The organism is Phenylobacterium sp. GW823-FHT02A09, from assembly GCF_058797775.1.
The window spans coordinates 1037050-1148533 of record NZ_JBXAJZ010000001.1 but is presented as its reverse complement, the minus strand read 5'-3'; the positions used below and the strand labels follow the sequence as shown (position 1 = coordinate 1148533).

Sequence of the window (111484 nt, the reverse complement as noted above, 5' to 3'; positions counted from 1 at the left end):
ACTCGGCCGGGGGCAGGCCGGCGATCTCTTCGCGTTCGATGGTGATCAGCGGGTGGGCTTCCAGCCGGGCGGTGACGGCTTGCGAGAAGCCGTCGCGGTCAACGGCCAGGGCGCCGCCGGCCGGCACCTGGTTGGCGTCGCCGCAGCCCATGATGATCGAATCCAGCTTGCGCATCTCATGGTGCAGCAGCCCGACCGCGTTGCCGGTCCAGTCGTCGGCCCGGAACGAGTTGGAACAGACCAGTTCGGCCAGGCCGTCGGTCTGGTGCGCGTCGGTCTTTCGGACCGGGCGCATCTCATGCAGCACGACCGGAACTCCGGCCTGGGCGACTTGCCAAGCGGCTTCGGAACCGGCCAGGCCCCCGCCGACGATATGAACTGGTTGGATCGACATGCGTGGCTATCTAGCAACGATCGTAACACTTCGCGAGCGGGGCCTTGCGAAGGTTGAAGCCGCCCACCAGAATCCGCAGCCAAACAGCGGCCGACTCGTTATGACGACGGCTCGGCCAGAGGATTGAGATGAGCGCGTTTTCGGCGACTGACGCCGCTTTCGAGGGTTTCCGACTGACGCGCGAACGCCCAAGGACGGTCCTCGTCTGGGCGGTGCTGTGCTTCCTCGTCAGCGTTTGCAGCGCAATCTACCTGACCACCGCCGGTCGCGAGGCCAGCGCCCTGCTCGAGGCAGGGCCGGCCGAGACGCCTGATCCTGCCGCGCTGGGCCAGATGGTGTCGGTGCTGTTTCCGATGATGATCTTCGGTCTGCTGTTCCAGTGCCTGATGGCGGCGGCCGTCTATCGGGTGACCCTGCGCCCCGAAGACCGCGGCTTCGCGTTCCTCAAGCTGGGCATGGACGAGGTTCGGCTCGTTTTGCTGACCTTCGTCTACTTCCTGCTGGCGGTCGTCGCGATCATTGCTGCGGTGCTGGTCGCTGGGCTGATCGCCGCGCTGGTGATGATGATCGCCGGTCAGGGCGCGGGCGCGATGATGGGCATCGTCATCGAGTTCTTCATCCTCGGCGTCCTGTTCTACACCGCCGTCCGGCTGTCGCTGGCTCCGGCCATCACCTTCGCTGAACACCGCCTGGCGATCTTCGACTCCTGGCGGCTGACCAAGGGCCAGTTCTGGAAGCTGACCGGCGCCTACCTGCTGGCGATCTGCGGCATCATCGCCATGTCGCTGCTGGTGCTGGTAATCTTCACCGCCGCGGTGGCGATCACCCAGGGGGGCGACATCCAGGCGGCGGGCAAGATGTTCAACCCGGACAGCACGTCCCTGCAGTCCTATTTTTCCCTGACCACGGTGCTTTATCTGCTGATCTCGGGCTGGCTGACGGCGATCTACTACGCCGTGGTGATCGCCCCCGCCGCGGTCGCGTATCGGGGGCTCACCAAGGCCGCCGCGGCCTAGGCGTCGGCGCTCGGCCGGGCCTTCACCCGCTCACGCCAGGCCTTGAGGTTGGCGAACTCGTCTTCGACCGGCAGGCCGATCCACTCGGCGAAGTCGACCGTCGAGAGCAGGCAGATGTCAGCCATGGTGTAGCTGTCGCCGACCAGGAACTCGCGTCCCTCCAGTTCGCGGTCCAGGTACTTCTGGGCGCCCTGGTAGGTCTCCTTGTTGGACTCGCCGAAGTCCTTGAACTGGGTCAGCAGCGCGGCCGTATAGGGGTGCGCGTGGCGCCAGAAGTTGCCGACCGGCATCATCACCGCGAACTCGACGCGGCGGATCCACTGATCGACCAGCGCCTTCTCGACCGCCGTGCGGCCGAACAGCGGCGGCTCGGGGTGGGTCTCTTCGAAATAGCGGCAGATCGCGACGGTCTCGGAGATGCAGGTGCCGTCGTCCAGTTCGAGAGCCGGCAGCTGGCCCATCGAGTTCTTGGCCCGGAAGTCGGCCGACTTGTGCTCGCGCTTCATCATGTTGACCGGCGTCTCGGGCAGGTCGACGCCCTTTTCGGCCAGGAAGATCCGCACGCGGCGGGGGTTCGGCGCCGGCATCGGCGCGCCGTAAAGTTTCATTGGGTCGCTCCCTAATCTCTAAAATATGCGAGCGAGGCTATTTCGAACGCGCGTTTGAATGCAAGCCTCATCGAACCCCGTGACGTGAGAGTCCGAAAGCCGCGAGCGAGGGGAAGGGGCGAGTGCTATGATCGGCCGATGCGTGATGGCTTCGCCCTCTTCGACACCGCCATCGGCCTCTGCGGCGTCGCCTGGAACGCGCGGGGCCTGACGGGCGTCATGCTGCCGCTCTGCGAAGGCGGCGATCCACGCGCGCGCATGGCCCGCCGCCATCCCGAAGCGGAGGAGGGCGAGCCGCCGCCCGCCGTGGCCGAGGCCATCGCCGGGATGCAGGCGCTGCTGCGCGGCGAAAAACGCGATCTGCTGGAAGTGGGGCTCGACGACGGGGCGACCGCGCCGCTGGCGGCGCAGGTCTACGCCATCGCCCGCGCCATTCCGCCGGGCCAGACCCTGACCTATGGGGACATCGCCCGCCGTCTCGGCGACGTCAGCCTGTCGCGCGCCGTCGGCCAGGCGCTGGGCGCCAATCCCTGGCCGATCGTGGTGCCGTGCCACCGAATCCTGGCGGCCGGCGGCCGCAAGGGCGGCTTCTCGGCCCCCGGCGGGGCCGACACCAAGCTGCGGATGCTGGAGATCGAGGGCGCGCTGGCCCCCGACACCCTGCCGCTGTTCGGCGGTCGCTAGGCCCGCAGCTTCGCCCGCCGTTCGTTACGGCGCTTGTCGTGCTTTTCGAGGATCTCGGCCAGGTAGCGGCCGGTCCAGCTCTTGGGGCTGGCGGCGACCTGTTCCGGCGAACCCTGGGCGACGATCTCGCCGCCGCCGTCGCCGCCCTCGGGGCCGAAGTCGACGATCCAGTCGGCGGTCTTCACGACGTCGAGGTTATGCTCGATGACGACCATGGTGTTGCCCTGGTCGGCCAACTCGTGAAGCACTTCGAGCAGCTTCTTGACGTCCTCGAAGTGCAGGCCGGTGGTCGGCTCGTCGAGAATGTAGAGCGTCTTGCCGGTCGCCCGCCGCGACAGCTCCTTGCTGAGCTTCACGCGCTGCGCCTCGCCGCCCGACAGCGTCGTCGCCGACTGCCCGACCTGGACGTAGCCCAGGCCGACGCGCTTCAGCGTATCCATCTTGTCGCGCACCGGCGGCACGGCCTTGAAGAAGTCGGCCGCCTCCTCGACGGTCATGTCCAGCACGTCGGAGATCGACTTGCCCTTGAACAGCACCTCGAGCGTTTCGCGGTTGTAGCGCTTGCCGTGGCAGACGTCGCAGGTGACGTAGACGTCCGGCAGGAAGTGCATCTCGATCTTGATCAGCCCGTCGCCCTGGCAGGCTTCGCAGCGCCCGCCCTTGACGTTGAAGCTGAACCGGCCCGGGCCGTAGCCGCGGGCCTTGGACTCCGGCAGGCCCGCGAACCAGTCGCGGATCGGCTGGAAGGCGCCGGTATAGGTCGCCGGGTTCGAGCGCGGCGTGCGCCCGATCGGCGACTGGTCGATGTCGATGACCTTGTCGAAGTTCTCCAACCCCTCGATCTTGTCGTGCGGGGCCGGGGCGTCCGAGGCGTTGTGCAGCCGGCGGGCGGCGGCCTTGTAGAGCGTCTCGATCGTGAAGGTCGACTTGCCGCCGCCGGACACGCCGGTGATGCAGGTGAAGGTCCCGACCGGGATCTCCGCCGTCACGTTCTTCAGGTTGTTGCCGGTGGCCCCGACGACGCGCAGCACCTTCTTCTTCGAGATCGGCCGCCGGTCCTCCGGAATCTCGATCTCGCGCGCGCCGGACAGGTACTGGCCGGTGATGCTGTTGGGATTGTCCATGACCTGCTGGGGCGTGCCCTCGGCCACCACCTCGCCGCCATGGACGCCGGCGGCCGGGCCCATGTCGATGACGTAGTCGGCGGTCATGATCGCCTCCTCGTCGTGCTCGACCACCAGCACCGAATTGCCGAGGTCGCGCAGGCCTTTCAGGCTCTCCAGCAGCCGGGTGTTGTCGCGCTGGTGCAGGCCGATCGACGGCTCGTCCAGCACGTAGAGCACGCCGGTCAGGCCCGAGCCGATCTGGCTGGCCAGCCGGATGCGCTGGCTCTCGCCGCCTGACAGCGTGCCCGAGGCGCGGCTCATGTTCAGGTAGTCGAGCCCGACATTGACCAGGAACCGCAAGCGGTCGTTGATTTCCTTCAAGATCCGCCGCGCGATCTCCATCTGCTTTTCGGTCAGATGGTTGTCGAGGTCGGTAAACCACTCGCCGGCATGCTTGATCGACAGGCGGCTGACCTCGCCGATGTGCTTGCCGTCGATCTTCACGGCCAGGGCTTCGGGCTTCAGACGATAGCCGTTGCAGGCCTCGCAGGGCGTCTCGGACTGGTAGCGGCCCAGTTCCTCGCGCACCCAGGACGAATCCGTCTCGCGCCAGCGGCGCTCCAGGTTCGGCAGCACGCCCTCGAAGGTCTTGTTGACCTCGTACTTCCGGGCGTTGTCGTCATAGACGAACTTGATCTTCTCGCTGCCCGATCCGTACAGCACCACGGTCTTGGCGCCCTCGGGCAGCTTCCACCACGGCATGTCCATCGAGAAGCCGTAGTGCGCCGCCAGCGCCTGCAGGGTTTGGGTGTAGAGCGGCGAAGGTCCCTTCGCCCACGGCGCGATCGCGCCCTTGTGCAGGGTCTTGTCCTTGTCGGGCGTGATCAGGTCCGCGTCGAAGGCCAGCTTGGCCCCCAGGCCGTCGCAGACCGGGCAGGCGCCGTAGGGATTGTTGAACGAGAACAGCCGCGGCTCGATCTCGCTGATCGTGAAGCCGGAGACCGGGCAGGCGAACTTCTCCGAGAAGATCAGCCGCCGCGGCTCGGCCTCGCCCTCGGCCGTATCGGCCCACTCGGCGGTGGCGATGCCGTCGGCCAGCCGCAGCGCGGTCTCCAGGCTGTCGGCGTAGCGGGTCTCCATGCCGCCCTTGGTGACCAGGCGGTCCACGACGACGTCGATGTCGTGCTTGAACTTCTTGTCGAGCGCCGGGGCGTCCTCGATCGGATAGAATTCGCCGTCGATCTTCAGCCGCTGGAAGCCGGCCTTCTGCCACTCGGCGATTTCCTTGCGGTACTCGCCCTTGCGGCCGCGCACCACCGGGGCCAGCAGGTAGATCCGCTCGCCGTCGGGCAGGGCGGTCAGCTTGTCGACCATCTGGCTGACGGTCTGGCTCTCGATCGGCAGACCAGTGGCCGGCGAGTACGGAACCCCGACCCGCGCCCACAGCAGGCGCATGTAGTCGTGGATCTCGGTCACCGTGCCGACGGTCGAGCGCGGGTTGCGGCTGGTGGTCTTCTGCTCGATCGAGATGGCCGGCGACAGCCCCTCGATCAGGTCCACGTCCGGCTTGCTCATCAGCTCGAGGAACTGGCGCGCATAGGCCGAGAGGCTCTCGACATAGCGGCGCTGGCCCTCGGCGTAGATCGTATCGAACGCCAGCGAGCTCTTGCCTGAGCCGGAAAGCCCGGTCAACACGACGAGTTCGCCGCGCGGGATGTCCACGCTGACGTCTTTCAGATTGTGCTCGCGGGCGCCGCGGACACGGATGAAATTGAGCTGTTCGGCCATGTTTTTCCGGAAAACGCTTGCAGCCGCCGATGCCCTCAGCGGCTCCCGTCCAATGTAGTTCCGAGACTCACCGATAACACGGGAACATTGAGGGAACAAACCCGCTGCGGCGATATCACCGGCAGGTTCTAGCGCGCGGACCGCACAAACCTGTCAGCAGTCTTGTCAGCAGCCCCGAGAAATCCGCTCGACTTACGCGGCGGAGGGCCGAGCACGCTTTCGTCCAACAAGACCGGAGGAAGCCCATGGATCTCACCATACAGCGGCGCTTCGTGACCCCGATGGCCGGCGAGAGCGTGCAGGACATCGCCGCCCGCGCCCTGCCGGACGAACCGCTGGACAGCGCCGTCGACCAGATCCGCAGCTGGAACCTGCACATCTTCGCCATGCGCAAGCCGGCCGGGCTGATCCTCGGCAGCGACGTGGTGTTCGTGGAGCCGCCGCGGCGATGAGCGCCGAGGCCGTGATCGCCGGAGCGGAGATCGCCGCCGGCCATGACGGATCGGCCGAACTGGTGCTGCGCCTGCGCTATCCCAACGGGGGTGTGGGCGTGGTGGTGCTGGAGGCCGACAAGGGCCTGAAACTCATGGCCGCCTGCGGGGCGGCGCACCTGGACGAGCTGGCCGGGCATTCCTGGCGCAAGCTGCTGGAGGGAACATGTTCGACGTGATCGTGCGTAACGGGCTCGTGGTCGACGGGTCCGGCGAAACGGCCTTCAAGGGCGACGTGGCGGTGAAGGACGGCCTGATCGCCGCGGTCGGCGAGGTGTCCGGTCCGGCCCGGCGCGAGATCGACGCCGGCGGGCGGGTCATCGCCCCAGGCTTCATCGATCCGCATACGCATTTCGACGTCCAGCTGCTGTGGGACGGCGCGGCGCGGCCGGCCCTGGAGCACGGGGTCACCTGCATCGTCCCGGGCAACTGCTCGCTGTCGCTGGCCCCGCTCAAGGCCGCCGACCGGCCCAAGGTCGTGGGCATGTTCCAGCAGATCGAGGAGATGCCGCCCGAGGCCTTCACCCAGGCCTTCGACTGGAGCTGGGAGGACTTCGCCGGCTACCGCGACGCCATCGCCCGCAACCTGTCGATCAATGTCGCGCCGCTGGTCGGCCACAGCGTCATCCGCCTGTGGGTGATGGGCGAAGCGGCCCAGCAGCGGACGGCGACGGCTGAAGAGGTCGTCGCGATGCAGGCCGTCCTGCGCGAGTGCCTGGAGGCCGGCGCGGTCGGCCTCTCGACCAGCTTCGTCGATCTGGACGAGCACGGCCGCCCGGTGCCCAGCCGCTTCGCCGACTTCGCCGAACTGGACGCCTTGTCGGCCGTGCTGGGCGAGTTCGGGCGCATGCTCCAGTGCGTGCCGGAGTTCTACGACGTCGACATCACCATCGCGCGCATCGACCAGCTCTCCGAGCTGTCGCTCAAGCACGGGATTCCGACCACCTTCTCGCCGGTGTTCGACAACACCTCGACCCCGGACAACGCCCCGCGGATCCTGGCCCGCGTCGAGGAGCAGTTCGCGCGCGGCGCGCGGGTCTGGCCGCAGATGCAGACCCGGCCGATCGACATCAGCTTCTCGCTGCTGCGGCCCAGCCTGTTCTTCGCGCGGCTGCCGCGCTGGGTGCGGGTGCTGCGCCAGCCGCTGGAGGCGCGGCTGCACTCGCTGATCGATTCCGAGACGGTCGCCAAGATGGTCGAGGACCTCGGTCCCGACGGCGGCCAGCGGATGATGGGCGGCCTGATCGTCCGCGGCGGCGACGCCGCGCCAGCGGAGATGGTCGGCCGCACCCTGGGCGAGATCGCCGCCGAGCGCGGCCAGGTTCCGGCCCAGGCGCTGATCGACATCTCGCTGGCCCACGGCCTGGACGTCGCCTTCCTGGCCGCCGACATGGGCCACGAGGCCACCGATCGCATCGGCCCGATGCTCGCCCACCCGCTGGTCCACATCGGCGCCAGCGACGGCGGCGCCCACATCGCCTCGTTCTCGACCTACGGCGATACCGGCTATCTGTTCAGCGAGTTCGTCCGCAAGGGGCTGATGAGCCTTGAGCATGCGGTCCGCAAGATCACCGCCGAGACCGCCGACATCTGGGGTCTGAAGGGCCGCGGGCGGCTGACGCCGGGCCACGCCGCCGACATCGTGGTCTTCGACCCGCAGACCATCGATCGCGCCGAGGAGCGCCCGGTGTTCGACATGCCGGGCGAGGGAATGCGCTACGTCCGCGACGCCCGCGGCATCGACGCGGTGCTGGTCAACGGCGAGGTGGCCTATCTGGGCGGGGCCTACACCGAGGCGCGGTCGGGGGTGGTCTGCGTCTAGCCCTCGGGCGGCTTGACGAGTCGATTTACACGTGTAATCCAGTTGCGAACTACAAACGTAATTTGGAGGAAGCGATGCAGACGACGGTCATTCCGCAACCCGATCCCATGAACCCGGTCGTCGTGCCGGAGTTCGAGCGGCTGAACTTCGCCCAGGTGTTTCTCGACGCCTCGCGCCTGAACCAGGGCGTCATGCTGATCCTGATGGTGATGGGCGTGGCTGCGGTCGCGCTCTGGGCGCTCGGGTTCGGCCGATCGCTGTCGGCCCAGCCAAGCCGTTCGGTGGGCGGCCTGCGCTATCTGAAGGGCATGTGGGTCGGGGCGCTGCTGCTCGGCCTGTTCGGCGGCTCCTACACCCTGGTCTGCGGCTTCATGGGCCTGGCGAACGTGCGGCCGACGCCGGCGATGGCGGTGCTGGCGCCCGGCTACGCCGAGGCGATGTTCCAGGTCATGCTGGGCCTTGCGGCCGCGGCCCTGGCGGTGATCTGCCACCAGGACCTGGATGCGCGCCTGCGCCGGCTGGCGGCGTGATCGGCATCACCGAGGCCGAGCGCCAGGTGATGGAGGCGCTCTGGTCCGGCGGCCCGCAGGCCCCCGACGAACTGGTAAAGTCCGTCGCCCCCGTCCAGGGTTGGGGCGAGGCGACGGTCAAGACGCTGGTCAACCGGCTGCTCAAGAAGGGCGCGATCGCCTCACGCAAGCAGGACGGCCGTACGCTCTACGAGCCGTTGGTGGCGCGCGACGAATACGTGACCGCCGAGAGCCAGGGCCTCCTTGATCGGCTGTTCGGCGGCGAGCTGGCCCCGATGGTCGCCCACTTCGCCCGTCGCCAGGCGCTGTCGGACGAGGAGAAGGCGCGCCTGCGCCGGCTGCTGGACGAGCTCGACCGCGAGTAGCCGGGCGGCGCGAGCAAGCGTAGGTGTAGTGCTTCGTTTTCAGAGGGCTCCACCTTGCGCTTGACCCGCCGACATCTGCTCGCCGCCGCCAGCGTGACGGCGCTGGTTCCCCTGGACCGCGCCGCCGCCCAGGACGGCGGCTCGCCGCAGGACGCGGCGTTCGCCAAGGTCTCCAAGGACTGGCTCGAGGGCTATCTGAAACTCAGCCCGGTGTTCGCCACCATCATCGGCGATCACCGCTACGACGCCGAACTCGACGACGTCAGCGCCGCGGGCCGCGCCGCCCGGATCCGCTTCAACAAAGCCATCCTGGCCGCCCTCGAAGCGCTTCCGCATGCCGGCCTGTCGCGAGCCAATCAGGTCGACGCCGCGATCCTGGAGAACCAGGTCCGCGGCCAGATCTGGACCGACGAGGTGCTGCAGGACTGGGCCTGGGACCCGCTGATCTACTCGAACATCGCCGGCAGCGCGCTCGACGGCCTGATGGCGCGCGAGTTCGCGCCGCTGCCCGACCGCCTGCGTTCGGCCGCCGCCCGCATGGAAAAGCTGCCGGCCCTGCTGGCCCAGAGCCGCAGGGAACTGCAGCCGGCCCGCGTGCCGAAGATCCATGCCGAGACCCTGGTCGGCCAGAACAAGGGCCTGCACTCGCTCGTCGAGCAGGTCATGTCGCAGGCTGGCGCGCTCAGCGGCCCCGACCGCGCGCGTCTGGACGCCGCCGCCGCGGCGCTGACCGGTGCGATCAACGAGCATCAAGCCTGGCTGGAGAAGGAGCTGGTCCCGGCCGCCGCCGGCGATTTCAGGATCGGCGCCGAGAAGTATGACCGCAAGCTGGCCTTTGCCCTGAACTCGCCGCTGAGCCGCGCCGAGATCAAGACCAAGGCCTTGGCGGCCCTGACCGATATCCGCGCCCAGATGTACATGATCGCCAAGGGCGTCGTCGCCGGCCGCCCGGGCGCGCCCGAAGCTCCCGCCAACCCGACGTCGGACCAGCAGCAGAAGGTGATCGAGGCGGCGCTGGAGCTGGCCTACGCGAAGAAGCCCTCGCGCAATGGCCTCGTTGAAGAGGCCGAGCGGCAGCTGAAGCAGACCACCGATTTCGTCCGCGCCAAGGACCTGGTCACCGTGCCGACCGACCCGGTGAAGATCATCCTGACGCCCGAGTACCAGCGCGGGGTGGCGGTGGCCTACTGCGACCCGCCCGGGCCGCTCGATAAGGGCCAGAGCACCTTCTACAAGATCTCGCCGATCCCGGACGACTGGACCGACGCCCAGGCGGACTCGTTCCTGCGCGAATACAACGTCTACGGCATGCAGGAAGTGACGATCCACGAGGCCATGCCCGGCCACTACCTGCAGCTGGCCCACTCCAACCGCTATCCCTCGGTGCTGCGATCGGTGCTGTTCTCAGGCTCGTTCGTCGAGGGATGGGGCGTCTACGCCCAGGACATCATGGCGGAGGCCGGCTATCTCGACCGTGATCCGCTCTACCTGCTGGCCCATCTGAAGCTGCATCTGCGGGTGATCGCCAACGCCATCCTCGACCAGGGCGTCCATGTCGACGGGATGACCCGCGAGGCGGCGATGGAGCTGATGACCGTCCAGGCCTTCCAGCAGGAGCGCGAGGCGGCCGGCAAGTGGGTGCGCGCCCAGGTCTCCTCCGCCCAGCTGCCGACCTACTTCGTCGGCTGGCAGGAGCATTGGGCGTTGCGCCGCGAGGCCGAGAAGCGCTGGGGGCAGGACTTCAACCTCAAGCGCTACCACGACAAGGTGCTGTCGTTCGGCTCGCCGCCAGCCCGCTTCGTCGGCCAGCTGATGTTCGATCAGCCGATCGTCTAACCCTCCCGCCGTTCGTAGCGGGGCGGGCGCTTTTCCAGGAACGCCGCGACGCCCTCGCCGAAATCGCCGTCCAGGCTGGCGAGGATCTGGTTGCGGTCTTCCATGGCGATGGTCGCCTCCAGCCCCTGGGCGTCGATGGCGTGGTTCAGCGCCTCCTTGGTCAGCCGCAGGCCCAGCGGCGTGGCGTGCAGCATGTCGGCGGCGAAGCTCTGCGCCTCGGCCTGGATCGCCTCAGGCGCGACCACCCGGCTGACTAGGCCCAGCTGGTAGGCGCGTTCGGCGTCGATGAAGCGGCCAGTCAGCATGTACTCGGCAGCCACCGACGAGCCGACCATTCGCGGCAGGAAATAGCTGACCCCGATATCGCAGGCCGACAGCCCGATGCGGATGAAGGCGGCGTTCATGCGGGTCTTCGGCGTGGCGATCCGCACGTCGCTGGCCAGGGCCAGGGCGAAGCCGCCGCCGCTGGCCGCGCCGTCGACGCAGGCGATGATCGGCTGCGGACAGCGGCGCATCGCGATGACGATCTCGCTGATCTGCCGCTGACCGGTCAGGCTGGCCCCGACCGAGCGGCCGCCCGGCGCGGCGGTGTTGCGCTCCTTGAGGTCCAGCCCGGCGCAGAACGCCCCGCCGGCGCCGCACAGCACCACCACCCGCACGTCGCGCCGCCAGTAGAGCCCGACGAAGAAGTCGCGCAGCTCCTCGACCAGCTTGCGGTTCAGGGCGTTCAGCCGCTCGGGCCGGTTCATCGTGGCCCAGACGACGTCGCCGTCCTGGCGCAGCTCGAGGTGTTCGTACATCGCAGGCCCTCCGAGGTTTCGAAGGAGCCTGCGCCCGCCGCCGCCGCGTCAGGCAAGCGGCGGCTACTTCGCCTTCAGCTCGTCCGCCTGCTTGAGCACCCGCAGAGCGTTGCCGCCCCAGAACTTCGCTAGGTCTTCCTTCGTGAAGCCGGCGGCGATCAGCCGCTCGGTGAGGGCCGGGAAGTAGGTGATGTCGTCGAAGCCTTCGATGCCGCCGCCGCCGTCGAAGTCGCCCGAGATCCCGATGTGGTCCTTCCCGGCGACCTGCGCGGCGTGGAGGATGTGCTTCATCAGGTCGTCCATGTTGGCGCGCGGCATCGGGTACTTGTCCTCGATGGCCTTGCGCGCGGCGCGGTAGGCCTCGCGCTTGTCGGCGGGCACGTCGCGCGGCGAGCCCCAGGTCTTGTTCAGCTCGGCCAGCGCCACCCGGCGCTCCGGAATGTCCGGCATGTCCTTCATGTAGCCGGAGAAGGCGTTGATCTGGATGACGCCGCCCTTGGCCGCCAGCTTGCGCAGCAGGTCGTCGGGCGCGTTGCGCGGGTGGTTGTAGATCGCCTTGACGCCCGAGTGCGACAGGATGATCGGCGCCTTCGAGAGATCCAGCATCTGGTCCAGCACCTGGTCCGAGGCGTGGCTGGCGTCGAGCAGCATGCCCAGGCGGTTGGCCTCGGCCACGAACTGCTTGCCCTGCGCCGACAGGCCGCCATGGATCGGGCCCTTGGGGTCGGTGGCGCTGTCGGCCAGATCGTTGTTGGCGAAGTGGACGGGCGAGATCATCCGCACGCCCATGTCGTAGAAGGTCTTCATCAGCGTCAGGTCGCCGGCGACGGGCGAGCCGTTCTCCATGCTGATGTAGACGAAGCGCTTGCCGCTCTGGCTGATGCTCGCGGCCTCGTCGGCCTTGGTCGCCAGGGCGAAGATGTCGCCGTTCTTGGCGACCATCTCGTGGATCACCATGGTCCGCAGCAGGGCGTGATCGCGCGCGGCGATGTTGCCCTCCTTGGTGTTGGCGCCCTGCGGCGTGAACACCACGAAGAAGCCCCCGTCGACGCCGCCCTCGACCATGCGCGGATAGTCGACCTGGCTGCCGTCCTCGACCTTGTTGCGGGCGCGGATGTCGAAGCCGGGATTGGCCTCGTTGGCCGGGGTGTCGAAGTGGGTGTCCAGCACGATCAGGTTCTCGTGCAGGATCTTGGTCTCGGGCTTGACCTTGGGGGCCTGGGCCAGGACCGGCGAGGCGCTTGCGAGCAGGACCGCGAGCGGAAGACCAAACTTGAACACCAACGCCACTCCCCGAAACTTGAAGGCAGGAACCTTCAGCATTCCGGGGAGTCTGCGCAAGCCTCAGTTGCGGTCGATGCGCGCGGCGAAACAGCCGCGGCCCGCATTGTGGGCATGCAGGTAGGCGACCTGCGGATCGGCGAGCAGTCTTTCGATCACCGGGGCCAGATCCGCTCCCGGCGCAAGCTCGGCCGCGGTCATCATGCCGGCGGCGTCGAACGCCCGCAGCGATATGTGCGGCCGCACCGCCAGGCACGGGGGCACGATGTCGACAAAGCTTGCCGCTTCTCGCGCGGCCTCGCTGACATAGATGGCGTGCGAGGATCGATAAGGGGTGTCGGCGTCCTGGTGCCGGTAGTTGAGCAGCAGCAGGGTCTGGCCCTCGGCGGCGTCTTCCAGGGTGATGCGGCAGGGAAAGCCGATGGACGCCGTGGCGGTGTGGCGGATAACGCCGCGCGCCGCCAGCTCCGCGTCGGAGAGGCCGAACAGCGGGCGAAAGTCGTCGACCGGCAGGCCGGTGATCTTGAAGGACATGGCTGGCTCCGAAAGCTCAGGCGGCGTCGTGGAAGATGACGCCCAGGGTGTGGCGCTGGCCGCTGCGCAGCTGGCTGACACCGTGGCGCATGACGACCCGATAGCTGCCGCGGGTTCCGCGCACCGGCCGGTGGTGGACCGCGAAGATCAGCCCGTCGCCCTGGCGCAGCGGCGCGACCTCGGCCCGCGACTGCATCCGTGGCCGTTGTTCGGTCAGCACGAACTCGCCGCCGGTGAAGTCGCGCCCTGGCTCCGACAGCAGCACGGCCAGCTGCAGCGGAAACACATGCTCGCCGTAGAGGTCCTGATGCAGGCAGTTGTAGTCGCCGGGCCCATACTGCAGCAGCAGCGGCGTGGGCCGCTGCTGCCCGGCCTCGTGGCAGCGCGCCAGGAAGGCGGCGTGGTCGCCGGGATAGCGCGTCGCGATCCCCATCGTCTCGTTCCAGCGATTGGCGATCCCGACCAGCCGCGGATAGAGTCGGGTGCGCAGGCCGCCGACCAGGGCGGGCAGGGGATAGGCGAAGTACTTGTACTCGCCGCGCCCGAAGCCGTGGCGGCTCATCACCACCCGGCTGCGAAAGCCGTCCTCGCGGCCGTAGAGGCCCGAGATCGCCGCGCACTCTTCCGGCGTCAGCAGGCCTGGCAACAGGGCCGAGCCCTGCGTGTCCAGATCGCGCTCGACCTGGGGCCAGTCGAAGGACGCCAGGCGCCCTTCGCCGGTCGGGGGGGAGGCCAGGGCGCTCACGCCGCGGCCTCGCGGTCCAGCAGCGCGCGCTTGCGCTCGACGCCCCAGCGATAGCCCGACAGCGCCCCGTCGTTACGCACCACCCGGTGGCAGGGAATGGCCACCGCCAGGGCGTTGGCGGCGCAGGCCTGCGCCACGGCGCGGACGGCCTTGGGCTTGCCGATCTGCTCGGCGACCTGGGCGTAACTGGCGGTTTCGCCGACCGGGATTTCGGCCAGCGCCTGCCAGACCCGCTGCTGGAACGCCGTGCCGCGCACGTCGAGCGGCAGGTCGAGCCCCAGCCGCGGCTGCTCGACGAAGCCGACCACCTGGGCGACCAGGGCCTCGAAGGCCGCATCGCCGCCGATCAGCTCGGCCTTGTCGAACCGGTCCTGCAGGTCGCGCAGCAGCTTGTCCGGGTCATCGCCGAACAGGATGGCGCAGACGCCCTTGTCCGTGGCTGCCACCAGGATCGAGCCGAGAGAGCACTCGCCGACCGCAAAGCGGATCTGCGCCGCCTGGCCGCCGGCCCGGAACCGGGTCGGGGTCATGCCCAGCACCTTGTCGGACTGCTCGTAGAAGCGGCCGCCCGAATTGAAGCCGGCGTCGTAGATCGCCTCGGTGATCGTGCTGGATTCACCCAACGCCTGCCGCACCCGTTCGGCGCGCCGCGCGTCGGCATAGGCCTTGGGCGTGACGCCGGTCACCGACTTGAAGATCCGGTGGAAGTGGAACGGGCTCATCCCGGCCTCGGCGGCCAGGGCTTCCAGTCCGGGAACCTCCTCGGCGGTCTCGATCAGCCGGCAGGCGGCGGCGACGGCCTCGGCGTTGCGCTGCGCCAGCGGCGCCTGGTCGGGCTTGCAGCGCTTGCAGGGGCGAAAGCCCGCCGCCTCGGCCTCGGCCGTGGTGGCGTGGAAGGCGATGTTCTCCGGGCGCGCCGGCCTGGCCGCGCACGAGGGCCGGCAGTACACCCCGGTGGTGCGCACGGAATAGAAGAACGCGCCGTCGGCGGCGGCGTCGCGGGCGGCCAGGGCGGCCCGGCGGGCGCTCTCGGTCTCGAATGCGATCTGCATCTCAAATGCTCCATCGATCTGGTGAGCGATGGGATAGTCCCGCGGGACGGGGCTGAAACTCCGGCTCTTGCTTTCGAATCCGCATCCCGGGGCTCGGCTGCAAGCGCCGCTGCAGCGACAGGTCCGGAAACCGCGATTTGCGAAGCGGCGCGCCGGCCCCTATATCGGACGCTCACCGCAAGGAGACGGCAGCACCATGGACATCGCGACGGACACCCAACTCGTCCTGAACGCCAATCTGTCCACGGTTTCCCATGTCCGCCTTTCTGACGCTCGACGGCCTTTCGTACAAAACGCCTGACGGCCACCCTCTCTTCGACGACCTGACCCTCGCCTTCGGGGCCGAACGCACCGGCCTCGTGGGGCGCAACGGCGTGGGCAAGACCACGCTGATCCGGCTGATGCTCGGCGAAATCGCGCCGGCCGCCGGCGTCGTCGTCGTGCGCGGCCGCGTGGGGGTTCTGCGCCAGGCCCTCGCCCCGCCGCCGGGGGCGAGCGTCGCCGACGTCCTGGGGCTGGCGGGCGATCTCGCGCGCCTTGACCGCATCGAAGCCGGCGAGGGGACCGAAGACGACTTCGACGACGCCGACTGGGCCTTGCCCTCGCGGCTGGAAGCGGCCTTCGCCCAGGTCGGCCTGCCCGGGCTCGCTCCGGCGCGGCCCGCCGCCGAGCTCAGCGGCGGCCAGGCGACCCGCGCGGCGCTGGCCGGTCTGCTGGCCCGCGAGCCCGACCTCCTGCTGCTCGACGAACCGACCAACAACCTCGACGCCGAGGCGCGCGAGCTGATCGCCCAGGTGCTGGCCGGCTGGAAAGGCGGGGCGGTGGTGGTCAGCCACGACCGCGCCCTGCTGCGCCAGATGGACCGGATCGTCGAGCTGACCAGCCTGGGGGCGAAGGTCTATGGCGGCGGCTACGACCTCTACGCCGAGCGCAAGGCCCAGGAGGAGGCCGCCGCCGCCCGCGATCTCGCCGACGCCGAACGGACTCTGGCCCGCGTCGAGCGCGAGAGCCAGGTCGCGCGCGAGCGCAAGGCCCGGCGCGACGCGGCCGGGCGCAAGTTCGCCGCCAAGCGCAGCGAGCCGAAGATCCTGCTCGGCGGCATGGCCGAACGCGCCGAGAACTCCGGCGCCCGCGAAGGGCAGGTGGCCGAGCGGCTGCGCGAGCAGGCGGCCGGCGACCTGGCCGAGGCGCAGGGCCGCGTCGAGCGGCTGCGGCGGCTGGCCTTCGAACTGCCGCCCTCTGGGCTGGCGGCCGGCAAGACGGTGCTGGGCTTCGAGGACGTCGGCTTCGCCTATCCTGGGGCGAGGCCGGTCCTGCAGGGGGTGTCGCTGCGCGTCACGGGACCCGAACGGGTGGCGATCACCGGCCGCAACGGCGCCGGCAAGTCGACGCTGATCGGATTGGCGACGGGCGAGCTGTCGCCGACCTCCGGCCGCGTCGTTCAGGGCGCGCGGGTCGCGCTGCTCGACCAGAAGACGGCGATGCTCCGCCCCGACGAGACCCTGGTCGCGGCCTTCCAGCGTCTGAATCCCGGCGCCACGCGCAACGACGCCCACGCGGCGTTGGCCCGCTTCCTGTTCCGCAACGTGGCCGCGGAGAAGCCGGTCTCGGCGCTGAGCGGCGGGGAGCGCCTGCGCGCTGCCATGGCCTGCATGCTGATGTCGGAGACGCCGCCGCAATTGCTGGTGCTGGACGAGCCGACCAATCACCTGGATCTCGACTCTATCGCGGCGGTGGAGGCGGCCTTGCGCGGCTACGACGGGGCGATCCTGGTGGTCAGCCACGACCGCGACTTCCTCGACGCCATCGAGGTCGACCGCGAAGTGCGGTTGGGCGCGGACTAGGCCTGGCTGGCGTCCACGGTGACGGCGGCGATCAGGCCGTCGGGCACGAGGTCGCGCACCACTGTCGCCAGGCCGATCCGGACCGGCAGTTCGCCGCCGTCCTTGACCAGCAGCGTGGTGGCGATCTGGCTGGGTTGCCCGCCCTGCAGCACCGCCTCGAGCGCGGCGGTCAGTTCGGCGCGGTCGCGTGGGCGGGCGATGTCGGGCAGCCGGCATGAGACCAGCTCGTCGACCGAGAAGCCGAGCAGCTTGGCGAAGCCGGCGTCCAGCATGGTCAGCACGCCGCGCACGTTGAGCCGCAGCACCATCACCTGCGGCAGCATCGACAGCGCCGCGTCCAGCGCCCGCGCCTCGTGCAGCTGGGCCTGCATCTCACGCTCGGCCGTGCGGTTCTGGATCAGCACCGCCACCCCGCCCGGATAGGGGAAGGCGCGGAACGCGTAGCGGCGCACGCCGGGCGCATCGCCCGGCGCCTCGAACTCCAGCGTCTCGCCGGTTCGAAGCGCGCGCTTGAGCTGCTCGCCCATCAGCGTGCGCGCGGTCGGGGGGAACAGGTCTTCCCAGAACCGCCCGACGATCTGCGAGGCGCTATGGCCGACCAGCGCTTCGAACACGTGATTGACCGCGGTGATGTGCAGCTGGGCGTTCAAGGCCATGAAGGCCTCGGTCACATGGTCGAGGATCGCGTGCTGACTGGTTTCGAAGGACGGCGTCTGGTCTTCACGCTGGTGAAATGAGACGTCTTCTTTCGAGGCTGAGTAGTAGTCGGCCGAGACCAGGACCACTCGTGGTCGACCGTGGTGCGTGACGATGACCGGGCCGCCTAACGCCCGATCCTGCCACTGTCCGAAGTTCCGGCTGATCTCTCCGGCCGTGACGACCGAAGTTTCTCCATGGCCGTTGTTCATCGCTCATTCAAGCTTCGCGTGAATTCCGCGGAGTGCGCAATTCCCGGAAGGCTCGCCCCCAAGCCCAACTACGCTTAACCAAACGCTTGCGTTGCTTCGTGGCCGAATGCAACTCAAAAACGTCGTGAGGACTGAACATCGTCTTTTCCCAAAAGTCGCGCATTTTGCGTACTTTGCGCGATTACTCTGTGCAAACGCGAGAGGTCGCATGATCCCTGAACGACAAGGCTCAAGAATTGAGCGAGAGGTGGGGACATGCGGGCTTCCGACCGCAGGAACAGCTTCAGGAATGACGAGCGCGGGGTAGCCGCCATCGAGTTCGCCTTCGTCGGGCCGATACTCATCGTGTTGATGTTCGCGATCGTCTGTTACGGCGGATACTTCTGGATCGCGCATGCCGTACAGCAGTTGGCGAATGACAGCGCCCGCGCCGCGATCTCCGGACTTGACGATACAGAACGTCGCACCCTGGCGCAGAGCTCGCTGACTGCGGGCATGAACGACTACGCCTTTCTGAAGCCCGCCAAGGCGGCGGTCACCACCGTCCGCACCAACGAGCGCCTCTCGGTCAAGGTCGTCTACGACGCGTCGGACTCCGGCTTCTGGGGCATGGCCAAGCTGGTTCCGATGCCGTCGCCGAAGATCGAGCGCAGCGCCGCCGTACGGCTGGGAGGCTACTGATGCGCCTGCGTCCCACGCCCCTGCGCGGCCTGGCCGAGGACACCGGCGGCAGCGTCTCGATGATGATGGCGATCAGCTTCATCACCCTGCTGGGCGCCGCAGCGCTTGCGGTCGATGTCGGGTCGCTGTTCCTGCAGTCGCGAAAGCTGCAGGGGATCGCCGACCTGGCGGCCATTTCGGCGGCCCGCGACGTCGGCCGCGCGAGCGCCGCCGCTCAGGCGACGGCCGCCGACAACGGCTGGGGCCGGCCGCTCAACGTCCAGGTCGCGCTCGGCCGGTACAGTCCAGACCCGGCGCTCGCGCCCAGTGCGCGGTTTCAGACCGGCGGGGCCAATCCCAGCGCCGCGCGGGTCACGGTCAGCGGCGAGGCGGACCTGGTCTTCGGCCGCCTGCTGCTCAATCGGAACACCATCACCCTGACGCGCCGGGCGACGGCTGCCCGGGCGGACATGGCCAGCTTCTCGATCGGCACGCGCCTGGCCTCGCTGCAGGGCGGGATCGCCAATCAGCTGCTCAGCGGCCTGACCGGCAGCACCGTGTCGCTCAGCGTCATGGACTACAACGCCCTGGCCGGGGCCAAGGTCGATCTCTTCAAGTACTCCGATCTGCTGCGTCTGAACGCCGATCTCGAAGCCGCCTCCTACGACAAGGTGCTCGGGACCGACATCTCCACGGGCAAGGCGCTGAAGATCCTCGGGGACGTGCTGCAAGGCAGCGGCGACATCCAGGCCGCCAGCGCAGCGCGCAAGCTGGCCGTGGCGGCCGGCGACAGCAAGAAGATCAAGCTGGACGCCCTGCTGGACCTTGGCCCCTACGGGACCCAGGACCACGTCGCGGGCGGCAGCGGGGCGAAGATCGAGCTCGCGGCCCAGGACCTGGCCAACGCCCTGGTGGTGCTGGCGGGCGAGGGGCGGCAGGTGAAGTTGGACCTCGGCGCCAGCGTCCCCGGCGTCACCGACATCGACGTCTGGCTGGCGATCGGCGAGCGGCCGAACAACTCGCCGTGGCTGACCGTCGACCGCGACGGCCAGGTGGTGGTCCGCACCGCCCAGACCCGGCTCTATCTGAAGGCCCAGGCGCTGAGCGTGCTCGGCCTGCTCGGCGCCCAGCCGATCACCCTGCCGGTGCTGGTCGAGGCCGCGTCCGGCGAGGCTAAGCTGGCCAGCATGGAGTGTCCCGAGAGCCTTTCGGCCCAGGCGGCGACGCTCTCGGTGCGGCCCAGCGTCGGTCGGCTCGTGATCGGCGAGATCGACGTCAGCAAGCTCAACGACTTCAAGCAGAACCTGACCGTCTCGCGGGCCAAGGTCGCCGACCTCCTGCTGGTCAAGGCGACCGCCAAGGCCGACGTGCAGATCGGCGGCCAGACCTGGAAGACCGCGCGCTTCACCCGCGCCGACATCCAGGCCGGCACGATCAAGACCGTCGCCACCGACGACATCGCCAAGGCGACCGTCTCCAGCCTGCTCGGCAACCTGGATCTCGACGTCGACATCCTGGGGATCGGCCTGGGGCTCGGGCCGATCACCTCGGCCCTGTCGGGGACGCTCGGCGCGATCGCCGCGCCGCTGGACGGGGTGCTCAACGCCCTGACCGGCCTGCTCGGCGTGCGGCTCGGCGAGGCGGACGTGCAGTTGAACGGCCTGCGGTGCCGCGACGCGGCTCTGGTGGCCTGAGGGGGAGGGGAAACCAAGATGATCGGCCCGCTGTATGACGAGGTCGAGGAGCCAGGCGCGGGCGGCGAACCGCCAGACGCCGGCTCGATAGACCTGGACCTGGAGCTAGGTCTGCCCAAGGCCGCGCCGGTCGCCGGACCGCCGACGCCCGCCAGCATCCGCAGCCGCCTGCATGTGATCTGCGCGCTCTATGCGCACACCCCGCAGGCGGACCGGCGTCTGGCGCTGCTCGACCACCTCGAACGGATGACCTTGGAAGCAGCCGAGTCGCTGGCCGCGCACCTGCTGGCCAGCGGGTGGCGGCCCCGGGACACGCCCGAAGCCGCCTGACGCTCTAGGCCGCGGCCTTCCGCACGACCCGGAAGGTCCCGTTGGCCCGCGCGCAGGGTTCTCCGTCGGCGGTGACGAAGGCCTGGGCGAAGGCCAGGGTCGAGCCCGGCTTCACGAACACGGTGTCGAACTCCAGCCACTGGCCGATCTTGGCCGCGCCCAGGAAGTCGAGGGCGAGGTTGACCGTGACCAGGCTGGCGTCCGGCCCGAGCCGGTGCGCGCAGGAGAGGCCCATGGCGTTGTCGGCCAGGGCGCTGATCAGCCCGCCATGCACCATGCCGCGGCTGTTGGTGTGGGCGGCCTCCGCCACCAGCCCCAGCACCACGGCGCTGTCGGTGCGGCGGCTGTAGAGCGGCTCCCACGGGTCGGTGAGCGGGCTCTGACGGAAGTGCCGCTGGAAGCCGGGCGGGATGCGGACGATCTCCTGCATCATCCCATGCCTCACGCCGCTGCGGCGAGCTTGGCCAGGCTGGCGATGGTCTTGGCCACCGCCTGGGCCGCCTCCGCGCCCTTGGTCAGGAAGTGCTCGCGGAAGAAGCTCTGGTGGATGTCGTGCTCATGGAAGTGGTGCGGCGTCAGCACCACCGAGAACACCGGCACCTCGGTCGAGAGCTGCACCTGCATCAGGCCCGAGATCACCGTCGAGGCGACGAAGTCGTGGCGATAGATGCCGCCGTCGACCACGAAGCCGGCCGCGACGATGGCCGCGTACTTGCCGGTCTTGGCCAGGGTCTGGGCGTGCAGCGGGATTTCGAAGGCGCCGGGCACCTCGAACCGGTCGATGGCGCTTTCCGAGAAGCCGAGGCCGCCGATCTCCTTGAGGAAGCCCTGATAGGCGTTGTCGACGATCTCGCTGTGCCAGCCGGACTGGACGAACGCGATGCGGGCCAGACGGAAGGCGCCGTTGGCGGTGGGAACTTCGAAGTGGGTGACAGTCATGGTCAGATCCCTGAGATGGATTGAAACCACGACTCAGGGAGACGCTAGGCCCCGGCCAGGGATCCCCGCGCAGACGCGCAAGGACTGGCCGTCGCCAGCGGTTCTCATAACCGGACTCTAACCGTCGGCCCCGGGATCACACCGGAATCTGCTGTCCCTGCCGGCCTATCGGCCGCCAGGCGCCCGCGGGCTCGTGCGGCCAAGGCCGCCATTACCGCCGGTGGGGACTTTCACCCCGCCCTGAGAACGCGGTCGCCGGAACAGCCCGACGACCAGGCCAGGGTAGGCCCATGACCCAGGGTCAAACAAGCGTTTAATTTCTGCGTGGGGTCCCAGCAGGGCTAACAGCCCGGAGGGGCGAGAGGCCTCTACGCCCGCTTGTTCAGCGTGATCGAGGTGGCCGAGGGCGCCGGCGCGGCGACCCCGCCGCGGCCATAGCCCGAGCCGGTGTTGCGCTTGGAGGCCACTTCCTCGGCGATCGCCCTGACCAGCCCCTCGGTGACGGTCTTGGCCGCGTCCAGCGCGCGGCCCTGGCGGGCCAGCACCGCGTCGAAGGCTTCGGTGGCCCGGATCAGCCGGGTGCGCTGCATCAGCGGCGCGCCGGCCACCAGGTTCGGGTTGGCGCGCACGCGGGCCGACTCGTGGCGGTAGACGTTGGCCAGTTTCGAGGTTTCCTCGATGTACATCGCCGCGTCCTGGGGCCGGCGCTCCTCGAACGCCAGCGCCTCGTGCGCGATCAGCTCGGTCAGGCGCTCGGTCAGCACGATCAGTTGTTCGACGCGGTCGGTCGCGTCCGTGGCGGAGATCGCCATGCCAAACTCTCCTAACTCAAACCTTGAAGCTTCAACATTTCCTGGGCGACCCGGTCGGACAGGCCCACGCCGCCGGCCTTGGTCACCTGCTTGGCCATCGCGTCGCTCATGAACGACTTGAACGCCGCCTCGCCGTGTCCGCCGCTGAACGGGGCCTCGACGCCGACGTCCTTGAACATCTCGGTGAACATCACCGACAGGAACGAGCTCTCGAAGTCCTTGGAGGTCTTCTCGATCTGGCCGCGCTTGGCCAGTTGCTCTGCGGTCAGCTGCGGCGTCGCCGTGGTCGGAATGCTGAAGGTGGAGCCCAGGTCCATCACATCACCTCGATGTCGGCTTGCAGCGCGCCGGCCGCCTTGATGGTCTGCAGGATCGAGATCATGTCCCGCGGCGTGACGCCCAGCGCGTTCAGCCCGGCGACCAGGCTGGCCAGCGAGGCGCCGTCGCGCAGGGTGATGAACTTCTTGCCCTTCTCCTCGTCCACCTGGACGTCGGACTGCGGCACCACCGCCGTCTCGCCGCGGCTGAAGGGGGCGGGCTGGCTGACCGCAGGGCTCTCGCGGACGGTGATCGTCAGGTTGCCTTGGGCGATGGCGACGGTGGAGACGCGGACGTTCTCGCCCATGACGATGACGCCGGCGACCTCGTCGATCACCACCTTGGCCGGGCTGTCGGTCTCGACGCTCAGGTTCTCGACCTGCGACATGAACGAGACCATGTCCTGGCCGCCCGGCGAGCGCAGCGTGACGATGGTCGGGTTGTCGGCCCGGGCCGAGCCGGGGAAACGGGTGTTGACCGCATCGGCGATCTTGCGGGCCGTGGAGAAGTCGGGATTGCGCAGGGTCATGCGCATCTCGCCCATGTTCGCCATCTGGAAGCCGATCTCGCGCTCGACGATGGCCCCGCCGGCGATCCGGCCGGCCGTGGGCACGCCCTTCGAGACCGACGAGCCCGAAGCCCCGCCGGCCGAGATCGAGCCGGTCTGCACCGTGCCCTGGCTGACCGCATAGGCCTGGCCGTCGGCGCCCATCAGCGGCGTCACCAGCAGCGTGCCGCCTTGCAGGCTCTTGGCGTCGCCCATCGCCGAGACCGTGGCGTCGATCGGCGCGCCGGCGGCGACGAAGGCGGGCAGGCGGGCCGTGACCATGACCGCGGCGACGTTCTTGGTGTTGAGGTTGGTGTCGCGGGTGTTGACCCCCAGCCGCTCGAGCATGGCTTCCAGGCTCTGGCGGGTGAACGGGGCGTTGCGCAGGCTGTCGCCGGTGCCGTTCAGCCCGACCACGAGGCCGTAGCCGACGAGCATGTTGTCGCGCACGCCCTCGAACTCGACGATGTCCTTGATCCGCGACTTGGCGAAGGCCGGCCCTGAAACCAGGGCGGCGGCGATGAACGCGGCGCTGAAGAGGCGGAAGGATCGGCGCATGGGACCTCGACGCAATACGGACGGCAAAGAGCTTGCTGGTCCCTTGCGATGGGCGTGCCAGTTTAAAATATTAGCAAAATCAATGGTCAGGCTTGGCGGGGCGCCGCGCGGGAGGCGCCTGGCGGCAGAAATTGCCCGGCATTAACCATACCATAAGCTTGCCCCGAGAGATTTGGGACGAACCATGGTAGAGGGCCTTTCATGAAGGTCAGCGGAACAAGCGGCGTCGGATCGGCCGCCGGACCGGGCAAGGCTAAGCCCGCCGGTGGAGAAGGGTTCCAGATCGCCCAGCCCCCGGCGGCTGCGGGCGCAGCCCAGGTCGCTCGCGCCGGCGGCGTCGGCGGCGTGATGAGCGTGGATGCGATCCTCGCCCTGCAAGACATCGGCGGGCCGCTGGAGCGCCGTCGCCGCGCGGTCGGGCGGGCTGGCAAGATCCTCGACGTTCTCGAAGACGTGAAGATCGCACTCCTTTCCGGCGACGTGTCCGTGGACGATCTAGAGCGCCTGAAACGGGCGATCGCCGACGAGCGTCAAAGCTGCGACGACGAACGCCTAGAAGGTGTATTGAACGAGATTGAAACCCGTGCTGCCGTGGAGCTAGCAAAACTCGAACGTGCGAATCGTGCGGCGTAATGGCCTACGAAGAGCGAGGTTCGTTGAAAGCGGATTTCTATTTGGTATAAGCGGCCCGCGTTTCGTCGGGTTGATGTACCGAGGGGGCTTGAGGCGTCTATGAGCACGGCCACGATGTTGGCGGAAAAGCCTGAATATCGTCCTTCCGAGGACGAGGAATTCATGAACGAGCGGCAGCTCGAGTATTTCAAGCAAAAGCTGCTGAACTGGAAAGAGGACATCCTGCGGGAGTCCCGGGAAACTCTGGCTCACCTACAGACCGAGACAGAGAACCATCCCGATTTGGCGGATCGGGCGACGTCGGAAACCGACCGAGCCTTGGAGCTCCGCACCCGCGATCGCCAGCGCAAGCTGATCTCTAAGATCGACGAAGCGCTGCGGCGGATCGAGGACGGGTCGTACGGCTACTGCGAGGATACCGGCGAGCCGATCGGCGTCGCCCGCCTCGAAGCCCGTCCGATCGCGACGCTGAGCCTCGAAGCCCAGGAGCGGCACGAGCGCCGCGAACGGGTCCATCGGGACGACTAAGTTTCAAGGGCGGTCCTTCGGGGCCGCCCTTTCTCTTTGCCAGGCGACTTTGACGGTCGGGTCGGCGTGATTTTGGTCGCGTGCGCGCCGCGGCTCTAGTCCAGCTCGATGACGGACGTTACATGACAGGCATGTCCACGCGCCTCGTCATCGCCGCCATCCAAGCCAATCCGACCGTGGGCGCGATCGCCCATAACGAGGCGCTGGCGCGCGAACGCCTGGCCCAGGCCAAGGCGGCGGGCGCCGACATCGCGGTCTTCTCCGAACTGTTCATCAACGGCTACCCGCCCGAGGACCTGGCGCTGAAGCCGGCCTTCTGGGCGGCCGGCAAGGCCGCGGTCGAGCGGCTGGCTCTCGACACCAAGGACGGCCCCGCCGCCCTGGTCGGCGTCATCTGGCCCAACGCCAAGGCGGGCGGGCGGCCGCACAACGCCCTGGCCTTCCTGGCCGAGGGCGGGATCAAGGGCCTGGCGATCAAGGGCGACCTGCCCAACTACGGGGTCTTCGACGAGAAGCGCGTCTTCGAAGCCGGCGCCTCGGGCGGCGTCTTCGAATGGAAGGGCGTCAAGCTCGGCGCGCCGATCTGCGAGGACATCTGGTCGGCGGCGATCTGCGCCGATCTGAAGGCCCAGGGCGCCGAAATCCTGCTGGTCCCCAACGGCTCGCCGTTCCGCCGCACCGCCGACCATGAGCGGATGGGCGTGGCCAAGGCGCGCGTCGCCGAAACCGGCCTGCCGATGCTCTACGTCAACGAGGTCGGCGGACAGGACGAGCTGGTCTTCGACGGCGGCTCCTTCGCGCTGTCGGCGCAGGGCGAGGTGGTCATGCGCCTGCCGATGTTCGAGGAAGCCTTCGCCCTGACCGTCTGGGAAAAGGGCGCCGACGGCTGGACCTGCGTCGAGGCCCCGATGGCCGACTGGGTCTCGGGCCCGGAAGAAGTCTACCGCGCCATGGTCCTGGGCCTGCGCGACTACGTGAACAAGTCCGGCTTCCCGGGCGTGCTGCTGGGCCTCTCCGGCGGCGTCGACTCGGCGATCAGCGCCGTGGTCGCGGCCGACGCCCTGGGCGCCGACCGGGTCCGCTGCTTCATGCTGCCCTCGCGCTACACCAGCCAGGACAGCCTCGATGACGCCGAGGACTGCGCCAAGCGGCTGGGGATTCGGCTGGACGAGATCTCGATCGTCCCGGCCATCGACGCCTTCGCCCAGATGCTGACGCCGCACTTCGAGGGGAAGGCCCCCGACCTGACCGAGGAGAACATCCAGGCCCGCGCCCGCGGCGTCTCGCTGATGGCGCTCTCCAACAAGCTCGGCCTGATGCTGATGACCACCGGCAACAAGTCGGAGATGGCGGTCGGCTACGCCACGCTCTACGGCGACATGTGCGGCGGCTACAACGTCCTCAAGGACATCTACAAGACCGAGGTCTACGCCGTCTGCGACTGGCGCAACGCCAACGATCCCTACGGCGTCGCCGCCGACCCGATCCCCGAGCGCATCCTGACCAAGGCCCCGTCGGCCGAACTGCGGCCTGACCAGAAGGACCAGGACAGCCTGCCCGAATACGCCGAACTCGACGCCATCCTTCACGGGCTGGTGGAGGAGGAGGCGACCCTCGACGAGATCGTCGCCCGCGGCCATGCGCCCGAGACCGTCGAGCGCATCCAGCGGCTGCTCTACAATTCGGAATACAAGCGCCGCCAGGCCGCGCCGGGCGTGAAGGTCGGGGCCCGCGCCTTCGGCCGCGACCGCCGCTATCCGATCGTCAACGGCTTCCGGGACGTGGTCAGCAAGTGATCGCGCCCGTCCTCGAGACCGAGCGGCTGATCCTGCGGCCGCACGCCAAGGCCGATCTCGACGACTGCGCGGCGCTGTGGCGCGATCCTGAGGTCATCCGCTACATCGGCGGGCGGGCCTTCACCCGCGAGGAATCCTGGGCGCGGCTGCTGCGCTACGTCGGCCACTGGCGCGAGATGGACTTCGGGTTCTGGGCGATCTGCGAAAAGCCGTCCGGCCGCTTCGTGGGCGAGCTGGGTCTGGCCGACTTCATGCGCGACTTCCAGCCGGGCTTCGGCGACACCCCCGAAATGGGCTGGGTGTTGAGCCCGGCGGTGCACGGCAAGGGCTACGCCAGCGAGGCGATCGCCGCGGCCTTGGCCTGGGCCGACGCCAATCTGGCTGGCGGGCGCACGGTCTGCATGATCAGCCCGCAGAACGAGCCCTCGCTGCGCGCCGCCGACAAGGCCGGCTTCCGAGAATACGCCCGCGCCGACTATCACGGCGAAGTCGTGCTGCTTGAGCGGCTGCGCCCCTAGGTCAGCTGGGCGACGTCCGGGGCCGCATCGGGGCCGGTCGGCACGCCGCGGCGCAGGGCCGGGATGATCTCATCGGCCGTATCGACCGCGACCCAGCTCTGCATGAAGCTGGGCGGCGTCAGGTGCTGGTCGACCGTATGCTGGAACAGGTGGAACAACGGCTCCCAGAAGCCGTCCGGATTGTAGAACACCACCGGCTTGCCGTGCAGGTCCAGCCGCCGCCAGGACAGCAGCTCGACCACCTCTTCCAGGGTGCCGATGCCGCCGGGCAGCACGACGAACCCGTCCGAGCGCTCGAACATCATCATCTTGCGCTCGTGCATCGAGTCGACGGTGACCGTCTCCACGACGTCCAGGCGGCGCTCGCGCTCCTTCAGGAAGGCCGGGATGATGCCCAGCACCTTGCCGCCGGCCTCGTGCGCGGCCATGGCGCAGGCGCCCATCAGGCCGACCCCGCCGCCGCCGTAGATCATCGTCAGCTCCGCCGCCGCCAGGCCGCGCCCCAGCTCTGCGGCGCTGGCCAGCAGGGCCGGGTCGGCCGCATCGGAAGAGCCGCAGAAGACGCAGACGGAGTCGAGGCGGTCGGGCGCGTCGCCCATTTGATGAAGCTCCTGGAGAATCAACGCGGCGCGCTTGCAGAGGCGCCGGGAAAGACCGATTAGCTAGGCCGAGAACCTGGGAGTTGCAAGCTGACCTGCCGCCGCGCCACCCTTCGCCTGCCGCTGTCGGCGGCGCTCGTCCTCGTGCTCGCCGCCTGCGGCCAGGACCCTGCGCCGACCGCCCCGCCGCCGGCCAAACCCGCGCCGGCCCAGGCCGATCTCGGCTATCTGACGCCGCCGGTGGTCAGCCAGGTGCGGCTCGACGGCGAGAGGCTGCAGATCAACGGCGCAGCGCCGGCTTCGTCGCGCGTGCGGCTGGCGACCCCTGAGGGCGAGGCGCTGTTCGCCGACGCCGATTCCAAGGGCTTCTGGGGGCTGACGACGCCGCGCGGGAGCCAGGCGCAGATCTATGGCCTGTCGGCGACCACCGGCGGCCGCACCGTGCAGAGCGAGGGCTACCTGCTGCTGACGCCCGATGGCGAGGCCGCGCTGCTGCGGGCCGGCGCCGGCGCGCTGCGCGTCGGCAGGGCGGGCAGGAACGACGTGGACGCCGTCGACTTCGACCGCGAGGGCGGGGCGGTGGTCTCCGGTCGCGCCCCGGCCGGGGCGGCGCTCAGCGTCCACGTGGACGGCCGCAAGCTGGCCGAGGGGCGCGCCGACGCCCGCGGCCGCTACGTCCTGGCCCTGACCCAGCCGCTGCCCCTGGGCCGGCGCCAGATCGACGTGTTTGGCGACGCCACCGAAAATCCGGTCGAGATCGAGGCGACCCCGGCGGCCGCCCTCGCCAGCGGCCCGTTCCGCGCGACCGCGGTGCCGGCCGGCCTGCGCGTCGACTGGATGACCCCGGGCGGCGGCGTCCAATCGACCATCCTGCTGAAGTGAGCCGGCCATGACCCCGGCCATGGCTGCGCGCCGCCAGCCCGACGCGATCGCCCCGGCGTCGGTGAAGTTCGACTTCTGGCGCTCGATGGGCGACCTGTCCGCCCTGGTGATGCGCTCGGGCGCGCCCGGCCTGCGCTGGCGCGTCGCCGCATCCCTGGCCCTCGTGTTCGCGGGCAAGGCGGCGGGCGTCGCAGCACCGGTCGCGCTGGGCGACGCCATCAACCGCCTGGCGCCCGGCGCAGGGCAGGCGGCCGAACTGGGCTTCGACTTTCTGCTGCTGGCCTTGGCCTTCGCCGGCCTGCGCCTGATCGCGGCCTGCGCGCCGAACCTGCGCGACATGATCTTCACCGTGGTCGCCCAGTCGACCATGGCCAAGGCGGCGACCGAGACCTTCGCCCACACCCTGGCGCTAGGCCTCGACTACCATCAGGGCAAGCAGACCGGCTCGCTGGCCCGGGTCATCGATCGCGGCGCGCGCTCGACCGACTTCCTGATGCGCAGCGTGGTCTTCAACCTCGGCCCGACGGCGATCGAGCTGGTCCTGGCCATGGCGGTCATGGCCATGCGGCTGGACTGGCGCTTCGCCGCGACGGCGTTCGTCACCATCGTCCTCTACGCGGTGCTGACCTTCAAGATCACCGACTGGCGGCTCAGCCACCGGCGCGAGCTCAACGAGGCCGACAGCCGCAGCGCCGGTCTCTCGGTGGACGCGCTGCTGAACTACGAGACGGTCAAGACCTTCGGCTCGGAAGAGCGCACCGTCGACCGCTACGGGGCGGCGATGGCCGACTATGTCCGGGCCGGCGTGCGCGCCAACGCTTCGCTCGCCATGCTCAACGCCATCCAGGCGCTGGTGCTGAACCTCGGCCTCGCCCTGATGACCGTCATGGCCGGCTACGAGGTCCTGAACGGCCGCATGCGGATCGGCGACGTGACCATGGCGATCCTGCTGCTGATCGGCATCTACGGCCCGCTCAACATGCTGGGCTTCAACTATCGTGAGATCCGCCAGGCCTTCATCGACATGGAGCAGATGGTCCAGCTGCGCGCGGTTAAGCCCGACATCGTCGACGCTCCGGACGCCCGTCCGCTGCCGCCGGCCAGCGGCCGCGGGGCTGACATCGCCTTCGAGGACGTCGAGTTCCGCCACGACGCCCGCTCGACCGGCCTGATCGACGTCAGCTTCCATGCTCCGCCCGGCGCGACGGTGGCGTTGGTCGGCCCGTCAGGGGCCGGCAAGACCACGGCCATCCGCCTGGCGCTGCGCCTGATCGACCCGCAGAGCGGGCGCATCACCCTCGACGGCGTCGACCTGCGCAAGGTCCAGCAGAGCTCGCTGCGCCAGGCGATCGCCCTGGTGCCGCAGGACGTGGCCCTGTTCAATGACACCATGGCCGCCAACATCGCCTTTGCGCGGCCCGGCGCGAGCCTGGCTGAGATCCGCGCCGCGGCCGACGCGGCCGAGCTCGGCGGCTTCATCGACAGTCTGCCGAACGGGCTCGCCACCCTGGTCGGCGAGCGCGGCCTGAAGCTCTCGGGCGGCGAGCGCCAGCGCGTCGGCATCGCCCGCGCCCTGCTGGCCGACCCGCGCCTGCTGATCCTCGACGAGGCGACCAGCGCCCTCGACGGTCCGACCGAGGCCGCCATCCAGGAGACGCTGCGCAAGGTCCGCGCCGGGCGCACGACCCTGGTCATCGCCCACCGCCTGTCGACCATCGTCGACGCCGACCTGATCCTCGTCCTGCGCCGCGGGCGCATCGTCGAGCGCGGCGGCCACGCCGAACTGCTCGACAAGGGCGGAGAGTATGCGGCCCTTTGGCGTCGCCAGACCCGCGAGGCGTGACGGCGGCCCTCGACTAGGTCTAGGGTCGCCCGCTCAAATCTCCGAAGGCGCCCGCCGATGTTCAATCCCAATCCCTGGCTGAAGCTGTCGATCGACGCCTTCTGGCTCGGGGCCGAGTCCAGCCAGGTGGTGGCGCTGCGCATGATGAAGCTGGCCGGGGGCGGGGCAGGGGCCGCGGCCGAGGCCCAGCGCATGGTCGCCGAGAAGGTGTCGGCGGCGATGGCCGCCCAGACCGAGCTGGCGCTCGGGGCCATGAACGGCTCGCCGCACGCCGGCGCGACCAAGGCCATGGCGCTCTATCGCCGCCGGGTGCGCGCCAACCGTCGCCGGCTGGCGCGCGAGGTCTAGCGACCCTACTCGGCGGCCTTGGCCACTTCGGTCTCGCTCGCCGCCACGGCGTCGCTGCTGCGGCGCTTACGCTTACGCAGGCCCAGTCGATCGGCCAGCCAGCCGAAGCGCTGGCCGTAGACCTTCGGGGCGGCCAGCATCACCGGCGTTAGGATCAGCGTCAGCAGGGTGGCGAAGGACAGGCCCCAGACCACCGCGCCCGACAGCTGCACCCACCACTCGGACCCCGGCGCCTTGTACTCCATGTGCATGCCGTGGAAGTTCGGGTGCAGCTGGAACATCAGCGGCAGCAGGCCCACGACCGTCACCAGGGTGGTCAGCATGACCGGCCGGAACCGCTGGGTCGCCGCGCGCACCGCCGCTTCATCGGCCGGGAAGCCCGCCCGCCGCAGCTGGTAGTAGGTGTCGACCAGCACGATGTTGTGGCCGACGACCACCCCGGCCAGGGCCACGACCCCGGTCCCCAGCATGATCACCGAGATGTAGTCGAAGGTGTGGTGGATGTTGACCACCACGCCCAGCAGCACCCCGACCGTCGACAGCGCCACCGCCGACAGAGTCACGACCACGCCGTAGAACGAGTTGAACTGCCAGAGCAGGATCACCCCCATCAGGAACAGCGACACCGCCATGGCGGCGACGAAGAACCGCGCCGCCTCCTGGCCTTCCTCGTCGGCGCCGGTGAACTTCCAGCGCACGTTCGGATCGATGTTCGCCTTTTCCAGCCAGGGCCGCAGCTCGGCGATCTTGTGGCTCGCCGCCACGCCCTCGACGGTGTTGGCCTGGATGACCGCCAGCCGCTGGCCGTCGCGCCGTTGCAGCGTCGTCACCTGCTGGGCCGGGGACAGCTTGATGAAGTAGCTGGCCGGCACCGGGCCGAACTGGGTCGGGATCTTCAGGGTGTCGAACGCCGCCACGTTGCGGCTCTCCGGCGGGAAGCGGACGCGGATGTCCAGTTCGTCGTCGGCGTCGTCGGGCCGGAAGCGCCCGACCAGCACGCCGCCGGTCACGAACTGGATCGCCTGGCCGACGGTCAGCACGTCGACGCCGTAGCGGCCGGCCGCCTCGCGGTCGACGGTCATGTTCCACTCGATGCCGGGCGAGGTGCGATTGTCCTCCAGCTCGTGCAGTTGCCGGTCGGTCGCCAGCTTGGCCTTCACGAGGTCGGCGGCCTTGTTCAGCGCCGCCGGGTCCTGGCTGCGCAGTTCAACTTGCACGTCCTTGCCGACCGGGGGGCCGCCCTGCGGTTCGCGCACCTCGACCTCGACGCCGGGAATACCCGCGACGCGTCTGCGCACCTCGTTGGCGATGTCCTTGCCGACCAGGCCGAGCTCCAGCCGGTCCTCGTAGTCGACGAAGTCCACGCTGATCCGTCCGATGGTGTCGTTGGGGATCGAGTTCGGCCCGCCGCCAGGGCTGGCCGTGCCGGACCGCACGAAGATCGAATTGACGCCCTTCTGACCGATCAGCCGGCTCTCGACCTGGCGCACGATCTGGTCCTGCGCCTGAGGCGACAGGTTGCCCCGCGCCTTGACGTAGACCGAGACGTACTCGGGGTCCTGCTGCAGGAAGAACTCGGTCGGCTTGTTCTCGGCGCGGAAGGCGATGACCACCAGCACGATGATCGCCAGCGTCGCGAACATGGTCGTGGTCGGGTGCCGGCCCAGCGTGTCGACCGTACGCGCGTACCAGCCCATGAAGCCGGTCATCTCGCGCGGGTCGCCGCGTTCGGACTTCTCGATCTCGGCCAGATGCGCCTCGTCGACCGCCGCCTTGCGGCCGAAGATCGAGCCGAGCGCCGGGGTGAAGATCAGCGCGATGAAGATCGACGCGCCCAGCACGTAGAACAGCGTCATGGGCAGGAAGCTCATGAACTTGCCGGGGATCGAGTTCCAGAACAGGAACGGCAGGAAGGCGCACAGCGTCGTCAGCGTGCCGTTCAGCACGGGCCAGAACATCCGCTTGCCGGCGGCGGCGAAGGCTTCCTCCTTGGACATGCCCTCGGCCATCTTCCGGTCGGCGTACTCGACCACCACGATGCCGCCGTCGACCAGGATGCCGACCGCCAGCACCAGGCCGAACATCACCATCTGGTTCAGGGTCACGCCGGTGGCGTTGAGCATCAGGAAGGCCAGCATGAAGCAGGCCGGGATCGCGGCGCCGACCATCAGCCCCTGGCGGATGCCCAGGGTGGCGACGATGATCAGCATGACCAGGATGGTCGCGATCAGCAGGCCGCTCTCCAGCACCACCAGGGTGCGGCCGATGAAGTCGCTTTCGTCGAAGATGTAGGAGACCTTGACCGTCTCGGGCCAGCGCTTCTGCTCCTCGGCAACGACCTTGCGCACCTCCTTCACGGTGTCGAGGACGTTGGCCCCCGAGCGCTTGGCGACGTCCACCGAGAAGGCCGGCTGGCCGTTGAAGCGGGTGATGTAGTTGGCTTCCTTGAAGGTGCGCCGCACGTCGCCGATGTCGCCGACGGTGATCAGCCGGTCGCCGTTCTTCTTGATCGGCAGCGCCAGGATGTCGGCCGGCTGGTTGACGACGCCGGGCACCTTGACCGCGAACTTGCCGGCCCCGGATTCCAGGTTGCCGGCCGGCACCAGCTGGTTGTTGCGACCGATGACCTGCGCCAGTTCGCCGGGCGAGACGTTCGCCGCCTCCATGCGCACCGGGTCGATGGTGACTTCCAGCAGCTCCTCGCGGCCGCCGTTCAGATAGACCTCGAGCACGCCGGGCGTGCTCTCCAGCCGGTCCTGCAGGGTGCGCGAGATGTGGAACAGCGTGCGTTCGGGGGCCGCGCCGGACAGCACGATGCCGATGATCGGCTCGCCGGAGGCGTTGGCCTCCTCGATGATCGGCTCCTCGGCGTCAGGCGGGAACTTGCCGCGGGCCAGGTCGACCTTGGCGCGGACCTCGCCCAGTGCCTTGTCCTTGTTGAAGTCCGCCTCGAACTCCAGGTTTACGATCGCCATGCTCTGGCGGGCGACCGCGTTCATCTCCTTGACGCCCTCGATCGTCTGCAGCTCGGTCTCCAGCGGCCGCACGAGCAGCCGCTCGGCGTCCTCGGGACTGACGCCGGGGTAGGGCACCACCACGGTGATGAACGGGAAGTCGATGTTCGGGTTGGATTCCCGCGGCATCGACAGATAGGCGAAGAACCCGAACAGGCTGGCGATCAGGGTGACGGCCAGCACCACCTTGCGCCGCTTGATCGCGCCGTCGATCAGAGGTCCGATCATAGCCTCGTCTCCTGATGAGCAGGGGCGCGCCTAGCGCGCCGCAGCCACTCGAACCTTTTGACCTTCGGCCACGTACGACTGGCCGACGGTGATCACTCGGGCGGGGCCGCGCAGGCCGGTCACCCAGATGCCCTGCGGGGTCTCCTCCAGCACCTTGATCGGCGCGAAGGCGACCTTGTCGTCGGCCAGCACGTAGCGCACGCCCTGGCGGCCCGCGGCGTCGAGCACCAGCGACGACAGCGGCACCAGGTGGGCCGGGCCCGACCCGGCGTTGATGCGCACCGCCGCCGACAGGCCCGAGCGGGTCATCTGTGGGTTCGCGGTGGTGATTTCGATGCGATAGGTGCGGGTCTGGGCGTCGGCCTCGCGCGCGGCGTAGCGAACCTTGCCGGCCAGGGTCTCGCCGGAGGTCAGCTGGGCGCTGGCGGTCGAACCGACCTTGACCTTAGAGGCCTCGGTTTCGGGCAGGTCGCCGACGATCAGCAGCGGGTTGAGCTCGATCATCGTCCCGCAGGGCTGGCCCGGCGCCAGATAGGCGCCGACTTCGGCGTCGCGCTTGTCGAACACCCCGTCGAACGGCGCGCGGATGCTCATCTGCTCGACGCCCAGTTCGGCCTGGCGGACGGTGGCGGAGGCGGCGTCCAGGTTGGCCTGGTCCTGCAGCACCTGGGTCTGCGAGCGATAGCCCTTGGCCGCGAGGTCGGCCGACGCCTTCTGTTGCAGCTGGCGCGAGCGCATGTTGGCGCGGGCCTGGTCCAGCGTCGCCTGGCGCGCGTCGACGTTCAGGCGGCACAGGACCGTGCCCTTGCGCACGAACGAACCTTCGACCGCGGGGGTGGCGGCGACGACGCCGGCGGTTTCCGAGCGGACCACGACGCTGCGCGCGGCCTCGGTGCGGCCGCGGATCGCCACCAGGTACTCATGCGTCGCTTCGGGGGTCATGACCGCCTGCACGGTCGCCAGGGCGTCCGCGCCGGCGGTCTTGGCTTCGGCCTTGCCGGCCTTGCCCGCGCGGCTCGCGATCGTGCCGATGGTGAAGGCCAGGACCAGCACCACCACCACTGCGATAACAAACAGGTACTGTGATTTGACACGCATTCAGTCGTTTCCCCCCGGGCAGCAACGAAGTCGCGACCGCATCTGAATCGCAGTCGTACGCCCGGACCGCAGAAATCAGCTTTTAGCGTCTTCTGATGCCGCCGTTCTGCGACTGCAAATGAAATCGCGGACAGACAACCTAAAGGACGGATAATGTGCCCCCGGCGCCGCAGGATTGCAGCATGGCCTTGCTTGCTCTTTAACGCCGCCGACGCTCCAATATCCGTCGCCTGCAAGGAAGTACGCCGCCATGAAATACCTGCACACCATGGTTCGGGTGACCGACCTCGACGCTTCGCTGGACTTTTACTGCAACAAGCTCGGCTTGGTCGAAGTCTCCCGCGCCGAAAACCAGGGCGGGCGATTCACCCTGGTGTTCCTCTGCGCCCCGGAGGACCGCGAAGCGGCCCTCGCCGCCAAGGCCCCGATGGTCGAGCTGACCTACAACTGGGACCCCGAGGACTATCAGGGCGGTCGCAACTTCGGCCATCTGGCCTATGCGGTCGACGACATCTACGCGACCTGCCAACGCCTGGCCGACGGCGGCGTGACCATCAACCGTCCGCCGCGCGACGGCCACATGGCCTTCGTCCGCTCGCCGGACGGCATCTCGATCGAGCTGCTGCAGGCCGGCCCGCGCAAGGAGCCGGCGGAACCTTGGGCCTCGATGCCGAACACGGGGGCGTGGTGAGCGGCCGCCTCTCAGGGCGCTCGGCGCTGATCACCGGCGCGGCCGGCGGCATCGGCCTGGGCTGCGCCCGCGCCTTCGCCGCCGAGGGCTGCGACCTCGCCCTGCTCGACCTCGACGAGCCGCGGGTGACGGAGGCGGCGGACGAGCTGGCGCAGGCCAGCGGCCGCCAGGTTCACGCTCTGGCCTGCGACCTCGCCGACGCCGACGCCGCACGCAAGGCGGTGATCCGCGCCGCGGCGCTGCTCGGCAAGATCGACGTGCTGGTCAACAACGCCGGCATGCTGGTTCCCGGCGACATCCTCGACGCGGAACTCGCCGACTTCGACCGGGTGATGGCGGTCAACCTGCGCGCGCCCTTCGTGGTCGGCCAGACCGTCGCGCGCCACATGGTCGACGCCAAGATCAAGGGCTCGATCATCAACATGTCCTCGATCAACGCGGTGCTCGCCATTCCCGGCCAGCTGGCCTACGTCGCCTCCAAGGGCGGCCTGGGACAGCTGACCAAGGCCATGGCGCTGGGCCTTGCGCCGCACGGCGTGCGCGTGAACGCGATCGGCCCGGGCACCATCGTCACCGACATCCTCAAGGGCGTGCTGGAGAACGACGACGCCCGTCGCCGCGTGCTGCAACGCACGCCGCTGGGCCGCTTCGGCGAGGCCGACGAGATCGGCCGCGTCGCCGTGTTCCTGGCCAGCGACGACAGTTCCTACATCACCGGCCAGACCATCTATCCCGACGGCGGCCGCCTGGCGCTGAACTACACGGTGCCGGTGGCGGACTAGGTGGAGATAGTTGCTCCCCCTTTGGGGGAGCTGTCAGCGAAGCTGACTGAGGGGGACTTTGACCCTGACGTGTTGAGAGCGGTCCCCCTCCGTCTCGATGCTGCGCATCGATCCACCTCCCCCAGCAGGGGGAGGATCTCGGCTGTCATCCTTGGCCAGACCCGCTAAAAGCCCCCGATGCTGCGACTGACCGAAATCAAGCTGCCCCTCGACCATCCGGAGGAGGCGCTCCGCGCCGCCGTTCTCGCCAAGCTGGCCGGGCTGGAGTCCGAGCTCGTCTCGTTCGAGGTCTTCCGCCGCGCCAACGACGCGCGGCGCAAGGCGGCGATCCTGCTGGTCTACACGGTCGACGTCGTGGTGACCGACGAAGCTGCGGTGCTGGCCCGCCATGACGGCGACCGCAACGTGCAGCCGACCCCCGACATGGCCTATCGCCACGTCGCCCAGGCGCCGGCGGGCCTCGCCAAGCGGCCGGTGGTGATCGGCGCTGGCCCCTGCGGTCTGTTCGCTGGCCTGATCCTCGCCGAGATGGGCTTCAAGCCGATCATCCTCGATCGCGGCAAGGTCGTGCGCCAGCGCACCAAGGACACCTGGGATCTCTGGCGGCGCAGCAAGCTGCACCCGGAATCCAACGTCCAGTTCGGCGAGGGCGGGGCCGGCACCTTCTCGGACGGCAAGCTCTACAGCCAGGTCAAGGACCCGCGTTTCCTCAGCCGCAAGGTGCTGACCGAGTTCGTCGCCGCCGGCGCCCCGCCTGAGATCCTGACCGAGGCCCACCCCCACGTCGGCACCTTCCGGCTGGTGACCATGGTCGAGGCCATGCGCGAAAAGGTCGAGAGACTGGGCGGCGAGTACCGCTTCGAGCACAAGGTCGAGGACTTCGACATCGTGGAGGAGGGCGGTCAGCGCCGTCTGCGCGGCCTGCACCTGCAGGACGGCGGCTACATCGAGGCCGACCACGTGGTCCTGGCGCTGGGCCACAGCGCCCGCGACACCTTCCACACCCTCTACGACCGCGGCGTCCACATCGAGGCCAAGCCGTTCTCGCTCGGCTTTCGCATCGAGCACCCGCAGTCCTGGATCGACCGGGCCCGCTTCGGGACCAGCGCCGGGCACAAGGACCTCGGCGCGGCCGCCTACAGCCTGTCGCACCACTGTTCCAACGGCCGCACGGTCTACAGCTTCTGCATGTGCCCGGGCGGCACGGTGGTCGCCGCCGCCTCCGAGCCGGGGCGCGTCGTCACCAACGGCATGAGCCAGTACTCCCGCAACGAGCGCAACGCCAATGCCGGCATCGTCGTCGGCATCACCCCGGACGAGGACTATCCCGGCCACCCGCTGGCCGGCATCGAACTTCAGCGCCACTGGGAATCCCAGGCCTTCGTCGCCGGCGGCGGGACCTATGCCGCGCCGGCCCAGCGCGTCGGCGACTTCCTGGCCGGCAAACCCTCGACCAGCCTCGGCGAGGTGGTTCCGTCCTACCGGCCGGGCGTCACGCCGACCGACCTCTCGGACTGCCTGCCGGACTTCGCCATCGCCGCGATCCGCGAGGCCCTGCCGGCCTTCGCCCGCCAGATCCCCGGCTTCGACCACGCCGACGCGGTGCTGACCGGCGTCGAGACCCGAACGTCGTCTCCTGTCCGCATCACCCGCGGCAAGGACTTCCAAAGCCTCAACACCGTCGGTCTCTATCCGGCCGGCGAAGGCGCGGGCTACGCCGGCGGCATCCTCTCGGCCTCCATCGACGGCATCAAGGTCGCCGAAGCGGTGGCCAGGAGCGTCGTGGGCTAGTCTGGCCCCGGGGGCGGCACCGCGCCTGTCGGTGGTGGCGAATTTGTACAATGCGCCCCGGGTTTCGCGGCGTAGCCAGGACCATGGCGCCGGCACGGCGCATGGGGGGCTCGATCGTGAATTATCGTGGAATTTGCCTGGCGGCCGTGCTCGCGCTCACCTCGGCCGAAGCTGCGCAAGCCGCCAAGCCGCTGATCAATTTGGGGCCGAAGACAGCCCCGGTCAGCGCGCCGCTGGAGTTTGCGGCGGGCGATGATCTCTCCAAGCTCGGCGGCGCGTTGATCTGGCAGAACGAGCGCGAGGCCGCCCGTGGCCTGCGTCAGGTGGTGATCCCCTCGTTCCAGGTCGAGTTCGTCACCCACTCGGGCGCCGCTTCGACGAGCCAGGGTCTCGCCCAATCCAAGGTGAGCTACAGCCTCAATGGGCCGGGGCCGGCCGAGATGCAGGCCATCACCGACGCGTTCTACGCCCACTTCGTCGCCGATCTCGCGGCGGCGGGCGTGACGGTGATCCCGCTGGACGAGGCGATCGCCCGCAGCCCCGGTCTGGTTCGGCTGATGAACATGTCCAAGCCGTCGCCCTATGTGCGCGGCAAGGAGAACCGCAGCGGCTTCTACTCGCCGCCCGGCATGAAGTTCTACTTCACCCCCAATGACGGCCGCGCCAAGGGGTTTGGCGACACCATGACCACCACCGGATCCCAGGTCCCCGAGGAGATGGCCATGGCCGAGCTCGGCGCCGGGGTCATGGGCGTGCGCATGGTCGTCGACTTCGCCGAGATCCAGGCGCGCGGCCGCGGCGTGCTCGGCATGCGCCCGATGACCGCCAAGGTCACCAGCAAGGCCAATGTCGCGCTGCTGCCGGTCGACACCCAGATGTGGGTGCTGACCCCCAAGGCCAAGTCGACGCCCATGGATCTGGGCCACCGGCTTCGCTACGCGCTGACCTCGCCCGTCGTCATGCCTGACTCGGTGCTCTCGGCCAGCGACACCACCACCAGCGCCAGCAGGATGGGCGACGCGGTCGGCTCGGCGATCGGCGTCCTGGCCGGGGTCGGCGGCACGAAGACCCGCACGTATGAGGTCACGGTCGATCCGCAGGCCTGGAGCCGCGACGTCTCGGCCGCGCTGGAACAGGTCGGCGACCTGATGATCGCCCGTTTCAAGCAGGACCTTTAGCGGCCGGCGGCGTCGGGCAGGCGCCGCTTGGCGAACCAGGCGACGATCAGGCCGAAGGCCAGCATGGCCAGGCCGTTCTTGATCAGCCCCTCGACGCTGAACTTCGGAACCCGGCCGATGGCCGACAGCGGCATGACCACGTAGTTCATGACCGCGTAGATCACGACGCCGTAGCCCAGGCCGGCGGCGATCCAAGCCCGGCGCAGCATCGGCGCGGCCAGGCTCGTCAGCACGAACACCGCCGCAATGATCAGGCCCATCAGCTCCTGCAGCGCCGCGCCCAGCACCGCCGTGGCGACGCCTCCGTCGAACGCCGTTTTGCCGATCAGGCCGCTGGCGATGAAGTGGAGGATGGTGGTCAGGCTGGCGCCGCTGATCAGCATGGCCGCGCCGATGTCGAGGGTGGCGGCGACCACTCCGCCGAGAACGATGGCTGTCAGGATCGAGCGTTTCGAAGCCACATGCGTCCCCCGTCCAGCCTCGGATCGGGCGACGCTATTTCAAGATCGGCGTTCGCTCAATCGGGGGGCTTCGGCGGGTAGGCGTGCAGGACCCCGTTGGGATCCTCGACGCTCGCCTCGCCGACATAGTTCGGGCCGACCGGGACCTTGCCGTGGCCGCCGGGGATGTCGAGCACATAGGTCGGCTGGCAGAGCCCTGAGTAGCGGCCGCGCAGGGCCTTCATCAGCGCGCGGCCTTCCTCGAGGCTGGTCCGCTGGTGGCTGGTGCCGGGGGCCAGGTCGCCCTGGTGCAGATAGTAGGGGCGGATTCGGTTCTCGACGAAGCCGCGCATCAGGGCGCCGAGCGTCTCGGGATCGTCGTTGACGCCCTTCAGCAGCACGGTCTGGCTCAGCATCGGCAGACCGGCGTCGATGATGCGGGCGCAGGCGGCGCGGGCCGCAGGCGTCAGTTCACGGACATGGTTGGCGTGCAGGGCGACATAGACCGCCTTGCCCTCGCACCGGATCGCCGCGACCAGCTCGTCCGTGACGGCGCCCGGGTCCACGACCGGCACGCGGGTGTGATACCGGACCACCTTCACATGCTCGATCCTGGCCAGCCGCGCCGAGAGGTCCGCCAGACGCCGCGGCGACAGCACGAACGGGTCGCCGCCGGTGACGATGACCTCCCAGATCTCCGGCCGCTCGGCGATATAGGCGAACGCGGCGTCGAGCTGGTCCGGCGTCAGGTTCGACAGCCCCTCCGGCCCGACCATCTCGCGCCGGAAGCAGAACCGGCAATAGACCGCGCAGGTGTGGGTCGGCTTGAGCAGCACGCGGTCGGGATAGCGATGGACGATCCCCTCGACCGGGCTGTGGGCGAAGTCGCCGATCGGATCGGCGCTCTCCTCGGGCGTCGCCTCAAGCTCGGCCGCGCCGGGCATCAGCTGGCGCGCGATCGGATCGGCCGGGTCGGCGGGGTCGATGAGCTCGGCCATGTCCGGGGTGATCGCCAGCGCATAGCGCGCGGCGACGCGCTCGAGCTCCGGCAGCCGCTCCAGCGGCGCCAGCCCGGCGGCGACCAGGTCGCTAGGTTTGCGCAGCGTGCTCATCGCGCCCGCATATGGCTCATGCAGGGGCCGCGGGCAAATGCGGCCTACCGCGCGACGTCGGCCACCGGGGTCCAGACCACCTGCTCGATGCGGCTGGCGCCGGTCGCCAGCATCACCAGCCGGTCGAAGCCCAGCGCCGAGCCGCAGGCGCTCGGCATGTGGGGCAGGGCGGCCAGGAAGTCCTCGTCGATCGGATAGCGCTCGCCGTAGACGCGGGCCTTCTCGTCCATTTCCGCCTGGAACCGCCGTCGCTGCTCGACCGGGTCGGTCAGCTCGCCGAACGCGTTGGCGAGCTCCACCCCGCAGGCATAGAGCTCGAAGCGTTCGGCCACCCGCGGGTCGGACGCCTTGGGCCGGGCCAGCGCCGCCTCGCTGATCGGGTATTCGCAGAGGATCGTCGGGCGGCCCATGCCGAGCTTGGGCTCGACCTTCTCGACCAGCACCTTCGAATAGATATCCTGCCAGACGTCGTCGTCGGCGATGCGGACGCCGCAAGCCGTTGCTGCGTAAGCCAGTCCGTCGCGGTCGGTTTCGCCGTCCGCCGCCACCGTGGCCAGCAGATCGATGCCGGCATGCCGCTGGAAGGCCTCCTGCAGGCTCAACCGTTCAGGTTCCTGGAAGGGATCGCTGGAAACCTGCCGATAAGAGAGGGTTTTGGCGCCGACCGTCTCCGCCGCCAGCCGCAGCAGGTCCGCGCAGTCGACCATGAGTTGTTCATAGGGTTCGCCCGTCCGATACCACTCGAGCAGGGTGAACTCCGGATGGTGCAGCGGCCCGCGCTCGCGGTTGCGCCAGACGCGGGCGAAATCGAAGATCTTCGTCTCGCCGGCGGCCAGCAGTTTCTTGCAGGCGAACTCGGGCGAGGTGTGCAGGTAGAGCGGCTGGCGCTCGCCGGCATTGCCAATGATTTCAGTGCTAAAGGCGTGCAGATGCGCCTCGTTTCCGGGCGAGACCTGCAGCGCCGCGCCCTCCACCTCGGTGAAGTCGCGGTCCTCGAACCAGCGGCGCACGGCCCGGGTGATCGCGCCCCGCGCCAGCAGGAACGGCCGGCGGTCCTGATGGATGTCGGCCCGCCACCAGGGCGATTGTGAACTCATCGGCACGGGCGTCCTCTATGCGGCCATTTCGATCATGACTGGCGAATTTCGCCTTCATCGTATAGGTGCGCGCCAAGACCGCCGCTCGGCGGAATCGCGCGAGGCCGATGCCCGGTCTCCCAATAGGCTCGAGGACGAACTACGTGAAGGTCGCTGCCAGCTCGCTCAGGAAAGGCGCCGTCGTCGATATGGACGGCAAGCTCTATGTCGTCCTGACCGCCGAAAACATCCATCCCGGCAAGGGAACCCCGGTCACCCAGCTCAACATGCGCCGCATCGCCGACGGCGTGAAGGTGTCCGAGCGCTGGCGCACGACCGAGCAGGTCGAACGCGCCTTCGTCGACGACCGCAACTACAACTTCCTCTACCAGGACGGCGAGGGCTACCACTTCATGCAGCCCGAGACCTACGACCAGGTCGTGGTTTCGGAAGAAACCGTGGGCGACAACGCCCCGTGGCTGACCGACGGCCTCACCGTGGTCCTGTCGGTGCACGAAGGCGTGCCGATCGCCATGGAGCTGCCGCGCCTGGTCACCTTCGAGATCGCCGAGACCGAGCCGTCGGTGAAGGGGCAGACCGCCTCTTCGTCCTACAAGCCGGCGATCCTGACCAACGGCGAGCGCATCATGGTGCCGCCGTACATCGCCCCCGGCACGCGCGTGGTGATCCTGACGGAAGACTGGACCTACCAGGAACGCGCCAAGGACTAAGCCTTTCGCGGGCGGGGATCAGGCGAAGCGCCTGGCCCCCGCCACGCACAGCACCACTGCGGCGGTCACCGCCGCCATGGACCAGCCCACCGGCTCGCCCAGCAGGCCCGCCGCCAGGGCCAGGCCCATGAAGGGCTGCAGCAGTTGCAACTGCCCCACCGCGGCCACGCCGCCCGCGGCTAGGCCGCGGTACCAGAACACGCATCCGATCAGCATGCTGAACAGCGAGACGTAGGCCAGGCCCGTCCAGGCCTGCGCGCTGACCGTTGCGAGGTCCGCCGGAGGGGCCAGGAGCGCCGCCGGCGCCATCAGCGGCAGGCAGAGCAGCAGCGACCAGCAGACCGCCTGCCAGCCCCCCAGGCGGCGTGAGACGCGGCCGCCCTCGGCGTAGCCCAGGCCGCAGACGACGATCGCGGCGACCATCAGCAGGTCGCCCTGCATCGAACCTTCGCCGCCCTGGCTGAACGCGAACCCCGCGACCAGCGCCGCGCCGATGACGGCGAAGACCCAGAACGAGCGCTTGGGCCGCTCGCCGCCGAGCAGCACCGCGAACACCGCCGTGGTCAGCGGCAGCAGGCCGACGAACACGATCGAATGCGCCGCCGTGACGTGCTGCAGGGCCAGCGCCGTCAGCATCGGAAAGCCCAGCACCACCCCCAGGCCCATCATCGCCAACGGGGCCAGGTCGCGTCGTTCCGGCCTTGGCGCCCGGAACATGGCCAGCAGCCCGATCGCCAGCAGGCCGGCGATGGTCGCCCGGGCTGCGGTCAGGAAGGTCGGCGACAGGTCGGCCACCGCCACCCGGGTCGCCGGCAGCGAGCCTGAAAAGATCGCCACCCCGAGAAAGCCGTCCAGCCAGCCGCGCGTCTTCGCATCCATGTCCGTGTCTCCGCTTGTCGCGGGTATCGCTTGCGCGGGGCTCGCCCAGCCAGGAACGGTGCGGTACAATCGGGTCAAACTGTACTGGTCAGGATGGCGATACGGATGGAAGGCGAAGGCACGCGGGTCGAGCAGGTGATGGGGGCGATCCGTCAGCGCATCGCCGCTCGGGCGCTGCAGCCTGGCGCGAAGGCGCCGTCGATCCGCGCGTTCGCTCAGGCCATGGGGGTTTCCAAGTCGACGGTGGTGGAGGCTTACGATCGGCTGGCGGCCGAGGGCGTGATCCAGGCGCGCCGGGGGTCGGGCTTCTACGTCGCCGGCCGCACGCCACCCCTGGCGCTGGCCGACATCGGGCCGCGCCTGGACCGCTCCATCGACCCGCTATGGGTGTCGCGGCAGTCGCTGGAGGCCAGGCCCGACGCCCTGATGCCGGGTTGCGGCTGGCTGCCGACCGACTGGATGCCTCAGGAGGCGGTGCGGCGGGCGCTGCGCGGCCTGGCTCGCGCCGACCACGCCAACCTCACCGACTACGGTCCGCCGCTGGGCGCTCCGGCCTTGCGCCAGCTTCTGTCGCGGCGGCTGGCCGAACATGGCGTCGAGGCGTCGCCCAGCCAGATCATGCTGACCGAGTCGGGCACCCAGGCGATCGACCTCGTGTGCCGGTTTCTGCTGGAGCCCGGCGAAACGGTGATCGTCGACGATCCCTGCTACTTCAACTTCCACGCCATGCTGCGCGCGCACCGCGCCAAGGTCGTCGGTGCGCCCTGGACGCCGCAGGGGCCCGATCTCGAGATCTTCGAACAGCGACTGATCGAGCACCGGCCGCGCCTCTACATCACCAATTCGGGGCCGCAGAACCCGACCGGCGCTCAGTTGGCGCCGGTGATCGCCCACCGCCTGCTGAAGCTGGCCGAGCGGCATGGCGTGATCATCATCGAAGACGACATCTACGCCGATCTCGAGATCGAGCCGGCCCCGCGCCTGGCCGCCTTCGACGGACTGGACCGGGTGGTCCACATCGGCAGCTTCTCCAAGACGCTGTCGGCGGCCGCCCGCTGCGGCTTCATCGCGGCGCGGGATGGATGGATCGAGGACCTGGTCGACCTCAAGGTCGCCACCTCGTTCGGCGGCGGGGGCCTGGCGGCCGAACTGACCCACGCCATCCTCACCGACGGCGGCTACCGCCGCTATCTTGCGGGCCTACGCGAGCGGCTGGCGCGGGCGCGCGGCGAGGCGCTGCGGCGCCTCCGGGAGCTGGGCTTCGAGCCGTGGCTGACGCCGCAGGCCGGGATGTTCCTCTGGATGGCCCTGCCGGCTGGCCTGGACGCCGCGCCGGTCGCCCAGAGGGCGCTGACCGAGGGCGTCGTCCTTGCGCCGGGGGACGCCTTCAGCCTCTCGCAGTCGGCGCGGGGCTATATGCGCTTCAACGTCGCCCAGTGCGCTGACGGCCGGGTCTACGAGGCGCTGGAGCGCGCAATGCGTCCCTAAGGCGCCTCGCGTCGGGCGGTGATGATCTTCACCGGCTTGGCCAGCATCTCGCCCTTCATGACGCCCTCGCCGGCGGTGGGAGAGGTGGGGGCGGCGAGGATCTTCTGCACCGTGTCCATGCCGTCGACGACCTTGCCGAACGTCGCAAAGCCCAGATTGTCGCCCGGCTGCTTGGGATCGGCGTCCATGTAGGTCATGTCGCCGACGCAGATGAAGAAGTCGGAGGTGGCCGTCCCCGGATCGGTGCGGCCCATCGAGATCGCTCCGTTGACGTGCGACAGGCCGGTCTTGGTCGTCGGCTCGTGCGCGATCGGCTTCAGCACCCGCTTGGGGTCGTTCTGCACGCCGCCCTGGACCAGGCCGTATTCCGGCGCGTTCGGGACCTTGGACGCGCGATAGAAGGTGGCGCCGTCGAAGCGCTTCTCGTCGACATACCGAAGGAAGTTGTTCGCCGTGATCGGCGCCTTGTCGGGGTAGAGCTCAAGCACGATGGGGCCGTCGGCGGTCTCCAGTCGAACCTTCACCGGGGTTGCGGCGGGCTGAGCCGCGGCCGGGGCGGCCGCCATCGCCGCCATCGCGCCTAGAAACACCCGTCGCTTCATCGTCTCACTCCTGGTTCGACCGGCAGCTTAGCGCCCGACGTGGCCATGGCAACGCGCCGTCAGATAGTCGCCAGTGAAACTAGATGCTGAATTCAGAAGGCGTGGTTCAATGAACGCGCTCAACTATGTGAAGTCGAAATTGTCACGCTTGAAATACAGATTGATCTAGATAGCGGCACTGTGTGTGCCTCTAGGTCTTTAGATTGTCATGTTTGCGTAGTTGGATTTCGAGTTATGCGTGGTGAGGGTTCATCGGCCGGCCAGGGTTGCGCCGGATACCTGGAGACGAAAGCCAGGCCCTTGCTGAGGTCTGAGGCTGGGGTGGTCGCGGTCCAACTCGCCGCCGTCCTGGCGCTGGATACGACCGATCAGATATCCCTGAACCTGGCCCTGCTGGGGGACTATCGGCACGCCAAGAGCTTGGCGGCGCGCCTGCTGGGCGCAGGGGCGGACTGGTCGATCGACCCTTCGCCGGAAGGCCTGGGCGGCAAGCAGCGCGCGGCGAGGTTCACCGTCACCATCGGTCAGGCGCGCGCGACCGGCTCGGTGCCCGCGCTGGTGCTGCTCGCGGCCGTGCTCAGGCGCGGCGCGTAACGCGGGCCCTAGGCCTGCCGGGCGATCAAGCGCCGCCGCTTGAAGTACGCCTGCAACGGCTCGTCGAAGAGCTTGAGCGCCGCCCACGAGGCGGCCGCGACCAGCGCGACGCGAACAACCGCTTCGGGGATGGACGCGGGCTGCTGCGATTGACCCACGGCCAGGCTGGCGCCCGCCAGCAGGCCCAGGAGCGGAATGTGCAGGATGTACAGCGGGTAGGAGATGCGGCCGGAAATGTCCGCCCACAGGGCGCCGAGTTTGGTGGCGGGTTCGCGGTTGGCGCCGCCCAGCACGAGCGCGGGATACAGCACCATTACAGCGATCAGGCGGGCGATCTCCGCGTCCTTCGGAATGGCGAACGACGCCAGCATCAACGCCGATCCCAGCATCGGACCGATCCGCAGCCACGGGGCGTGGACCCTCTCCAGCAGCGCGCCGAGGAAGAAGAAGAACGCGACGCGCGGGAAGCCCCAGACGATCGCGTCGCGGGTGTCCGGAGCGCCTTCGTAGATAGCTCCCTGGAAGGCGAGGAAGATCGCGCCCAGCGCCGCCACAAGCGCCGCGAGTCGCCATCCGCGCAGGCGCGGCGCCATGAGAGCGAAGGCTAGGTTGGCGCACAGCTCAAGGAACAGCGTCCACATGGGGGAGTTCAGCGGCCAGCTCTGGGTGTCCCAGACGACCGGAACCACAAGCAGGCCCGCGACGACGGATGCTGCGAAGTTTGGCGGCAGATCGGCGCCGGTGGTCGCCGCCTTCGCGATCGCCACGATGACCGCCAGGCAAACGCTGGCGAAGATCAGCGGGTACAGACGCTGAAGCCTGATGACGGCGAAGTCCGGCACGCTCATCGCATCGCCGAGCTTCTTTCCATAGGCCCGCGCCACCACGAAGCCGCTCAGGATGAAGAAGAAGTCCACCGCGAGGTAGGCGTGCGGAAAAGCGAAGTTCGGGCCGAACCACTCGGCTCGATGGTAGAGCACGACGCAGATGGCCGCGAGGCCGCGCAAGGCGTTCAGGGTCAGCAGGAGATCGGGGCGCATAGGCGCTCATGCCACTTAGGGTGTGGATCGTCCACATGGCTCAACCGCCGGTGGTTTGTCTCGATTGTAGGAAAAGGAGGTGGGCGGCTTTGCGCCCGAAATCCAAGTGGCTCCCCGAGCAGGACTCGAACCTGCGACAAGTCGGTTAACAGCCGACTGCTCTACCAACTGAGCTATCGGGGATCACGTTGGAGGCGGCGATATACCCAGCACGAGCCGGGTGTGCAAGCGCTCAAATCGACTTTGTCCACAGAGCAAAAAAAGAGCCCGGCCGGAGCCGGGCTTGAATCGAAGTTCGGTGATGGTGGGGTGTCTTCAAGGAAGACGCCGCCATGGTCCCGCTCCGATGGTTAAGTGGCGATTAACGCTCCTGGCCGCCAATGGACGGGCGCGACGCCGAGACCTCTCGACGGGCTGAGCGCTCGCCGCTACCAGGGGCGAAATCGCAAGACGTAGGGCGGAAATGCGTATCCATTTCACCGGCATAGCTGGGGCGGGCATGAGCGCCGTGGCCCTGATGATGCGCGACGCGGGCCACGAGATCTCCGGATCGGACGAAGACGTCTTTCCCCCGATGTCGACCTATGTCGAGGGCCTGGGCTTTCCGTTCCATCGCCGATTCGACGCGGCCAACCTGCCTGACGGTCTTGACGTGTTGGTTCTCGGGACCAGCGCCAAGCTCGGCGCTGAGAACAATCCCGAGGTCATCGCCGCCCGCGCGCGCGGCGTGCGGGTCACCACCTTCGCCGAAATGCTCGGCGAGGCGACTCGCGATCGCGCCGTCACGGTCGTGGCCGGTTCGTTCGGCAAGTCCACCTGCACGGCCCTGATGGCCCATGTGCTGCAGCAGGCGGGGACCAGCCCCGGTTGGATGGTCGGCGCGATTTCGCCGTCGCTGCCCGCCACCGGCCAATGGGGGAGGGGCGAGGTGGTGCTGGAGGGCGACGAGTACATCGTCTCCTCGGCCGATCCGCGCTCCAAGTTCGAACTCTACCATCCGGACCACCTGCTGCTGACTTCGCTGGTCCACGACCACGTCAACGTCTTTCCGACCTTCGAGGAATACGAGGCGCCGTTCCGCATCCTGCTGCGCAGGCTGCCCGCCGATGGCCTGGCCGTGCTGCGCGAGCACCCGGCGACGCGGGCCGTGGCCGGCGAGACCGCCGCGCGCGTGGTCTGGTACGACACCAAGCCCTGCGACGGCTGGTACGCGGCCAATGTCGTGTTCGGCGAAACCACCGCCTTCGACCTGATCGGCCCAGGCGGCCGGGCAATCGCGCTCACCACCCAGCTGCTCGGCGCGCACAACGTCGAGAACGTGGTCGGCGTCGCCGCCTATCTGCTGGAACGCGGCCTGGTCGCCGAGGCGGCGCTGGCGCAGGGCGTGGCCAGCTTCGCCGGCATCCGCCGCCGCCTGGACCGTCTGACCACCACGTCGCGGATTCCGGTGATCGAGGGCTTCGGCAGCTCCTACGAAAAGGCGCATTCGGCGATCGACGCCATGCGGCTGCACTATCCGGACCGGCCGCTCGTCGTGGTGTTCGAGCCGCACACCTTCAGCTGGCGCAGCCGTGACGCGTTGCCGTGGTACGACACCGTGTTCACCGGAGCCTCGCGGGTGCTGATCTGCCCCCCGCCGGTGCACGGGGCAGGCAGCCACCACCAGTCGACCTTCGAAGAGATCCTCGCCCGCGCCCAGGCGACGGGAATCGCGGTCGAAGGCGTCGCCGACGCCCAGGCCGCCACGCAAGCGCTGTCGCATCTGCGCGGCGACGAGGTCGTTCTGCTGCTGTCCTCCGGGCCGCTGCTGGGTCTTCCCGACAGCCTGCCGGCGCTGTTCGACCGTCTCTACGGCGCGCCTGCCTACGCCTGAGGCGCCTCACAATCGCCCGTCGCGAAGCTTCAGCTCGAAGTTGGAGGTCGCGCCCCGCCGGTGCAGCCTTCCGGCGTCAGGGGAGGGCTCATGCACACACGGCGAACTTCGGGCTGATGCTGGGCGCCGGCGCGCTGGCCGGTTGCGCGACCACCGCGACGAGCGGCTTCTCCGATCCGTTGCAGCCTTCGGGACCGCTGCGGCTGGCGCCGGTGCACGTGTCGGAGGACCGGGTCATACGGGTGATCGCCGGCCTGCGCCCGTTCCGGCCCGGCGGCTTCGTGGTCCGCGCCGAGCCGTTCGGCGGCAAGACCCTGGTGCACAACTACGGCCACGGCGGCGGCGGGATCACCCTGTCCTGGGGGACCGCGCACATGGCGGTGGATCTCGGCTTCGCGGGGCCGGAGCGGGACTACGCCGTGCTCGGCTGCGGGGCCGTGGGGCTGGCGACGGCGCGGATGATCCAGCGCCGCGGCGGCCGGGTGACGATCTATGCCCGCGAGTTGCCGCCGCAGACCACGTCCAACATCGCCGGCGGCCAGTGGTGGCCCGCCTCGGTCTACGACTCGAAAGTCGTCGCCCCGGCCTTCCTCGACCAGCTGGTGGTCGCGTCCAAGCTCTCCTACCAGCACTTCCAACAGCTCTCGGGGCCGGAGTACGGCGTCCATTGGACCCGCAACTACGTGGTCGACGAGGATCGCTTCGGATCCACGGATCTGTTCGCCCGTCTGGCCGAGGTGGCCCCTGAGCTGAAGCGCGCGCCCGCCGGCCAGCACCCGTTCGGCGCCTACAGCCTGCAGTACTGGGACGGCATGATGATCGAGCCGCCGATCTATCTGCAGGCGATGATGGAGGACGTACTGACCGCCGGGGGCAAGATCGTCGTGCGCGACCTGAAGACGCCGTCCGACGTCCAGGCCTTGCCAGAGCCGGTGGTCTTCAACTGTACCGGCCTGGGGGCGGGCCAGCTGTTCGGCGACCAGGAGATCACTCCGGCCCGTGGGCAGCTGGTCGTGCTGCTGCCCCAGCCGGAGGTGACCTACAATCTGATGTCGGGCCGCGCCTACATGTTCCCACGGCGCGACGGGATCATCCTTGGCGGCTCGTTCGACCGCGGGAACTGGTCGACCGAGCCGGACGGCGAACTCACCGGGCGCATCCTCGCGGACCACAAGGCGATGTTCGCCAAGCTCAAGACCTGAACTATTCGGCCGCGTCCTTGAACTGCGCCCGCTTGGGGCCGAGGTAGCCGAACAGGAAGGCGGCGACCTTGCGCATCTGGATCTCCTCGGCGCCCTCGGTGATCCGATAGCGGCGGTGATGGCGATAGATGTGCTCGAACGGCTTGTGGCGCGAATAGCCGATGCCGCCGTGCACCTGCATGGCCCGGTCGGCGGCTTCGCAGACCAGCCGGTTAGCCCAGTAGTTGCACATCGAGACCTTGTCGGAGATCTGCTTCTCGATCTCCTTGTGCGGCATGCGGTCCATGTCCCAGGCGGTCTTGCGGATCAGCAGGCGCAGCATCTCGGCCTGGGTGGCCAGCTCGACCAGCGGCCACTGGATGGCCTGGTTCTCGGCCAGCGCCTTGCCGAACGGCTTGCGGGCGCGGGCGTACTTGACGCTCTCCTCGATGCAGTAGACCGCCGCGCCCAGCGACGAGGCCGCCTGCCGGATGCGGTTCTGGTGCACGAACGACTGTCCAAGCCCGAGGCCGCGGTCGACCTGTCCCCAGTAGCTGTCCTCGGGCACCCAGACGTCGGTGAAGCTCACCCGCGGGTGGTCGGTCGGCATGTTGAAGGTCCAGAGATATTCCTCGACCTTCACGCCGGGCGCGTCGGCCGGCACGATGAAGCAGGTGATGCCGGTGGCGTCGCCGTCCTGGCCGGATGTCCGCGCGAAGACCATGACGTGCGTGGCCACGTGCATCCCCGTGGTCCACATTTTTTCGCCCCGGATCAGCCAGCCGGGCTGGCCGTCCTTGTCCTGGCGAACGGCGGTGGTCTCCATGAAGGTGGCGTCGGAGCCATGGTTGGGTTCGGTCAGGCCAAAGCCGGTCCGCATCCCGCCGTTCAGCAGCTTGTCGCCGTCGCGCTCGTATTGAGCGTTCGTCGCGAACTCCTTGAACATCAGGATGAAAGGGTTGTTGCCGACGATCGAGTGCTCGTTCTGCAGGTCGTTGTGCAGCCCCAGGCCCTTGGCCGCCAGGTGCTCGCGGATCACCGCCATGTCGAGGTTGCTGCCGGCCTTGCCGCCCATCTCCTTGGGCCAGGCGTAGCGCAGGTGCCCGGCCTCGTCGGCCAGCTTGCGAGCCTTGCCCAGCAGCTCTTCCCACTCCTTCTTCGGCAGGCCGCCGGCGTCCCAGTCGGTGCGCTCGTACTCCCGGCGATGGTCGAAGTAGCGGATGTTGTCGTCCTGGTTCTCCAGCGGCTTGATCTTGGCCTCGATGAAGGCGTCGAGCTCGTCCAGATAGGCGACCAGTTCGGGCGGCAGGCTGAAGTCCATCGCGTCTCTCCCTGTTTTGCGAAGCAGCCTAACCCAGGTCTGCGCTTCCGCCGGGTCAGGGCGTTTCGGTCGATCCGTCGCCGCCTCGGCGCGATCCGTCGCGCGCGCCTCGAACGGCCGCGGTTGGGCGGCTAGGCGGGCGGAGTTCCACTTTCGGAGGTCCGCATGCGTCTTCTCCTGCTCGGCGCGCTGTCGTCGCTCTCGCTGGCCGGGCCGGCCCTCGCCGGCGTTCCGGCCGGCTCCTGGTCCCAGACGTCCGACGGCCAGGAGCTGACCCTGGTGCCCAAGCTGAAGATTTCGCCCAGCATGTCGGCGACCGGCATGGTCCTGGGCACGAGCGGCTACGGCGGGGCCTCGACGACCACGACCTTGCAGAGCGAGTTCGTGCCGATGCGCACCCAGCGGGCCATGTCGCTGGTCATCCGCCCGGACGGCGCCTTTACCTGGACGATCGACAAGAGCCGTCCCGCGTCCACGCAAGGCGCCGGCTGCAAGCTGCTGATCCGCGAGGAGAAAAGCGGCCGCGTGCGGGTCGAGGGCGACCGCCTGGTGTTCGACGTCACCGGCGGCGTCCAGAGTTCGCGCGACAGCTGCGACCCGGCCAAGTCCTCGCGCGGCCCCAAGGCCGCGGCCAGCGAGAGCTACGCCTATCGGCTCACGGGCGGCGGCCTCAATCTCTCGGCGGCCGGCGGGGTGAACTGGACTTTCAGCGGCGGTTGACGCGGGGAGAGCCGTTTACAGCCGCGCAAAACCCCGCCCTGATCGCGCAAAAGCCAAGGGAGGCTGCGCGGCGGATGTCGGATCAGGTGCTGGAAGGGCTGCAACGGCTGGCGCCGGAACTGGCCGGCGAGGGGGCGAGCGTCGAGGGCCTGCAACGCCTCTCCGGCGGCGCCAGCATGGAGACCTGGGCCTTCGTGCTGGTCGGCCGCGACGGCCGTGACGAACTGGTCCTGCGCCGCCGCACCGCGCCGATGGCGCCGGAGGAGGGCCGTTCGGTCTCGCTCGCCACCGAGGCGGCGCTGATCACCGCGGCGCACGCCGCGGGCGCGCCGGTGGCGCAGCTCGTGCACCTGGCGCGGCCGGCCGACGGCCTCGGCGAGGCGCACATCACCCGCCGCGTGGCCGGCGAGACCCTCGGCCGCAAGATCGTGTCCGATCCGCGCTTCGAGGCCGTTCGCCCCAGGCTCGCCCGCCAGTGCGGCGAAATCCTCGCCCAGATCCACGCCGCGCCGCCGCCGCCCGGTCTGAAGACCGTCGACGCCCTGGAGGAACTGGCCCGCTACGAAGAGGTCTACCGCAAGTCGGGAGCCGAGCGGCCGATCCTCGAACTCGCCTTCCAGCATCTGAAGAAGATCGCTCCGCCGCCGCGCGAAGCCGTGCTGCTGCACGGCGACTTCCGCAACGGCAATCTGATGATCGATCCGGAGCTCGGCGTCAGCGCCGTGCTCGATTGGGAGCTGTCGCACTGCGGCGACCCGGCCGAGGACCTGGGCTGGATCTGCGTCAACTCCTGGCGCTTCGGCCGCGCCGACCTGCCGGTCGGCGGGTTCGGCCGCTACGAGGACCTGCTGGCCGGCTACGTCGCGGGCGGCGGCCAGGAGATCCCGCTTTCGCGGGTGCTCTACTGGCAGGCGCTGGGCTCGCTGAAGTGGGGCGTCATGTGCCTGATGATGTACGCCAGCTACGCCAACGGCGCGGAGAGCTCCGTCGAGCGGCCGATGATCGGCCGGCGCGTGTCCGAAACCGAAATCGACCTGGTGACCTTGCTGGAGAACGGGCTGTGATCGAGCATCCGAAAGCCGAGGAACTGGTTGAGGCCGTCGCCCGCTGGATCGACAGCGTCCGCCCCCAGCTCGCCCCGCGCGACGCCTTCCTGGCCCGCGTCGCGGCCAACGCGCTCAGCGTCGTGAAGCGTGAATTGCAGGGCGGCCCCGCGGCCGAGGCCGCCGCGATCGAGCGGCTGTCGGCGCTGCTGGGCCGGGACGGATCGCTGGCTGAGCTCAACGCCGACCTCTGCGGCCGCCTGCGCGCCGGCGAGATGGACGCCGCGACGCCGGGCCTGCTGTCGGCGCTGCGGGCGAACATCACCGAGCAGATCGCCATCGACCAGCCGAGCTATGCGCCGGAGCCCGGCTGAGCGCCGAAACCCGCCCTAGCCGACGGGGGCTTTCGCGGATAGAGCGGCGTCATGTTGAGCCGCAATGACTGTCTGGACCTCGACGCCCGCGATCCGCTCGCGGCGCGGCGCGAGTTGTTCGACCTGCCGGCCGGGGTGATCTACCTCGACGGCAATTCGCTGGGCGCGCTTCCCCGCAATGTTCGGCCCCGCCTGGAGGCGGCGGTGCAGAACGAATGGGGCCGCGACCTGATCAAGAGCTGGAACACTGCCGACTGGATCAATCTCCCGTCCCGCGTCGGCGACCGGATCGCCCGGCTGATCGGGGCGGGGGCGGGCGAAGTGATCGCCGCAGATTCCACCTCGGTGAACCTCTTCAAGCTGGCCGCCGGGGCGCTGAAGGCGCGGCCGGGCCGCAAGGTGATCGTCACCGAGCCGGGCAACTTCCCGACCGACCTCTACATTCTCCAGGGCCTGCGCGACCTGCTGGGCGACGTCGAGCTGCGGGTGGTCGAGCGTAGCGCCCTTGAGGCGGCGCTGGACGAGGACGTGGCGCTGCTGCTGCTGACCCACGTCCACTACAAGACCGGCGCGATCCATGACATGGCCGCCCTGACCGCCCGCGCCCATGCCGTCGGCGCCTTGGCCCTCTGGGACCTCAGCCATTCGGCCGGCGCCCTGGCCGTGGACCTCAATGGCTGCGGTGCGGACCTGGCGGTCGGCTGCGGCTACAAGTACCTGAACGGCGGGCCGGGCGCGCCGGCCTTCCTGTTTATCGCCAAGCACTTGCAGGAGAATTTTCAGACGCCGCTCACCGGCTGGATGGGCCATGCCGCGCCGTTCGCGTTCGGCGACGTCTACGCCCCGGCGCCCGGCGTGCTGCGTGGGCTCTGCGGCACCCCGGCGGTGCTCGGCCTGACGGCGCTGGAGGCCTCGCTGGAGGCCTTCGACGGCGTCGACATGGGCCAGGTGCGCGCCAAGTCGACAGCCCTCGGCGACCTCTTCCTCGACCTGGTTCTCGAACGCTGCGAGGGATTTGGCCTGGGATGTTCGCGCGACGCCGCCTCCCGCGGCAGCCAGGTCGCCCTGACCCACGAGAGCGGCTATGCGATCATGCAGGCCCTGATCGCACGCGGCGTGATCGGCGACTTCCGCGCCCCCGACGTTCTGCGCTTCGGCTTCACGCCGCTCTATGTCCGCTATGTCGACGTCTGGGACGCGGCGGACATCCTTTCCGACATCATGGCCCGCGGCGAGTGGCGGCAGGCCCGCTATCACGAGGTCTCGGCCGTCACATGAGCGAGAAGCTGCACACCCCGCCGGCGATGAGCTACGGCGACTATCTCGGTCTCGACACGCTGCTGGCCTCGCAGAAGCCCCGCTCCGACGAGCACGACGAACTGCTGTTCATCATCATCCACCAGGCCTCCGAGCTGTGGCTGAAGCTGTCGCTGCACGAGCTGCAGGGCGCCCGCGCGCACATCCGCGCCGACGACCTGGGCCCGGCCTTCAAGATGATCGCCCGGGTCAGCCGCATCCAGGGCCAGCTGATCCAGTCCTGGGATGTGCTCGGCACCATGACCCCCAGCGACTACCACGCCCTGCGCCCGCACCTGGGCCAGAGCTCGGGCTTCCAGTCGTTCCAGTACCGGATGCTGGAGTTCGTCATGGGGGCCAAGGACGCCGCGATGCTGCGCGTCCACGAGGGGACCGAGGTCCACGCCCCGCTGACTGCGGCCCTCGCGGAGCCCAGCCTCTACGACGAGGCGATCGCGCTGCTCGCCCGCCGCGGCTTCGACATTCCGGCAGCGGTCCTGAACCGCGACTGGCGCGAGGCTCATGCGGCGGATCCTGCGGTCGAGGCGGCCTGGATCGCGGTCTACCGCGATCCGGATAAGTACTGGGATCTCTATGAGTTGGCCGAGAAACTTGTCGACCTGGAATTCCGCTTCCAGCAGTGGCGCTTTGCGCACCTGAAGACCGTGGAACGGATTATCGGCTTCAAGGGCGGCACCGGCGGCAGCGCCGGGGCGGCCTATCTGGCCAAGGCGCTGGAAGGCTCGTTCTTCCCCGAGCTCTTCAGGGTCCGCACCGTCCTCTAGGCCGGCGGCGGGGCGGTCAGCGCACGGTTGATCGCCTCGCCCAGGGCCTCGGCCAGCAGCGGCTTCTCGACGATGTCGACGCCGGCGGCGCGGGCGCGGCTGCGCACCTGCGCGGTGGGATGGGTGGTGATCAGCAGCGCCGGCAGCCGCACGGCGCGCCGGCGCAGCACCTCGACCAGTTCCAGTCCGTCCATCCCCGGCAGCTGCAGATCGACCACCAGGCAGCCCTCCGCCGGGAGCCGCGGGCGGGCCGCGAGGCTCTCGGCGTCGGCGAAGGTCTCGACCTCGTAACCGTCGATCTCCAGGGCGAACTTCAGCGCCGTGCGCACGGCCGGATCGTCGTCCACCAGGAGGAGCGGGGCAGGGCGCACGGCGCTTCCCATGGTCAGGCCGCGGCCTTCCAGGTCGGCTCGAGCTGGGCGTGCGGCGGGCACGGCGCGACCGGGGCCTGCGGCAGGCCGACCATCTCGTTGGCGAAGCCGTGGTTGACGTCGCGATGGTGGGCTTCGTCGGCCCGGACCACCAGCACCACGTCGCGCAGGGTCGCGGTGTCGGGCAGCCCCCAGTAGCGCTTGGCGATCTCCGGGGCCGGCACGTTCGGGCTGCGGCCTTCGTCGATCTCGGCGAGGTAGTGCGTGTAGCTGATCACCGCCTCTTCCTCGAAGTAACCGACCACGCGGTGGGCGGTCTTGGCGGAGACGAGATAGAGGCCGAAGAAGAACAGGTAGAACACCCACTGCACCGCCACGACGACGAAGCGCTCGAACAGGGTCGGCTTGCTGACCTCGATGAAGGTCATCAGGTGCATGCGCTCGTTCTCGGCCTCGTCCATCAGGGTCTTGATCCACCCCTTGTCGTCGCACATGCGGCGCAGGCACTTCAGGTGGGTGAGGGTGGCGCCGACCATGCCCGGCACGGCGGCGACCGTCTCCAGCACCACGGCGCGGTGGCCGTAGCGTTTGGCGAAGAAGGTGTCGGCGCAGAAGCGCAGCAGCTTCACGAAGCCGAAGGCGACGCTGTCCGAGACGCCCTGCGGCTTGTGGTGGACGCTGGTGTCGACGAGGGGGGCGGTCATGTTCGGGCTCCTGCTCCGATGATGGCCGACAGGTACGCGTACATCGCCTTGGACAGAATCCGTGTCTTCCTCTTAAGGGGTATCCCCTAGCTTCGCCGCGCCCGTCGGTGCGGTATCGGACAGGCGGCGCAACAGGGAAGGCCAGATCCTGCAGAACGGCTCGTCCAACGTCTGGATCGGCGCGGCGGTGGCGATCCTCGCCACCCTGGCCGGCGTCGCCGCCCATGTGCTGCTGGCCCCGGTCGTCGGCGACCGCGTCGCCTTCCTGGTGTTCGTGCCGGCCGTGGTGCTGGCCTCGGCCCATTCGGGCCTCGCGCCCGGCGCGCTGGCGGCCATGCTCGGCGTCTGGTGCGGCCTGTTCCTGGCCCAGCGGCATGGACCGATCAGCGACGCCGACATCGTCAGCGCCATCGTCTTCGCCGGCGTCGCGGCGGCCATCGTCGTCGGCGGCGAGTCCTTCCAGCGTTCGCGGCGAGAGGCGGCCGCGGTCAACCGCGACCTGGCGGCGCGCGAGGCGCACCTCAGCTCGATCCTCGACACCGTCCCCGACGCCATGATCCTGATCGACGAAGAAGGGGTCATGCAGTCGTTCTCCAGCGCCGCCGAGCACATGTTCGGCTGGACGGCGTCCGAGGCCCTGGGGCGCAACGTCAACCTGCTCATGCCCGCGCCGCACAAGGAGGCGCACGACGGCTATCTGGAGCGCTACTACAAGACCCACGAGCGCCGGATCATCGGCCTCGGCCGCGTCGTCGTCGGTCTGCGCAAGGACGGCTCGACCTTCCCGATGGAGCTGTCGGTCGGCGAGATGCGCACCGCCGACGGCCGCTTCTTCACCGGCTTCGTCCGCGACCTGACCGAGCGCGAGCGCACCGAGGCCCGGCTCAAGGAACTGCAATCGGAGCTGGTGCACATCTCGCGGCTCACCGCGCTCGGCGAGATGGCCTCGGCCCTGGCGCACGAGTTGAACCAGCCGCTGTCGGCGATCGCCAACTATCTGCGCGGCTCCGTGCGCCTGCTGGCCAATGAGCCGATCCCGCTCGAGCGGCTGAGCGAGGCGCTCGACAAGGCGAACGAACAGACCCTGCGCGCCGGCCAGATCATCCGCCGCCTGCGCGACTTCGTGGCCCGCGGCGAAACCGAGCGGCGGGTCGAGAGCCTGCCCAAGCTGATCGAGGAGGCCGGCGCCCTGGCGCTGGTCGGCGCGAAGGAACACGGCGTGCGGGTGGCGTTCGACCTCGACCCGTCGGTCAAGCACGTGCTCGCCGACAAGGTCCAGGTTCAGCAGGTGATCCTCAACCTGATCCGCAACGCCATCGACGCGATGGACGAGTCGCCGCGGCGCGAGCTGCAGATCATCACCCGGCCGGCGCTGGACGATCTGGCTCAGGTGACGGTGTCCGACACCGGCCCCGGCATCAGTCCCGAAGTGGCCGAGCAGCTCTTCCAGCCTTTCATCACCACCAAGCGGCATGGCATGGGGGTCGGGCTCTCGATCTCGCGTACGATCATCGAGGCGCACGGGGGCCGAATCTGGGTGGAGACCACGCCCGGCGGCGGCGCCACCTTCCATTTCACGCTGCGCAGCGTTGCGGACGAGGAACTCGATGGCTGACGAGCTGGTGCATGTGATCGACGACGATCCGGCGGTTCGCGATTCCCTGGCCTTCCTGCTGGAGGCCGCGAACCTGACGCCGCGCACCTACGATTCGGCTGTGGCGTTCCTGGAAGCGCTGCCCGAGGTCACGAGCGGCTGCGTCGTCACCGACGTGCGGATGCCCGAGATGACCGGCATCGAGCTGGTGCGGCGGCTGAAGGGGCAGGGGTTCCGGCTGCCCATCGTGATGATCACCGGCCACGCGGACGTGCCGCTGGCGGTCGAGGCCATGAAGGCCGGCGTCGCCGACTTCATCGAAAAGCCGTTCGACGACGAGGTGCTGCTGGCTGCGATCGGCGCCGCGTTGCGCGATGGCGAAAAGGACCGCCAGGGCGCGGCCGAGGCGGCGGAGATCGCCGCGCGCATGGACACCCTGTCGGGGCGCGAGCGCGAGGTGCTGGGAGGACTGGTGGCGGGCCACGCCAACAAGGTGATCGCCTTCGATCTGGGGATCAGCCCGCGCACCGTCGAGATCTATCGCGCCAACGTCATGACCAAGATGAAGGCGGCCAGCCTGTCGGAGCTGGTCCGCATGGCCATGCTGGCCGAGAGAGGCTGAAGCTCAGCGCTTCTTGCCGCCCGCGGCGCTCCAGATCGAAAAGCCGCCGAGAGTCAGCGCGAAGGCCGAGAACGCGACGACGACCATGGCCAGGTAAAGAGTGTCTAACGGCATGGGTGGGCTCCTGTTTGATGAGCCCACGGTGACGCTATGAAGCCCGCCGGAACATTCGTGAGTGCTCCTTAAGGGCTTCTACGGAACGCCCTAGATCGGGAACTCGACCCCCTGCGCCAGCGGCAGGTCCGAGCCGTAGTTCACCGTCTGGGTCTGGCGACGCATGTAGGCCTTCCAGGCGTCCGAGCCGGACTCGCGGCCGCCACCGGTCTCCTTCTCGCCGCCGAACGCGCCGCCGATCTCCGCCCCAGAGGTGCCGAGGTTGACGTTGGCGATGCCGGTGTCGCTGCCCAGGGCCGAGGTGAACAGTTCGGCCTCGCGCAGGTCGTTGGTGAAGATCGACGCCGAAAGCCCCTGCGGCACGGCGTTGTTGCGCGCGATCGCATCGGCCAGGTCCGTGTAGGGCAGGACGTAGAGGATCGGCGCGAAGGTCTCGGTCATCACGTTGGCGTCGGCCGCCGCATGCTCGACAATCGCCGGCTGCACGTAGAAGGCCTCGGGATGCAGATCGGCCAGCGCCCGGTCGCCGCCGGTGACCGCCGCGCCCTGCGCCTGGGCCTCGTCCAGCGCCGCCTGCATGCCGTCGAAGGCGCCCTTGTCGATCAGCGGCCCGACCAGCACGCCGTCGTCGAAGGGATCTCCGATGCGCAGCGAACCATAGGCCCGCTTCAGCCGGTCGACGAACTCGCCGCGCACCGCTTCGTGCACGAACAGTCGCCGCGTGGTGGTGCAGCGCTGGCCGGCGGTGCCGGCGGCGCCGAACACGACGGCGCGCAGCGCCAGGTCGAGATTGGCGCTCGGCGCGACGATGACGGCGTTGTTGCCGCCCAGCTCCAGGATCGCCTTGCCGAAGCGGGCGGCCACGCGCGGGGCCAGCTCGCGGCCCATGCGGGTCGAGCCGGTGGCGCTGATCACCGCCAGGCGGCGATCGTCGGCCAGCGCTTCACCAGCGGCGCGCTCGCCGATCACCACCTCCAGCAGGCCTTCCGGCGCTTCGGGGAAGTCCTTGGCCGCCAGGGTGAACAGGCTCTGGCAGGCCAGCGCCGTCAGCGGGGTCTTTTCCGACGGCTTCCAGACCACGCTGTCGCCGCAGACGATGGCCAGGGCCGCGTTCCAGGCCCAGACCGCTACCGGGAAGTTGAAGGCGCTGATCACCCCGACCGGACCGGCAGGATGCCAGGTCTCGGCCATGCGGTGGCTCGGGCGCTCGGAGGCGATGGTCAGGCCGTAGAGCTGACGCGACAGGCCGACGGCGAAGTCGCAGATGTCGATCATCTCCTGGACCTCGCCCAGGCTCTCGCTCAGCACCTTGCCGCACTCCAGCGTCACCAGCTGGGCGAGGTCGCGCTTGGCCGCGCGCAGGGTCTCGCCGAAGCGGCGGATCAGCTCGCCGCGGCGCGGGGCAGGGACCTGGCGCCAGGCTTCGAAGGCACGCGCCGAGCGGGCGATCTTGGCGTCGATCTCGGCCGCCGAATCGACCTTCAGCCGCGCCAGCACCGTCCCGTCCACCGGGCTGGAGACGACGAGGTCGCCGCCGGGCTGTTCGCCCAGGAACGCCTGCAAAAACGCCGCACGGGCCGCCGGACGGGCGATGTCGACATTGGCGGGGAGAGGGGCGTAAAGGGCTTGCGACGCGCCGTTGGACATGAACTCGATGATCCGGGATGTGGCGCGAACCGCGCCTCTTCTTGTCAGATTGCTTCTACATGCGGCGCATGGCTTTGCAAATTGCAAATTATTTGATCAAATCGTCACGTGCGATGGATCGCGCTTTTCCGTCATGGAAATAGCGGACTAGAAAGGACTCACGCGCGGACGCCGCGCATGAGGCACAGCAGGAACCGGCTACTTGATGACGACTCTCTCCAAGCGCGAACAGGAGCTGCTGCAGCTTCTCCGCGAAGATGCGCGCAAGAGCGTGACCGACCTAGCCAAGGAGCTGGGGGTGAGTCGGCCCACTCTGCAGAACATGATGAAGAAGCTCGAGGAGGTGGCGATCAGCCGCTACACCGTCGAGCTGAAGCCGACCTTCGCCAACGCGCCGATCCGCGCCTACGTGCTGCTGAACCGTGAGCCTCGGAAATCCAACGAGATTCTCGACGTCATCATGAAGTTCCCGACGGTGCGCTACGTCTGCACCATCACCGGCGAGTTCGACGTCATCGTCGAGCTGGAGGCCGGCCAGTACGAAGACCTCGAAGCGATTCTCCACGGCATCGAACTGATCGACGGGGTGGTTCGCACCCAGACCTACATGGTGCTGTCCGAGAACTTTTCGCAGAAGGATCTGCCCTTCCTGCCCGCCAATTTGGTCGAGCCTGCCGGGCGGTAGCTTCCAGATTGGCAGTTCGTTCCCTGCCAATCTTTACATTTCTGCATAACAAGCTTGCCAAAAGCGAAAGTCGTCCTTCTAATATGTAAAGAAGGGCGGGGCGTTCAGCTTACAGATTGCCGTCGGCGCCGCCTTCGACGGGACGCAGTGCGCGTCCAGCAGGGGGAGGGGCTCCATGGCGACGCGACGGGGACTGCTGCAGGCTGCGCTGGCGGGCGCGGCGCTTGCCTCCGCGCCGCGCGCCTTCGCCGCCGCCGAACCGGCCGTGGTCTTCGACGCCCTCGGCGAGATGCGCACCGTCTATACGCCGGAGCTGGTCGAGCAGATCCTGGCCAGCGGCACCCGCGCCATCGCGGTGACCATCACCGATCCCAAGGTCGAGGCCGACAAGTCGCTGGCCCAGACCAACGCCGACATCGACCTCTACGACCGCTACTACGACGGCCTGCCGGCGCAGTTCATCCGCACGATTAGAGCCGCCGATGTCGACCGCGCCGCCGCCGAGCGCAAGATCGCGGTCTTCTACAATCTGCAGAACTCGACGCCGGTCGAGGCCGATCCCGGCCAGATCGCCGTGCTGCGCGCCCGCGGCGTCACCTCGATCCAGCTGACCTACAACGACCTCAACCGGTCCGGCGCCGGCTGCTTCGTCGACGGCGATCCGGGCATCACCCCGTTTGGGCGCGAGATGGTCGCGCGGCTGGAGGCCGAGCGCGTGCTCGTCGATCTCTCCCACGCGGGCATGAAGACGATGGCCGGCGCCATCGAAACCTCGAAGCGTCCGCTGATCGTCTCTCACACCGCTTGCAAGGCGCTGTGGGATCATCGCCGCAACACCACCGACGCCAACCTCCGCGCGCTCGCCGACAAGGGCGGCCTGGTCGGGATCACCCAGATCCGCACCTTCCTGACCCGCGAGAAGACGAACAACCGCCACGCATACTTCGACCACATCGACCATGCGGTGAAGGTGGCGGGGATCGACCAGGTCTGCATCGGCAGCGACCGCGATCATCGCGTGATCCCCGACACCGCCGAGGAACTGCGCATCCTGCTGCACGAGGAAGGCTCGCAGATCTCGGCCGACGACTGGCCGCTGTACCTCGACGGCATGAACGGCCCGCACCGCATGGACGTGGTGCGCGATGAACTGCGCAAGCGCCGCTACAGCCAGGCGCAGATCGACAAGCTGATGGGTAACAACGTCCGCCGGCTCTACCGCGACGTGATCGGGTAGGCCGTCCCCCCGGGCGCATGTGTGTGATTATTTTGGGAGATTTTCGATGAGTGGTTTCAGGTTCGCCCTGGCGGGCGCTGCCGCGGCGATCGCGCTCGCGGCGGCCGGCGCGGCCAGCGCCCAGGCTGACAGCTATCAGGGCAAGGATCTGTTCGGGAACGCGCTCTACGCCAAGGGTCGCAATCCGGTGAACGTCGGCTCGGGCGACGACCTGCAGAAGGCCGCTGACGCCGCCAAGGTCGCCTACGAAGCCAACATGACCGTCGACAGCGCCACCTGGTACGCGCGCCTGCTCGGCTACCAGGGCCTGCCCAAGGACGCCATCGACGTCCTGACCGTCGCGCTGAAGAAGTATCCGGACGCGCCGAAGCTGCTGCGCCACCGCGCCCACCGCTATTTCAGCATCCGTGAGTTCGACAAGTCGATCGACGACGGCCTGCGCGCCGCCAAGCTCTACGAGAACAAGCCGCTCGAGCGCGAGAAGATGGGTCCGTTCCCGGCCAGCCCCGACGTGGTCCAGTTCTACACCTACTACCACCTGGGCCAGGCGTATTTCGCCAAGCACGACTTCGACAACGCCGCCAAGTGGTTCCGCCGCGCCGGCGAGATCGGCGAGGGCACGGGCGGTCCGCCCGACGTCACCGCCTCGCTGTATTGGGAATACCTCTCCCTGGCCCGCGGCACCCACTACGCCGAGGCCAAGCAGCTCCTGAAGAACTACGACATCGATCTTTACGACCTGCGGGACAATCCCGAGGGCAACAACTACTTCGACGGCATCCAGCTGTTCAAGAAACTGCGCGACCCGCTCGACTTCTACTCCGAGCGCGACACCGGCAAGGCCTTCAGCAACTCGGACGGCATCAAGTCGTCCACCAGCTACAGCCTGGCTCAGTACTACATCCTCCGGGCCGAATACGACCTCGCCAAGCCGCATCTGCGCAAGGCGATGGAGATTTCGACCTGGTCGTTCTTCGCGCGGATCCAGGCCGAGTCGGACTGGGTGCTGCTGTTCGGCAACGAGAAGCCCTAAGGGCGCCGGCCGCCGGGGCGGCCACCACAGACAAAAAGACGGGGATTAGACAGATGCAGAACTATGGGCGTAGCGCCTTCTTGAAATGCGGCGTCGCCGCCATCGCCATCCTGGCGGCGGCGACGCCGGCCATGGCTCAGGACGCGGTCGAGGAGGTGGTGGTCACCGGCTCGCGGATCGCGCGCCAGGACCTGGTCTCTTCCAGCCCGGTCACCACGGTGTCGGGCGAGGACATCAAGGTGGTCGGCTCGGCCAGCGTCGAGGAGTACCTCAACACGCTGCCGCAGCTGGTCGCTGGCGCGACCAAGTCGACCAACGTGACCGGGCAGGCGGACGCCACCGCCAACCTCAACCTGCGCGGCCTGGGCGCCAAGCGCACCCTGGTGCTGGTCAACGGCAAGCGGTTCATGGCCTCGAACCAGCAAGGCATCGTCGACGTCAACAACATCCCGGCCTCGCTGGTCGAGCGGGTTGAAGTTGTCACCGGCGGCGCCTCGGCGGTCTACGGTTCGGACGCCATGGCCGGCGTCGTCAACTTCATCCTCAAGGACAAGTTCGACGGGCTGCAGGTCGAGGGCCAGTACGGCCTCTCCGGCCAGGGCGACGCCCAGGACTGGTCGACGTCGCTGACGTTCGGCGCCTCGGGCGAGCGCGCCAGCGTCATGATGTACGTCAACTACGAGGACCGTGCGGCGCTGCGCGGCAACGAGCGTGAGCTGTCGCGCTACTCGACCATCGACTCCAACGGCGTCTTCGTGCGCAGCGGCACCGCCGGCCGGGTCGGCGGCACGCTGATCGGCATCCCGACGCCGAACGGCACGGGCGGCTTCACCAACCGCGACTACGCGCTCGACAACCTGATCCCGCGCCCGTTCATCGCGGCGACGGACACCAACTACGAGCTCCAGCAGGACTACGCGATCCAGACCCCGCTGCAGCGGACCAACGTCTACGGCCGCGGCACCTACGACTTCACCGACACCATCCAGGGCTACCTGGAGTTCGGCTTCAACAACGTGAAGTCCAGCGCGATCCTGGCCCGCACGGCGCCGAACATCCGCGAGACCACCAACGTCCCGGGCCTGCCGTATAACGCGTCGTTCGTCAGCCCGCAGATGGCGGCGCTGCTGGCCGCGCGCTCGAACCCGACGGCGCCGTTCGCGCTGCGCTTCGAAGCCCCCAGCCAGTTCCCGAAGCGTGAAATCGCCTTCGCCCGCGACCTCTACCGCGTGCTCGGCGGCTTCGAGGGCAACCTCGGCGACTGGAAGTGGGACGCCAGCTACAGCTACAGCCACCTGGCCACCACCGAAGTCCAGAAGGGCGACATCTCGCGCCGGATGTTCGTCGAGGCCTCGACTCCCAGCGCCACCGACCCGACCAAGTGCGCCAGCGGCAACCCGCGCTGCGTGCTGGTGACCAACCTCACCGACTGGTCGCCGGCCCTGGTCAACTTCCTGCGCGTCGACAACCTGTCGACCACCGAGCTGACCGAGAAGATCCTGCAGGCCAACATCTCCGGCTCGCCGTTCTCTCTGCCGGCTGGTGAAGTGGGCGTGGCCTTCGGCGCGGAGCACCGCTCTGTGTCCAGCGCCGACAACCCCGCGCCGGTGCTGCTGGACTTCGCTTCGGCGGGCTTCGGCGAACGCAACGCCACGGCCGGTGAGTACGACGTCACCGAGTTCTACGGTGAAGCCATCGTTCCGCTGCTCGCCGACATGCCGGGCATCGACTACCTCGGCCTTGAGCTCGCGGCCCGCTATTCGGACTACTCCACCGCCGGCAAGGTCGAGACCTACAAGGCGGGCGGCGAATGGCGCATCAACAGCGACGTGCGTCTGCGCGCCCTCTACCAGCGTGCGGCTCGCGCGCCGAACATCGCCGAGCTGTTCGGAGGCATGATCAACACCTATCCGGCGATGACCGACCCGTGCTCGCGCACGGCGAACCCGACCGGCCAGGTGGCGGCGCTCTGCGTGGCCCAGGGCGTTCCGGCCTCGGCCATCGGCTCGTACCAGCAGAACGGCGCGGCGATCGAGGCGCGCCTGGTCTCGAACCAGAACCTGAAGGTGGAAACCTCCGACACCGTCACCATCGGCGCGGTGTGGACCCCCAGCTTCCTGCCGGGCTTCAACCTCACGCTCGACTACTTCGACATCAAGATCGATGACGCCATCGAGCGCCTGGGCGGCGGTCCGCAAGGGACGCTGGCCTCGTGCTTCGCCAGCAACGACGTGAACAGCGAGTTCTGCAAGACCTTCACCCGTTCGCGCTCGACCTACGAGATCATCGACTGGGGCGTGCCGTTGGCCAACGTCGCCAGCCTGCAGACCTCGGGCCTCGACATCGCCGCCAACTACGGCTGGACGATGGACAACTGGGGCATCGGCGGCGACCCGGCTCGCCTGCGCGCCTCGCTGTTCGTGACCTGGGTGGACAAGAACACCTTCCAGGCCAACGCCACGGCGCCGGTCGTCGACCGCGTCGGCACCGTCGGCGGCGACACTCCGGCGATCCCGGAATGGCGCTGGACCGGCCAGCTCAACTACTCGAGCAGCGGCCTGGAATTGTCCTGGCAGACCGAGTTCCTGTCCTCGGTGAAGGATCGCAAGTACGCCAACGCGATCCTGGCCGGCTCGGCCAACCCGAAGGCCGGGATCGCCGCCCCGGAAGTCGACGCCTACTTCTACCACAACGTCCGGGCGGCCTATTCCTTCGACCGCTACACGGTCTCGGGCGGCGTCCGGAACCTGTTCGACAAGGAAGCCCCGCGGCTGTCCTCGCCGATCGAGGGCAACACCGATCCGAACACCTACGACGTGATCGGCCGCTACTTCTTCGTCGGCGTGCAGGCGAAGTTCTAGGACTTGAAGCTATCGGATCGCTCCCGCTGCCTGGGGGCGATCCAATAGGCGGCAGCCCCCCGGCCGCCCCTGGAGCGACCGGCGCACCCCACGCGCCGGTCGCTTTATTTTTGCCTGTTGCGCAGAATCCTAGTGGTCGCTAGGAATCTCCGAGCGGCCGCTAGGGAACGAGTGAATTGAGCAGGCGTCTTCTCATCGGGTTGGACAGCGGCGGCGCCAAGACGGCGGCCGTGCTCTGCGATGAGACGGGGCGCGTGCTCGCCCGCGTCCGCGACATCGGCGCCGCCATCGTCGGCTTGCCCGATCTGCGTTTCTACAAGGTCGTCGGCCGGGTGCTGGCCCGCCTCTGCGAGCAGGCGAAGGTCGCTCTGGCCGATGTCGAACGGGTCGCCATGGGGCTCAGCGGCGTCGACTATCCCGACGAGCAGGCCGAGCAGCATCGCCTGATCGCCGCCCGGTTCGGCCTCGAAGGCCGGCTGGAGCTGGTCAACGACGGCCTCGTCGCGCTGTGGGGCGTCTCCCGCGCCGAGGCGGTGGCGTTGTTCCAGCACGGCAGCGGCGTCACCACCGCCTACCGCAACGCCTACGGCGGGGAGGCGATCTACGACAGCCTCGACGTCGCCGAGGTATTCGACGTTCGTCGCGCCGCCTTCGCCCAGACCGCCCGGATGATCGACGGCCGCGCCGCGCCGACCGAGCTCAAGGACCGGGTGCTGGCCCACTGCGCGGTGCCGGCCGAACGCTTCGCCGAGTGGGCCTTCCGCGACGAGGCCGCGCGCGAACGCCGGATGGCCGTCGCCCCCGTGGTCTTCGCAGCCTGGCAGGCCGGCGATCTCGCCGCCGCCGAGATGATCGCCCGCGCCGCCGACGACTACGTGCTGACCATGCGGGTGATGGGCGAGCGCATCGGGGTCCCGTTCGAAGCGGCGTTCGGCGGCGGGGTCATCGCCCAGGGCGGAACCGCCTTCCAGCTGCGCCTCGGCGAAATGCTCAGCCGCCAGCTGCCCGATGCGCGCCTCGTCCCTGTCGCCCTGCCGCCGGAACACGGCGCGGCGGTGTTCGCCGCCTTCCGCGCCGGGCTCGATCCTCAGCCGTTCTTCGCCAAGCTCGCCGAACTGGAGACCGCCTGATGCGTCCCATCGTCCTCTGCATCGTCGGAGCCGGCGGCAGCTACACCCCCGAGATCGTCGAGGGCGTGCTGGATCGCCAGGGCCTGACGGTCGCCGAGATCAGCCTGACCGATAGCGATCCGCAGCGGCTGGCGGTCATGGCCGGCCTGACCCGCCGGATGGTCGCCGCCAAGGGCGCCAGGATCGCCGTTCGCGAGAGCGCCGACCTCGCCGAGGCCGCCGCCGGGGCCGACTTCGTCGTCACCCAGATCCGGGTCGGGGGCATGGCCGCCCGCCAGCTCGATGAGACGATCCCCCTGCGCTACGGGGTGATCGGCCAGGAGACGACCGGCCCCGGCGGCATGTTCAAGGCGTTGCGGACCATCCCGGTGATGATCGAAATCGCCCGGACGATCGCAGAGGTCGCGCCGAACGCCTTCATCCTCAACTACACCAACCCCAGCGGCATCGTGACCGAGGCGGTGCTGAACCACACCGACGCCAAGCTGCTCGGCCTCTGCTCGTCGATCCCGCTGCTGCAGCACCGCCTGCGCAAGATCCTCGCGCCGGTGTTCGGCGAGGTGCAGATCGCCAGCGTCGGCCTCAACCACCTGGGCTTCATCCACCAGATCACCGCCGGCGACGAGGACGTCACCGTCAGGGCGATCGCCCATCTGGCGGGAAGCTACACCGCCAACGACGCCCTGTTCGCTTCGGCCCTTAAGATCGCCCCGGTCCTCGGCGCGATCCCGGTCGAGAAGTATGGCGACCTCTACTTCCATCGCCGGGCCGAGTTCGAGGCCATGGTGCTGGCCGAGCGCACCCGCGCCCAGGCGGTCATGGACATCGAGGCCGAGGTGTTGGCGCAGGCCGCCGACCCGGCGGTCGCCGCCAAGCCGCCGGCCCTGATCCGCCGGGGCGGGGAGGGCTACAGCGGCGTCACCTTCGACACCCTCGACGCCGTCCTCAATGATCGCGGGGCGCACATCGTGATGAGCGCCCTGAACAACGGCGCGGTGGCCGGCTTGCCCGACAATGCGGCCGTCGAGACGGTCTGCCGCGTCGACGCCTCCGGGGCGCGGGCGCTGCCCGTGGGCGAGATCCCGCTGGCCTATCGCGGCCTCGTCCAGGCGGTGAAGGCCCACGAGAGCCTGACCGTCCAGGCGGCGGTGACGCGCAGCCGCGACGCGGCCCTGCAGGCGCTGCTGGCCCACCCGCTGGTCGGCGACATCGATATCGCCGAACCGATGCTCGACGAGATGCTCGCCGCGCACGGTCTGAACTACCAATAACGTCCGGGGAGGGACGCGATGGAGCCTGCGAAGAGTCTGGTCGAGCGTCTCGGCTACGCCGCCGACGAACGGCTGCTGATCATCAACTGCGACGACGTCGGCTCCAGCCACGCCGCCAATCTGGCCTGCCTGGAGGCTATGACCCGCGGCGTCGCCACCAGCGGCACGCTGATGGTGCCCTGCGCCTGGGCGCGCGAGGCGGTGGACATGTTCGCCGATCTCGACCTCGGGGTGCACCTGACCCTCACCGCGGAGTATCCCGGCTATCGTTGGCGCTCGCTGACCGGCGGCCGTTCGCTGCACGACGCCGACGGCTTCCTGCCCTCGACCGCCGCCGCGGTCTTCGCCCGCGCCCAGATCGACGAGGTCCGCGCCGAGTGCCGAGCCCAGATCGAGCAGGCGCTGGCCTGGGGCGTCGACGTCACCCACCTCGACTCGCACATGGGCGCCAACCAGATCGATCAGCGCTTCATTGAGGTCTACGTCCAGCTGGCGCAGGAGTACGACCTGCCGCTGCGGATGCTGGGTCCCAGGCTCGAGGCGCATCTCGGCGTCTCGGGCCGCCAGCTGGCCGCCGCCGCCGGCCTCGTCTGCAACGACGAGTTCGTCTCCGAGTGGGGCCGCCCGACCGGCGAGCTGCTCCAGGCGGTGCTGCCGCGGCTGGCGGCCGGCGTCGCCGAGGTCAACGTCCATCCGGTGCTCGATGGCCCCGAACTGCGCGGCTACGACAAGAAGGAGCCGCTGATCCGCATCGACGACCACGCGGTGACCATGGATCCGGCGACCCGGGGCTTCCTCGATGCGCAGGGCTTCCGGATGATCAGCTTCCGTCCCCTGCGGGACCTGCAGCGGAGCGCCGCATGAGCGCGCCCCCTGGAACCCGTCAGCCGCGGGGCAGGGCCCGCCGGGCGGCGGTGCTGGAGGCCGCGCGGCGGTTGTTTGCAAGTCAGGGATTCAAGGGCTCGAGCCTGGCGGCGATCGCGCAGGAGGCCGGCATCACCGACGCCGGGCTGCTCTATCATTTCCCGACCAAGAACGCCCTGCTGCTGGCGGTGATCGCCGAGGGCGACCGCGAGCAGGACGAGGCCCTGGAAAAGGTCCGCGACGTCCAGGGACTGCCGCTGCTGCAACGCATGGCCGAGTTCGGCGCCGACCTCGAGGCCGATCCGATCCTGACCGCCCTGGACGTGACGCTGTCAGCCGAGAACCTCTCGGGCGGGTCTGAGATCAACACCTACTTCGTCGGCCGCTACGACCGCTTCCGGGCGATGCTGACCCAGGCCTTCGAGGAGGCGCGCCGCGCCGGCGATCTGGTCGGCGACTTCGACTCAGCCGTCGAGGCGGCGAACATGACCGCGGTGCTAGACGGCCTGCGCCTGCAGTGGCTGCTCAGCGATGGGGCCGTGTCGATGTCCGGCGGCATGCGCGCCTATGTGACCGGCGTCATCGCCCGGCTGTCGCCGAAGCCCTAGGCCGCCTCCGGCGGCAGCCTGCGGGCCCGGGCTTCGGTCCAGAGATAGAGCCCCAGAACCGTCAGCGCGACGACGCCGGCGCCGGCCCACATGGTCTGTTCGGGGAACGCCTCGGGGGCGACGGCGATGGGCGAGGGGTTGTTGGTCGCCACGATCAGCCCGGCCAGGGCCACGTTGAACAGGCTCTCGCCGACAATGAAGCCGGAGGCCAGCAGCACGCCCAGCCGTTGCGCCGCCGCGCCATGCGGCTTGGCGCTCACCCATCGATCGTAGATCCAGCCGACCACGGCCCCCAGCACGACGGGCAGGGTCACGGCCGCGGGCAGATAGATGGCGATGCCGACGCCCAGCGGGGGGAGGCTGTACTTGCCCGTCCGGCGCAGCAGCTCGTCGACCACCACCAGGACCACGCCCAGCGCCACGCCGACGCCGATATAGATCCATGGCAGATCGCCCTGGATCACGCCCTTGGCCAGGGTCGAGATCAGCACCGCCTGCGGCGCGGCCAACGGCTGGTCGGAGATGGCGTGCAGGTTCGGCGCGCCGGCGAAGCCGAAGGCCTTGTTGAGGATGTCGAGGATCGGCGGGATCACGCAGGCGCCGGCGACTACCCCGACGATCAGCGCGGCCTGCTGCTTCCAGGGCGTGGCCCCGACCAGCTGGCCGGTCTTCAGGTCCTGCAGGTTGTCGTTGGCGATGGTCGCGACGTTGAGCAGCACGGCGGTGACGAACAGGGCGTAGGCGACCAGCGCCGCGTGGCCCGTGGGGCCGACCGTGTTCGCCGCCAGCAGCACCAGCAGCAGCGAGGCGCCCAGCACCGAGAGGATGGCCAGGCCCGAGACCGGGCTGTTGGACGAGCCGATCAGCCCGGCCATGTAGCCGCAGACTGCGGCCACCAGGAACCCGGCGATCACGACATAGAGCACCCCGCCGGCGATCAGCGGCCAGATCACGCTCTCCAGCGGGCCGGCGTTGAGGAAGCTGTAGAGCAAGACGGCCAGCGGCGGCAGGCTGCCCAGGATCACTGCACCGACGATCCAGATCGGCATGTCGCGCTCGGTCAGCGGCAGGTCCGCGCCCTTGCCGGCGGCGCGCAGACCCGAGGCGCGGATCGCGCCGGCCAGGCCGATCCAGACCGGGCCGGCCAGCTTGGCCAGCGTCCAGATCGCCGCTGCGCCGATCGCGCCCGCGCCGATGAAGCGCACGTTCGGGGCCCATGCGGCCTGGGCGATCTCAGCCGCGGTTCCGGTCGCAGCCGGGTTCAGGTGGGTCATGATCGGCACCGCCACGCCCCAGGCGATGATCGTGCCGACCAGCATGGCGACGCCGACCGCGATGCCCATCAGGTGGCCGGCCCCGATCAGCGCCAGCTGCAGGCCGCCGGCCAGTCCGGTGGCGGTGGTGGGGGTGGGGCGGAACCAGACCGCGATCTCTCCGGCCAGGGCGCGCATGCCCACCGCCGCGGAGATCACGGCCGAGCCCAGCGAGCCGACCACCACGGCGGCCAGGCCGGCCTTGGCCTCGGCCCCGCCGGACGAATCACGCGAGCCCGATCCGACCTTCAGCACCTCGGCGGCCGCGCGCCCTTCGGGGTAGGGCAGGTCGGAATTGGTGACCAACGCTCGGCGCAGCGGGATCGTGTACATGACCCCCAGGACCCCGCCGATCACGCAGATCCAGAACGATGTCCAGAACGGGAAGCCCGTCCACCAGCCGACCATCACCAGGCCGGGCAGCACGAAGATGATCGACGACAGCGTCCCGGCGGCCGAGGCCACCGTCTGGACGATGTTGTTCTCCCAGATGGTCGAGGTCTTGAGGCCGCGCAGGATCACCATCGAGATCACCGCTGCGGGGATCGACGAGGCGAAGGTCAGCCCGACCCGCAGGCCGAGATAGACGTTGGCCGCGGTGAACACGACCGTGATCAGGCAGCCCAGGGCCAGGCCCCGCAGCGTCAGTTCGACCCGCTTGTCGCCCGTGGCCATTCCCGAATCCCCCGGTGCGCCGTGTTCGGATCAGTTGTGACCCAACACGGGCGCCCCCGCCAGGGGATCAGGCCGACTGGGTGTTGTCGGGCAGCCCGAGAATCCGCTTGGAGATGATGTTGTTCTGGATCTCGGCCGACCCGCCGTAGATCGACATCGCCTTGCCGCCCAGCCAGCTGCGAACCGTCTCGATCTCGTCCTTGCTGAAGGCTTCGCCCTCCCAGCCCAGGCCCTGGTGGCCCATGATCTCGACGGTCAGTTCGGCCCGCGTCTGGGCGACGTTGGTCGCCGAGTTCTTGAGCACCGAGGCGGCGTTGGTCGCGCCCGAGGCGCCCTTCGATTCGGCCGCCGCCCGGGCCAGGGTCAGGCGGTGGATCTGGGCGTCCATCAGATGGCGCGTCAGGCGCGTGCGCAGGTCGGTGTCGGCGATGCGGCCGTCAGCGTCGAGCTCGAGATAGCGCTTGGCGATCTCCTGCATCGGTGTCGCCCGCGGGCCGTTCGCCGCGCCGGTCTGGCTGGCCCGCTCGTGCTGCAGCAGCCGCTTGCCGACCGTCCAGCCGACGTTCAGCTCGCCCAGCACCGCTTCCTTCTCGGCCCGGGCGTCGCTGAAGAAGGTCTCGCAGAACGGCGAGGCGCCGGCGATCAGCGCGATCGGCCGCGTCTCGATGGCGTCCTGCTGCATGTCGATCAGCATGAAGGTGATGCCGTCATGCTTCTTGGCCTTGAAGTCGGTCCGCACCAGGGCGCCGCACCACTGCGAATGCTGGGCGCCCGAGGTCCAGGTCTTCTGGCCCGTGATCACCCAGTGATCGCCGGCGTCGGTAGCCTTGGTCTGCAGCGAGGCCAGGTCCGACCCGGCGTTCGGCTCGGAATAGCCGACGCACCAGCGGATCTCGCCGCGCACGATCGGCGGGATGTGCTTGCGCTTCTGCTCTTCGGTTCCGTAGTCGAGGATGGTCGGGCCGATCATGGTCACGCCCATGCCGAAGGTCAGCGGGTTGAACGCGCCGATCTTGGCCATTTCCTGCTGCAGCACGCGCGCCTGCTGGCCGCTGAGGCCGCCGCCGCCGTACTCGGTCGGCCAGGTCGGCGTGCCCCAGCCTTTTTCGCCGATGCGCTTCATCCAGAGCAGGACGTCGCCCTCGGGCTTTTCGCCTTCCATGAGGGCGGCGGCGACGCCGGGCTTGCCGCGCAGCGAGGCCGGGAAGTTCTCCTCCAGCCAGGCGCGGGCCTGCGCGCGGAAGTCCTCGAGTTCCAGGTCGCTTCCGAAGTCCGCCATATCCATTCCTCCGCTCGTTGCGGACAAACTATTGGCTGGCGCAGGCGCGGCAAGGCGCCCGTCGCGTAACCCTGCGCAGATTTCCGCCGCCGAGAGCGGAAATCACGGGTCAATTGTCGGGCGAACTGCAGAACGATGGCGCTGCGGTAGGAACGAGACCGGCTAGGGGGCGTTTCCAGGCGGTCCCTGACGCAGATTCCACGGCTGCATGTCGCGGATTTCGGAGCGCTGCATGAATGGCGGCTGGGCGTCGCGCAGCAGCACTGCAAGGCGTCCGACGAGGTCGCTCATTCGACTGCGGGTCAGCGTCCCGCTTGCCTGGCTGACAGTTCTGTCGCCCATAGCCCACCTTCCAACCCCGCCGCGCTTCTCCGGCGCAACGGGCTCCCATGAGCAACATAGAAGCCCCGCATATTAAGGAAAGCTAGGGAAATCCCTTCCGGGGTGTGGTCTCCACCCGTTCGTCACCTGTCGGGTGTTGTATGCGCGTGACGCTGGCGTGGCTTTTCGGGCCGCCGTCGACGCGGGAAGGTCGTTGTCAAACTAGGGAAATTTGGAGGCCTGACCGAGAATCGAACTCGGGTTCACGGATTTGCAGTCCGCTGCGTCACCACTCCGCCATCAGGCCGCCGCCGGCCGGAGCCGGGGAGGGCGCTTGGCTAACAGAACAGCTCGTCCGCTGCAATCCTCTCTCGCTGCTCTCATGGGCCGATTGCCTTAACGGGAGGGGCGGACCTATAAGCGCGCCAAGTTTCTTATTCTGCGTCTGCCCCGTCGAGGAATCATGGCCGCCGATTTCGCCGCAGCCCGGCTCAACATGGTCGAGAGCCAAGTTCGCACCAACGACGTAACGGACGTGCGTCTGCACGACGCGATGCGCGCGATCCCGCGCGAAGCGCTGATTCCCGCGGACCGGAGCTTCCAGGCCTATGCCGACGTCGATGTCGAGTATGCGCCGGGCCGCTATCTGCTGCGTCCGCGCGAGGTCTCCAAGCTGCTGCAGGCGGCCAAGCCGGTCGAGGGCGAGCGGGTTCTGGCGATCGCCGCGCCCTACGCCGCGGCGGTTCTCGAGGCGGTCGGCCTCGACGTGACTCGCTTCGACGCCGAGGAGCTGAAGGCCGTCCCGGGCGGCGACTACGACCTGATCGTGGTGGAAGGCGCCGTCACTCGCGCGCCGCAGACCTGGCTCGACGCCCTGGCTCCTGGCGGCCGCCTTCTGGTGGTCGAACGGAACGGACCTACCGGTCAAGCTGTTTACTATGTCCGCGCCGACGACGGCGTCGGCCGCCGTACGCTGTTTGACGCCATGGCGCCTGTTCTGCCGGGCTTCGAACCGAAGGCGGGATTTGCGTTCTAGGTCGAGGCGATCCTCGCGTGCAGATGGCGTACGTGAAACATGGCCGAAACCTTGGGGTGAAAAAAGCTTAAGGTCGCGCCCACTAGTCCGGCGCTGAATAGCCGGTCATATAGGACCCGGTCTCACTACGCCGTTTCGGGGATAACCATGTTCAATAGTCGTCGCGGAGGTTTGTTGGCCGCGGTCTACAGCGCAGGACTTGCGCTCACGATCGCCGCGCCCGCGTCCGCCGAAACCCTGGCCGAGGCGATCGCGCTCGCGTACGAATCGAACCCCACCCTTCAGGCCCAGCGCGCCACGCAGCGCGCGCTCGACGAGAACTGGGTCCAGGCGCGCACGGGCTATCGACCGCAGGCGTCGGTCAGCGGCACGGTCGCCTGGGCTGATATCCGCACCCCCGGACAGGGCGACTACATCGACACCAACGGCGACGGCATTCGCGACACGCTCGTCGCCGGCCGCCGCGACGACAACAGCGCCAGCGCCACCCTGCAGCTGAGCCAGCCGCTTTACACCGGCGGCCGCGTCGCCGCCGCCGTCAACGCCGCCGAAGCCGACATCCTCGCCGGCCGCGAGCAGCTGCGTCGCACCGAGGCTTCGGTAATGCAGTCGGTGATCCAGGCCTACGCCGACACCCGTCGCGACCAGGAAGGCCTGCGCATCCGCGAAGAGAACGTCCGCGTCCTCCAGCGTCAGCTCGACGAATCCAAGGCCCGCTTCGAAGTCGGGGAAATCACCCGCACCGACGTGGCCCAGTCCGAGGCGCGCCTCGCCGCCGCCGAGGCGCAACTGTCCCAGGCCCAGGCCCAGCTGGCCTCGAGCCGCGCGGTCTACGCCTCCGTCGTCGGCCAGAATCCGGGCGACCTGGCCGCCGAGCCGCCGATCTCGGCGCTGCTGCCGGCCGACGTGGCCCAGGCCTACGAGGCCGCCGAGGTCAACAATCCGCAGATCCGCCAGGCGCAGTACACCGAGCAGGGCAGCCGCGCGCGCCTCGCTGCGGCCCGCGCCGAGCGCATGCCCAATCTCGGCCTCACCGGTTCGGTCGGCTACAGCGGCACGGCCGATCCCTGGCAGGGCGAGGATTCGTCGCGCGCCGTGCGGGCCGGGGCGACCCTGACGGTGCCGTTGTTCACCGGCGGCCTGGTGTCGTCGCGCGTCCGCGCCTCGATGGAGCGCAACAACGCCGACCGCATCAATGTCGAGGTCGCGCGCCGCGCGGTCATGCAGAGCCTGACCCAGTCGTGGAACCAACATCTGGCGAGCAAGGCCAGCATCAGTTCGACCGATCAGCAGGTGAAGGCCGCGCGAATCGCCGCCGAAGGCACCAAGCAGGAGCAGCAGGTCGGCCTGCGCACCACGCTGGACGTGCTGAACGCTGAGCAGGAACTGCGCAACGCCGAACTGTCGCAGGTCAGCGCCCGGCGCGACGAGTTCGTCGCCAGCTCGCTGGTCCTGGCGCAGATGGGTCAGCTTGAAGGCCCGATGCTGGAGCCCAGCATCACGCGCTACGATCCGACCTCGAACTTCAACAAGAACCGGATCACCTGGGGTTGGGTGCCCTGGGAGGAGCCGATCGCCGTGGTCGACGGCGCCTTCACGCCCAAGACCGTCGAGAAGCCGACGGCCGCCGCCCCGCCCGCTGCACCGAAATAGGGTTAAAGTTTTCGTGCACGGTTTCGCCTGAGAGGCGATTAGGCGCTTGCGCCTTCTGGCGGAAATTGCAGGATCACACCGTCGCGCCAAGCTTGGCGTGACGGATTCTCTTTCGCACCACCGGCGGCCCTGAAATGTCTGAACAGACCTCGCAAGAACCGACGATGGAGGAGATCCTGGCCTCCATCCGACGCATCATCTCCGAAGATGACGCGCCGGCGGACGCCGCGGCTCCCGAGCCCGAGCCCGAACCGGAGCCCGTTCAGGCCGCCGCGCCGGTGTTCGAGCCCGAGCCGGAACCTGTCGTCGAAGAAGACGACGGCGCGCTGGAGCTGACCGACAAGATCGAGTCGCTCGGCGACCTCGACGTCTACACCCCGTCGGTGAGCGAAGAGCCCGAGGTTCCCGCCTACGAGCCGCCGCCCGCGCCGCCCGCTCCGGCGGTCGAGATCGGCGACGGCCTGGTCGGCGCGGTCGCAGCCAGCGCCGCCGCCTCGGCGTTCGGTCAGCTGTCGCGCTCGATCCAGATGCCGGCCGAGGGCCGCACGCTGGAGGACGTGGTCCGCGAACTGCTTCGCCCGCTGCTCAAGCAGTGGCTCGACGAAAACCTGCCGGGCATCGTCCAGCAGACCGTCGACAAGGAAGTCGAGCGGATCGCCCGCGGCGGCGTACGCTAGGCGAACACGAGCACCGCTCACCCGGTTCGCCGGGCCCCAAGCCGGGTCTGCATCTTCGTTTTCGCGAGTCCGCTTGGACCCCGCTTCGGCGGGGATGAGCTGATTCCCATGTCATCGCGCTTCCACGCCGATGATCGAAAATGTATGCAGCGCCCCAAATGCTTGAAAAGAATTTCGATCCCAAGACCGCCGAACAGCGCCTCTACGCCATGTGGGAGGGCTCCGGCGCGTTCGCGCCCAGCGCCGATCCGGCCGCCGAGCCGTTCTCCATCGTCATCCCGCCGCCGAACGTCACCGGCTCGCTGCACATCGGCCATGCGCTGAACAACACGCTGCAGGACGTGCTGACCCGCTTCGAGCGGATGCGCGGCAAGGCCGCCCTCTGGCTGCCCGGCACCGACCACGCGGGCATCGCCACCCAGATGGTCGTCGAGCGCCAGCTGGCCGCCGCCGGCAACATCGGCCGCCGCGACATGGGCCGCGACGAGTTCATCGCCAAGGTCTGGGAATGGAAGGCGCAGAGCGGCGGGACCATCACCAACCAGCTGCGCCGCCTGGGCGCGTCCTGCGACTGGAGCCGTGAGCGCTTCACCCTCGACGAGGGCCTGTCCGAGGCGGTCCGCAAGGTGTTCGTCACCCTGCACAAGCAGGGCCTGATCTACCGCGACAAGCGGCTGGTGAACTGGGACCCGCACTTCCAGACCGCTATCTCGGACATCGAGGTCGAGCAGAAGGAAGTCGACGGCGCCTTCTACCACTTCGCCTATCCGCTCGAGGACGGCTCTGGCGAGATCGTCGTCGCCACGACGCGGCCGGAGACCATGCTCGGCGACACGGCCGTCGCGGTCCACCCGAGCGACGAGCGCTACAAGGGCCTGATCGGCCGCGCCGTCCGCCTGCCGATCGTCAACCGCCCGGTGCCGATCATCGCCGACGAGTACGCCGACCCGGAAAAGGGCTCGGGCGCGGTCAAGATCACCCCGGCCCACGACTTCAACGACTACCAGGTCGGCAAGCGCAACAACCTGCCGATGATCAACATCTTCACCGAAGATGCGAAGATCAATGAGAACGCGCCGGCCGAGTATCGGGGCCTCGACCGCTTCGCCGCCCGCAAGAAGGTGGTCGCCGCCTTCGAGGAACTGGGCCTGCTGCGCGAGATCGAGAAGACCCGTCACGCCGTCCCGCACGGCGACCGCTCGGGCGTCGTCATCGAGCCCTACCTGACCGACCAGTGGTACGTCGACGCCAAGGTCCTGGCCCAGCCGGCGATCAAGGCGGTGGAAGAAGGCCGCACGGTCTTCGAGCCCCGCCACTGGGAAAAGACCTACTTCGAGTGGATGCGGAACATCGAGCCGTGGTGCATCTCGCGCCAGCTCTGGTGGGGGCACCGGATCCCGGCCTGGTACGGCCCGGATGGCAAGATCTTCGTCGCCGAGAGCGAGGAGGGGGCCAAGGCCGCCGCCCTCGATCACTACGGCCACGAGGAACCTCTGCGCCAGGACGACGACGTCCTCGACACCTGGTTCTCGTCGGGCCTGTGGCCGTTCTCGACCATGGGCTGGCCGGAGAAGACCAGCGACCTGGAGCGGTTCTATCCGACCAGCACCCTGGTCACCGGCTTCGACATCATCTTCTTCTGGGTCGCCCGGATGATGATGATGGGCATCCACTTCATGGGCGAAGTTCCCTTCGACCGCGTCTTCATCAACGCCCTGGTTCGCGACGCCGAGGGCAAGAAGATGTCGAAGTCCAAGGGCAACGTCATGGACCCCCTGGAACTGGTCGACGACTTCGGCGCCGACGCCCTGCGCTTCACCCTGACCGCCATGTCCGGCCAGGCCCGCGACATCAAGCTCTCGCGCCAGCGCATCGAAGGCTACCGCAACTTCGGCACCAAGCTCTGGAACGCAGCCCGCTTCGCCCAGGTGAACGGCTGCGCCCGCGCCGAGGGCTTCGACCCGGCCAATGTGAAGGGCGTGCTTAATCGCTGGATCGTCGGCGAGACGGTCCGCACCGTTCACGCGATCACCAAGGCGCTGGAAGGCTGCAGCTTCGACGGCGCCGCCAACGGCCTCTACCGATTCATCTGGAACACCTTCTGCGACTGGTACGTCGAGCTCTCCAAGCCGCTGCTCAACGGGACCGACGAGGCGCTGAAGGCCGAGACCCAGGCGACCGCCGCGTGGGCGCTCGACGTCATCCTGAAGCTGCTGCACCCGGTCATGCCGTTCCTGACCGAGGAGCTGTGGGCCCAGACCGCCGACCTCGGCGCGCCGCGCGGCGAGGGGATGCTGATCACGGCGCGCTGGCCGCAACTGCCCGACAGCCTGATCGATCCGGACGCCGACGCCGAGATCGGCCTGATCGTCGCCGCCGTCAGCGAAGGCCGCTCGGTGAAGGCCGAGCTGAACGTACCGCATTCGGCCCGCCCGCCGCTGCTGGTGATCGACGCCACCGACGCCCAGCGCGCGGTGTTCCGCACCAACGCCGCGGTCATCGCCCAGACGCTGCGCGTGGCCGAGGTCGAGTTCGTCGACCAGGCGCCGCAGGGCGCAATCCCGTTCGTGGTCAACGGCGCGACCCTGGCCCTGCCGGTGGCCGAGTTCATCGACCTGACCGCCGAGCGTGCGCGCCTGGCCAAGGAGATCGCTGGCCACGCCTCCGACATCGCGCACGTGATGAAGAAGCTCGGCAATCCGGCCTTCGTGGCCAACGCCAAGGAAGAGGTGGTCGAGGAGAATCGCGAGCGCCTGGCCGAGTCCGAGGCCGCCAAGACCAAGCTCGAGCATGCGTTGAGCCTGCTCGAGGCCGTGGTCTAGCCACCCGCGTTACGCCGCTTCGCCGATGAATGGTCGGCGGGGCGGGGTTCGTCCAGCTTTGGTGCGATTACCTGCCGCCGCGTCAAACGCACGTTTGCACCGGGCGCTAGGTTATGCTTGTTCACCTACGACGACGCGGGCGCGTTCAAGGCCCGCGCGAGCATTAGGAGAACGCCTATGTCCGAGGCTGTGCTGCCCGCTGGCTGGCCCGCCATGTCCATCGCCCAGGCCCATGCGCTGATCACTGCGCCTGGCTCCCCGGCCGAGGTCGAGACTGTGGATATCCGCGGCATTCCCACCCGGACCTGGAAGAACCTGCCGCCGTCGCTGCGCTCGATCGTCGAACTGGGCCGCGCCCACGGCGAGAAGGTGTTCCTGGTCTACGAAGACGAACGCGTCACCTACGAAGCCTTCTATCGCGCCGTCTCGGCGCTGGCCCGTCAGCTGGCCGCCGACGGCGTCCAGAAGGGCGACCGCGTCGCCGTGATCATGCGCAACCTGCCCGAATGGGTGGTGGCGTTCTACGCCGCCGCCTCGCTGGGCGCGATCGTGACCCCGCTGAACGCTTGGTGGACCGGCCCCGAGCTCGAATACGGCCTGACCGATTCCGGCAGCAAGGTCGTGCTGATGGACGCCGAGCGCTACGAGCGTCTGACCGAGCACCTGCCCAACTGCCCCGACCTCGTCCGCGTCTATGTGAGCCGCTCGCGCGAGGAGATCGCCCATCCGCAGGTCACCACGCTGGAAAGCGTGCTGGGCGGCGCCAACGAGTGGGCCAATCTGCCCGACCAGCCGCTGCCGCCGGTCGACATCCATCCCGACGACGACGCGACGATTTTCTACACCTCGGGCACCACGGGTAAGCCGAAGGGCGCCCTGGCCACCCAGCGCGGCGTCAATTCGAACATCATGGCCGGGGCCGTCGCCGGCGCCCGCGCCTTCCTGCGCCGCGGCGAAGCGCCTCCGCAGCCCGATCCCGACGCGCCGCAGCGCTCGTCGCTGATCTCGATCCCGTTCTTCCACGTCACCGGCTGCATGGCCGTGCTGAACCCGTCGCTGGCCGGCGGCGCCAAGCTGGTGATGATGCACAAGTGGGACGTGATCCGCGCGTTCGAGCTGATCCAGCGCGAGCAGATCCAGTCGGCCGGCGGCGTGCCGACCATCGCCTGGCAGCTGATCGAGCATCCGGCCCGCGCCAACTACGACCTGTCGTCGCTGGAGTCGGTCTCCTACGGCGGCGCGCCGTCGGCGCCGGAACTGGTCCGCAAGATCAAGGAAACCTTCCCGAAGTCGGCCCCCGGCAACGGCTGGGGCATGACCGAGACCTGCGCCACCGTCACCACCCACGGCGCTGAGGACTACGCCAACCGCCCCGACAGCTGCGGCCCGGCGGTCCCGGTCAGCGACCTGGAAATCCGCGATCCCGCCGACGGCGTCACGGTGCTCGGCCCGAACGTGGTCGGCGAGCTCTGGGCCCGCGGCCCGCAGGTCGTGAAGAACTACTGGAACAAGCCCGAAGCCACCGCCCAGACCTTCGTCGACGGCTGGGTACGGACTGGCGACCTGGCGCGCGTGGATGAAGAAGGCTTCTGCTTCATCATCGACCGCGCCAAGGACATGCTGATCCGCGGCGGCGAGAACATCTACTGCATCGAGGTCGAGAACGTTCTCTACGACCACCCGGCGGTGATGGACGCCGCCATCGTCGGCATTCCGCACCGGACCCTGGGCGAGGAGCCGGCCGCGGTCGTCACCCTCAAGCCGGGCGCTTCGGCGACGGAAGAAGAGCTCCGCGCGCACGTAGCCGAGCACCTGGCCGCGTTCAAGGTGCCGGTGAAGGTGAAGTTCTGGCACGAGACCTTGCCTCGCAACCCGAACGGCAAGATTCTCAAGAACGAGCTGAAGAAGCTGTTCGTCGAGGAGCAGGCCTAACCCGCCTGGACAAGGCTTGGGCAAGAAGCGCGCGGATGTCGTCCTGGTCGAACAGGGCCTGTTCGACAGCCGCGCCAAGGCCCGGGCCGCCATTGAGGCCGGCGGCGTCAGCGTCGCCGGCCGCGTGCTTTCCAAACCCTCGGACCTGATCGACGAGGCCGCCGACATCGCGGCCGTCGCCGCGCACCCGTATGTCGGGCGCGGGGCGCTGAAGCTGGTCCACGCCCTGGATCTCTGGCCGGTGCAGGTCGAAGGCCGCACCGTCGTCGACGTCGGCGCCTCGACCGGCGGCTTCACCGAGGTCTGCCTGCTGCGGGGCGCGGCGAGGGTCTACGCCGTCGATGTCGGCCGCGGCCAACTGCACCCCAAGCTGGCGGGCGATCCGCGCGTGGTCGGCCTGGAGGGTGTCGACGCCCGCAGCCTCGACCCGCACCTGATCCCGATCGCCCCGGATCTCATCGTCACCGACGTCAGTTTCATCGGGCTGGCCAAGGCGCTTCCCGCCGCCCTGGCGCTCGCCGCCGGCGGGGCCGACCTGGTCGCGCTGGTCAAGCCGCAGTTCGAGGTCGGGCCCGAGCACGTCGGCAAGGGCGGGCTGGTCAAGGACGAGGCCGCGCGCCGCCGGGCGCTCGACGAGGTGGCGGCGTTCCTGACGGCTTCGCGCTGGGCCGTGCGCGAAGTCGCCGACAGCCCTATCGCCGGCGGCGACGGCAACCTCGAGTTCCTGCTCTGGGCCCAGAGGGCCTGATCGAAAAGGAGAAGCCGCCCGCGCGGGGCGGCGCGAGCGGCTTCCGTCCGTCGAATACGCCGACGGGCTCCCCCTTGGGAGGCTTAGTCGACGACCTGGAAGTTCCCGTTCGCGTCGGGGCAGACGCGGACGAAACGCTTCTGGGTGCGGCCGTCGGGCAGGTAGATCGGGCTTTCGGCCAGGGTGCAGCCGTCGGTGGCGGCGGCCGGACGTTCGACCACGCGATAGGGCTCGCTGCGGTCGTAGTAGCGGCGGTCGTCGTAAGAACGGGCGTAGTAGCCGTTGTCGGCGGGCTGGCCGTAGTAGCCGTTGTAGCTGGTCTGCGGGGCGCGATAGGCCGTCGTGCCGCCGCAGGCCGCGGAGTTCTTGCCGACCGCCGCGCCGCCGAGCGCGCCGAGCGCGCCGCCCAGCAGGGCGCCTTCGGTGCGGGCGTTGCGGGCGGCGGCGTTCGAGCCGATCGCCGCGCCGAGCGCGCCGCCGACCAGGGCGCCGACCGTGCCGCGGTTGGTCGAGTCACGACGGCAGGGGTCGTAGTACGTGTTGCCGTAGCTGTTGCCATAGTACGGGGCCGACTGGGCGGCCGCGAAGGTGGGGATGGCGGCGGCCGAGCCGAGCGCCATGACGCCGGCCACGCCAGCAAGCGCGCTCTTGGCGAAGGTCGAACGGAAGTTCATTGCAAATTACCCCTTGGGACTGATGCGAGCTTGTTGTCGTTGAGTTAGCTGCGGCCGCTCGGACGCCAGACGCCGTCACGGCCCCGGCAGACCTCGTAGCTGTGGTTGCGACCGGCGTAGTTGTCCTGCACCCAGCGGCAGTTGCTGGGCTGGCTGTAGCTGCTGCGCTGGTAGTTGCTGCTGGTGCGGGCGGCCGGGCGCGGGGCAGGGCGGTAGTTGCTGCACTTGCTGTTGCGCTTGCCGATCTCGTGGCCGGCCACCGCGCCGACCGCGCCGCCCAGCACGGCGCCTTCGGTCTTGGCGCCCTTGGCGGCGACGCCGCCGCCGGCCAGCGCGCCGACTAGGCCGCCGACGATGGTGCCCTTGTTGGCGCTCTGGCGTTGTTGCTCGCGGCAGGGGTCGTAAGACTGCGCCGACGCGATGCTCGGGAACGTCACGGCGGGCACGGTCACGGCCATCATCCCGGCGGCGGCGAGAGCAAGAGCGCGTTTCATCGGCTTCTCCTTCATTCGAACTCGGAGGCGGCGCCGAGGCCCCGCCTGCGCTATGGAACTTGGCTGAACGAGTCTGAACGGTGCTTGAGCGCCTCGTTCATGTACGTTCATCTTCGTTGACGCCTTATCCCGCTTGGGATTGCGGGGTCGGCGCCATCAGGCGAGTTTTGAGCATGCGACGTCCCCGGCCTCATCGGGCCCGACCCACCGAAGCCCCCTCCGGTCCGCCGGTAGAGGTTCTGATCGAGGCTGTAGGCGGCGAAGGCGACGGCATTGCGGCCGGTCCGCTCTATGCGCCGTTCACGCTGCCGGGCGAGCACGTGCGGCTGGCCGCCGGCCCGCAGCGGCGCGAGGTCGAGGCGATCCTGCAGGCCAGCCTGCAGCGGGTGACCCCGCCGTGTCCGCACTTCGGCGTCTGCGGCGGCTGCGCGCTGCAGCACTGGGAACACGACGCCTACCTGGCCTGGAAGGTCGAACGGCTGATCGGCACCCTGGCCCGCGAGCGGATCGAAACCGAGGTCCTGCCGGCCTTCGCCGCCAAGCCGCACACCCGCCGCCGCCTGGCGCTCCACGCCCGCCAGGGCAAGAAGGACGCCGCGCGCCTGGGCTTCAAGACCCGCAAGTCGTGGGACGTCGTCGACATCAGCGCCTGTCCGATCGCCGATCCGGCCCTGGAGGCCGCGCTGCCGGCGCTACGGCGCCTGGCCGCGCCGCTGTTCGAGCACCCGAAGTCGGCCCCGACCCTGCACGTGACGCTGACCTCCACCGGCCTCGACATCGACATCAGCGGGGTCGAGCGCAAAAGCGGCGGGCTCTCGGCCGACGCGCGCATGCGGATGGCCGAGTTCGCGGCCGAGGCCGACTTCGCCCGTGTCACCATGGACGGCGAAGTCGCCTACATGGCCCGCCAGCCGACCGTCCGCATCGGCGCGGCGACCGTCGCCCTGCCGGCCGGCGCGTTCCTGCAGGCGGTGCCCGAGGCCGAGGCGGCGATGGCCGCGATGGTCGTCGAGTCCGCGGCCGGCGCCGAGCGGATCGCCGACCTGTTCTGCGGCGTCGGCACCTTCACCTTCCGGCTGGCCGCGGTCGCGCCCGTCCTGGCCGCCGACGGCGCGGCCCCCGCCGTCCGCGCGCTCAGCGCGGCGATCTCCACCGCGCCGGGCCTGCACGGAATCACCGCCGAGGCCCGCGACCTGACCCGCCGCCCGCTGCTGGCCGAGGAGATGAAGCGCATCGACACGGTCGTCTTCGACCCGCCCCGGGCCGGCGCGGCCGAACAGGCGGCCGAGATCGCCCGCTCGGGCGTGGCCCGCGCCATCGGCGTCTCCTGCAATCCGGCGACCTTCGTCCGCGACGCCCGCACCCTGGTCGACGCCGGCTTCACGCTCGAGCGGGTGCTGCCGGTCGACCAGTTCCTCTGGTCGCCGCACGTCGAACTGGTCGGGGTGTTCAGCCGGTAGATCAGGCCCCGAACAGGTCGCCCTGGTCGCCGGCCTTGGCCGGAACCTTGAACTGCGACAGGTCGAGGGCCGGCAGCTTCACATCCAGGCCGAAGCGCTTCTTGGCCGCCTGGAAACGCTGCGACATCAGCTCGGCGATCGGGCCTTCGCCGCGCATGCGCTTGCCCCATTCGGGATCGTAGTCGAGGCCGCCGCGCATCTGGCGAACCAGCGACATCACCCGCCGGGCGCGGTCCGGATGGTCGGTCTCCAGCCACTCGCGGAACAGATCCTTGATCTCCCGCGGCAGCCGCAGGGCGACATAGCCGGCCCCCTTGGCCCCGGCCTGCGCCGCCCGTTCCAGCACCGCCTCCATCTCATGGTCGTTGAGGCTGGGGATCGCCGGGGCGAACATCACCACCACCGGTACGCCGGCGTCGGCCAACGCCTTGATCGCGCCGATCCGGCGCTCGGGCGTCGCCGCCCGCGGCTCCATGCTGCGCGCCAGCTTGCGGTCCAGGCTGGTGACCGAGATCGCCACCCGGCAGAGGTTGCGCCGGCCCATGGCGGCGAGCACGTCGAGATCGCGCAGGATCAGCGCCGACTTGGTGATGATCGAGCAGGGATGGCCGAACCGCTCCATCACCTCCAGCACCCCGCGCGTGATCCGTGTGGTCCGCTCGACCGGCTGGTAGGGGTCGGTGTTGCCGCCGATGTGGATGAACTCGGGCCGATAGCGCGGGGAGGAGAGCTCCTTCTCCAACAGCTTGGCGGCGTCCGGCTTGAAGAACAGCTGGCTCTCGAAATCGAGGCCGGGCGAGAGGCCCATATAGGCGTGCGCCGGGCGGGCGTAGCAGTAGATGCAGCCATGCTCGCAGCCGCGATAGGGGTTGATCGAGCGCGAGAAACCGACATCCGGGCTGTCGTTCTTGCTGATGATCGTGCGGGCGTTCTCGGGGCTCAGCGTGGTCTTCAGCTGCTGCGGTTCGGCGTCCTCGACCGTCCAGCCGTCGTCGAACGCCTCGCGGGCCTGGCTCTCGAACCGGCCGCTGGCGTTGGACCGCGCCCCGCGGCCGCGCACCGTGATCTGCTGGGTGAACGTACTCACGCCGGCAGCATAGGATCGCGCGCGAACGAAACAAGAACAATGTTGACGCGGGGCCCGAAGCGTCACCTTTGATGGGCATGATCTCCGTCGTCGTCACCACGGCCAATTCCGACCGCGACCTGGCCGCGCTGCTGTCCGCGCTGGTGCCGGCGGCCGTCGAGGGTCTGGTGCGCGAGGTGCTCGTGGCCGACGCCGGATCCACCGATGCGACCCTGGCGATCTGCGAGGACGCCGGCGCCGACGTCGTCGCCGATTTCGCCGCCGCCCTGCGCCGTGCCAAGGGCGACTACGTGCTGGCCTTGCCGGTGTCGCTGCGCCTGCGGCCGGGCTGGGGCGAGAGCGTGCGGCGACACCTGGAGGAGGGCGGCGGGTCGGCCCTGCTGGTCGCGCGCGAGCCCGGCCTTATCGAGCGCCTGACCGGCCCCAAGCTGGCCGGCGTGCTCGCCAGGGGGCAGGCAATGGACGGCGCGGGGGACCTGGCCGCGTTGCGCCGCCGGGTCGGCCGCGCGCGAATCCTCAGCTAGCGGTCGAGCCGCGCGTCGACGAAGCGCGCGCCCTGCGCCAGCGCGTCGAGGGTCTTGGTGTCGAGCCCGAACTTCTTGCGATAGGTCCAGTAGCCCGCCATCACCTTCTCGACGTAGTTGCGGGTTTCCTGGCTGGGCAGGCTCTCGATCACCATCAGGCTGTCGCCCTCGTCGCCGACCATCTTGGCGGTCTTCAGCAGCGTGCCAGGGCCGCCGTTATAGGCCGCCACCGTGCGCAGGATGTCGTAGCCGACGCCGCGTTCCATCAGCCAGGTCACATAGTCCTGCCCGACGCGCAGGTTGAACGCCGGGTCGAACATCGGGCTCATGTCCGCCTTCAGCTTGTCGTCGCCGGCGGCGCGGGCGGCGGCTTCCGGCATCACTTGCATCAGCCCGACCGCTCCGGCCGGCGAAACCGCCTGGGGGTTGAAGCGGCTTTCCTGGCGGACGATCGCGTAGACCAGCGCCCGGTCGATGGTGAAGCCGGACTTCGGCTCCAGCACCGGGGTCGGATAGTCTGGCTCGGCGAACGAGCGCGCGGCCGGCAGCGAGGCGGCGACGTCGGCGTCCGACGTCAGCGGCGTGTTCAGCGCCAGGATCAGCGACATCCACTGCGAGCGGTCGGCCTCGCTCTTGGCCATCGCCAGGCCGGCCCGCAGTTCCAGCCCGGCCTCGACCGGCATGCCGATCTGGGCCAGCGCCGTCGCGCGGTGGGCGCGGGCGTCGTCGCGGATGAACGGGGTCAGGTGCGCGCTTGGCGCCGAGGCGAAGGTCGCCGGCACGATCTCGCGGGTGACGGTCGGGGCCCGCGGCGGGGCTTCGGAGACGCGATCCAGCGCCTCCAGCCGCACGCGGCGCTCGGCGATCATGCCGTAGAAGGTTGTCGGGTGGCGGGCGGCCAGCTTCAGGAAACCCTGCGCCCGGGTCGTGTCGCCGGTCTGTTCCAGCGAACGCGCCGCCCAATAGGCCGCGCCCGAGCGCAGCCACGGGTCTTCCTCTTCGTCGCGGGCGACCTGGCTGAAGAAGGTCTGGGCGACGGCGTAGTTCTTGAGGCGATAGGCGGCCAGGCCGGCGATCCAGCGCTCGCCGACCGCGGGGGCCAGATCCATCGCGGTCTGCACGTCGCCGGAGTAGAAGGCCTCGCGCGCCTTGCGGGTGCGGTCGGCCGGGGCCTTGCCGGAAATGCCCTGGGCGGTGATCTCGACCCGCCGCCAGTCGGCGCCGGCCAGCAGCGGGGCCTTGAGCGGCTTGGCCAGTGGCGGCTTGCGCTTGCTGGCCAGGGTGTAGATTCGCTCGGCGCCGGGCAGGTCGCTGTACTGGTCCAGCCACTTGGCCAGGTCGTCGTAGTTGGCGACGTGCCCGCCCGGGTGCATGAGCTGGCGGAACGCCAGGTGGCCGGCCAAGGAACGATCCTTGATCTCGGACGTCTGCATTTCGGCGTCGATGAAGTCGCCCCGGTCGACGGCGTCGAACGCAGCGGCGTAGCGCTTGGCGTCCCACGGGCTCAGGGCCTGTGGCGCAGCGTTCGTCGTTCCGGCGATGGCGGAGCAGATCATGGCCAAGACCGCGATCCGCATGCCCTTGCGTGCCCGCATGCGATCCCCACGTCGCCGCCTCTGCGCGCGGACAACGTGACCCTCAGTTCTCGTGACGGTTAAGTCTTAAGCGCCACGGTCAGGGCGATCAAGCCGTTCGGTCAGGGTCAGAAGGTCGCTCCAGGCCTTCTTCTTGGCCGCCGGCTGGCGCAGCAGGAAGGCCGGATGCAGGGTCGGCATGGCCGGCAGTTCGAGGTTTCCCGACTCAGAGCGCCACTCGAACCAGCGGCCGCGCAGCGACAGGATGCCCTCGTCGCGCTTGAGCATCGACTTGGCCGCGGGCGCCCCGACCAGCAGCAGCATCTTGGGCGACACCAGTTCGATCGCGCGCTCCAGAAACGGTTGGCAGACAGCCTGTTCCTGCGGCGAGGGGGTGCGGTTTCCGGGCGGACGCCAGAACACGGTGTTGGTGATGAACGCCCGTCCGCTGAGGCCGGCGCCGGCCAGCATCTTGTCCAGCAGCTGGCCGGCGCGGCCGACGAACGGCTCGCCGCGGGCGTCTTCGTCGGCGCCGGGGCCTTCGCCGATCACCAGCAGCGGCGCGTCGGCGGCGCCGCGCGCGAACACCGCCTGGCGCGCGCCTTCAAATTTAAGAGAGCAGCCGTCGAATCCCGTGATCGCCGCCTTCAGCGCCTCGAGGTCCTGGGCGGCCGCGGCCAGCTGCCGCGCCTGGGCGACCGCGCTGGCGACGTCGGCGCCGGCGCGCGGTTGCGGCAGCGGCGCGGCAAGCGGCGTCTTCTCGGGCGGCTTGGGGGGCACGAACTTGCCCGCCTCGATCCGATCGATGGGCGTATCATGCAGCATGGCGTCGACGCCCGCTTCCGCCCAGAAGGCGAGGAGGCTTTCGGCGACACGATCGAAGGGCACGGCTTGGCTCATGGTGTTCTTTAAAGAGCGTCTATAGCCGAGTTCGCGCTTGACCGCCCTTGTACAAGCTTCGGATAAGTCGCCCGACGGATCAACGCCGCGTGAAACAAGGGGGAGGGGAACCCCGGCGCGGCCTTTTGGGAGTTACGGGGATCATGAGCGAGACCATCGCCACTGATACGATTGAACGCGAAGCGATGGAATACGACGTCGTGATCGTCGGCGCCGGGCCCTCGGGGCTGTCGGCGGCCATTCGCCTCAAGCAGCTGGCCGAAGCGGCTGGGACCGAGGTCTCGGTGGCGGTGCTCGAGAAGGGCTCCGAAGTCGGCGCTCACATTCTCTCGGGCGCGGTGATCGACCCCAAGGGCATCAACGAACTGCTGCCCAACTGGAAGGAACTCGGCATCCCGCTGGAGACCAAGGTCACCCGCGACAAGTTCGTGATCCTCGGCCCGAACGGCGAACTGGACGTTTCGTGGCTGCCCTTCCCGAAGTGGATGCTGAACCACGGCAACTACATCGCCTCGCTCGGCAACGTCTGCCGCGCCCTGGGCGCTCACGCCGAAGCGCTCGGCGTCGAGATCTATCCGGGCATGGCCGCCTCGGAAGTCGTCTACAATGAAGACGGCTCGGTGAAGGGCGTCGTCGCCGGCGTGTTCGGCATCGACAAGGACGGCAATCCGGGCCCCGACTACCAGCCGGGCATCGAGCTGCACGCCAAGTACACCTTCATCGGCGAAGGCGTCCGCGGCTCGCTGGCCAAGCAGCTGCAGGCGCGCTTCGGCCTGACCAACGGCCGCGACGCCCAGAAGTTCGGCATCGGCATCAAGGAACTCTGGCAGGTGCCGGACGAGAACTTCGAGCCGGGCCTGACGCAGCACACCTTCGGCTGGCCGCTCGACAACGCCACCGGCGGCGGCTCGTTCATGTACCACTTCGGGGACAACTACGTGGCCATCGGCTTCGTGGTGCACCTGAACTACAAGAACCCGTGGATCTCGCCCTTCGACGAGTTCCAGCGCTTCAAGACCCACCCGACCATCCGCGGCTACCTGGAAGGCGGCAAGCGCGTCGCCTACGGCGCCCGCGCCATCACCGAGGGCGGCTCGCAGTCGCTGCCGCAGCTCTACTTCCCGGGCGGCGTGCTGCTCGGCTGCTCGGCCGGCATGGTCAACGTCCCGCGCATCAAGGGCAGCCACAACGCGGTCAAGAGCGGCATGATGGCCGCCGAGGCCGCCTTCGAAGCCATCCAGGGCGGCCGCTCCAGCGACGAGCTCTCGGGCTACGAGGACGCCTACAAGAAGTCGTGGGTCCACAAGGAGCTGTGGGCCGTCCGTAACTTCAAGCCGCTGTGGTCGAAGTTCGGCACCATCCCGGGCATCGGCCTGGGCGCCCTCGACGCCATGATCGCCAACATCTTCGGCGGCTGGTCGCCGTGGGGCACGGTGAAGCACGGCAAGACCGATGCGGAAGCGACGGGCCTGGCCAAGGACTACAAGCCGATCGTCTATCCGAAGCCGGACAACGTCTTCAGCTTCGACAAGCTGTCGTCGGTGTTCCTGTCGTCGACCAACCACGACGAGAACCAGCCCGCTCACCTGAAGCTCAAGGATCCGAGCATCCCGGTGAATGTGAACCTGCCGCGGTTCGGCGAGCCGGCGCGCCTGTTCTGCCCGGCCGGCGTCTACGAGGTGCTGTACGACGAGGCGGGGAACAATCCGAAGTTCCAGATCAACTTCCAGAACTGCGTCCACTGCAAAACCTGCGACATCAAGGATCCGTCGCAGAACATCAACTGGACGACGCCGCAGGGCGGCGACGGGCCCAACTACCCGAACATGTAAGAGACCGAAGGGGGCCCTCGCGGCCCCCTTCTTTCTTTGGATTCGCGATTTCACCTGAGTTGCTCCGCCACGCCTTGAACTCGCCCCCGAAAGCGCCGAGTTTCGCAGGCATGCGCCGTCTGCTTGTCGCCCTCGCTCCGCTCCTCCTCGTCACCGCTTGCGCCACCGCGCCTCAGGACGTCGCCTGGACGCCGCCCGTCAATGACGGCATGGGCGGCTCGGCCTACGGATCCTTCCTGGCCGGGCAAGGGGCGCTGAACGACGGCGCCGGCGCCGAGGCTGCCGCCTACTTCGAGCGCGCCGAGCTCGAGGGCGGCTCCAGCGACCTGCTTCGCGACCGCGCCTTCACCGCCGCCGTGCTGGCCGGCGACATTCCGAAAGCCGCCGCTCTGGCGCCCGACGGCGCCGACGCCTCCGAGGCCACCAAGCGGCTCGGCCAGCTGGTCATCGCCGTCGAGCTGATGGCGCAAGGCAAGGGCAAGGAGGCGCAGGCCGCGCTGTCCGGCGACGCCATCGGCTTCCCGCACCGCGGCGCCGCCGCGCTGCTCGCCCCCTGGGCCGCCGCCATGGCCGGCGACACCGAAGGCTCGCTCGTGCGGCCCGAGATGCGCGGCGACCGCGTCGTCGACTACTTCGGGCAGCTGGGCCAGGCCTGGCTCTTCGAGCGCGCCCGCCGCTACGACGAGGCCGAGACCGACTACAAGGCGCTGACCGGCGGCGACGCCCCCGGCGACATCGCCGTCCAGGCCTATGGCGCCTTCCTGGAGCGCCGCAACCGCCGCGCCGACGCCGTCGCGCTCTACGACCGCTCCCTGGCCGTCACGCCGAACAACGAGAACCTGATCAGCGCCCGCGCGCGCGCCGCCGCGGGCAAGTCGGCGCCGGCCGCGCCGAACCTGCGCCAGGGCGCGGCCCAGGTGCTGGTCGCCCCGGCCGCGACCATGCTGGCCGCCAAGCAGGAGCAGCTCGGACTGGCCTATCTGCGCCTGGCCCTGCGGCTCGATCCCGGCCGCGACACCGCCTGGCTGATGGTCGGCGACATCATGGAAGCGGCCGGCGACGTCAACGGCGCCCGCGCGGCCTACGCCAAGCCCAAGCCGGGCTCGAACGATTACAGCGCCGCTCGCAGCAAGCTCGCCTGGAGCTACCAGAACGCCAAGCAGTCCGACGTGGCGCTGAAGATGGCCCAGGAGGCCGCCGCCGGCGGCGACGCCGAGGCCAAGCTCACCTACGCCGACCTGCTGCGCGCCAACGAGCGCTATGACGACTCCGCCCAGGTGCTGAGCGGCCTGATCGACGCCAATTCCACCGCCGACTGGCGCCTGCTCTACATGCGCGGCGTCGCCTACGAGCGCGCTGGCCATTGGCCCGAAGGCGAGCGCGACCTCAAGGCGGCGCTGGAGCTGCGCCCCGACGAGCCCGAACTGCTCAACTATCTCGGCTACACCTGGATCGACCGCGGCGAGCGGCTGGCCGAAGCCCTCGGGATGGTCGAGCGGGCGGTGGCCGCCAACCCGCAGTCGGGCGCGATGATCGATTCCCTCGGCTGGGCGCACTACCGGCTCGGCGACTACAAGAAGGCCGTCGACCTGCTGGAGCAGGCGGTCGAGCTGGAAGCCGGCGATCCGGAGATCAACAACCACCTCGGCGACGCCTACTGGCGCGTCGGCCGCCGCATCGAGGCCGAGTATCAGTGGCGGCGGGTGCTGACGCTGGATCCCGATCCGAAGATCAAGGCCGACGTCGAGGCCAAGCTCGCCTCCGGCCAGGGACCGAAGGGCCCGTCCGCCACGCCGCGCATCGCCGGCCAGTAGCCGCATGAGCCCGATCGCCTTCGCTCCGGCGAAGATCAATCTCTTCCTGCACGTCGGCGCGCCGGGCGCGGACGGCTACCATCCGCTGTGCAGCCTGATGGCCTTCGCCGATGTCGGCGACCGCGTCGTGCTGCACGAAGCCGACGCCTTGTCGGTCCGCGTCCACGGCCCGTTCGGCGGCATGCTGGCGGGCGAGGGCGACAACCTCGTCCTGCGCGCCGCCCGCGCCTTGCTGGCCCGCGCCCGCGGACCCCAGCCGCTGGTCGGGCTGTCGCTCGAAAAGCTGCTGCCGGTGGCCGCGGGCCTGGGCGGCGGCTCCAGCGACGCCGGCGCGGCGCTGCGGCTGCTGCGCACCGCGCTTGGGGTGCAGGTCGACGATGACGAACTCGAGGCGATCGCCGCCTCGCTGGGCGCCGACGGCGCGGCCTGCCTCTGGGGCCGGCCGGTGCTGGCGCAGGGGCGGGGAGAGCTGCTGACGCCCGCGCCGCGATTGCCGACCCTCGAGGCGGTGCTGGTCAATCCGCGGGTCGAGGTCTCGACCCCGGCCGTCTACCGCGCCTTCGACGCCCTGGGCGACTTCGGCGAGGTCGAGCCGCCGCCGCTGCCGGCCGCCTTCGAGAGCGTCGAGGAACTGGCCGCCTGGCTCGGCATGATGCGCAACGACCTCCAGGCCCCGGCCGTCGGCCTGGCGCCCGAGGTCGGCGACGTGCTCGCCACCCTCTCCGAGGAGCGCGAAACCCTGATCGCCCGCATGTCCGGCTCGGGCGCGACCTGCTTCGCCATCTGCGCCAGCGACATCGAGGCCGACGCCCTGGCCGCGCGGGTCGATTCCCTGCGGCCCGATTGGTGGACCGTGCGCTGCCGCCTCGGCGGTCCCTGGCCGGACGCCTGAGCCGTCCCCAAACGAAAACGGGGGACCCGAAGGCCCCCCGTTCCCATCCCCCCCGTTTGAGGCGATCTAGTCGTGCAGGGCTTCGCCGTGCTGCGACATGTCCAGGCCTTCGACCTCGGCTTCGTCGCTGACCCGCAGGCCGATCGTGTACTTCACGACCATCAGGATCAGGAACGTGGCCACCGCGGTGAAGGCGATGGTGACGCCGACGCCCCAGGCTTGGGTCATCAGGCTCGCGCCTTCGCCCAGGCTGTTGACCTTCGGGTCGGCCAGGACGCCGGTCAGCAGAGCGCCGACGATGCCCGCGATGCCGTGCACGCCGAAGGCGTCCAGGCTGTCGTCGTACTTCAGCAGTCGCTTCAGCCACACCGCGCCGAAGTAGCCGCCCGCGCCGCCCAGCAGGCCGACGATCAGCGCGCCCTGCGGGTTCACGAAGCCGGCGGCCGGGGTGATGGCGACCAGGCCGGCCACGGCGCCGGAGGCCAGACCCAGCATGCCGGGCTTCTTGCGCTCGACCCATTCGATCAGCATCCAGGCGATGGCCGCAGCCGCGGTCGCAACCTGGGTGTTCAGCATCGCCACGCCGGCGAGGGCGTTGGAGCCGACGGCCGAACCGGCGTTGAAGCCGAACCAGCCGACCCACAGCAGGCTGGCGCCGATCATGGTCAGCACCAGGTTGTGCGGCGCCATGTTCTCGCTGCCGTAGCCCTTGCGGCGGCCGAGCACGAGGGCGCAGACCAGGCCCGCGACACCGGCGTTGATGTGGACGACCGTACCGCCGGCGAAGTCGAGGACGCCGTCGCCGCCCAGGAAGCCGCCGCCCCAGACCGCGTGGGCGGTCGGCGCATAGACCAGCAGGGACCAGAGCACGGTGAACACCAGCACCGCCGAGAACTTGATGCGCTCGGCATAGGCGCCGGCGATCAGCGCCGGGGTGATGATCGCGAAGGTCATCTGGAACATCACGAACACCGATTCCGGGATCGTGGCGGCCAGGCTGTTGGTGCTCTCCATGGTCACACCCGAGAGGAAGGCGTTCCCGAGCCCGCCGATGACGGCGTTCAGGCCCTCATTGGAGTTGGTGCTGAAGGCCAGCGAATAGCCGGCGACCATCCAGACCACCGAGATGACGGCGGTGATGGCGAACGATTGGGCGACCGTGGCGATGACGTTCTTGCGGCGGACCATGCCGCCGTAGAACAGCGCCAGGCCCGGGATGGTCATCATCAGGACCAGGGCGGTGGAGGTCAGCACCCAGGAGGTGTCGCCGGTGTCGAGGGCCGGCTTCTCGTCGGCCGGAGCTTCGGCGGGCGCGGCTTCGACCGGCGCAGGCGCCGCTTCGGGCGCGGCGGCCTCAGGCGCGGCGGCGACCGGCGCCGCCGCCTCGGCTGCTGCGGGGGCGGCCGGCGCGGCCTCCTGTGCGAACGCCGGGGCGAGCGAGCCGCCCGCCAGCGCCGCGGCGAGCGCCAGGCCCGCCAGCTTGTTGAATCTCATTGTGTTCATTGTCGTTATCCCCTTGTCCCGATGAGTTCGGCGCGCGTCACAGCGCCGCCGTGCCGGTCTCGCCGGTCCGAATCCGCACTGCGTCCTCGACGTTGAGGACGAAGATCTTGCCGTCGCCGATCTTGCCGGTGGCGGCGGCCCCCTTGATGGCCTCGACGGCCTTGTCGGCGGCCGCGTCGTCGACCACGGCCTCCAGCTTCACCTTGGGCACGAAATTCACCTGGTACTCGGCGCCCCGGTAAATCTCGGTCTGGCCCTTCTGCCGGCCGTAGCCCTTCACTTCGGAGACCGTCAGCCCCTCGATGCCGGCGCCCACGAGCGCTTCGCGCACGTCGTCCAGCTTGAAGGGTTTGACGATCGCTATGATCAGTTTCATCGCCTGCTCCTGCGCGTCCCCAGCCGGGGGGCGCGCGTTCGATTTGACCCGCATCCGCCGGAAGATGCGGCTGGCATCCCCCCTCCGACGGCTAGGGCGACGCTATCGACGCGCGGCCCGCTGAACGGCGCCCGGTAACTTCTGATCAATGAAAAGGCGCGGCCGGCACGATTGCTGTGCAGAACGGGGGTGCGGCGCCCAAATATCAGGCGAAATGGCGCTCCAGCCGGTGTTCTGACCCCCGGCGCCTGAGGTTTGGGCCGGGAACTAAAGCCGCGCGCCGAGCGCTAGAATGGGCACGCTGCCTGGTAGTGGGGGCCGGGCGGCATCATTCGGAGGCGATGACGATGATGATGAGGACCCTACTGACCGCCGCGGCGGCGACCGCGCTTCTGGCTGGCGCCGCTCATGCCGGCGAAGGCGCGAAGAAGGCCAAGCCCGCCGATGCGGCGGCCACCCAGATGCAGGACGAGACCGGCAAGGCGATGACCACGCCGGGCGCTGACGCTTCGGCCACCACGGCCATGCCCGACACCAGCGTGAACCCGCCGTCCGACGACGCTGCGGCGATGCCGCCGGCCAGCGCCGACGCCTCGGCGCAGGGCGTGCCCGCGTCGGCGACCGTCGCCAGCAACGCCGTGACCAACGGGCCGGTGGCCGACACGCCCGAGAACAGGGCGAAGTTCAAACCGCTGTCCCGCGCTGGACGAGCGACCACGCCGCGCGGCAATTAGAACAAGGCATTCCGCCTTGAAGCGAAGGTCGGCGGGCCCTATGGTCCGCCGACTTTTTTTGCGCCTGCGAAGCCCCTGCCAATGCCAGCTGATAAGCCGCTTTCGTTTCAGGGTCTTATCCTGAAGCTGCATGACTATTGGAGCCGCCAGGGCTGCGTGATTCTGCAGCCACACGACGTCGAGGTGGGGGCGGGGACGCTTCATCCGGCTACGGTGCTTCGTGCTCTGGGCCCCAAGCCCTGGCGCGCGGCCTACGTGCAGCCCTCGCGCCGCCCGGCCGACGGCCGCTATGGCGAGAACCCCAACCGGCTGCAGCACTACTACCAGTATCAGGTCATCCTGAAGCCGAACCCGGAGAACCTGCAGGAGCTCTATCTGGGCAGCCTGGAGGCGATCGGGCTCGACACGCGCCTGCACGACATCCGGTTTGTGGAAGACGATTGGGAAAACCCGACCGTCGGCGCCTGGGGCCTGGGCTGGGAGGTCTGGTGCGACGGCATGGAAGTCACCCAGTTCACCTACTTCCAGCAGGTGGGCGGCCTCGACGTCTGGCCGGTGGCCGGTGAACTGACCTACGGCCTCGAGCGTCTGGCGATGTATCTGCAGAACGTCGACCACTTCACCGAGCTGGCGTTCAACGATCCGGACGGCCCGCTGCCGATGACCTATGGCGACGTGTTCCTCGAGAACGAGCGCCAGCAGTCGGAAGCCAACTTCCACCTCTATGACGTCGACACTCTGAAGCGTCAGTTCGAGGACATGGAACGCCAGGTGCCGCGCATCCTCGATGGCCGCGGCCCGCAGGGGCAGCGCACCGTGCTGCCGGCCTACGACCACGTGCTCAAGGCCAGCCATCTGTTCAACCTGATGGACGCCCGCGGCGCGATCGCCGTGGCCGAGCGCCAGAGCTACATCGGCCGCATCCGCGACCTGACCAAGATGTGCGCCGAAGCCTGGGTTGAAAACGAAGGCGGCAACGCCGCGAAGTCCGACGACGTGGCGAAGGCCTGACCATGCCGCAATTGCTGATCGAACTGTTCTCCGAAGAGATTCCCGCGCGCATGCAGGTGCAGGCCGCGCGCGACCTCGACCGCATGTTCCGCGAGCGGCTGGCCGAGCAGGGCCTGCTGCCCGAGGGCATGAAGACCTTCTCCGGCCCGCGCCGCCTGACCCTGGTGGCCGAGGGCCTGCCCGAAGCCCAGGGCGACCGTCACGAAGAGCGCAAGGGGCCGCGCGTCGGCTCGCCCGACGCCGCCATGGAAGGCTTCCTGCGTTCGACCGGCCTGACCCGCGACCAGCTCACGGAAAAGGACGGCGTCTGGTTCGCCCATATCCATCGCAAGGGCCGCCCGACCGCCGAGATCGCCGCCGAGATCCTCGACCATGTGATCCGCAACTTCCCGTGGCCCAAGTCGATGACCTGGGGTCGGGGCACGCTGCGCTGGGTGCGGCCGCTGAAGCGCATCGTCTTCCTGTTCGACGGCGCGGTCGTGCCGTTCAACATCGACGGCGTCGAGGCCGGCGACATCACCGAAGGCCATCGCTTCATGGGCTCGGGCAAGCCCTTCAAGGTGAAGGACTTCGACAGCTACCGCGACAAGCTGGCCGCGCACTTCGTGATCCTCGACCCCGAGGAGCGCAAGGACCGCATCATGGACGGCGCGCGCACCCTGTGCTTCGCGCGCAATCTCGAGCTGGTCGACGACGACGGCCTGCTGGACGAAGTCGCGGGCCTGGCCGAATGGCCGACCCCGGTGCTCGGCGACATGGATCCGGCCTTCCTGGATCTGCCGCCGGAGGTGATCCGCACCTCGATGCGCACGCACCAGAAATACTTCGCCGTGTCCGATCCCAGCCGTGGAAACGGCAATGGCGGGCGCAAGCTGGCGCCGAACTTCCTGACCGTCGCCAACATCGAGGCGGCCGACGGCGGCAAGGAGATCGCCCGCGGCAACGCCAAGGTGCTGTCGGCGCGCCTGAACGACGCTCGCTTCTTCTGGGACGAGGACCGCAAGGTCACCCTGGAAGAGCGCCTGACCAAGCTCTCCGGCGTCACCTTCCACGCCAAGCTCGGCACCCTGGCCGAACGCGTCGAACGCCTGGGGCTGCTGGCCAAGGCCATCGCCCCGCGGGTCGGCGCCGACGTGCCCAAGGCCGTGCTGGCCGCGCGCCTGTCGAAGGCCGACCTCGCCACCGGCATGGTCGGCGAGTTCCCCGAACTGCAGGGTCTGATGGGCGGCTACTACGCCCGCGAAGAAAAGATCAGCCCGGTCGTCGCCGACGCCATCCGCGACCACTACCGTCCGGTCGGCGCCAAGGACGAGGCCCCGGACACCCCGGTGACCATGGCCGTGGCCATCGCCGAAAAGCTCGACACCCTGGTCGCCTTCTTCGCCATCGACGAAAAGCCGACCGGCTCGCGCGACCCCTATGCGCTGCGCCGCGCCGCGCTCGGCATCATCCGCATCCTGCTCGGCTCCGAGGCCCGCGCTCCGGTGCGCGAACTGGTCGCCGACTGGTACAAGTCGCTGCGCTGCTACGTCGATCCGGGCCGCGCGCTCTACGTCTCGACCCGCCGCACGACCGGCTATCTCGGCCCGGCCTACCGCTCGCCGTCGGAAGTCTTCGAGACCTATGTCGAGGAATTCGAGAACGCGCTGCTCGAAGGCGTGCCCTATGTCGTCTCGACGACCGAGGACTTCGACATCCGCTTCGACCGCTCGGCCCCGGCCGGCGATCCGCCGGAAGGCGAGGTCCAGTACCAGTTCCGGCCCTACGGCGTGGTCGCCGACGAGGTTCTGGGCTTCCTGGCCGACCGCCTGAAGGTCGCCCTGCGCGACCAGGGCAAGCGTCACGACCTCGTGGACGCGGTGTTCGCGCTCGGCGACGACGACCTGGTGCGCATCGTCGCCCGGGTCGAGGCGCTGGACCATTTCCTGACCGGAACCGACGGCCAGAACCTGCTGGCCGGCTACAAGCGCGCCGGCAACATCCTCAAAGCCGAGGAGAAGAAGGGCGAGCTCCCGGCCGGCCCCGCCGTCGGCATGCCCGGCGCGCCGAAGGAGGAGGGGGCCCTGATCGCCGCCCTCCAGGCCGCCGAGCCGGCTGTGGCTCAGGCATTGCAACAGGAAGACTTCGCCGACGCGATGCGTGCCCTCTCGGGACTGCGCGCGCCGGTCGACGCCTTCTTCGAGGCGGTGCTAGTGAATTCTGAAAACGCGGCGGAACGCGAGAACCGCCTGCGTCTTCTCGTGCAGGTTCGCGACCTCATGGAGCGGGTCGCGGACTTCTCGCAAGTGACGGGCTAAGGAGGCCTTAGGAATGTCGACCGATACGCTGACCAAGTCGCGCTGGGTCTATTCCTTCGGGGGCGGCAGCGCTGATGGCGACGCCTCGATGAAGAACCTCCTCGGCGGCAAGGGCGCGAACCTCGCCGAGATGTCGTCTCTCGGCCTTCCGGTGCCGCCCGGCTTCACCATCACCACCGAAGCCTGCGTCCACTACTATTCCAACGAGAAGCAGTACCCGGCCGAGCTCAAGGAGCAGGTCGTGGCCGGCCTGGCCGCGGTCGAGAAGATCACCGGCAAGCAGTTCGGCGACACGACCAACCCGCTGCTGGTTTCGGTCCGCTCGGGCGCCCGCGCCTCGATGCCGGGCATGATGGACACCGTCCTCAACCTCGGCCTCAACGACGAGACCGTCGAGGGCCTGGCCAAGCTGTCGGGCGACCGCCGCTTCGCCTTCGACAGCTATCGCCGCTTCATCCAGATGTTCTCGAACGTGGTGCTCGACCTCGACCACCACATGTTCGAGGAAATCCTCGACGAGCATAAGGAACGTCTCGACGTCACCGTCGACACCGGCCTGACCGCCGAGGACTGGGAAAAGGTCGTCGCCGACTACAAGGCCGCCGTCCAGCAGGAGCTGGGCCGGCCGTTCCCGCAGGATCCGCACGCCCAGCTCTGGGGCGCCGTCGGCGCCGTGTTCGCCAGCTGGATGAACGACCGCGCCAAGTTCTACCGCCGCATGCACGACATCCCGGAAAGCTGGGGCACCGCGGTCAACGTCCAGTCGATGGTGTTCGGCAACATGGGCGACTCGTCGGCCACGGGCGTGGCCTTCACCCGCAACCCGTCGACCGGCGAAGCGCGCCTCTACGGCGAGTTCCTGATCAACGCCCAGGGCGAAGACGTCGTCGCCGGCATCCGCACGCCCCAGGCCCTGACCAAGATCGCCCGTGAGGAGATGGGCGAGAAGGCCCTCTCCATGGAAGAGGCGCTGCCCGAGGTCTTCCTGCAGTTCAAGGCCGTCGTCGAGAAGCTCGAGAAGCACTATCGCGACATGCAGGACATCGAGTTCACCGTGGAGCGCGGCCAGCTCTACATGCTGCAGACCCGCAACGGTAAGCGCACCGCCAAGGCGGCGCTGAAGATCGCGGTGGACCTGGCCAGCGAGGGCCTGATCAGCCAGGAAGAGGCGATCATGCGGGTCGAACCCGCCAGCCTCGACCAGCTGCTGCACCCGACCATCGACCCGTCCAGCCCGCGCGACGTGGTCACCACCGGCCTGCCGGCCTCGCCCGGCGCGGCCACCGGCAAGATCGTCTTCAACTCCGACGAGGCCGAGCGTCTCGGTTCGGCGGGCGAGGCGGTCATCCTGGTCCGCGACGAGACCAGCCCGGAAGATATCCACGGCATGCACGCGGCTCGCGGCATCGTCACCGCCCGCGGCGGCATGACCAGCCACGCGGCCGTCGTCGCCCGCGGCATGGGCCGTCCCTGCGTCTCCGGCGCCGGCGAGCTTCAGATCGACGGCAAGGCCGGCGAACTTCGTGTCCGCAGCCGCGTCTTCAAGGCCGGCGACATCCTGACCATCGACGGTTCGCGCGGCGAGATCCTCGCCGGCGCCGTGCAGATGATCGAGCCCGAGCTGACCGGCGACTTCGCCGCCCTGATGGAGTGGGCCGACAAGGCCCGCCGCCTGAAGGTCCGGGCCAACGCCGAAACCCCGCTCGACGCGCGCACCGCCCGTCAGTTCGGGGCCGAGGGCATCGGTCTCTGCCGCACCGAGCACATGTTCTTCGACGAGGACCGCATCGCCGCCGTGCGCGAGATGATCCTCGCCGACGACGAGGCCGGCCGCCGCGCCGCCCTCGCCAAGATCCTGCCGATGCAGCGCAACGACTTCGTCGAGCTGTTCACGATCATGGAAGGCCTGCCGGTCACCATTCGTCTGCTGGACCCGCCGCTGCACGAGTTCCTGCCGCACACCGAGGCCGACCTTCAGGCCGTCGCCGACGCCACTGGCATCGACGCCGCCAAGCTGATGCGCCGCGCCAAGGAACTGCACGAGACCAACCCGATGCTCGGCCACCGCGGCTGCCGCCTGGCGGTCTCGTATCCCGAGATCTACGAGATGCAGGTCCGCGCCATCTTCGAGGCGGCCTGCGAGATCGCCGAGAGCGGCAAGGCTGCGCCGATCCCCGAGATCATGCACCCGCTGGTCGCCAAGGGCGAAGAGATGCGCTTCCTGCGTCAGCTGACCGACAAGACCGCTCAGGCGGTGCTGAAGGAACGCGGCCGCGAGATCGAGTATCAGGTCGGCACCATGATCGAGCTGCCGCGCGCCGCCATCCGCGCCGGCGATCTGGCGCAGAACGCCGAGTTCTTCTCGTTCGGCACCAACGACCTGACCCAGACGACCTTCGGCATCAGCCGCGACGACTCGGGCCGCTTCCTCGGCGCCTATCTGGAAAAGGGCATCTTCGAAAAGGACCCCTTCGTCAGCCTCGACCAGGAAGGCGTCGGCGACCTGATCCGCCTGGCCGCCGAGCGCGGCCGGGCCGAGCGCCCGAACGTCAAGCTCGGCATCTGCGGCGAGCATGGCGGCGACCCGGCCTCGATCGAGTTCTGCGAGAAGGTCGGCCTCGACTATGTCAGCTGCTCGCCGTTCCGGGTGCCGATCGCCCGTCTGGCCGCGGCCCAGGCCGCCGTCGGCGGCATCGAGAAGGACCGCTAGGACCTGGCGCAGGCGCGCGTTCCGGCGCGCGCCTTCAGTCCATGGCCGTCGACCAGGCGTGGCCGAACTGAATATAGACCACGCCGCCCTCGGGCCCGTAGGCCAGGTCCAGGCCCGCGTCGAGCCCGAGCTTGCGCGCGATCCTGTAGCGGAAACCAAGGCCGCCGGCCCAGATCCCGCCGGAGTCCTGGAAGAACCGGCGATCGCCGGCGTCGCTTGAGCCGACTCCGCCGAACGCCAGCAGCGACCAGCGCTTGCTCGCCTGCCAGGTCAGTTCGACTTCGCTGCTGAGCACGTCCATGCCCTCGTAGCGCTGGGCTTCGACGCCGCGCAGGTTGATGGCCGGCGCGAAGTAGCCCGGAAAGTCGCCGCGGATCGCGTCGAACTCCAGCTTGTAACCGAGCCGCAGGGACGGGGAGAGCGGCTGGAACCCATAGAAATGGGCGTCGTAGTTCTCGAAGTCCCGGTCGCTGCCGAAGGCCCCGCGGTTGAACTTGCCCTCGACATAGGCGTTGGCGCCCCGGGTCGGGGTCAGCGGGTTGTCCCGGCTGTCGAAGTGAAGTCCCAGCCCCAGCGCGCCGGTCTTCAGCGTGCGGTCGAAGTCGGGGGCGAACTCGTCGGGCAGGCCGGCGAAGTCGATGTGCGATTCCAGCTTTCGAAAGTCGACCAGCGGTCCGACCGAGAAGCGCTCGTCGGGCAGCCGCCAGAAGGCCGAGGCCAGCACGCCGTAGTCGTAGTTGTTCGTGTACTCGACCCCCGCGTCCGGCGCGAAGGGCGGATAGGCGTTGAGCGTGATCTTGCCGTGCCCGACAGCGACCCGATAGTTCAGCCGCCCGTCGAAGGCGTAGCCGGCGCGCACGAAGCCCACCCCGTTGGAGCCGTTGCCGGTCTTCACCGCGGCCAGGACGTTGCGGGTGATCTGGCGCGGCTTTTCCGCCGACAGGAAGACGGCTGCGACGCCCAATCCCTGGTCCACCGCAGGCTCGGTGATGATGATCGGGACAGGAATGAAGCCGCCGCCGGCCAGGAAGTTCGAGAAGTCGAGCTGGCCGTCCTCATCGTCGAAGAAGTCCCATTTGGAAGGGGCGGGCGCAGGTCCGGGCGGCGGCTCCTGCGCGCAGGCGAGCGCCGGCCATACGGCCAGCGCCGCGGCCACGGCGCAGGCCCGCTGCGGTCGGGACAGGAATCTGAGGACATGGGTCACTGGCGCCCGCCGACTGTTCGATCGTCAGAAGCTAGAAACCCCGCGCCGCCGCATCCATCGGGCAAGTTCCTACGCCGACGGCCAGCAACCCCGCGGTTCGCGGCGGCGAAGCGCCCACGAAAAAGGCCGCGCGGTGGGCGCGGCCTTTCCCGTCTCTACGCATAGCTCGGAGAGCTAGGCGGTCTTGGCGTTGGCCCGTTCGACGGCGCGCGAGCGGCGCACCATGCTGCCCAGGCCGAAGAAGCCGACGATCATCATCAGCCAGGTGCCGGGCTCCGGGACCGGGCTCGGATTCGTCGGCGTGGTCGGGGTCGTCGGAGTGGTCGGCTTCGTCGGACCCGTGGGATCGGTCGGCGTGGTGGGCGTCGTCGGATCCGTCGGGTTGGTCGGCGTGGTGGGCGTCGTCGGGTCGGTAGGATCCGTCGGGTTGGTCGGCGTCGTCGGGTCGGTGGGATCGGTCGGATCCTCGCCGCCGCCGCCAGGCGGGGCGATGTAGGTGCCGCCGCCGCCGCCGCCGCGCGGACCGAACATGCTCGGGAAGCCGCCGCCGCCCGGGCCGCTGACCGGCAGGGCCGCCAGGCTCATCGGGGGCGAGGCGTCGGCCGTCTCGGCCGGCGGTCCGGCCACTTCGTCCAGCAGGCGCTGGGCGGGCGGACGCGCTTCAGGGGGCAGGGCCGCCATGATCGACGGCTTGGTGTCGCATTCGGTCGAAGGCGGCGCCAGGGCGGCGTCGGTGCGCATCGCGTAGGACGACTCCGGCAGCTTCTTCATCGGCGCGGCCGGCTTGGCCGCGGCGACGGCGGTGCGCGGCTTGGTCGCCGGCTTGCGCGCCTGAGTGCTGGCGGCGGGCTTGGCCTTGGCGGGCTTCACGGCGCGGTGCGGCGCAGCGGCTTTCGGCGCCGCAGGCTTGGCGACAGCCGGTCGCGAGACCTTGATGAAGCAATCTTCGGCGGCGGCGGGTGCGGCGGCCGCCGTACTCAGAATCGCACCCATGACGACATATTTGGCGATCGCCATGTCGTTCCCCCCAGACTGACGAGCCCCCGCCGCTTCGCGGCGATGCTCACAAGAGGCGCTCTCGCGCCGGGCCCGCCACCATTTAAAGGCGAGCGTTTCAAACTCGACCATATAGTACAACGGCGTTCAGGGAAACGCGCGTAATCAATTGTAAAGCACGCTAACCCTTTGGCGTTGCACGGTTGCTACGCCTCGCCCGATGGTTAACCTTCGCCCGTCAGGAGAAATACCGTGACGAGACGCCGGACTGATTCGCCTGTGCGACTACTCGTCGGCTGCGCGGATCTTGTCGAGCTGGGCCGTGATGATGCGCGGCGAAGGCGCGGCGCTGAAGTCCATCACGCACATGGTCGAGTAATCGCGATGCGGGCCGCAACTGACGCCGACCACCTTGAAGGCGCCGTTGAACATGTTGGTGCGGTGGCCGCGGTCCGGCACGCCGCTGTCGATGATCAGGGCGCGCACCACGTCCTCGGGCGAGGGCGGGCCGTAGGCGATGTTCTCGGCGGCCAGCGCGTGCGCGGCGCCATGCCGGCGCACCCGGTCGTAGAACCGCTCGCCGTCGGCGCTGGCGTGGCCGATGTGACCGGCCGGCCCCTGCAGCGAGACGTGTTCCAGCGCCGCCGATGCCAGCATGTCGTCGGGGCGCAGCGGGGCCAGCGGCCGTTGGCGCTTGAGATACTCCACCGCTTCGATGTAGGCGGCGTGGTCGGCGGGTTCGCCCGCGTCGATCAGCGCCCGTTCCCAGCGGGTGAGCGGTTCACGCTCGAGACGCCGGGCGTATTCCTGGGGATAGGCGCGGGCGAAGTTGATCTCGGCCAGGATCGCGTCTTCCATCGGCCCGGCGTTGGCCAGGGTCGGGGCGCACAAGGCGGTCCCGAGCGCGGCGGCAAGAACGTGATGTAGGAAGCGCAGTTTCAACTGTATCGCCCATCAATTTCCTGGGCGAAGACTGCAGTATCGCGATGTATTTCAATTTAAGAGTAATGGTTACAATCCTGGTTACCTTAACGCGAAGTCAAGATCCGAACGGGCGGCGGGCGTGGTGAGACTGAAACCCCTGATGGCAGGCCTGGGCGTGCTCGCCCTGGCCGGCTGCGACGCGCCGCAGAAGGGCGCGGTGCAGAATGACGCCGCGTTCGAGCGCGAGCTGCGCGCCTACCTGCTCGCGCATCCGGAGGTGATCCGCGACGCCGCCGCCAAGCTGCAGGCCAAGAAGGCGGCCCAGGCCCGCGCGGTGCTCGCCCAGGCCAAGCCCGCGCTCGAACGCGACCCGCGCGATTTCGTCGCCAACTCCGGCGGACGCGCCACGGTCGTCCAGTTCTTCGACTACCGCTGCCCCTACAGCCGCGCCGTCTCGCCCGACATCGATCGGCTGATCGCCGCCAATCCCGACGTCCGCTTCGTCTTCAAGCAGTACCCGGTGTTCGGCAGCGCCTCGGACTACACGGCCCGCGCGGCTCTCACGCCCCAGGGCAAGGCCAAGGGGCTGGCGCTGCATCGCGCGCTGATGGCGCAGAAGGATCTGAACCCCGCGCGGGTCGACCGCATCCTCTCCCAGCAGGGGCTGAATCCGCGCGAGGTCGACGCCGCCGCCCGCGATCCGGCGCTGGCCGAGCAGATCGCCGACACCCGCGAGCTGGCGCTGAAGCTCGACCTGAAGGGCACGCCGACCTTCATCGTCGCCGGCGAGATCATCCCCGGCGCCGACGTCGTGCGGTTGGAAGCGGCCATCGCCCGAGCCCGCGCCTCGGCGCTGTCCAGCGTCGGCGAAGCGCTGACCCGCAACCCGTTCGGCCACTGACGGGCGCGAGCGCCCCTTGGCGGGACGCTCGCCATGCCCCACCTTTGCACCCGACACGCCGCAATCTGGCGGGCGCCTCGTTCGCCCGCACGCCTGGAGCCTGCTGATGACCGACTACACCCCGCCGAAGGTCTGGACCTGGAACAAGGAAAACGGCGGGCGCTTCGCCAACATCAACCGCCCGATCGCCGGCCCGACCCACGACAAGGAACTGCCGGTCGGCCGCCATCCGCTGCAGCTCTACTCCCTGGCCACGCCGAACGGCATCAAGGCCACCGTCATGCTCGAAGAGCTGCTGGCCCTGGGCCATGCGGGCGCCGAGTACGACGCCTGGCTGATCAACATCGGAACCGGCGACCAGTTCGGCAGCGGCTTCGTCGACATCAATCCGAACTCCAAGATCCCGGCGCTGCTCGACCGCAGCGGTCCGACCCCGATCCGGGTGTTCGAGTCAGGCGCCATCCTGGTGCATCTGGCCGAGAAGTTCGGAGCTTTGCTGCCGACCGACCCGGCCCAGCGGGCCGAGGTGATGTCCTGGCTGTTCTGGCAAATGGGCAGCGCGCCCTATCTCGGCGGCGGCTTCGGCCACTTCTACGCCTACGCCCCGACCAAGATCGAATACGCCATCGATCGGTTCGCCATGGAGGCCAAGCGCCAGCTCGACGTGCTCGACCGCCGCCTGGCGGAGAGCGAATACCTTGGCGGCGACGCCTACACGATCGCCGACATCGCCGTCTGGCCCTGGTACGGCGGCCTGGCCAAGGGCGTGCTCTACGAGGCCGGCGAGTTCCTGGCCGTGCACGAGTACAAGAACGTCAATCGCTGGGCCGATCAGATCGCCGAGCGCCCGGCCGTCCAACGCGGCCGCATGGTCAACCGCACCTGGGGCGAGCCCTCGACCCAGCTCTGGGAGCGTCACGACGCCAGCGACTTCGACACCAAGACCCAGGACAAGCTGCAAGCGGCGAAGTAGGGGAGGGCATGAGCTATCCGTTCACGCCCGCCTTCCGCGCCGAGCTGGCCGCCCGCTGCCAGGCGTTTCCGCGCCTGGCCTATGACGGGCCCCAGCTCAAGCACGCGGCGGTGGCCATCACCCTGGTGGACGCCGGCGACGGCTCGGGCGAGACGGCCTTTCTGCTGACTCGCCGTTCGGCGGCCCTGCGGGCTCACGCCGGCCAATGGGCGCTGCCGGGCGGACGCTGCGACGACGGCGAGACCCTGCAGCAGGCGGCGCTGCGCGAACTGCACGAGGAGCTCGGCCTGCATCTGGCGCCGTCGAGCATCCTCGGCGTGCTGGACGACTACGCCAGCCGCTCGGGCTACGCGATCGCCCCGGTCGTCACCTGGCTGGAGGACGCCAGCGCCCTGGCGCCCAATCCGGACGAGGTGGCGTCCGTCCACCGCTTCCGGCTCGACCAGATCGCGGGCGACGACGCGGTCGCCTTCGAGACCATTCCGGAGAGCGAGCGGCCGCTGATCCGCCTGAACCTCGGCGAGCACCACATCCACGCCCCGACGGCGGCGCTGATCTATCAGTTGCGGGAAATCGTCGCCGGCCGCGTCACCCGCGTGGCCGACCTCGATCAGCCGGTCTTCGCCTGGCGCTAGGCGATCAGGGCGTTGAACACCGCCGTGACCTGCGCGACGAACACCTCGCGTTCGCGGCCTTCCAGCGCCTCGCCGCGGATCAGCCGCTCGACCAGGAAGCCGATATAGACCCCGGCCAGCACCCGGGCGCGGGCCTCGGCGTCGGCGCCCCCCATCCAGTTGCGGATCGGGACCAGCAGGCGCTCCTGCACCAGGGTGTTCAGCAGCGGCGCCGTCGCCGGCGAGGTCGCTGCGCGCAGCAGGAACTGGAACCGCTGGGTCCTGGCCTCGTCGGCGTGCGGCGACCCGGCCAGCATCACAGCCATCTCGCCGGCGAAACTCGACCGGTCCCAGTCCAGCTGCTCGTTGGCCCGGAACGAGTCTTTCAACGCCTCGACGAACAGCGCTTCCTTGCCGCCGAAGTAGCGCTTGACCAGCGCCACGTCCGCCCCGGCCTCGCCGGCGATGTCGCGCAGCGTGCAGTCGTAGCCGACCCGCGCGAACTGCTTCTTCGCCGCCTTCAGGATGGCCGCGCGGGTGGCCTCGGCGTCGCGCCGACGGGGGCCTGGGCGAACAAGCGTCTCTGTCATCGACCCCTGTGTACACGACGCCGGCGGGGCGGTCAGGTCTCTCGCCGCGTCAGCCGCGCCGGGCCGCGTCGATCGCCGCCACGTCGATCTTGCCCATCGTCATCATCGCGTCGAACGCCCGCTTGGCCTCTGCGCCCCCGGCCGCCATCGCCTCGGTCAAGGTCCGGGGCGTGATCTGCCAGGAGACGCCCCAGCGGTCCTTGCACCAGCCGCAGGCGCTTTCCGTCCCGCCGTTGTCGACGATGGCGTTCCAGTAGCGGTCGGTCTCTTCCTGGTCGTCGGTGGCGATCTGGAACGAGAACGCCTCGTCCTGCTTGAAGGTCGGCCCGCCGTTCAGTCCCAGGCACGCGACGCCCGCCACCGTGAACTCGACGGTCAGCACGTCGCCTTCCTTGCCGGACGGGTAATCGCCCGGCGCGCGTCGCACGGCGGTCACCTCGCTGTCGGGAAAGGTCTGCGCATAGAAGCGCGCGGCGGCTTCGGCGTCGGTGTCGTACCAGATGCAGATCGTGTTCTTGGCCATGGCGTTCCCCTGTCGCGCCCGCTGCGCGAACGTCCGGTCATAACGTCCCCGCCGCCGCGACGTTCGGCAAGGCTCGCCAATTGCTAAGTCAATCGCCGTTGACATAGCCCCGGACTGCGCTCAACCTTCCGCTAAGTCCGCGCGTCCGGCGGCGATTGCGGCCGGGCGAAATCAAAAGATGGCGGGCGCGACCTGGGAAGGAAGCCATGAATATCTCCGCCAAGATTCAAGCTGCCGACGCGGCCGCCGAAATCGCCGCCATGCCGCTGGACCAGCTCAACCCCGCCAAGGTGTCGCGGTTCTACGACGACACGATCTGGCCGGTGTTCGAGCGCCTGCGCCGTGAAGACCCGATCCACCTGACCGAGGACAGTGAGTTCGGCCGCTACTGGTCGATCACCAAGTGGAACGACATCATGGCGGTCGACACCGACCATGAGAGCTTCTCGTCGGCGGACGGCATCACCCTGATCAATCAGGTGGCCATGGCCGAGCAGGAACGCGTCATGGGGCCGCGCCGTCGCGGCGGCGCCGGCTTCATCACCATGGACGAGCCCGAGCACAGCCGGGCGCGCAAGGCCGTGAGCCCGACGGTGGCGCCGTCCAATCTGCACAACATGGCGCCGCTGGTGCGCGAGCGCGCCGGCCAGATCCTCGACTCCCTGCCGATCGGCAAGGAGTTCGACTGGGTCGATCTGGTGTCGAAGGAACTGACGGCCATGACCCTGGCCACGCTGTTCGACTTCCCGTTCGAGGACCGCCGCAAGCTGACCTACTGGTCCGACATGGTGACCAACCAGCCCGGGCACGGGCCGGTGGAGAGCTGGGAGCACAAGGGCCAGGCGATGATGGAGTGCTTCGCTGCATTCCAGGAGCTGTGGAACCAGCGCGTCAACGCCGAGCCGGCCGGCGACCTGATCTCGATGCTGGCCCACAATCCGGCCACCCGCGACATGGATCTGGCCACCTATCAGGGCAATGTCATCCTGCTGATCGTCGGCGGCAACGACACCACCCGCAACACCATCTCCAGCAGCGTCTATTCGCTGAACAAGAACCCGGAGCAGTACGCCAAGCTGCGCGCCAACCACGATCTGGTGCTGCCGATGGTGTCCGAGACGATCCGCTGGCAGACGCCGCTGGCGCACATGGCTCGCGTGGCGACCCGCGACGTCGAGATGGGCGGCAAGACCATCAAGAAGGGCGACCGGGTGGCCATGTGGTACATCTCGGGCAACCGCGACGAAGAGATGGTCGACCGGCCCAACGAGTTCATCATCGACCGCGAGCGTCCGCGCCAGCACATGTCCTTCGGCTTCGGCGTGCACCGCTGTGTCGGCAACCGCGTCGCCGAACTGCAGCTGACCATCATCTGGGAAGAGATCCTCAAGCGCTTCCCGGAGATCAAGGTCGTCGGCGAGCCGACCCTGAACTGGTCGGCCTTCGTGCACGGCTTCGAGACCCTGCCGGTCGTCATTCCCTATCGGAACTAACCCGGAGACGGGGAGGGGCGCGCCGCCTTCGCGGCGGCGCG

General features: G+C 69.0%; 104 protein-coding genes, 2 tRNA genes and 1 riboswitch (1 of these 107 cut by a window edge). Of the genes, 62 read left to right on the top strand and 44 right to left on the bottom strand.

The genetic code is table 11. The annotated features are described in order from the left end of the window. Window positions 1-394 carry the beginning of a methylenetetrahydrofolate--tRNA-(uracil(54)-C(5))-methyltransferase (FADH(2)-oxidizing) TrmFO gene (gene trmFO / locus AC1Q87_RS05705; RefSeq protein ID WP_492607998.1) on the bottom strand. It extends 1013 nt beyond the left edge of the window, so 394 of the gene's 1407 nt are visible here — the first part of the coding sequence; the start codon lies at window positions 392-394; its stop codon lies beyond the left edge, outside the window. A gap of 128 nt (window positions 395-522) precedes the next feature. On the opposite strand from trmFO, the gene AC1Q87_RS05700 reads away from it, so the two are divergent. After that, window positions 523-1410: a hypothetical protein gene (locus tag AC1Q87_RS05700; protein ID WP_492607997.1), complete on the top strand. Its 888-nt coding sequence runs from the start codon at window positions 523-525 to the stop codon at window positions 1408-1410. Here the strand turns inward: AC1Q87_RS05700 and AC1Q87_RS05695 are convergent. Next, on the bottom strand, window positions 1407-2018 hold the full coding sequence (locus AC1Q87_RS05695; protein WP_436061791.1) for a glutathione S-transferase family protein: 612 nt from the start codon (window positions 2016-2018) through the stop codon (window positions 1407-1409). The genes AC1Q87_RS05700 and AC1Q87_RS05695 overlap by 4 nt on opposite strands. Before the next feature lie 138 nt (window positions 2019-2156). On the opposite strand from AC1Q87_RS05695, the gene AC1Q87_RS05690 reads away from it, so the two are divergent. Further along, complete coding sequence (locus AC1Q87_RS05690; RefSeq protein WP_492607996.1) at window positions 2157-2702, top strand: methylated-DNA--[protein]-cysteine S-methyltransferase; 546 nt, start codon at window positions 2157-2159, stop codon at window positions 2700-2702. Here AC1Q87_RS05690 and uvrA read toward each other — a convergent pair. Then, window positions 2699-5596, bottom strand: a complete 2898-nt coding sequence (uvrA, locus tag AC1Q87_RS05685; RefSeq protein ID WP_492607995.1) for an excinuclease ABC subunit UvrA — start codon at window positions 5594-5596, stop codon at window positions 2699-2701. The genes AC1Q87_RS05690 and uvrA overlap by 4 nt on opposite strands. A gap of 245 nt (window positions 5597-5841) precedes the next feature. On the opposite strand from uvrA, the gene AC1Q87_RS05680 reads away from it, so the two are divergent. The 6 genes from AC1Q87_RS05680 (at window position 5842) to AC1Q87_RS05655 (ending at window position 10640) form a co-directional block, all read left to right on the top strand. Beyond that, the gene (locus tag AC1Q87_RS05680; RefSeq protein WP_492607994.1) at window positions 5842-6048 is read left to right on the top strand and encodes a hypothetical protein; all 207 of its coding nucleotides are present in this window, start codon (window positions 5842-5844) and stop codon (window positions 6046-6048) included. Further along, entirely contained in the window at window positions 6045-6266 is a 222-nt protein-coding gene (locus AC1Q87_RS05675) for a hypothetical protein (RefSeq protein WP_492607993.1), read from the top strand. Before AC1Q87_RS05680 ends, AC1Q87_RS05675 begins: the two co-directional genes overlap by 4 nt. Then, window positions 6254-7909: an N-acyl-D-amino-acid deacylase family protein gene (locus tag AC1Q87_RS05670; protein WP_492607992.1), complete on the top strand. Its 1656-nt coding sequence runs from the start codon at window positions 6254-6256 to the stop codon at window positions 7907-7909. The genes AC1Q87_RS05675 and AC1Q87_RS05670 overlap by 13 nt, the downstream gene beginning before the upstream one ends. 74 nt (window positions 7910-7983) lie before the next feature. Beyond that, complete coding sequence (locus tag AC1Q87_RS05665) at window positions 7984-8439, top strand: MotA/TolQ/ExbB proton channel family protein (RefSeq protein WP_492607991.1); 456 nt, start codon at window positions 7984-7986, stop codon at window positions 8437-8439. After that, on the top strand, window positions 8439-8804 hold the full coding sequence (locus tag AC1Q87_RS05660) for a BlaI/MecI/CopY family transcriptional regulator (protein ID WP_492608271.1): 366 nt from the start codon (window positions 8439-8441) through the stop codon (window positions 8802-8804). The genes AC1Q87_RS05665 and AC1Q87_RS05660 overlap by 1 nt, the downstream gene beginning before the upstream one ends. Before the next feature lie 60 nt (window positions 8805-8864). Continuing rightward, window positions 8865-10640 (top strand): DUF885 domain-containing protein, encoded by a 1776-nt coding sequence (locus AC1Q87_RS05655; protein WP_492607990.1) that lies wholly within the window; start codon window positions 8865-8867, stop codon window positions 10638-10640. Here AC1Q87_RS05655 and AC1Q87_RS05650 read toward each other — a convergent pair. The 5 genes from AC1Q87_RS05650 to ada form a co-directional block, all read right to left on the bottom strand. Further along, window positions 10637-11440, bottom strand: a complete 804-nt coding sequence (locus AC1Q87_RS05650) for an enoyl-CoA hydratase/isomerase family protein (RefSeq protein ID WP_492607989.1) — start codon at window positions 11438-11440, stop codon at window positions 10637-10639. The two genes, AC1Q87_RS05655 and AC1Q87_RS05650, sit on opposite strands and share 4 nt — an antisense overlap. A gap of 63 nt (window positions 11441-11503) precedes the next feature. Continuing rightward, a complete protein-coding gene (locus AC1Q87_RS05645; protein ID WP_492607988.1) occupies window positions 11504-12721 on the bottom strand; it encodes a dipeptidase in 1218 nt (405 codons plus the stop codon). A 63-nt stretch (window positions 12722-12784) separates the two neighbouring features. Next, on the bottom strand, window positions 12785-13255 hold the full coding sequence (locus AC1Q87_RS05640; protein WP_492607987.1) for a DUF1203 domain-containing protein: 471 nt from the start codon (window positions 13253-13255) through the stop codon (window positions 12785-12787). A gap of 16 nt (window positions 13256-13271) precedes the next feature. Further along, window positions 13272-14000 (bottom strand): 2OG-Fe(II) oxygenase, encoded by a 729-nt coding sequence (locus AC1Q87_RS05635; RefSeq protein WP_492607986.1) that lies wholly within the window; start codon window positions 13998-14000, stop codon window positions 13272-13274. Further along, complete coding sequence (ada, locus tag AC1Q87_RS05630; RefSeq protein WP_492607985.1) at window positions 13997-15052, bottom strand: bifunctional DNA-binding transcriptional regulator/O6-methylguanine-DNA methyltransferase Ada; 1056 nt, start codon at window positions 15050-15052, stop codon at window positions 13997-13999. The genes AC1Q87_RS05635 and ada overlap by 4 nt, the downstream gene beginning before the upstream one ends. Before the next feature lie 254 nt (window positions 15053-15306). On the opposite strand from ada, the gene AC1Q87_RS05625 reads away from it, so the two are divergent. After that, complete coding sequence (locus AC1Q87_RS05625) at window positions 15307-16896, top strand: ABC-F family ATP-binding cassette domain-containing protein (RefSeq protein ID WP_492607984.1); 1590 nt, start codon at window positions 15307-15309, stop codon at window positions 16894-16896. Here the strand turns inward: AC1Q87_RS05625 and AC1Q87_RS05620 are convergent. Continuing rightward, window positions 16893-17804 carry a type II toxin-antitoxin system prevent-host-death family antitoxin gene (locus tag AC1Q87_RS05620; RefSeq protein WP_492607983.1) on the bottom strand — a complete coding sequence of 304 codons (912 nt, stop codon included), beginning with the start codon at window positions 17802-17804 and terminating at the stop codon, window positions 16893-16895. The two genes, AC1Q87_RS05625 and AC1Q87_RS05620, sit on opposite strands and share 4 nt — an antisense overlap. 255 nt (window positions 17805-18059) lie before the next feature. On the opposite strand from AC1Q87_RS05620, the gene AC1Q87_RS05615 reads away from it, so the two are divergent. Genes AC1Q87_RS05615 through AC1Q87_RS05605 form a run of 3 tightly spaced genes read left to right on the top strand, consistent with a single transcriptional unit; the run spans window position 18060 to window position 20488 of the window. After that, window positions 18060-18485 carry a TadE/TadG family type IV pilus assembly protein gene (locus tag AC1Q87_RS05615; protein ID WP_492607982.1) on the top strand — a complete coding sequence of 142 codons (426 nt, stop codon included), beginning with the start codon at window positions 18060-18062 and terminating at the stop codon, window positions 18483-18485. Further along, window positions 18485-20158, top strand: a complete 1674-nt coding sequence (locus AC1Q87_RS05610; RefSeq protein WP_492607981.1) for a pilus assembly protein TadG-related protein — start codon at window positions 18485-18487, stop codon at window positions 20156-20158. Before AC1Q87_RS05615 ends, AC1Q87_RS05610 begins: the two co-directional genes overlap by 1 nt. Window positions 20159-20176: 18 nt before the next feature. Next, entirely contained in the window at window positions 20177-20488 is a 312-nt protein-coding gene (locus AC1Q87_RS05605) for a hypothetical protein (protein ID WP_492607980.1), read from the top strand. Between the two features lie 4 nt (window positions 20489-20492). On the opposite strand, the gene AC1Q87_RS05600 is transcribed toward AC1Q87_RS05605, so the two are convergent. The 5 genes from AC1Q87_RS05600 to AC1Q87_RS05580 all read right to left on the bottom strand — a co-directional run bounded on the left by AC1Q87_RS05600 (window position 20493) and on the right by AC1Q87_RS05580 (window position 23662). Further along, the gene (locus AC1Q87_RS05600; protein ID WP_492607979.1) at window positions 20493-20921 is read right to left on the bottom strand and encodes a PaaI family thioesterase; all 429 of its coding nucleotides are present in this window, start codon (window positions 20919-20921) and stop codon (window positions 20493-20495) included. Between the two features lie 8 nt (window positions 20922-20929). After that, window positions 20930-21427 carry a 6,7-dimethyl-8-ribityllumazine synthase gene (locus AC1Q87_RS05595; protein WP_492607978.1) on the bottom strand — a complete coding sequence of 166 codons (498 nt, stop codon included), beginning with the start codon at window positions 21425-21427 and terminating at the stop codon, window positions 20930-20932. Window positions 21428-21523: 96 nt separating this feature from the next. After that, a riboswitch (FMN riboswitch) is annotated at window positions 21524-21679 on the bottom strand. Window positions 21680-21795: 116 nt separating this feature from the next. After that, window positions 21796-22239, bottom strand: a complete 444-nt coding sequence (locus AC1Q87_RS05590; RefSeq protein WP_492607977.1) for a flagellar basal body protein — start codon at window positions 22237-22239, stop codon at window positions 21796-21798. A gap of 11 nt (window positions 22240-22250) precedes the next feature. Then, window positions 22251-22556: a rod-binding protein gene (locus AC1Q87_RS05585; RefSeq protein ID WP_492607976.1), complete on the bottom strand. Its 306-nt coding sequence runs from the start codon at window positions 22554-22556 to the stop codon at window positions 22251-22253. Then, window positions 22556-23662: a flagellar basal body P-ring protein FlgI gene (locus AC1Q87_RS05580; protein ID WP_492607975.1), complete on the bottom strand. Its 1107-nt coding sequence runs from the start codon at window positions 23660-23662 to the stop codon at window positions 22556-22558. Before AC1Q87_RS05580 ends, AC1Q87_RS05585 begins: the two co-directional genes overlap by 1 nt. A 201-nt stretch (window positions 23663-23863) precedes the next feature. On the opposite strand from AC1Q87_RS05580, the gene fliX reads away from it, so the two are divergent. The 4 genes from fliX (at window position 23864) to AC1Q87_RS05560 (ending at window position 27137) form a co-directional block, all read left to right on the top strand. After that, a complete protein-coding gene (gene fliX, locus AC1Q87_RS05575) occupies window positions 23864-24295 on the top strand; it encodes a flagellar assembly regulator FliX (protein WP_492607974.1) in 432 nt (143 codons plus the stop codon). Between the two features lie 99 nt (window positions 24296-24394). Next, a complete protein-coding gene (gene dksA, locus AC1Q87_RS05570; protein WP_267229712.1) occupies window positions 24395-24823 on the top strand; it encodes an RNA polymerase-binding protein DksA in 429 nt (142 codons plus the stop codon). Between the two features lie 131 nt (window positions 24824-24954). Further along, a complete protein-coding gene (locus tag AC1Q87_RS05565) occupies window positions 24955-26619 on the top strand; it encodes an NAD+ synthase (RefSeq protein WP_492607973.1) in 1665 nt (554 codons plus the stop codon). Further along, a complete protein-coding gene (locus AC1Q87_RS05560) occupies window positions 26616-27137 on the top strand; it encodes a GNAT family N-acetyltransferase (protein ID WP_492607972.1) in 522 nt (173 codons plus the stop codon). Before AC1Q87_RS05565 ends, AC1Q87_RS05560 begins: the two co-directional genes overlap by 4 nt. Here AC1Q87_RS05560 and AC1Q87_RS05555 read toward each other — a convergent pair. Next, on the bottom strand, window positions 27134-27736 hold the full coding sequence (locus AC1Q87_RS05555) for an LOG family protein (RefSeq protein WP_492607971.1): 603 nt from the start codon (window positions 27734-27736) through the stop codon (window positions 27134-27136). The two genes, AC1Q87_RS05560 and AC1Q87_RS05555, sit on opposite strands and share 4 nt — an antisense overlap. Before the next feature lie 144 nt (window positions 27737-27880). Here AC1Q87_RS05555 and AC1Q87_RS05550 point away from each other — a divergent pair, with 144 nt between their 5' ends. The 3 genes from AC1Q87_RS05550 to AC1Q87_RS05540 are packed head-to-tail and all read left to right on the top strand — an operon-like array spanning window position 27881 to window position 30809. Beyond that, a complete protein-coding gene (locus AC1Q87_RS05550; protein WP_492607970.1) occupies window positions 27881-28618 on the top strand; it encodes a hypothetical protein in 738 nt (245 codons plus the stop codon). Between the two features lie 7 nt (window positions 28619-28625). Continuing rightward, the gene (locus tag AC1Q87_RS05545; protein WP_492607969.1) at window positions 28626-30461 is read left to right on the top strand and encodes an ABCB family ABC transporter ATP-binding protein/permease; all 1836 of its coding nucleotides are present in this window, start codon (window positions 28626-28628) and stop codon (window positions 30459-30461) included. Window positions 30462-30518: 57 nt separating this feature from the next. Further along, the gene (locus AC1Q87_RS05540) at window positions 30519-30809 is read left to right on the top strand and encodes a hypothetical protein (protein WP_492607968.1); all 291 of its coding nucleotides are present in this window, start codon (window positions 30519-30521) and stop codon (window positions 30807-30809) included. A gap of 5 nt (window positions 30810-30814) precedes the next feature. On the opposite strand, the gene AC1Q87_RS05535 is transcribed toward AC1Q87_RS05540, so the two are convergent. Together AC1Q87_RS05535 and AC1Q87_RS05530 are read right to left on the bottom strand one after the other, a co-directional pair. After that, window positions 30815-34051: an efflux RND transporter permease subunit gene (locus AC1Q87_RS05535; RefSeq protein WP_492607967.1), complete on the bottom strand. Its 3237-nt coding sequence runs from the start codon at window positions 34049-34051 to the stop codon at window positions 30815-30817. A gap of 30 nt (window positions 34052-34081) precedes the next feature. Beyond that, window positions 34082-35149: an efflux RND transporter periplasmic adaptor subunit gene (locus AC1Q87_RS05530; RefSeq protein WP_492607966.1), complete on the bottom strand. Its 1068-nt coding sequence runs from the start codon at window positions 35147-35149 to the stop codon at window positions 34082-34084. 250 nt (window positions 35150-35399) lie between these two features. Between AC1Q87_RS05530 and AC1Q87_RS05525 the strand changes: the two genes are divergently transcribed. The 4 genes from AC1Q87_RS05525 to AC1Q87_RS05510 all read left to right on the top strand — a co-directional run bounded on the left by AC1Q87_RS05525 (window position 35400) and on the right by AC1Q87_RS05510 (window position 39591). Next, a complete protein-coding gene (locus AC1Q87_RS05525) occupies window positions 35400-35840 on the top strand; it encodes a VOC family protein (protein WP_492607965.1) in 441 nt (146 codons plus the stop codon). Next, window positions 35807-36622: an SDR family NAD(P)-dependent oxidoreductase gene (locus AC1Q87_RS05520; protein ID WP_492607964.1), complete on the top strand. Its 816-nt coding sequence runs from the start codon at window positions 35807-35809 to the stop codon at window positions 36620-36622. The genes AC1Q87_RS05525 and AC1Q87_RS05520 overlap by 34 nt, the downstream gene beginning before the upstream one ends. A gap of 177 nt (window positions 36623-36799) precedes the next feature. Continuing rightward, entirely contained in the window at window positions 36800-38413 is a 1614-nt protein-coding gene (locus tag AC1Q87_RS05515; RefSeq protein WP_492607963.1) for an NAD(P)/FAD-dependent oxidoreductase, read from the top strand. Window positions 38414-38529: 116 nt separating this feature from the next. Beyond that, window positions 38530-39591: a hypothetical protein gene (locus AC1Q87_RS05510; RefSeq protein ID WP_492607962.1), complete on the top strand. Its 1062-nt coding sequence runs from the start codon at window positions 38530-38532 to the stop codon at window positions 39589-39591. On the opposite strand, the gene AC1Q87_RS05505 is transcribed toward AC1Q87_RS05510, so the two are convergent. The 3 genes from AC1Q87_RS05505 to epmA are packed head-to-tail and all read right to left on the bottom strand — an operon-like array spanning window position 39588 to window position 42240. Then, window positions 39588-40052 (bottom strand): hypothetical protein, encoded by a 465-nt coding sequence (locus AC1Q87_RS05505; RefSeq protein WP_492607961.1) that lies wholly within the window; start codon window positions 40050-40052, stop codon window positions 39588-39590. The two genes, AC1Q87_RS05510 and AC1Q87_RS05505, sit on opposite strands and share 4 nt — an antisense overlap. A gap of 56 nt (window positions 40053-40108) precedes the next feature. Next, entirely contained in the window at window positions 40109-41143 is a 1035-nt protein-coding gene (locus tag AC1Q87_RS05500; RefSeq protein WP_492607960.1) for a lysine-2,3-aminomutase-like protein, read from the bottom strand. Between the two features lie 44 nt (window positions 41144-41187). Beyond that, complete coding sequence (gene epmA / locus AC1Q87_RS05495) at window positions 41188-42240, bottom strand: EF-P lysine aminoacylase EpmA (RefSeq protein ID WP_492607959.1); 1053 nt, start codon at window positions 42238-42240, stop codon at window positions 41188-41190. Window positions 42241-42383: 143 nt separating this feature from the next. Here epmA and efp point away from each other — a divergent pair, with 143 nt between their 5' ends. Beyond that, window positions 42384-42950, top strand: a complete 567-nt coding sequence (gene efp, locus AC1Q87_RS05490; RefSeq protein ID WP_436061754.1) for an elongation factor P — start codon at window positions 42384-42386, stop codon at window positions 42948-42950. Between the two features lie 18 nt (window positions 42951-42968). Here efp and AC1Q87_RS05485 read toward each other — a convergent pair whose 3' ends face one another. Continuing rightward, the gene (locus tag AC1Q87_RS05485; RefSeq protein ID WP_492607958.1) at window positions 42969-43829 is read right to left on the bottom strand and encodes a DMT family transporter; all 861 of its coding nucleotides are present in this window, start codon (window positions 43827-43829) and stop codon (window positions 42969-42971) included. Between the two features lie 93 nt (window positions 43830-43922). Between AC1Q87_RS05485 and AC1Q87_RS05480 the strand changes: the two genes are divergently transcribed. Then, on the top strand, window positions 43923-45317 hold the full coding sequence (locus tag AC1Q87_RS05480; RefSeq protein WP_492607957.1) for an aminotransferase-like domain-containing protein: 1395 nt from the start codon (window positions 43923-43925) through the stop codon (window positions 45315-45317). Here the strand turns inward: AC1Q87_RS05480 and AC1Q87_RS05475 are convergent. Further along, entirely contained in the window at window positions 45314-45919 is a 606-nt protein-coding gene (locus tag AC1Q87_RS05475; protein WP_492607956.1) for a peptidylprolyl isomerase, read from the bottom strand. The genes AC1Q87_RS05480 and AC1Q87_RS05475 overlap by 4 nt on opposite strands. 300 nt (window positions 45920-46219) lie before the next feature. On the opposite strand from AC1Q87_RS05475, the gene AC1Q87_RS05470 reads away from it, so the two are divergent. Further along, window positions 46220-46513, top strand: coding sequence for a hypothetical protein (locus tag AC1Q87_RS05470; protein WP_492607955.1), 294 nt, complete (start codon window positions 46220-46222; stop codon window positions 46511-46513). An 8-nt stretch (window positions 46514-46521) separates the two neighbouring features. On the opposite strand, the gene AC1Q87_RS05465 is transcribed toward AC1Q87_RS05470, so the two are convergent. After that, window positions 46522-47553 carry an acyltransferase family protein gene (locus AC1Q87_RS05465; protein ID WP_492607954.1) on the bottom strand — a complete coding sequence of 344 codons (1032 nt, stop codon included), beginning with the start codon at window positions 47551-47553 and terminating at the stop codon, window positions 46522-46524. Between the two features lie 107 nt (window positions 47554-47660). Next, window positions 47661-47736 (bottom strand) — tRNA-Asn (locus AC1Q87_RS05460). A 280-nt stretch (window positions 47737-48016) separates the two neighbouring features. Here AC1Q87_RS05460 and AC1Q87_RS05455 point away from each other — a divergent pair. Both AC1Q87_RS05455 and AC1Q87_RS05450 read left to right on the top strand, forming a co-directional pair. After that, window positions 48017-49426 (top strand): Mur ligase domain-containing protein, encoded by a 1410-nt coding sequence (locus AC1Q87_RS05455; RefSeq protein ID WP_492607953.1) that lies wholly within the window; start codon window positions 48017-48019, stop codon window positions 49424-49426. A gap of 116 nt (window positions 49427-49542) precedes the next feature. Further along, window positions 49543-50628, top strand: coding sequence for an FAD-dependent oxidoreductase (locus tag AC1Q87_RS05450; RefSeq protein WP_492607952.1), 1086 nt, complete (start codon window positions 49543-49545; stop codon window positions 50626-50628). A 1-nt stretch (window position 50629) separates the two neighbouring features. Here the strand turns inward: AC1Q87_RS05450 and AC1Q87_RS05445 are convergent, their stop codons facing one another. Then, the gene (locus AC1Q87_RS05445; protein ID WP_492607951.1) at window positions 50630-51928 is read right to left on the bottom strand and encodes an acyl-CoA dehydrogenase family protein; all 1299 of its coding nucleotides are present in this window, start codon (window positions 51926-51928) and stop codon (window positions 50630-50632) included. A 165-nt stretch (window positions 51929-52093) separates the two neighbouring features. Between AC1Q87_RS05445 and AC1Q87_RS05440 the strand changes: the two genes are divergently transcribed. The 5 genes from AC1Q87_RS05440 (at window position 52094) to kynA (ending at window position 56146) form a co-directional block, all read left to right on the top strand. Continuing rightward, a complete protein-coding gene (locus tag AC1Q87_RS05440; RefSeq protein ID WP_492607950.1) occupies window positions 52094-52648 on the top strand; it encodes a hypothetical protein in 555 nt (184 codons plus the stop codon). A gap of 74 nt (window positions 52649-52722) precedes the next feature. After that, window positions 52723-53712: a phosphotransferase family protein gene (locus AC1Q87_RS05435; protein ID WP_492607949.1), complete on the top strand. Its 990-nt coding sequence runs from the start codon at window positions 52723-52725 to the stop codon at window positions 53710-53712. After that, complete coding sequence (locus AC1Q87_RS05430) at window positions 53709-54065, top strand: DUF6285 domain-containing protein (RefSeq protein ID WP_492607948.1); 357 nt, start codon at window positions 53709-53711, stop codon at window positions 54063-54065. The genes AC1Q87_RS05435 and AC1Q87_RS05430 overlap by 4 nt, the downstream gene beginning before the upstream one ends. A gap of 51 nt (window positions 54066-54116) precedes the next feature. Next, the gene (gene kynU / locus AC1Q87_RS05425) at window positions 54117-55343 is read left to right on the top strand and encodes a kynureninase (protein ID WP_492607947.1); all 1227 of its coding nucleotides are present in this window, start codon (window positions 54117-54119) and stop codon (window positions 55341-55343) included. Further along, the gene (gene kynA / locus AC1Q87_RS05420) at window positions 55340-56146 is read left to right on the top strand and encodes a tryptophan 2,3-dioxygenase (protein ID WP_492607946.1); all 807 of its coding nucleotides are present in this window, start codon (window positions 55340-55342) and stop codon (window positions 56144-56146) included. The genes kynU and kynA overlap by 4 nt, the downstream gene beginning before the upstream one ends. On the opposite strand, the gene AC1Q87_RS05415 is transcribed toward kynA, so the two are convergent. Continuing rightward, window positions 56143-56493, bottom strand: coding sequence for a response regulator transcription factor (locus tag AC1Q87_RS05415; RefSeq protein WP_492607945.1), 351 nt, complete (start codon window positions 56491-56493; stop codon window positions 56143-56145). The genes kynA and AC1Q87_RS05415 overlap by 4 nt on opposite strands. Before the next feature lie 38 nt (window positions 56494-56531). Then, the gene (locus tag AC1Q87_RS05410; RefSeq protein ID WP_492607944.1) at window positions 56532-57221 is read right to left on the bottom strand and encodes an alternative oxidase; all 690 of its coding nucleotides are present in this window, start codon (window positions 57219-57221) and stop codon (window positions 56532-56534) included. A gap of 187 nt (window positions 57222-57408) precedes the next feature. On the opposite strand from AC1Q87_RS05410, the gene AC1Q87_RS05405 reads away from it, so the two are divergent. Together AC1Q87_RS05405 and fixJ are read left to right on the top strand one after the other, a co-directional pair. Beyond that, window positions 57409-58836, top strand: coding sequence for a PAS domain S-box protein (locus AC1Q87_RS05405; protein WP_492607943.1), 1428 nt, complete (start codon window positions 57409-57411; stop codon window positions 58834-58836). After that, window positions 58829-59437: a response regulator FixJ gene (gene fixJ, locus AC1Q87_RS05400; protein ID WP_492607942.1), complete on the top strand. Its 609-nt coding sequence runs from the start codon at window positions 58829-58831 to the stop codon at window positions 59435-59437. Before AC1Q87_RS05405 ends, fixJ begins: the two co-directional genes overlap by 8 nt. A 204-nt stretch (window positions 59438-59641) precedes the next feature. Here the strand turns inward: fixJ and amaB are convergent, their stop codons facing one another. Beyond that, complete coding sequence (amaB, locus tag AC1Q87_RS05395) at window positions 59642-61198, bottom strand: L-piperidine-6-carboxylate dehydrogenase (protein WP_492607941.1); 1557 nt, start codon at window positions 61196-61198, stop codon at window positions 59642-59644. A gap of 205 nt (window positions 61199-61403) precedes the next feature. On the opposite strand from amaB, the gene AC1Q87_RS05390 reads away from it, so the two are divergent. The 8 genes from AC1Q87_RS05390 (at window position 61404) to AC1Q87_RS05355 (ending at window position 70887) form a co-directional block, all read left to right on the top strand. Next, a complete protein-coding gene (locus tag AC1Q87_RS05390) occupies window positions 61404-61883 on the top strand; it encodes an Lrp/AsnC family transcriptional regulator (RefSeq protein WP_436061736.1) in 480 nt (159 codons plus the stop codon). A gap of 175 nt (window positions 61884-62058) precedes the next feature. Then, window positions 62059-63120 (top strand): dipeptidase, encoded by a 1062-nt coding sequence (locus tag AC1Q87_RS05385; RefSeq protein ID WP_492607940.1) that lies wholly within the window; start codon window positions 62059-62061, stop codon window positions 63118-63120. A 46-nt stretch (window positions 63121-63166) separates the two neighbouring features. Beyond that, window positions 63167-64153, top strand: coding sequence for a tetratricopeptide repeat protein (locus AC1Q87_RS05380; protein WP_492607939.1), 987 nt, complete (start codon window positions 63167-63169; stop codon window positions 64151-64153). Between the two features lie 53 nt (window positions 64154-64206). Next, the gene (locus tag AC1Q87_RS05375; RefSeq protein WP_492607938.1) at window positions 64207-67014 is read left to right on the top strand and encodes a TonB-dependent receptor domain-containing protein; all 2808 of its coding nucleotides are present in this window, start codon (window positions 64207-64209) and stop codon (window positions 67012-67014) included. A 176-nt stretch (window positions 67015-67190) separates the two neighbouring features. Further along, window positions 67191-68144, top strand: coding sequence for a BadF/BadG/BcrA/BcrD ATPase family protein (locus AC1Q87_RS05370; protein ID WP_492607937.1), 954 nt, complete (start codon window positions 67191-67193; stop codon window positions 68142-68144). Further along, window positions 68144-69415 (top strand): family 4 glycosyl hydrolase, encoded by a 1272-nt coding sequence (locus tag AC1Q87_RS05365; RefSeq protein ID WP_492607936.1) that lies wholly within the window; start codon window positions 68144-68146, stop codon window positions 69413-69415. Before AC1Q87_RS05370 ends, AC1Q87_RS05365 begins: the two co-directional genes overlap by 1 nt. Window positions 69416-69433: 18 nt before the next feature. Next, entirely contained in the window at window positions 69434-70279 is an 846-nt protein-coding gene (locus tag AC1Q87_RS05360) for a ChbG/HpnK family deacetylase (protein WP_492607935.1), read from the top strand. Further along, window positions 70276-70887: a TetR/AcrR family transcriptional regulator gene (locus tag AC1Q87_RS05355; RefSeq protein WP_492607934.1), complete on the top strand. Its 612-nt coding sequence runs from the start codon at window positions 70276-70278 to the stop codon at window positions 70885-70887. The genes AC1Q87_RS05360 and AC1Q87_RS05355 overlap by 4 nt, the downstream gene beginning before the upstream one ends. Here AC1Q87_RS05355 and AC1Q87_RS05350 read toward each other — a convergent pair. The 4 genes from AC1Q87_RS05350 to AC1Q87_RS05335 form a co-directional block, all read right to left on the bottom strand. Then, window positions 70884-72875: an OPT family oligopeptide transporter gene (locus AC1Q87_RS05350; RefSeq protein ID WP_492607933.1), complete on the bottom strand. Its 1992-nt coding sequence runs from the start codon at window positions 72873-72875 to the stop codon at window positions 70884-70886. The genes AC1Q87_RS05355 and AC1Q87_RS05350 overlap by 4 nt on opposite strands. Before the next feature lie 67 nt (window positions 72876-72942). Beyond that, a complete protein-coding gene (locus AC1Q87_RS05345) occupies window positions 72943-74154 on the bottom strand; it encodes an acyl-CoA dehydrogenase family protein (protein WP_492607932.1) in 1212 nt (403 codons plus the stop codon). A gap of 162 nt (window positions 74155-74316) precedes the next feature. After that, window positions 74317-74445, bottom strand: coding sequence for a hypothetical protein (locus AC1Q87_RS05340; RefSeq protein ID WP_492607931.1), 129 nt, complete (start codon window positions 74443-74445; stop codon window positions 74317-74319). A 263-nt stretch (window positions 74446-74708) separates the two neighbouring features. Then, a tRNA-Cys gene (locus AC1Q87_RS05335) sits at window positions 74709-74782 on the bottom strand. A 156-nt stretch (window positions 74783-74938) separates the two neighbouring features. On the opposite strand from AC1Q87_RS05335, the gene AC1Q87_RS05330 reads away from it, so the two are divergent. The 6 genes from AC1Q87_RS05330 to AC1Q87_RS05305 all read left to right on the top strand — a co-directional run bounded on the left by AC1Q87_RS05330 (window position 74939) and on the right by AC1Q87_RS05305 (window position 83343). Further along, window positions 74939-75511 carry a protein-L-isoaspartate O-methyltransferase family protein gene (locus AC1Q87_RS05330; RefSeq protein WP_492607930.1) on the top strand — a complete coding sequence of 191 codons (573 nt, stop codon included), beginning with the start codon at window positions 74939-74941 and terminating at the stop codon, window positions 75509-75511. A gap of 174 nt (window positions 75512-75685) precedes the next feature. Continuing rightward, window positions 75686-77164 (top strand): TolC family outer membrane protein, encoded by a 1479-nt coding sequence (locus AC1Q87_RS05325; RefSeq protein ID WP_492607929.1) that lies wholly within the window; start codon window positions 75686-75688, stop codon window positions 77162-77164. A 134-nt stretch (window positions 77165-77298) separates the two neighbouring features. After that, window positions 77299-77841 (top strand): DUF2497 domain-containing protein, encoded by a 543-nt coding sequence (locus AC1Q87_RS05320; RefSeq protein ID WP_492607928.1) that lies wholly within the window; start codon window positions 77299-77301, stop codon window positions 77839-77841. Between the two features lie 158 nt (window positions 77842-77999). Continuing rightward, entirely contained in the window at window positions 78000-80663 is a 2664-nt protein-coding gene (locus AC1Q87_RS05315) for a valine--tRNA ligase (RefSeq protein ID WP_492607927.1), read from the top strand. Window positions 80664-80840: 177 nt separating this feature from the next. Further along, window positions 80841-82595 carry a class I adenylate-forming enzyme family protein gene (locus AC1Q87_RS05310; RefSeq protein ID WP_492607926.1) on the top strand — a complete coding sequence of 585 codons (1755 nt, stop codon included), beginning with the start codon at window positions 80841-80843 and terminating at the stop codon, window positions 82593-82595. Between the two features lie 16 nt (window positions 82596-82611). Further along, entirely contained in the window at window positions 82612-83343 is a 732-nt protein-coding gene (locus AC1Q87_RS05305) for a TlyA family RNA methyltransferase (protein WP_492607925.1), read from the top strand. A gap of 83 nt (window positions 83344-83426) precedes the next feature. Here AC1Q87_RS05305 and AC1Q87_RS05300 read toward each other — a convergent pair whose 3' ends face one another. Both AC1Q87_RS05300 and AC1Q87_RS05295 read right to left on the bottom strand, forming a co-directional pair. Further along, on the bottom strand, window positions 83427-84017 hold the full coding sequence (locus AC1Q87_RS05300) for a glycine zipper 2TM domain-containing protein (RefSeq protein WP_492607924.1): 591 nt from the start codon (window positions 84015-84017) through the stop codon (window positions 83427-83429). Window positions 84018-84061: 44 nt separating this feature from the next. Next, window positions 84062-84511 carry a glycine zipper 2TM domain-containing protein gene (locus AC1Q87_RS05295; protein WP_492607923.1) on the bottom strand — a complete coding sequence of 150 codons (450 nt, stop codon included), beginning with the start codon at window positions 84509-84511 and terminating at the stop codon, window positions 84062-84064. 173 nt (window positions 84512-84684) lie between these two features. Between AC1Q87_RS05295 and AC1Q87_RS05290 the strand changes: the two genes are divergently transcribed. After that, complete coding sequence (locus AC1Q87_RS05290) at window positions 84685-85971, top strand: class I SAM-dependent RNA methyltransferase (RefSeq protein WP_492607922.1); 1287 nt, start codon at window positions 84685-84687, stop codon at window positions 85969-85971. Window position 85972: 1 nt separating this feature from the next. Here AC1Q87_RS05290 and AC1Q87_RS05285 read toward each other — a convergent pair whose 3' ends face one another. Continuing rightward, entirely contained in the window at window positions 85973-87058 is a 1086-nt protein-coding gene (locus tag AC1Q87_RS05285) for a PA0069 family radical SAM protein (RefSeq protein ID WP_492607921.1), read from the bottom strand. Window positions 87059-87129: 71 nt separating this feature from the next. Between AC1Q87_RS05285 and AC1Q87_RS05280 the strand changes: the two genes are divergently transcribed. Then, window positions 87130-87582 (top strand): glycosyltransferase, encoded by a 453-nt coding sequence (locus AC1Q87_RS05280; protein WP_492607920.1) that lies wholly within the window; start codon window positions 87130-87132, stop codon window positions 87580-87582. Here AC1Q87_RS05280 and AC1Q87_RS05275 read toward each other — a convergent pair. Continuing rightward, on the bottom strand, window positions 87579-89177 hold the full coding sequence (locus AC1Q87_RS05275) for a lytic transglycosylase domain-containing protein (RefSeq protein ID WP_492607919.1): 1599 nt from the start codon (window positions 89175-89177) through the stop codon (window positions 87579-87581). The genes AC1Q87_RS05280 and AC1Q87_RS05275 overlap by 4 nt on opposite strands. Window positions 89178-89243: 66 nt before the next feature. Then, complete coding sequence (locus tag AC1Q87_RS05270) at window positions 89244-90056, bottom strand: uracil-DNA glycosylase (protein WP_492607918.1); 813 nt, start codon at window positions 90054-90056, stop codon at window positions 89244-89246. Window positions 90057-90199: 143 nt separating this feature from the next. Here AC1Q87_RS05270 and AC1Q87_RS05265 point away from each other — a divergent pair, with 143 nt between their 5' ends. The 3 genes from AC1Q87_RS05265 (at window position 90200) to AC1Q87_RS05255 (ending at window position 94594) form a co-directional block, all read left to right on the top strand. Continuing rightward, complete coding sequence (locus tag AC1Q87_RS05265; protein WP_492607917.1) at window positions 90200-91888, top strand: electron transfer flavoprotein-ubiquinone oxidoreductase; 1689 nt, start codon at window positions 90200-90202, stop codon at window positions 91886-91888. A 110-nt stretch (window positions 91889-91998) separates the two neighbouring features. Continuing rightward, complete coding sequence (locus tag AC1Q87_RS05260; protein ID WP_492607916.1) at window positions 91999-93702, top strand: tetratricopeptide repeat protein; 1704 nt, start codon at window positions 91999-92001, stop codon at window positions 93700-93702. A gap of 4 nt (window positions 93703-93706) precedes the next feature. Next, on the top strand, window positions 93707-94594 hold the full coding sequence (locus AC1Q87_RS05255; protein WP_492607915.1) for a 4-(cytidine 5'-diphospho)-2-C-methyl-D-erythritol kinase: 888 nt from the start codon (window positions 93707-93709) through the stop codon (window positions 94592-94594). 66 nt (window positions 94595-94660) lie between these two features. On the opposite strand, the gene AC1Q87_RS05250 is transcribed toward AC1Q87_RS05255, so the two are convergent. Then, the gene (locus tag AC1Q87_RS05250) at window positions 94661-96088 is read right to left on the bottom strand and encodes an ammonium transporter (protein WP_492607914.1); all 1428 of its coding nucleotides are present in this window, start codon (window positions 96086-96088) and stop codon (window positions 94661-94663) included. 46 nt (window positions 96089-96134) lie between these two features. Further along, complete coding sequence (locus tag AC1Q87_RS05245) at window positions 96135-96473, bottom strand: P-II family nitrogen regulator (RefSeq protein WP_492607913.1); 339 nt, start codon at window positions 96471-96473, stop codon at window positions 96135-96137. 353 nt (window positions 96474-96826) lie between these two features. Here AC1Q87_RS05245 and AC1Q87_RS05240 point away from each other — a divergent pair, with 353 nt between their 5' ends. The 4 genes from AC1Q87_RS05240 (at window position 96827) to ppdK (ending at window position 103225) form a co-directional block, all read left to right on the top strand. Next, window positions 96827-97207, top strand: coding sequence for a hypothetical protein (locus tag AC1Q87_RS05240; RefSeq protein ID WP_492607912.1), 381 nt, complete (start codon window positions 96827-96829; stop codon window positions 97205-97207). Between the two features lie 81 nt (window positions 97208-97288). Then, window positions 97289-98218 carry a glycine--tRNA ligase subunit alpha gene (locus tag AC1Q87_RS05235; RefSeq protein ID WP_492607911.1) on the top strand — a complete coding sequence of 310 codons (930 nt, stop codon included), beginning with the start codon at window positions 97289-97291 and terminating at the stop codon, window positions 98216-98218. Between the two features lie 2 nt (window positions 98219-98220). Continuing rightward, window positions 98221-100515 carry a glycine--tRNA ligase subunit beta gene (gene glyS / locus AC1Q87_RS05230; protein WP_492607910.1) on the top strand — a complete coding sequence of 765 codons (2295 nt, stop codon included), beginning with the start codon at window positions 98221-98223 and terminating at the stop codon, window positions 100513-100515. A 13-nt stretch (window positions 100516-100528) separates the two neighbouring features. Then, a complete protein-coding gene (ppdK, locus tag AC1Q87_RS05225) occupies window positions 100529-103225 on the top strand; it encodes a pyruvate, phosphate dikinase (protein WP_492607909.1) in 2697 nt (898 codons plus the stop codon). Window positions 103226-103259: 34 nt separating this feature from the next. On the opposite strand, the gene AC1Q87_RS05220 is transcribed toward ppdK, so the two are convergent. From AC1Q87_RS05220 to AC1Q87_RS05210, 3 genes are all read right to left on the bottom strand, one after another. Next, window positions 103260-104429 (bottom strand): BamA/TamA family outer membrane protein, encoded by a 1170-nt coding sequence (locus tag AC1Q87_RS05220; RefSeq protein ID WP_492607908.1) that lies wholly within the window; start codon window positions 104427-104429, stop codon window positions 103260-103262. A 174-nt stretch (window positions 104430-104603) separates the two neighbouring features. Beyond that, window positions 104604-105446 carry a PEP-CTERM sorting domain-containing protein gene (locus AC1Q87_RS05215; RefSeq protein ID WP_492607907.1) on the bottom strand — a complete coding sequence of 281 codons (843 nt, stop codon included), beginning with the start codon at window positions 105444-105446 and terminating at the stop codon, window positions 104604-104606. Window positions 105447-105710: 264 nt separating this feature from the next. Beyond that, entirely contained in the window at window positions 105711-106316 is a 606-nt protein-coding gene (locus AC1Q87_RS05210; protein WP_492607906.1) for a CAP domain-containing protein, read from the bottom strand. Between the two features lie 175 nt (window positions 106317-106491). Between AC1Q87_RS05210 and AC1Q87_RS05205 the strand changes: the two genes are divergently transcribed. From AC1Q87_RS05205 to AC1Q87_RS05195, 3 genes are all read left to right on the top strand, one after another. Next, window positions 106492-107250: a DsbA family protein gene (locus AC1Q87_RS05205; protein WP_492607905.1), complete on the top strand. Its 759-nt coding sequence runs from the start codon at window positions 106492-106494 to the stop codon at window positions 107248-107250. A gap of 106 nt (window positions 107251-107356) precedes the next feature. Then, a complete protein-coding gene (gene yghU / locus AC1Q87_RS05200; RefSeq protein ID WP_492607904.1) occupies window positions 107357-108223 on the top strand; it encodes a glutathione-dependent disulfide-bond oxidoreductase in 867 nt (288 codons plus the stop codon). Between the two features lie 8 nt (window positions 108224-108231). After that, window positions 108232-108858, top strand: a complete 627-nt coding sequence (locus AC1Q87_RS05195) for an NUDIX hydrolase (protein ID WP_492607903.1) — start codon at window positions 108232-108234, stop codon at window positions 108856-108858. Here the strand turns inward: AC1Q87_RS05195 and AC1Q87_RS05190 are convergent. Together AC1Q87_RS05190 and AC1Q87_RS05185 are read right to left on the bottom strand one after the other, a co-directional pair. Beyond that, window positions 108855-109427, bottom strand: a complete 573-nt coding sequence (locus tag AC1Q87_RS05190) for a TetR family transcriptional regulator (protein ID WP_492607902.1) — start codon at window positions 109425-109427, stop codon at window positions 108855-108857. The two genes, AC1Q87_RS05195 and AC1Q87_RS05190, sit on opposite strands and share 4 nt — an antisense overlap. A gap of 49 nt (window positions 109428-109476) precedes the next feature. Next, the gene (locus AC1Q87_RS05185) at window positions 109477-109950 is read right to left on the bottom strand and encodes a VOC family protein (protein ID WP_492607901.1); all 474 of its coding nucleotides are present in this window, start codon (window positions 109948-109950) and stop codon (window positions 109477-109479) included. 206 nt (window positions 109951-110156) lie between these two features. On the opposite strand from AC1Q87_RS05185, the gene AC1Q87_RS05180 reads away from it, so the two are divergent. Then, window positions 110157-111443 (top strand): cytochrome P450, encoded by a 1287-nt coding sequence (locus AC1Q87_RS05180; RefSeq protein ID WP_492607900.1) that lies wholly within the window; start codon window positions 110157-110159, stop codon window positions 111441-111443. The last annotated feature ends 41 nt before the right edge of the window (window positions 111444-111484 follow it).

Excerpts from the sequence above, each read along its gene's own strand:
- AC1Q87_RS05700 (WP_492607997.1), top strand. The coding sequence starts at position 523 with ATGAGCGCGTTTTCGGCGACTGACGCCGCTTTCGAGGGTTTCCGACTG.
- AC1Q87_RS05695 (WP_436061791.1), bottom strand. The coding sequence starts at position 2,018 with ATGAAACTTTACGGCGCGCCGATGCCGGCGCCGAACCCCCGCCGCGTG.
- AC1Q87_RS05690 (WP_492607996.1), top strand. The coding sequence starts at position 2,157 with ATGCGTGATGGCTTCGCCCTCTTCGACACCGCCATCGGCCTCTGCGGC.
- uvrA (WP_492607995.1), bottom strand. The coding sequence starts at position 5,596 with ATGGCCGAACAGCTCAATTTCATCCGTGTCCGCGGCGCCCGCGAGCAC.
- AC1Q87_RS05680 (WP_492607994.1), top strand. The coding sequence starts at position 5,842 with ATGGATCTCACCATACAGCGGCGCTTCGTGACCCCGATGGCCGGCGAG.
- AC1Q87_RS05675 (WP_492607993.1), top strand. The coding sequence starts at position 6,045 with ATGAGCGCCGAGGCCGTGATCGCCGGAGCGGAGATCGCCGCCGGCCAT.
- AC1Q87_RS05670 (WP_492607992.1), top strand. The coding sequence starts at position 6,254 with ATGTTCGACGTGATCGTGCGTAACGGGCTCGTGGTCGACGGGTCCGGC.
- AC1Q87_RS05665 (WP_492607991.1), top strand. The coding sequence starts at position 7,984 with ATGCAGACGACGGTCATTCCGCAACCCGATCCCATGAACCCGGTCGTC.
- AC1Q87_RS05650 (WP_492607989.1), bottom strand. The coding sequence starts at position 11,440 with ATGTACGAACACCTCGAGCTGCGCCAGGACGGCGACGTCGTCTGGGCC.
- AC1Q87_RS05640 (WP_492607987.1), bottom strand. The coding sequence starts at position 13,255 with ATGTCCTTCAAGATCACCGGCCTGCCGGTCGACGACTTTCGCCCGCTG.
- ada (WP_492607985.1), bottom strand. The coding sequence starts at position 15,052 with ATGCAGATCGCATTCGAGACCGAGAGCGCCCGCCGGGCCGCCCTGGCC.
- AC1Q87_RS05625 (WP_492607984.1), top strand. The coding sequence starts at position 15,307 with ATGTCCGCCTTTCTGACGCTCGACGGCCTTTCGTACAAAACGCCTGAC.
- AC1Q87_RS05620 (WP_492607983.1), bottom strand. The coding sequence starts at position 17,804 with ATGAACAACGGCCATGGAGAAACTTCGGTCGTCACGGCCGGAGAGATC.
- AC1Q87_RS05615 (WP_492607982.1), top strand. The coding sequence starts at position 18,060 with ATGCGGGCTTCCGACCGCAGGAACAGCTTCAGGAATGACGAGCGCGGG.
- AC1Q87_RS05610 (WP_492607981.1), top strand. The coding sequence starts at position 18,485 with ATGCGCCTGCGTCCCACGCCCCTGCGCGGCCTGGCCGAGGACACCGGC.
- AC1Q87_RS05605 (WP_492607980.1), top strand. The coding sequence starts at position 20,177 with ATGATCGGCCCGCTGTATGACGAGGTCGAGGAGCCAGGCGCGGGCGGC.
- AC1Q87_RS05600 (WP_492607979.1), bottom strand. The coding sequence starts at position 20,921 with ATGATGCAGGAGATCGTCCGCATCCCGCCCGGCTTCCAGCGGCACTTC.
- AC1Q87_RS05595 (WP_492607978.1), bottom strand. The coding sequence starts at position 21,427 with ATGACTGTCACCCACTTCGAAGTTCCCACCGCCAACGGCGCCTTCCGT.
- AC1Q87_RS05590 (WP_492607977.1), bottom strand. The coding sequence starts at position 22,239 with ATGGCGATCTCCGCCACGGACGCGACCGACCGCGTCGAACAACTGATC.
- AC1Q87_RS05585 (WP_492607976.1), bottom strand. The coding sequence starts at position 22,556 with ATGGACCTGGGCTCCACCTTCAGCATTCCGACCACGGCGACGCCGCAG.
- AC1Q87_RS05580 (WP_492607975.1), bottom strand. The coding sequence starts at position 23,662 with ATGCGCCGATCCTTCCGCCTCTTCAGCGCCGCGTTCATCGCCGCCGCC.
- fliX (WP_492607974.1), top strand. The coding sequence starts at position 23,864 with ATGAAGGTCAGCGGAACAAGCGGCGTCGGATCGGCCGCCGGACCGGGC.
- dksA (WP_267229712.1), top strand. The coding sequence starts at position 24,395 with ATGAGCACGGCCACGATGTTGGCGGAAAAGCCTGAATATCGTCCTTCC.
- AC1Q87_RS05565 (WP_492607973.1), top strand. The coding sequence starts at position 24,955 with ATGTCCACGCGCCTCGTCATCGCCGCCATCCAAGCCAATCCGACCGTG.
- AC1Q87_RS05555 (WP_492607971.1), bottom strand. The coding sequence starts at position 27,736 with ATGGGCGACGCGCCCGACCGCCTCGACTCCGTCTGCGTCTTCTGCGGC.
- AC1Q87_RS05545 (WP_492607969.1), top strand. The coding sequence starts at position 28,626 with ATGACCCCGGCCATGGCTGCGCGCCGCCAGCCCGACGCGATCGCCCCG.
- AC1Q87_RS05540 (WP_492607968.1), top strand. The coding sequence starts at position 30,519 with ATGTTCAATCCCAATCCCTGGCTGAAGCTGTCGATCGACGCCTTCTGG.
- AC1Q87_RS05535 (WP_492607967.1), bottom strand. The coding sequence starts at position 34,051 with ATGATCGGACCTCTGATCGACGGCGCGATCAAGCGGCGCAAGGTGGTG.
- AC1Q87_RS05530 (WP_492607966.1), bottom strand. The coding sequence starts at position 35,149 with ATGCGTGTCAAATCACAGTACCTGTTTGTTATCGCAGTGGTGGTGGTG.
- AC1Q87_RS05525 (WP_492607965.1), top strand. The coding sequence starts at position 35,400 with ATGAAATACCTGCACACCATGGTTCGGGTGACCGACCTCGACGCTTCG.
- AC1Q87_RS05515 (WP_492607963.1), top strand. The coding sequence starts at position 36,800 with ATGCTGCGACTGACCGAAATCAAGCTGCCCCTCGACCATCCGGAGGAG.
- AC1Q87_RS05500 (WP_492607960.1), bottom strand. The coding sequence starts at position 41,143 with ATGAGCACGCTGCGCAAACCTAGCGACCTGGTCGCCGCCGGGCTGGCG.
- epmA (WP_492607959.1), bottom strand. The coding sequence starts at position 42,240 with ATGAGTTCACAATCGCCCTGGTGGCGGGCCGACATCCATCAGGACCGC.
- AC1Q87_RS05485 (WP_492607958.1), bottom strand. The coding sequence starts at position 43,829 with ATGGATGCGAAGACGCGCGGCTGGCTGGACGGCTTTCTCGGGGTGGCG.
- AC1Q87_RS05480 (WP_492607957.1), top strand. The coding sequence starts at position 43,923 with ATGGCGATACGGATGGAAGGCGAAGGCACGCGGGTCGAGCAGGTGATG.
- AC1Q87_RS05475 (WP_492607956.1), bottom strand. The coding sequence starts at position 45,919 with ATGAAGCGACGGGTGTTTCTAGGCGCGATGGCGGCGATGGCGGCCGCC.
- AC1Q87_RS05465 (WP_492607954.1), bottom strand. The coding sequence starts at position 47,553 with ATGCGCCCCGATCTCCTGCTGACCCTGAACGCCTTGCGCGGCCTCGCG.
- AC1Q87_RS05455 (WP_492607953.1), top strand. The coding sequence starts at position 48,017 with ATGCGTATCCATTTCACCGGCATAGCTGGGGCGGGCATGAGCGCCGTG.
- AC1Q87_RS05450 (WP_492607952.1), top strand. The coding sequence starts at position 49,543 with ATGCTGGGCGCCGGCGCGCTGGCCGGTTGCGCGACCACCGCGACGAGC.
- AC1Q87_RS05445 (WP_492607951.1), bottom strand. The coding sequence starts at position 51,928 with ATGGACTTCAGCCTGCCGCCCGAACTGGTCGCCTATCTGGACGAGCTC.
- AC1Q87_RS05440 (WP_492607950.1), top strand. The coding sequence starts at position 52,094 with ATGCGTCTTCTCCTGCTCGGCGCGCTGTCGTCGCTCTCGCTGGCCGGG.
- AC1Q87_RS05435 (WP_492607949.1), top strand. The coding sequence starts at position 52,723 with ATGTCGGATCAGGTGCTGGAAGGGCTGCAACGGCTGGCGCCGGAACTG.
- kynU (WP_492607947.1), top strand. The coding sequence starts at position 54,117 with ATGTTGAGCCGCAATGACTGTCTGGACCTCGACGCCCGCGATCCGCTC.
- kynA (WP_492607946.1), top strand. The coding sequence starts at position 55,340 with ATGAGCGAGAAGCTGCACACCCCGCCGGCGATGAGCTACGGCGACTAT.
- AC1Q87_RS05410 (WP_492607944.1), bottom strand. The coding sequence starts at position 57,221 with ATGACCGCCCCCCTCGTCGACACCAGCGTCCACCACAAGCCGCAGGGC.
- fixJ (WP_492607942.1), top strand. The coding sequence starts at position 58,829 with ATGGCTGACGAGCTGGTGCATGTGATCGACGACGATCCGGCGGTTCGC.
- amaB (WP_492607941.1), bottom strand. The coding sequence starts at position 61,198 with ATGTCCAACGGCGCGTCGCAAGCCCTTTACGCCCCTCTCCCCGCCAAT.
- AC1Q87_RS05390 (WP_436061736.1), top strand. The coding sequence starts at position 61,404 with ATGACGACTCTCTCCAAGCGCGAACAGGAGCTGCTGCAGCTTCTCCGC.
- AC1Q87_RS05385 (WP_492607940.1), top strand. The coding sequence starts at position 62,059 with ATGGCGACGCGACGGGGACTGCTGCAGGCTGCGCTGGCGGGCGCGGCG.
- AC1Q87_RS05380 (WP_492607939.1), top strand. The coding sequence starts at position 63,167 with ATGAGTGGTTTCAGGTTCGCCCTGGCGGGCGCTGCCGCGGCGATCGCG.
- AC1Q87_RS05375 (WP_492607938.1), top strand. The coding sequence starts at position 64,207 with ATGCAGAACTATGGGCGTAGCGCCTTCTTGAAATGCGGCGTCGCCGCC.
- AC1Q87_RS05365 (WP_492607936.1), top strand. The coding sequence starts at position 68,144 with ATGCGTCCCATCGTCCTCTGCATCGTCGGAGCCGGCGGCAGCTACACC.
- AC1Q87_RS05360 (WP_492607935.1), top strand. The coding sequence starts at position 69,434 with ATGGAGCCTGCGAAGAGTCTGGTCGAGCGTCTCGGCTACGCCGCCGAC.
- AC1Q87_RS05355 (WP_492607934.1), top strand. The coding sequence starts at position 70,276 with ATGAGCGCGCCCCCTGGAACCCGTCAGCCGCGGGGCAGGGCCCGCCGG.
- AC1Q87_RS05350 (WP_492607933.1), bottom strand. The coding sequence starts at position 72,875 with ATGGCCACGGGCGACAAGCGGGTCGAACTGACGCTGCGGGGCCTGGCC.
- AC1Q87_RS05345 (WP_492607932.1), bottom strand. The coding sequence starts at position 74,154 with ATGGCGGACTTCGGAAGCGACCTGGAACTCGAGGACTTCCGCGCGCAG.
- AC1Q87_RS05340 (WP_492607931.1), bottom strand. The coding sequence starts at position 74,445 with ATGAGCGACCTCGTCGGACGCCTTGCAGTGCTGCTGCGCGACGCCCAG.
- AC1Q87_RS05330 (WP_492607930.1), top strand. The coding sequence starts at position 74,939 with ATGGCCGCCGATTTCGCCGCAGCCCGGCTCAACATGGTCGAGAGCCAA.
- AC1Q87_RS05320 (WP_492607928.1), top strand. The coding sequence starts at position 77,299 with ATGTCTGAACAGACCTCGCAAGAACCGACGATGGAGGAGATCCTGGCC.
- AC1Q87_RS05315 (WP_492607927.1), top strand. The coding sequence starts at position 78,000 with ATGCTTGAAAAGAATTTCGATCCCAAGACCGCCGAACAGCGCCTCTAC.
- AC1Q87_RS05310 (WP_492607926.1), top strand. The coding sequence starts at position 80,841 with ATGTCCGAGGCTGTGCTGCCCGCTGGCTGGCCCGCCATGTCCATCGCC.
- AC1Q87_RS05300 (WP_492607924.1), bottom strand. The coding sequence starts at position 84,017 with ATGAACTTCCGTTCGACCTTCGCCAAGAGCGCGCTTGCTGGCGTGGCC.
- AC1Q87_RS05295 (WP_492607923.1), bottom strand. The coding sequence starts at position 84,511 with ATGAAACGCGCTCTTGCTCTCGCCGCCGCCGGGATGATGGCCGTGACC.
- AC1Q87_RS05290 (WP_492607922.1), top strand. The coding sequence starts at position 84,685 with ATGCGACGTCCCCGGCCTCATCGGGCCCGACCCACCGAAGCCCCCTCC.
- AC1Q87_RS05280 (WP_492607920.1), top strand. The coding sequence starts at position 87,130 with ATGGGCATGATCTCCGTCGTCGTCACCACGGCCAATTCCGACCGCGAC.
- AC1Q87_RS05275 (WP_492607919.1), bottom strand. The coding sequence starts at position 89,177 with ATGCGGGCACGCAAGGGCATGCGGATCGCGGTCTTGGCCATGATCTGC.
- AC1Q87_RS05270 (WP_492607918.1), bottom strand. The coding sequence starts at position 90,056 with ATGAGCCAAGCCGTGCCCTTCGATCGTGTCGCCGAAAGCCTCCTCGCC.
- AC1Q87_RS05265 (WP_492607917.1), top strand. The coding sequence starts at position 90,200 with ATGAGCGAGACCATCGCCACTGATACGATTGAACGCGAAGCGATGGAA.
- AC1Q87_RS05260 (WP_492607916.1), top strand. The coding sequence starts at position 91,999 with ATGCGCCGTCTGCTTGTCGCCCTCGCTCCGCTCCTCCTCGTCACCGCT.
- AC1Q87_RS05255 (WP_492607915.1), top strand. The coding sequence starts at position 93,707 with ATGAGCCCGATCGCCTTCGCTCCGGCGAAGATCAATCTCTTCCTGCAC.
- AC1Q87_RS05250 (WP_492607914.1), bottom strand. The coding sequence starts at position 96,088 with ATGAGATTCAACAAGCTGGCGGGCCTGGCGCTCGCCGCGGCGCTGGCG.
- AC1Q87_RS05245 (WP_492607913.1), bottom strand. The coding sequence starts at position 96,473 with ATGAAACTGATCATAGCGATCGTCAAACCCTTCAAGCTGGACGACGTG.
- AC1Q87_RS05240 (WP_492607912.1), top strand. The coding sequence starts at position 96,827 with ATGAGGACCCTACTGACCGCCGCGGCGGCGACCGCGCTTCTGGCTGGC.
- AC1Q87_RS05235 (WP_492607911.1), top strand. The coding sequence starts at position 97,289 with ATGCCAGCTGATAAGCCGCTTTCGTTTCAGGGTCTTATCCTGAAGCTG.
- glyS (WP_492607910.1), top strand. The coding sequence starts at position 98,221 with ATGCCGCAATTGCTGATCGAACTGTTCTCCGAAGAGATTCCCGCGCGC.
- ppdK (WP_492607909.1), top strand. The coding sequence starts at position 100,529 with ATGTCGACCGATACGCTGACCAAGTCGCGCTGGGTCTATTCCTTCGGG.
- AC1Q87_RS05215 (WP_492607907.1), bottom strand. The coding sequence starts at position 105,446 with ATGGCGATCGCCAAATATGTCGTCATGGGTGCGATTCTGAGTACGGCG.
- yghU (WP_492607904.1), top strand. The coding sequence starts at position 107,357 with ATGACCGACTACACCCCGCCGAAGGTCTGGACCTGGAACAAGGAAAAC.
- AC1Q87_RS05195 (WP_492607903.1), top strand. The coding sequence starts at position 108,232 with ATGAGCTATCCGTTCACGCCCGCCTTCCGCGCCGAGCTGGCCGCCCGC.
- AC1Q87_RS05190 (WP_492607902.1), bottom strand. The coding sequence starts at position 109,427 with ATGACAGAGACGCTTGTTCGCCCAGGCCCCCGTCGGCGCGACGCCGAG.
- AC1Q87_RS05185 (WP_492607901.1), bottom strand. The coding sequence starts at position 109,950 with ATGGCCAAGAACACGATCTGCATCTGGTACGACACCGACGCCGAAGCC.
- AC1Q87_RS05180 (WP_492607900.1), top strand. The coding sequence starts at position 110,157 with ATGAATATCTCCGCCAAGATTCAAGCTGCCGACGCGGCCGCCGAAATC.